Origin of the sequence: Streptomyces sp. NPDC029674 (genome assembly GCF_044903205.1) — a bacterium.
GTDB lineage: Bacteria > Actinomycetota > Actinomycetes > Streptomycetales > Streptomycetaceae > Streptomyces.
Genome location: NZ_JBJDPY010000017.1, coordinates 1 through 110,210 on the forward strand (window position 1 = coordinate 1; position 110,210 = coordinate 110,210).

Annotated in this window: 112 protein-coding genes and 11 pseudogenes (1 of these 123 running past the window's edge); 51 read left to right on the plus strand and 72 right to left on the minus strand. The window is 67.8% G+C overall.

The genetic code is table 11. The features are described from left to right. Positions 1 to 567 precede the first annotated feature (567 nt). A complete protein-coding gene (locus ACI2L3_RS31840; protein WP_404755870.1) occupies positions 568 to 2,979 on the plus strand; it encodes a Helicase associated domain protein in 2,412 nt (803 codons plus the stop codon). A gap of 114 nt (positions 2,980 to 3,093) precedes the next feature. Here the strand turns inward: ACI2L3_RS31840 and ACI2L3_RS31845 are convergent, their stop codons facing one another. From ACI2L3_RS31845 to ACI2L3_RS31855, 3 genes are all read right to left on the minus strand, one after another. Beyond that, a complete protein-coding gene (locus ACI2L3_RS31845) occupies positions 3,094 to 3,963 on the minus strand; it encodes a hypothetical protein (RefSeq protein WP_404755871.1) in 870 nt (289 codons plus the stop codon). A 406-nt stretch (positions 3,964 to 4,369) separates the two neighbouring features. Further along, entirely contained in the window at positions 4,370 to 4,912 is a 543-nt protein-coding gene (locus ACI2L3_RS31850; RefSeq protein ID WP_404755872.1) for a flavoprotein, read from the minus strand. Further along, positions 4,909 to 6,147, minus strand: a complete 1,239-nt coding sequence (locus tag ACI2L3_RS31855) for a helix-turn-helix domain-containing protein (RefSeq protein WP_404755873.1) — start codon at positions 6,145 to 6,147, stop codon at positions 4,909 to 4,911. The genes ACI2L3_RS31850 and ACI2L3_RS31855 overlap by 4 nt, the downstream gene beginning before the upstream one ends. An 80-nt stretch (positions 6,148 to 6,227) precedes the next feature. Between ACI2L3_RS31855 and ACI2L3_RS31860 the strand changes: the two genes are divergently transcribed. The 3 genes from ACI2L3_RS31860 (at position 6,228) to ACI2L3_RS31870 (ending at position 7,637) form a co-directional block, all read left to right on the plus strand. Then, complete coding sequence (locus ACI2L3_RS31860) at positions 6,228 to 6,701, plus strand: hypothetical protein (RefSeq protein ID WP_404755874.1); 474 nt, start codon at positions 6,228 to 6,230, stop codon at positions 6,699 to 6,701. Next, positions 6,698 to 7,102: a restriction endonuclease gene (locus tag ACI2L3_RS31865; RefSeq protein WP_404755875.1), complete on the plus strand. Its 405-nt coding sequence runs from the start codon at positions 6,698 to 6,700 to the stop codon at positions 7,100 to 7,102. Before ACI2L3_RS31860 ends, ACI2L3_RS31865 begins: the two co-directional genes overlap by 4 nt. A 73-nt stretch (positions 7,103 to 7,175) precedes the next feature. Continuing rightward, entirely contained in the window at positions 7,176 to 7,637 is a 462-nt protein-coding gene (locus tag ACI2L3_RS31870) for a hypothetical protein (protein WP_404755876.1), read from the plus strand. Between the two features lie 12 nt (positions 7,638 to 7,649). Here the strand turns inward: ACI2L3_RS31870 and ACI2L3_RS31875 are convergent, their stop codons facing one another. After that, a complete protein-coding gene (locus ACI2L3_RS31875) occupies positions 7,650 to 8,102 on the minus strand; it encodes a hypothetical protein (RefSeq protein ID WP_404755877.1) in 453 nt (150 codons plus the stop codon). Between the two features lie 77 nt (positions 8,103 to 8,179). Continuing rightward, a complete protein-coding gene (locus tag ACI2L3_RS31880) occupies positions 8,180 to 8,743 on the minus strand; it encodes a hypothetical protein (protein WP_404755878.1) in 564 nt (187 codons plus the stop codon). Between the two features lie 105 nt (positions 8,744 to 8,848). Here ACI2L3_RS31880 and ACI2L3_RS31885 point away from each other — a divergent pair, with 105 nt between their 5' ends. The 4 genes from ACI2L3_RS31885 (at position 8,849) to ACI2L3_RS31900 (ending at position 12,589) form a co-directional block, all read left to right on the plus strand. Further along, positions 8,849 to 9,604 (plus strand): hypothetical protein, encoded by a 756-nt coding sequence (locus tag ACI2L3_RS31885; RefSeq protein ID WP_404755879.1) that lies wholly within the window; start codon positions 8,849 to 8,851, stop codon positions 9,602 to 9,604. Beyond that, a complete protein-coding gene (locus ACI2L3_RS31890; RefSeq protein ID WP_404755880.1) occupies positions 9,523 to 10,797 on the plus strand; it encodes a Mu transposase C-terminal domain-containing protein in 1,275 nt (424 codons plus the stop codon). Before ACI2L3_RS31885 ends, ACI2L3_RS31890 begins: the two co-directional genes overlap by 82 nt. Before the next feature lie 86 nt (positions 10,798 to 10,883). Continuing rightward, positions 10,884 to 11,852: a TniB family NTP-binding protein gene (locus ACI2L3_RS31895; protein ID WP_404756018.1), complete on the plus strand. Its 969-nt coding sequence runs from the start codon at positions 10,884 to 10,886 to the stop codon at positions 11,850 to 11,852. A 314-nt stretch (positions 11,853 to 12,166) separates the two neighbouring features. Continuing rightward, positions 12,167 to 12,589: a helicase associated domain-containing protein gene (locus ACI2L3_RS31900; RefSeq protein WP_404755881.1), complete on the plus strand. Its 423-nt coding sequence runs from the start codon at positions 12,167 to 12,169 to the stop codon at positions 12,587 to 12,589. A 388-nt stretch (positions 12,590 to 12,977) separates the two neighbouring features. On the opposite strand, the gene ACI2L3_RS31905 is transcribed toward ACI2L3_RS31900, so the two are convergent. Further along, the gene (locus ACI2L3_RS31905; RefSeq protein ID WP_404755882.1) at positions 12,978 to 13,499 is read right to left on the minus strand and encodes a hypothetical protein; all 522 of its coding nucleotides are present in this window, start codon (positions 13,497 to 13,499) and stop codon (positions 12,978 to 12,980) included. A 1,352-nt stretch (positions 13,500 to 14,851) separates the two neighbouring features. Here ACI2L3_RS31905 and ACI2L3_RS31910 point away from each other — a divergent pair. Continuing rightward, positions 14,852 to 15,100 (plus strand): annotated as a pseudogene (locus ACI2L3_RS31910) (helicase associated domain-containing protein); the annotation flags it as partial. Between the two features lie 230 nt (positions 15,101 to 15,330). On the opposite strand, the gene ACI2L3_RS31915 reads toward ACI2L3_RS31910, so the two are convergent. From ACI2L3_RS31915 to ACI2L3_RS31935, 5 genes are all read right to left on the minus strand, one after another. Continuing rightward, a complete protein-coding gene (locus ACI2L3_RS31915) occupies positions 15,331 to 15,846 on the minus strand; it encodes a hypothetical protein (RefSeq protein WP_404755883.1) in 516 nt (171 codons plus the stop codon). A gap of 295 nt (positions 15,847 to 16,141) precedes the next feature. Beyond that, the gene (locus ACI2L3_RS31920) at positions 16,142 to 16,543 is read right to left on the minus strand and encodes a hypothetical protein (RefSeq protein WP_404755884.1); all 402 of its coding nucleotides are present in this window, start codon (positions 16,541 to 16,543) and stop codon (positions 16,142 to 16,144) included. A 127-nt stretch (positions 16,544 to 16,670) separates the two neighbouring features. Continuing rightward, a complete protein-coding gene (locus ACI2L3_RS31925) occupies positions 16,671 to 21,104 on the minus strand; it encodes a hypothetical protein (protein ID WP_404755885.1) in 4,434 nt (1,477 codons plus the stop codon). A gap of 250 nt (positions 21,105 to 21,354) precedes the next feature. Further along, a complete protein-coding gene (locus tag ACI2L3_RS31930) occupies positions 21,355 to 22,239 on the minus strand; it encodes a hypothetical protein (RefSeq protein ID WP_404755886.1) in 885 nt (294 codons plus the stop codon). A 29-nt stretch (positions 22,240 to 22,268) separates the two neighbouring features. Next, complete coding sequence (locus ACI2L3_RS31935) at positions 22,269 to 22,763, minus strand: hypothetical protein (RefSeq protein WP_404755887.1); 495 nt, start codon at positions 22,761 to 22,763, stop codon at positions 22,269 to 22,271. A gap of 977 nt (positions 22,764 to 23,740) precedes the next feature. Here ACI2L3_RS31935 and ACI2L3_RS31940 point away from each other — a divergent pair. From ACI2L3_RS31940 to ACI2L3_RS31955, 4 genes and pseudogenes are all read left to right on the plus strand, one after another. Continuing rightward, on the plus strand, positions 23,741 to 24,031 hold the full coding sequence (locus ACI2L3_RS31940; protein WP_404755888.1) for a DUF6192 family protein: 291 nt from the start codon (positions 23,741 to 23,743) through the stop codon (positions 24,029 to 24,031). Positions 24,032 to 24,034: 3 nt separating this feature from the next. Next, complete coding sequence (locus ACI2L3_RS31945) at positions 24,035 to 24,460, plus strand: hypothetical protein (RefSeq protein ID WP_404755889.1); 426 nt, start codon at positions 24,035 to 24,037, stop codon at positions 24,458 to 24,460. Between the two features lie 13 nt (positions 24,461 to 24,473). Next, the gene (locus tag ACI2L3_RS31950; RefSeq protein WP_404755890.1) at positions 24,474 to 24,806 is read left to right on the plus strand and encodes a transposase; all 333 of its coding nucleotides are present in this window, start codon (positions 24,474 to 24,476) and stop codon (positions 24,804 to 24,806) included. Beyond that, positions 24,718 to 25,203 (plus strand): annotated as a pseudogene (locus ACI2L3_RS31955) (transposase); the annotation flags it as partial. The gene ACI2L3_RS31950 and the pseudogene ACI2L3_RS31955, both read left to right, overlap by 89 nt. Positions 25,204 to 25,305: 102 nt before the next feature. Here the strand turns inward: ACI2L3_RS31955 and ACI2L3_RS31960 are convergent. The 6 genes from ACI2L3_RS31960 to ACI2L3_RS31985 form a co-directional block, all read right to left on the minus strand. Further along, the gene (locus tag ACI2L3_RS31960) at positions 25,306 to 25,656 is read right to left on the minus strand and encodes a hypothetical protein (RefSeq protein WP_404756024.1); all 351 of its coding nucleotides are present in this window, start codon (positions 25,654 to 25,656) and stop codon (positions 25,306 to 25,308) included. A 108-nt stretch (positions 25,657 to 25,764) separates the two neighbouring features. Beyond that, complete coding sequence (locus tag ACI2L3_RS31965) at positions 25,765 to 26,574, minus strand: hypothetical protein (protein WP_404755891.1); 810 nt, start codon at positions 26,572 to 26,574, stop codon at positions 25,765 to 25,767. Between the two features lie 61 nt (positions 26,575 to 26,635). Then, complete coding sequence (locus ACI2L3_RS31970) at positions 26,636 to 26,929, minus strand: GNAT family N-acetyltransferase (protein ID WP_404755892.1); 294 nt, start codon at positions 26,927 to 26,929, stop codon at positions 26,636 to 26,638. Further along, positions 26,872 to 27,201 (minus strand): hypothetical protein, encoded by a 330-nt coding sequence (locus ACI2L3_RS31975; RefSeq protein WP_404755893.1) that lies wholly within the window; start codon positions 27,199 to 27,201, stop codon positions 26,872 to 26,874. The genes ACI2L3_RS31970 and ACI2L3_RS31975 overlap by 58 nt, the downstream gene beginning before the upstream one ends. Positions 27,202 to 27,312: 111 nt before the next feature. Next, entirely contained in the window at positions 27,313 to 27,888 is a 576-nt protein-coding gene (locus ACI2L3_RS31980) for a GNAT family N-acetyltransferase (RefSeq protein WP_404755894.1), read from the minus strand. Continuing rightward, positions 27,885 to 29,201 (minus strand): hypothetical protein, encoded by a 1,317-nt coding sequence (locus tag ACI2L3_RS31985; RefSeq protein ID WP_404755895.1) that lies wholly within the window; start codon positions 29,199 to 29,201, stop codon positions 27,885 to 27,887. Before ACI2L3_RS31985 ends, ACI2L3_RS31980 begins: the two co-directional genes overlap by 4 nt. A 191-nt stretch (positions 29,202 to 29,392) precedes the next feature. Between ACI2L3_RS31985 and ACI2L3_RS31990 the strand changes: the two genes are divergently transcribed. The 3 genes from ACI2L3_RS31990 (at position 29,393) to ACI2L3_RS32000 (ending at position 31,104) form a co-directional block, all read left to right on the plus strand. Continuing rightward, positions 29,393 to 29,911 (plus strand): hypothetical protein, encoded by a 519-nt coding sequence (locus tag ACI2L3_RS31990; RefSeq protein ID WP_404755896.1) that lies wholly within the window; start codon positions 29,393 to 29,395, stop codon positions 29,909 to 29,911. Further along, positions 29,908 to 30,315 (plus strand): restriction endonuclease, encoded by a 408-nt coding sequence (locus tag ACI2L3_RS31995; RefSeq protein ID WP_404755897.1) that lies wholly within the window; start codon positions 29,908 to 29,910, stop codon positions 30,313 to 30,315. Before ACI2L3_RS31990 ends, ACI2L3_RS31995 begins: the two co-directional genes overlap by 4 nt. Positions 30,316 to 30,534: 219 nt before the next feature. Next, positions 30,535 to 31,104, plus strand: coding sequence for a hypothetical protein (locus tag ACI2L3_RS32000; protein ID WP_404755898.1), 570 nt, complete (start codon positions 30,535 to 30,537; stop codon positions 31,102 to 31,104). Positions 31,105 to 31,204: 100 nt separating this feature from the next. Here ACI2L3_RS32000 and ACI2L3_RS32005 read toward each other — a convergent pair whose 3' ends face one another. Beyond that, complete coding sequence (locus ACI2L3_RS32005) at positions 31,205 to 31,603, minus strand: hypothetical protein (RefSeq protein WP_404755899.1); 399 nt, start codon at positions 31,601 to 31,603, stop codon at positions 31,205 to 31,207. Between the two features lie 520 nt (positions 31,604 to 32,123). Beyond that, positions 32,124 to 32,651 carry a hypothetical protein gene (locus ACI2L3_RS32010; RefSeq protein ID WP_404755900.1) on the minus strand — a complete coding sequence of 176 codons (528 nt, stop codon included), beginning with the start codon at positions 32,649 to 32,651 and terminating at the stop codon, positions 32,124 to 32,126. 392 nt (positions 32,652 to 33,043) lie between these two features. Between ACI2L3_RS32010 and ACI2L3_RS32015 the strand changes: the two genes are divergently transcribed. Then, positions 33,044 to 35,101, plus strand: a complete 2,058-nt coding sequence (locus ACI2L3_RS32015) for a transglycosylase domain-containing protein (RefSeq protein ID WP_404755901.1) — start codon at positions 33,044 to 33,046, stop codon at positions 35,099 to 35,101. Positions 35,102 to 35,195: 94 nt separating this feature from the next. Here the strand turns inward: ACI2L3_RS32015 and ACI2L3_RS32020 are convergent, their stop codons facing one another. Continuing rightward, positions 35,196 to 36,107, minus strand: coding sequence for a transposase family protein (locus ACI2L3_RS32020; RefSeq protein ID WP_404755902.1), 912 nt, complete (start codon positions 36,105 to 36,107; stop codon positions 35,196 to 35,198). A gap of 302 nt (positions 36,108 to 36,409) precedes the next feature. Here ACI2L3_RS32020 and ACI2L3_RS32025 point away from each other — a divergent pair, with 302 nt between their 5' ends. After that, positions 36,410 to 36,697, plus strand: a complete 288-nt coding sequence (locus tag ACI2L3_RS32025; protein ID WP_404756019.1) for a winged helix-turn-helix domain-containing protein — start codon at positions 36,410 to 36,412, stop codon at positions 36,695 to 36,697. Positions 36,698 to 37,453: 756 nt separating this feature from the next. Here ACI2L3_RS32025 and ACI2L3_RS32030 read toward each other — a convergent pair. Together ACI2L3_RS32030 and ACI2L3_RS32035 are read right to left on the minus strand one after the other, a co-directional pair. Continuing rightward, positions 37,454 to 37,867 (minus strand): hypothetical protein, encoded by a 414-nt coding sequence (locus ACI2L3_RS32030; protein WP_404755903.1) that lies wholly within the window; start codon positions 37,865 to 37,867, stop codon positions 37,454 to 37,456. 21 nt (positions 37,868 to 37,888) lie between these two features. Further along, entirely contained in the window at positions 37,889 to 38,329 is a 441-nt protein-coding gene (locus tag ACI2L3_RS32035; RefSeq protein ID WP_404755904.1) for a hypothetical protein, read from the minus strand. A gap of 354 nt (positions 38,330 to 38,683) precedes the next feature. Between ACI2L3_RS32035 and ACI2L3_RS32040 the strand changes: the two are divergent. The 8 genes and pseudogenes from ACI2L3_RS32040 to ACI2L3_RS32075 form a co-directional block, all read left to right on the plus strand. Then, positions 38,684 to 38,965, plus strand: a pseudogene (locus ACI2L3_RS32040) (winged helix-turn-helix domain-containing protein); the annotation flags it as partial. Positions 38,966 to 39,362: 397 nt separating this feature from the next. Beyond that, the gene (locus ACI2L3_RS32045) at positions 39,363 to 39,851 is read left to right on the plus strand and encodes a transposase (RefSeq protein ID WP_404756020.1); all 489 of its coding nucleotides are present in this window, start codon (positions 39,363 to 39,365) and stop codon (positions 39,849 to 39,851) included. After that, a complete protein-coding gene (locus ACI2L3_RS32050; RefSeq protein ID WP_404755905.1) occupies positions 39,803 to 40,099 on the plus strand; it encodes a hypothetical protein in 297 nt (98 codons plus the stop codon). The genes ACI2L3_RS32045 and ACI2L3_RS32050 overlap by 49 nt, the downstream gene beginning before the upstream one ends. After that, positions 40,044 to 40,187, plus strand: a pseudogene (locus ACI2L3_RS32055) (transposase); the annotation flags it as partial. The gene ACI2L3_RS32050 and the pseudogene ACI2L3_RS32055, both read left to right, overlap by 56 nt. Before the next feature lie 42 nt (positions 40,188 to 40,229). Further along, positions 40,230 to 41,177, plus strand: a pseudogene (locus tag ACI2L3_RS32060) (IS481 family transposase); the annotation flags it as partial. A gap of 3 nt (positions 41,178 to 41,180) precedes the next feature. Continuing rightward, positions 41,181 to 41,372, plus strand: a pseudogene (locus tag ACI2L3_RS32065) (DDE endonuclease); the annotation flags it as partial. A gap of 1,251 nt (positions 41,373 to 42,623) precedes the next feature. Continuing rightward, positions 42,624 to 46,898, plus strand: a complete 4,275-nt coding sequence (locus ACI2L3_RS32070; RefSeq protein WP_404755906.1) for a hypothetical protein — start codon at positions 42,624 to 42,626, stop codon at positions 46,896 to 46,898. 94 nt (positions 46,899 to 46,992) lie between these two features. After that, on the plus strand, positions 46,993 to 47,262 hold the full coding sequence (locus ACI2L3_RS32075; RefSeq protein ID WP_404755907.1) for a hypothetical protein: 270 nt from the start codon (positions 46,993 to 46,995) through the stop codon (positions 47,260 to 47,262). 141 nt (positions 47,263 to 47,403) lie between these two features. Here ACI2L3_RS32075 and ACI2L3_RS32080 read toward each other — a convergent pair whose 3' ends face one another. Both ACI2L3_RS32080 and ACI2L3_RS32085 read right to left on the minus strand, forming a co-directional pair. Then, positions 47,404 to 47,673 carry an IS3 family transposase gene (locus ACI2L3_RS32080; RefSeq protein WP_404755908.1) on the minus strand — a complete coding sequence of 90 codons (270 nt, stop codon included), beginning with the start codon at positions 47,671 to 47,673 and terminating at the stop codon, positions 47,404 to 47,406. Next, a complete protein-coding gene (locus ACI2L3_RS32085) occupies positions 47,555 to 48,169 on the minus strand; it encodes a hypothetical protein (RefSeq protein ID WP_404756025.1) in 615 nt (204 codons plus the stop codon). The genes ACI2L3_RS32080 and ACI2L3_RS32085 overlap by 119 nt, the downstream gene beginning before the upstream one ends. A gap of 366 nt (positions 48,170 to 48,535) precedes the next feature. Between ACI2L3_RS32085 and ACI2L3_RS32090 the strand changes: the two genes are divergently transcribed. Further along, positions 48,536 to 49,480, plus strand: a complete 945-nt coding sequence (locus ACI2L3_RS32090) for an MBL fold metallo-hydrolase (protein WP_404755909.1) — start codon at positions 48,536 to 48,538, stop codon at positions 49,478 to 49,480. A gap of 349 nt (positions 49,481 to 49,829) precedes the next feature. Here the strand turns inward: ACI2L3_RS32090 and ACI2L3_RS32095 are convergent, their stop codons facing one another. Then, on the minus strand, positions 49,830 to 50,735 hold the full coding sequence (locus tag ACI2L3_RS32095; protein ID WP_404755910.1) for a helix-turn-helix domain-containing protein: 906 nt from the start codon (positions 50,733 to 50,735) through the stop codon (positions 49,830 to 49,832). A 208-nt stretch (positions 50,736 to 50,943) separates the two neighbouring features. Between ACI2L3_RS32095 and ACI2L3_RS32100 the strand changes: the two genes are divergently transcribed. The 6 genes and pseudogenes from ACI2L3_RS32100 to ACI2L3_RS32125 all read left to right on the plus strand — a co-directional run bounded on the left by ACI2L3_RS32100 (position 50,944) and on the right by ACI2L3_RS32125 (position 55,973). Continuing rightward, entirely contained in the window at positions 50,944 to 51,708 is a 765-nt protein-coding gene (locus ACI2L3_RS32100; RefSeq protein WP_404756021.1) for a helix-turn-helix domain-containing protein, read from the plus strand. Between the two features lie 53 nt (positions 51,709 to 51,761). Continuing rightward, positions 51,762 to 52,466: a 3-oxoacyl-ACP reductase FabG gene (gene fabG / locus ACI2L3_RS32105; protein WP_404755911.1), complete on the plus strand. Its 705-nt coding sequence runs from the start codon at positions 51,762 to 51,764 to the stop codon at positions 52,464 to 52,466. A gap of 262 nt (positions 52,467 to 52,728) precedes the next feature. Then, positions 52,729 to 53,943 (plus strand): hypothetical protein, encoded by a 1,215-nt coding sequence (locus ACI2L3_RS32110; RefSeq protein WP_404755912.1) that lies wholly within the window; start codon positions 52,729 to 52,731, stop codon positions 53,941 to 53,943. A gap of 246 nt (positions 53,944 to 54,189) precedes the next feature. Then, a complete protein-coding gene (locus tag ACI2L3_RS32115) occupies positions 54,190 to 54,708 on the plus strand; it encodes a hypothetical protein (RefSeq protein WP_404755913.1) in 519 nt (172 codons plus the stop codon). Between the two features lie 537 nt (positions 54,709 to 55,245). Further along, positions 55,246 to 55,632: pseudogene (locus tag ACI2L3_RS32120) on the plus strand (DUF6233 domain-containing protein); the annotation flags it as partial. A gap of 62 nt (positions 55,633 to 55,694) precedes the next feature. Continuing rightward, positions 55,695 to 55,973, plus strand: coding sequence for a hypothetical protein (locus tag ACI2L3_RS32125; protein ID WP_404755914.1), 279 nt, complete (start codon positions 55,695 to 55,697; stop codon positions 55,971 to 55,973). A 35-nt stretch (positions 55,974 to 56,008) separates the two neighbouring features. Here ACI2L3_RS32125 and ACI2L3_RS32130 read toward each other — a convergent pair whose 3' ends face one another. After that, the gene (locus ACI2L3_RS32130) at positions 56,009 to 56,326 is read right to left on the minus strand and encodes a hypothetical protein (RefSeq protein ID WP_404755915.1); all 318 of its coding nucleotides are present in this window, start codon (positions 56,324 to 56,326) and stop codon (positions 56,009 to 56,011) included. 355 nt (positions 56,327 to 56,681) lie between these two features. Here ACI2L3_RS32130 and ACI2L3_RS32135 point away from each other — a divergent pair, with 355 nt between their 5' ends. Further along, positions 56,682 to 57,662: an ATP-dependent DNA ligase gene (locus ACI2L3_RS32135; RefSeq protein WP_404755916.1), complete on the plus strand. Its 981-nt coding sequence runs from the start codon at positions 56,682 to 56,684 to the stop codon at positions 57,660 to 57,662. A gap of 144 nt (positions 57,663 to 57,806) precedes the next feature. Here ACI2L3_RS32135 and ACI2L3_RS32140 read toward each other — a convergent pair whose 3' ends face one another. From ACI2L3_RS32140 to mobF, 5 genes are all read right to left on the minus strand, one after another. Next, entirely contained in the window at positions 57,807 to 58,790 is a 984-nt protein-coding gene (locus ACI2L3_RS32140) for a pentapeptide repeat-containing protein (RefSeq protein ID WP_404755917.1), read from the minus strand. 214 nt (positions 58,791 to 59,004) lie between these two features. Next, positions 59,005 to 60,063: a replication-relaxation family protein gene (locus ACI2L3_RS32145; protein WP_404755918.1), complete on the minus strand. Its 1,059-nt coding sequence runs from the start codon at positions 60,061 to 60,063 to the stop codon at positions 59,005 to 59,007. 431 nt (positions 60,064 to 60,494) lie between these two features. After that, the gene (locus ACI2L3_RS32150; RefSeq protein ID WP_404755919.1) at positions 60,495 to 61,241 is read right to left on the minus strand and encodes a hypothetical protein; all 747 of its coding nucleotides are present in this window, start codon (positions 61,239 to 61,241) and stop codon (positions 60,495 to 60,497) included. 1,341 nt (positions 61,242 to 62,582) lie between these two features. Beyond that, the gene (locus ACI2L3_RS32155) at positions 62,583 to 62,777 is read right to left on the minus strand and encodes a hypothetical protein (protein ID WP_404755920.1); all 195 of its coding nucleotides are present in this window, start codon (positions 62,775 to 62,777) and stop codon (positions 62,583 to 62,585) included. Further along, the gene (mobF, locus tag ACI2L3_RS32160; RefSeq protein WP_404755921.1) at positions 62,774 to 64,474 is read right to left on the minus strand and encodes a MobF family relaxase; all 1,701 of its coding nucleotides are present in this window, start codon (positions 64,472 to 64,474) and stop codon (positions 62,774 to 62,776) included. Before mobF ends, ACI2L3_RS32155 begins: the two co-directional genes overlap by 4 nt. Before the next feature lie 771 nt (positions 64,475 to 65,245). Here mobF and ACI2L3_RS32165 point away from each other — a divergent pair. The 3 genes from ACI2L3_RS32165 to ACI2L3_RS32175 all read left to right on the plus strand — a co-directional run bounded on the left by ACI2L3_RS32165 (position 65,246) and on the right by ACI2L3_RS32175 (position 68,490). Beyond that, positions 65,246 to 66,589, plus strand: a complete 1,344-nt coding sequence (locus ACI2L3_RS32165) for a hypothetical protein (RefSeq protein ID WP_404755922.1) — start codon at positions 65,246 to 65,248, stop codon at positions 66,587 to 66,589. A 65-nt stretch (positions 66,590 to 66,654) separates the two neighbouring features. Further along, entirely contained in the window at positions 66,655 to 67,944 is a 1,290-nt protein-coding gene (locus tag ACI2L3_RS32170; protein WP_404755923.1) for a NucA/NucB deoxyribonuclease domain-containing protein, read from the plus strand. 12 nt (positions 67,945 to 67,956) lie between these two features. Then, on the plus strand, positions 67,957 to 68,490 hold the full coding sequence (locus ACI2L3_RS32175; RefSeq protein ID WP_404755924.1) for a hypothetical protein: 534 nt from the start codon (positions 67,957 to 67,959) through the stop codon (positions 68,488 to 68,490). 180 nt (positions 68,491 to 68,670) lie between these two features. On the opposite strand, the gene ACI2L3_RS32180 is transcribed toward ACI2L3_RS32175, so the two are convergent. From ACI2L3_RS32180 to ACI2L3_RS32190, 3 genes are all read right to left on the minus strand, one after another. Next, positions 68,671 to 69,180, minus strand: coding sequence for a hypothetical protein (locus tag ACI2L3_RS32180; protein WP_404755925.1), 510 nt, complete (start codon positions 69,178 to 69,180; stop codon positions 68,671 to 68,673). Positions 69,181 to 69,204: 24 nt separating this feature from the next. Then, entirely contained in the window at positions 69,205 to 69,762 is a 558-nt protein-coding gene (locus ACI2L3_RS32185; RefSeq protein ID WP_404755926.1) for a hypothetical protein, read from the minus strand. A gap of 722 nt (positions 69,763 to 70,484) precedes the next feature. Next, entirely contained in the window at positions 70,485 to 70,631 is a 147-nt protein-coding gene (locus tag ACI2L3_RS32190) for a hypothetical protein (protein ID WP_404755927.1), read from the minus strand. 514 nt (positions 70,632 to 71,145) lie between these two features. On the opposite strand from ACI2L3_RS32190, the gene ACI2L3_RS32195 reads away from it, so the two are divergent. Next, positions 71,146 to 71,442 (plus strand): hypothetical protein, encoded by a 297-nt coding sequence (locus tag ACI2L3_RS32195; RefSeq protein WP_404755928.1) that lies wholly within the window; start codon positions 71,146 to 71,148, stop codon positions 71,440 to 71,442. 57 nt (positions 71,443 to 71,499) lie between these two features. On the opposite strand, the pseudogene ACI2L3_RS32200 reads toward ACI2L3_RS32195, so the two are convergent. Then, positions 71,500 to 71,757 (minus strand): annotated as a pseudogene (locus ACI2L3_RS32200) (ATP-binding protein); the annotation flags it as partial. Between the two features lie 289 nt (positions 71,758 to 72,046). Between ACI2L3_RS32200 and ACI2L3_RS32205 the strand changes: the two are divergent. The 5 genes from ACI2L3_RS32205 to ACI2L3_RS32225 all read left to right on the plus strand — a co-directional run bounded on the left by ACI2L3_RS32205 (position 72,047) and on the right by ACI2L3_RS32225 (position 74,789). Then, positions 72,047 to 72,493 (plus strand): hypothetical protein, encoded by a 447-nt coding sequence (locus ACI2L3_RS32205; RefSeq protein ID WP_404755929.1) that lies wholly within the window; start codon positions 72,047 to 72,049, stop codon positions 72,491 to 72,493. Positions 72,494 to 72,576: 83 nt separating this feature from the next. Next, positions 72,577 to 73,203: a DUF6461 domain-containing protein gene (locus ACI2L3_RS32210; protein WP_404755930.1), complete on the plus strand. Its 627-nt coding sequence runs from the start codon at positions 72,577 to 72,579 to the stop codon at positions 73,201 to 73,203. 68 nt (positions 73,204 to 73,271) lie between these two features. After that, complete coding sequence (locus ACI2L3_RS32215) at positions 73,272 to 73,490, plus strand: hypothetical protein (RefSeq protein WP_404755931.1); 219 nt, start codon at positions 73,272 to 73,274, stop codon at positions 73,488 to 73,490. Positions 73,491 to 73,607: 117 nt separating this feature from the next. Then, a complete protein-coding gene (locus ACI2L3_RS32220) occupies positions 73,608 to 74,000 on the plus strand; it encodes a hypothetical protein (RefSeq protein WP_404755932.1) in 393 nt (130 codons plus the stop codon). Between the two features lie 279 nt (positions 74,001 to 74,279). After that, entirely contained in the window at positions 74,280 to 74,789 is a 510-nt protein-coding gene (locus tag ACI2L3_RS32225) for a hypothetical protein (RefSeq protein ID WP_404755933.1), read from the plus strand. Positions 74,790 to 75,023: 234 nt separating this feature from the next. Here the strand turns inward: ACI2L3_RS32225 and ACI2L3_RS32230 are convergent. Both ACI2L3_RS32230 and ACI2L3_RS32235 read right to left on the minus strand, forming a co-directional pair. Then, a pseudogene (locus ACI2L3_RS32230) lies at positions 75,024 to 75,299 on the minus strand (Scr1 family TA system antitoxin-like transcriptional regulator); the annotation flags it as partial. 105 nt (positions 75,300 to 75,404) lie between these two features. Continuing rightward, positions 75,405 to 76,199 (minus strand): hypothetical protein, encoded by a 795-nt coding sequence (locus ACI2L3_RS32235; protein WP_404755934.1) that lies wholly within the window; start codon positions 76,197 to 76,199, stop codon positions 75,405 to 75,407. Between the two features lie 455 nt (positions 76,200 to 76,654). Between ACI2L3_RS32235 and ACI2L3_RS32240 the strand changes: the two genes are divergently transcribed. Then, positions 76,655 to 77,092 (plus strand): hypothetical protein, encoded by a 438-nt coding sequence (locus tag ACI2L3_RS32240; protein ID WP_404755935.1) that lies wholly within the window; start codon positions 76,655 to 76,657, stop codon positions 77,090 to 77,092. A gap of 11 nt (positions 77,093 to 77,103) precedes the next feature. Next, complete coding sequence (locus ACI2L3_RS32245; RefSeq protein ID WP_404755936.1) at positions 77,104 to 77,631, plus strand: hypothetical protein; 528 nt, start codon at positions 77,104 to 77,106, stop codon at positions 77,629 to 77,631. A gap of 51 nt (positions 77,632 to 77,682) precedes the next feature. Here ACI2L3_RS32245 and ACI2L3_RS32250 read toward each other — a convergent pair whose 3' ends face one another. From ACI2L3_RS32250 to ACI2L3_RS32260, 3 genes are all read right to left on the minus strand, one after another. Further along, positions 77,683 to 78,525 (minus strand): IS5 family transposase, encoded by an 843-nt coding sequence (locus tag ACI2L3_RS32250; RefSeq protein ID WP_404755937.1) that lies wholly within the window; start codon positions 78,523 to 78,525, stop codon positions 77,683 to 77,685. A gap of 489 nt (positions 78,526 to 79,014) precedes the next feature. Next, the gene (locus tag ACI2L3_RS32255; RefSeq protein ID WP_404755938.1) at positions 79,015 to 79,242 is read right to left on the minus strand and encodes a helix-turn-helix domain-containing protein; all 228 of its coding nucleotides are present in this window, start codon (positions 79,240 to 79,242) and stop codon (positions 79,015 to 79,017) included. Continuing rightward, positions 79,242 to 79,886: a DUF2975 domain-containing protein gene (locus tag ACI2L3_RS32260; RefSeq protein WP_404755939.1), complete on the minus strand. Its 645-nt coding sequence runs from the start codon at positions 79,884 to 79,886 to the stop codon at positions 79,242 to 79,244. Before ACI2L3_RS32260 ends, ACI2L3_RS32255 begins: the two co-directional genes overlap by 1 nt. 555 nt (positions 79,887 to 80,441) lie before the next feature. On the opposite strand from ACI2L3_RS32260, the gene ACI2L3_RS32265 reads away from it, so the two are divergent. Continuing rightward, positions 80,442 to 80,756, plus strand: coding sequence for a hypothetical protein (locus ACI2L3_RS32265; RefSeq protein WP_404755940.1), 315 nt, complete (start codon positions 80,442 to 80,444; stop codon positions 80,754 to 80,756). A 406-nt stretch (positions 80,757 to 81,162) separates the two neighbouring features. Here ACI2L3_RS32265 and ACI2L3_RS32270 read toward each other — a convergent pair whose 3' ends face one another. From ACI2L3_RS32270 to ACI2L3_RS32290, 5 genes and pseudogenes are all read right to left on the minus strand, one after another. Then, entirely contained in the window at positions 81,163 to 82,131 is a 969-nt protein-coding gene (locus ACI2L3_RS32270; protein WP_404755941.1) for a hypothetical protein, read from the minus strand. Beyond that, positions 82,128 to 82,673 (minus strand): hypothetical protein, encoded by a 546-nt coding sequence (locus ACI2L3_RS32275; RefSeq protein WP_404755942.1) that lies wholly within the window; start codon positions 82,671 to 82,673, stop codon positions 82,128 to 82,130. The genes ACI2L3_RS32270 and ACI2L3_RS32275 overlap by 4 nt, the downstream gene beginning before the upstream one ends. A 608-nt stretch (positions 82,674 to 83,281) precedes the next feature. Next, a complete protein-coding gene (locus tag ACI2L3_RS32280) occupies positions 83,282 to 83,512 on the minus strand; it encodes a hypothetical protein (RefSeq protein WP_404755943.1) in 231 nt (76 codons plus the stop codon). A gap of 38 nt (positions 83,513 to 83,550) precedes the next feature. Further along, positions 83,551 to 83,907 (minus strand): hypothetical protein, encoded by a 357-nt coding sequence (locus tag ACI2L3_RS32285; RefSeq protein ID WP_404755944.1) that lies wholly within the window; start codon positions 83,905 to 83,907, stop codon positions 83,551 to 83,553. An 82-nt stretch (positions 83,908 to 83,989) separates the two neighbouring features. Then, positions 83,990 to 84,175, minus strand: a pseudogene (locus ACI2L3_RS32290) (ParA family protein); the annotation flags it as partial. A gap of 193 nt (positions 84,176 to 84,368) precedes the next feature. On the opposite strand from ACI2L3_RS32290, the gene ACI2L3_RS32295 reads away from it, so the two are divergent. Beyond that, positions 84,369 to 84,899, plus strand: coding sequence for a VOC family protein (locus ACI2L3_RS32295; RefSeq protein WP_404755945.1), 531 nt, complete (start codon positions 84,369 to 84,371; stop codon positions 84,897 to 84,899). An 876-nt stretch (positions 84,900 to 85,775) separates the two neighbouring features. Here the strand turns inward: ACI2L3_RS32295 and ACI2L3_RS32300 are convergent. The 3 genes from ACI2L3_RS32300 to ACI2L3_RS32310 all read right to left on the minus strand — a co-directional run bounded on the left by ACI2L3_RS32300 (position 85,776) and on the right by ACI2L3_RS32310 (position 89,650). Further along, positions 85,776 to 86,846 (minus strand): ParB/RepB/Spo0J family partition protein, encoded by a 1,071-nt coding sequence (locus ACI2L3_RS32300; protein ID WP_404755946.1) that lies wholly within the window; start codon positions 86,844 to 86,846, stop codon positions 85,776 to 85,778. After that, positions 86,843 to 88,105, minus strand: coding sequence for a ParA family protein (locus tag ACI2L3_RS32305; protein ID WP_404755947.1), 1,263 nt, complete (start codon positions 88,103 to 88,105; stop codon positions 86,843 to 86,845). The genes ACI2L3_RS32300 and ACI2L3_RS32305 overlap by 4 nt, the downstream gene beginning before the upstream one ends. 561 nt (positions 88,106 to 88,666) lie before the next feature. Beyond that, positions 88,667 to 89,650 carry a hypothetical protein gene (locus ACI2L3_RS32310; RefSeq protein WP_404755948.1) on the minus strand — a complete coding sequence of 328 codons (984 nt, stop codon included), beginning with the start codon at positions 89,648 to 89,650 and terminating at the stop codon, positions 88,667 to 88,669. Positions 89,651 to 89,808: 158 nt separating this feature from the next. Here ACI2L3_RS32310 and ACI2L3_RS32315 point away from each other — a divergent pair, with 158 nt between their 5' ends. Further along, positions 89,809 to 89,961 carry a hypothetical protein gene (locus ACI2L3_RS32315; protein WP_404755949.1) on the plus strand — a complete coding sequence of 51 codons (153 nt, stop codon included), beginning with the start codon at positions 89,809 to 89,811 and terminating at the stop codon, positions 89,959 to 89,961. A 456-nt stretch (positions 89,962 to 90,417) separates the two neighbouring features. On the opposite strand, the gene ACI2L3_RS32320 is transcribed toward ACI2L3_RS32315, so the two are convergent. From ACI2L3_RS32320 to ACI2L3_RS32330, 3 genes are all read right to left on the minus strand, one after another. Beyond that, the gene (locus ACI2L3_RS32320) at positions 90,418 to 91,668 is read right to left on the minus strand and encodes a DNA methyltransferase (RefSeq protein WP_404755950.1); all 1,251 of its coding nucleotides are present in this window, start codon (positions 91,666 to 91,668) and stop codon (positions 90,418 to 90,420) included. 72 nt (positions 91,669 to 91,740) lie between these two features. Next, the gene (locus tag ACI2L3_RS32325; RefSeq protein WP_404755951.1) at positions 91,741 to 93,210 is read right to left on the minus strand and encodes an NF041680 family putative transposase; all 1,470 of its coding nucleotides are present in this window, start codon (positions 93,208 to 93,210) and stop codon (positions 91,741 to 91,743) included. A 276-nt stretch (positions 93,211 to 93,486) separates the two neighbouring features. Next, on the minus strand, positions 93,487 to 94,110 hold the full coding sequence (locus ACI2L3_RS32330) for an SMI1/KNR4 family protein (RefSeq protein WP_404755952.1): 624 nt from the start codon (positions 94,108 to 94,110) through the stop codon (positions 93,487 to 93,489). 174 nt (positions 94,111 to 94,284) lie between these two features. Between ACI2L3_RS32330 and ACI2L3_RS32335 the strand changes: the two are divergent. Next, a pseudogene (locus ACI2L3_RS32335) lies at positions 94,285 to 94,635 on the plus strand (transposase); the annotation flags it as partial. Between the two features lie 59 nt (positions 94,636 to 94,694). Here ACI2L3_RS32335 and ACI2L3_RS32340 read toward each other — a convergent pair. Further along, on the minus strand, positions 94,695 to 95,189 hold the full coding sequence (locus tag ACI2L3_RS32340) for a MarR family winged helix-turn-helix transcriptional regulator (RefSeq protein WP_404755953.1): 495 nt from the start codon (positions 95,187 to 95,189) through the stop codon (positions 94,695 to 94,697). Between the two features lie 214 nt (positions 95,190 to 95,403). Between ACI2L3_RS32340 and ACI2L3_RS32345 the strand changes: the two genes are divergently transcribed. Beyond that, positions 95,404 to 96,228, plus strand: a complete 825-nt coding sequence (locus ACI2L3_RS32345; RefSeq protein ID WP_404755954.1) for an SDR family NAD(P)-dependent oxidoreductase — start codon at positions 95,404 to 95,406, stop codon at positions 96,226 to 96,228. Between the two features lie 207 nt (positions 96,229 to 96,435). Here the strand turns inward: ACI2L3_RS32345 and ACI2L3_RS32350 are convergent, their stop codons facing one another. The 12 genes from ACI2L3_RS32350 to ACI2L3_RS32405 form a co-directional block, all read right to left on the minus strand. Then, on the minus strand, positions 96,436 to 96,609 hold the full coding sequence (locus ACI2L3_RS32350) for a hypothetical protein (RefSeq protein ID WP_404755955.1): 174 nt from the start codon (positions 96,607 to 96,609) through the stop codon (positions 96,436 to 96,438). A gap of 31 nt (positions 96,610 to 96,640) precedes the next feature. Further along, positions 96,641 to 97,390 (minus strand): hypothetical protein, encoded by a 750-nt coding sequence (locus ACI2L3_RS32355; protein WP_404755956.1) that lies wholly within the window; start codon positions 97,388 to 97,390, stop codon positions 96,641 to 96,643. After that, positions 97,390 to 98,244: a histone-like nucleoid-structuring protein Lsr2 gene (locus tag ACI2L3_RS32360; protein WP_404755957.1), complete on the minus strand. Its 855-nt coding sequence runs from the start codon at positions 98,242 to 98,244 to the stop codon at positions 97,390 to 97,392. The genes ACI2L3_RS32355 and ACI2L3_RS32360 overlap by 1 nt, the downstream gene beginning before the upstream one ends. Further along, positions 98,229 to 98,435, minus strand: coding sequence for a hypothetical protein (locus ACI2L3_RS32365; RefSeq protein WP_404755958.1), 207 nt, complete (start codon positions 98,433 to 98,435; stop codon positions 98,229 to 98,231). The genes ACI2L3_RS32360 and ACI2L3_RS32365 overlap by 16 nt, the downstream gene beginning before the upstream one ends. A gap of 21 nt (positions 98,436 to 98,456) precedes the next feature. After that, positions 98,457 to 98,735, minus strand: coding sequence for a hypothetical protein (locus ACI2L3_RS32370; protein ID WP_404755959.1), 279 nt, complete (start codon positions 98,733 to 98,735; stop codon positions 98,457 to 98,459). Further along, on the minus strand, positions 98,732 to 99,175 hold the full coding sequence (locus tag ACI2L3_RS32375) for a hypothetical protein (protein WP_404755960.1): 444 nt from the start codon (positions 99,173 to 99,175) through the stop codon (positions 98,732 to 98,734). The genes ACI2L3_RS32370 and ACI2L3_RS32375 overlap by 4 nt, the downstream gene beginning before the upstream one ends. After that, positions 99,172 to 99,849 carry a GGDEF domain-containing protein gene (locus ACI2L3_RS32380; RefSeq protein ID WP_404755961.1) on the minus strand — a complete coding sequence of 226 codons (678 nt, stop codon included), beginning with the start codon at positions 99,847 to 99,849 and terminating at the stop codon, positions 99,172 to 99,174. Before ACI2L3_RS32380 ends, ACI2L3_RS32375 begins: the two co-directional genes overlap by 4 nt. A 90-nt stretch (positions 99,850 to 99,939) precedes the next feature. After that, entirely contained in the window at positions 99,940 to 100,248 is a 309-nt protein-coding gene (locus ACI2L3_RS32385) for a hypothetical protein (protein ID WP_404755962.1), read from the minus strand. A gap of 105 nt (positions 100,249 to 100,353) precedes the next feature. Beyond that, positions 100,354 to 100,659 carry a hypothetical protein gene (locus ACI2L3_RS32390; RefSeq protein ID WP_404755963.1) on the minus strand — a complete coding sequence of 102 codons (306 nt, stop codon included), beginning with the start codon at positions 100,657 to 100,659 and terminating at the stop codon, positions 100,354 to 100,356. 14 nt (positions 100,660 to 100,673) lie between these two features. Continuing rightward, on the minus strand, positions 100,674 to 100,868 hold the full coding sequence (locus tag ACI2L3_RS32395; protein WP_404755964.1) for a hypothetical protein: 195 nt from the start codon (positions 100,866 to 100,868) through the stop codon (positions 100,674 to 100,676). Next, on the minus strand, positions 100,865 to 101,356 hold the full coding sequence (locus ACI2L3_RS32400; protein WP_404755965.1) for an AAA family ATPase: 492 nt from the start codon (positions 101,354 to 101,356) through the stop codon (positions 100,865 to 100,867). The genes ACI2L3_RS32395 and ACI2L3_RS32400 overlap by 4 nt, the downstream gene beginning before the upstream one ends. Positions 101,357 to 101,385: 29 nt before the next feature. Then, complete coding sequence (locus ACI2L3_RS32405) at positions 101,386 to 101,847, minus strand: Pycsar system effector family protein (RefSeq protein ID WP_404755966.1); 462 nt, start codon at positions 101,845 to 101,847, stop codon at positions 101,386 to 101,388. Between the two features lie 244 nt (positions 101,848 to 102,091). On the opposite strand from ACI2L3_RS32405, the gene ACI2L3_RS32410 reads away from it, so the two are divergent. Then, positions 102,092 to 102,562, plus strand: coding sequence for a hypothetical protein (locus tag ACI2L3_RS32410; protein WP_404755967.1), 471 nt, complete (start codon positions 102,092 to 102,094; stop codon positions 102,560 to 102,562). A gap of 436 nt (positions 102,563 to 102,998) precedes the next feature. On the opposite strand, the gene ACI2L3_RS32415 is transcribed toward ACI2L3_RS32410, so the two are convergent. From ACI2L3_RS32415 to ACI2L3_RS32450, 8 genes are all read right to left on the minus strand, one after another. Then, positions 102,999 to 103,232, minus strand: coding sequence for a hypothetical protein (locus tag ACI2L3_RS32415; RefSeq protein WP_404755968.1), 234 nt, complete (start codon positions 103,230 to 103,232; stop codon positions 102,999 to 103,001). 114 nt (positions 103,233 to 103,346) lie between these two features. Next, positions 103,347 to 104,105 (minus strand): hypothetical protein, encoded by a 759-nt coding sequence (locus ACI2L3_RS32420; RefSeq protein ID WP_404755969.1) that lies wholly within the window; start codon positions 104,103 to 104,105, stop codon positions 103,347 to 103,349. A gap of 219 nt (positions 104,106 to 104,324) precedes the next feature. Continuing rightward, positions 104,325 to 104,834 (minus strand): hypothetical protein, encoded by a 510-nt coding sequence (locus tag ACI2L3_RS32425; RefSeq protein ID WP_404755970.1) that lies wholly within the window; start codon positions 104,832 to 104,834, stop codon positions 104,325 to 104,327. A gap of 71 nt (positions 104,835 to 104,905) precedes the next feature. Continuing rightward, positions 104,906 to 105,097: a hypothetical protein gene (locus ACI2L3_RS32430; RefSeq protein ID WP_404755971.1), complete on the minus strand. Its 192-nt coding sequence runs from the start codon at positions 105,095 to 105,097 to the stop codon at positions 104,906 to 104,908. A 130-nt stretch (positions 105,098 to 105,227) separates the two neighbouring features. Beyond that, positions 105,228 to 106,655: a DNA/RNA helicase domain-containing protein gene (locus tag ACI2L3_RS32435; protein WP_404755972.1), complete on the minus strand. Its 1,428-nt coding sequence runs from the start codon at positions 106,653 to 106,655 to the stop codon at positions 105,228 to 105,230. Next, positions 106,652 to 107,512 (minus strand): hypothetical protein, encoded by an 861-nt coding sequence (locus ACI2L3_RS32440; RefSeq protein ID WP_404755973.1) that lies wholly within the window; start codon positions 107,510 to 107,512, stop codon positions 106,652 to 106,654. The genes ACI2L3_RS32435 and ACI2L3_RS32440 overlap by 4 nt, the downstream gene beginning before the upstream one ends. 79 nt (positions 107,513 to 107,591) lie before the next feature. Further along, on the minus strand, positions 107,592 to 108,167 hold the full coding sequence (locus ACI2L3_RS32445) for a hypothetical protein (RefSeq protein WP_404755974.1): 576 nt from the start codon (positions 108,165 to 108,167) through the stop codon (positions 107,592 to 107,594). A 2-nt stretch (positions 108,168 to 108,169) separates the two neighbouring features. After that, a protein-coding gene (locus ACI2L3_RS32450) for a hypothetical protein (RefSeq protein ID WP_404755975.1) crosses the window boundary here: on the minus strand, positions 108,170 to 110,210 show its 3' portion. Its footprint extends 38 nt past the window's final position; only the last 2,041 of its 2,079 coding nucleotides appear in the window; the start codon falls outside the window, past its right edge — the gene reads right to left on this strand; it ends in the stop codon at positions 108,170 to 108,172.

Genomic DNA, 110,210 nt, shown 5'->3' on the forward strand with positions numbered 1-110,210 from the left:
CCCCGCGGAGCGGGATGTGACGCGCTGGCGCGCGTCACAGTGACGCGAATTGCGCAAGCGCAATTCGGATTCCCGCGCAAGCGCGGGAATGAATTCCGCAAGCGGAATTCTAAAAACGTGCAATTCGCGCAAGCGCGAATTGAGGGAATTCCGCAAGCGGAATTCCTGAAGCTGGCTAGGAGGGAGGGTGCGTCACGCTCGGGGCTGTGTAGCGTCTGGGAAACCAGGCCGCCACCCCCGCAACGGAAGTGACGGGCCGTTGGCCTGACGCGGTGCCGGCTCCACCGCAGTGACGGGCTCCGCTGCGCTCCACTCAAACCCCTCCCCCACCCTCGAAACAGGCCGCCCACCTTCACCAATACCCCGCCAGCATACCCCATTGCCCGCGCACCGGAGCGGGTTTCAGTCAAGTACCAGCCTACAGGGCGAGCCGTTGCATGGATGATGCATCACTGATGCTGGCTGTGTAGAGTCTGGGGCCAGACGCCATCACTCCGGCCCGTCACTCACCGCGCCGGACTCTCATTCTGATTACGCGCCGCATTCCGCGAGAAGGAGCACATGGGAATGGCCGTGAAACTGCGTGAACACCAGATTGAGGCCGTAGCCGCCATCGTGCGCGGCCTCGATATCCCGCCGGGCGGCATTCCTTGGAATGGTCTGCGCGGGCAGGTGCACGCCGCGTGCGGGACGGGGAAGACCATCATCGCGGCGGCCTCCGCAAAGCGGATTGTGCCCCGGGGCCGCGTTCTCGTGGTGGTGCCGACCCTGGATCTCTTGACGCAGACCGTGAAGGCGTGGAGTGAGGTCGGGTACAAGGGGCCGGCGGTCATGGTGTGCTCGCCGCTGGACGATCCGGAGCTGTGGCACCTGGGGGTGCGGTCCACCACCAATCCCGTGCAGTTGGCGTTGTGGCACGGGGCGGGGCCGGTGACCATCTACGCCACCTACGCGTCCCTGGGGGTTCTGGTGGAGGCGTTCGAGGGCGCCTACGGCCAGCAGTTGGCCCCGGTGGACCTGGCGGTGGTCGATGAGGCGCACCGGACCAGTGGGTCGATGGGGAAGGCGTGGGCGGGCATCCACGACCAGACGAAGATCCCGGCGCATCGTCGGCTGTATTTGACGGCGACGCCGCGGATTTGGGAGGAGCGGCTGAACCGTGAGGTCGCGGAGGGGGTGCGTGATCCGCTGCCGCGTGAGATGGCGGCTTCCATGGATGACGAGGAGGTCTTCGGTCCGGTCCTCTACAAGCTCTCGCTCGCGTCGGCGGTGTCGCGGAAGTTGCTGGCGCGGTACCAGATCATCGTCCTGGAGCTCCAGGACCCGGAGGTTACGCCCGAGCGGTTGATGGGCGAGGAGCGGCACACCGAGGAGGTGCGCGGGCAGCGCCTCGGAGCTCTCCAGGCCGCGCTCCTGCACACGATGGCGCAGCACGGTCTGCAGACATGCATCACCTTCCATCACCGCACGATGGAGGCGCAGGCATACGCGGAGGGCCTGGAGAGGGTGGCGGCGAAGCTGCACGCTGACCAGCCGGAGATGTACCCGAGGCGGATCTGGGCGGATTGGCTGTGTGGCGAGCACGTCCCGGAGCGCCGGCGGGAGGTCCTGGGTGGGTTCGGGTCCACGGCGCAGCGGGCCGTGCTGTCGAACTGCCGGGTCCTGGGGGAGGGCGTGGACATTAGGGCCGTGGACTCCGTGGCCCTGCTGGACCCGAAGGGAGCTCCGCACGACATCGTGCAGGCGATCGGCCGCGCGCTGCGTCAGAAGCCGGGAGAGGGAAAGCTCGCCTCTTTGATCGTGCCGGTTTTCCTCCAGCCCGATGAATCGCCGGAGGATATGTTCACCTCGGGTTCGTATCGGCCTTTGGTGAAGGTATTGGAGGGTCTGCGGGCTCATGATGAGGAGGCTGTGGAATTGCTTGCGATCCCGCAGGAGCCTCAGAAGGACATGGTGCAGCCGTCCGAGTCCATCGGTGTCGCGCCCGAGGAAGGCGAGGACGAATCCCGGTTGCTGCTGCGTTTTGCGGCTCCGCGTGATCCGGCGATGGTCGCTAACTGGGTGTCCTTCAACGTGATCGACACCGAGCGGCAGGACTGGGCGCGCGGCTGGGCGAAGTTGAAGGCGTACGTCGAGCGTGAGGGGCACGCCCGGGTTCCGTACGAGCACAAGGAAGGCGCGTTCCCTCTGGGGCAGTGGGTTGCGGAGCAGCGCCGGGCGTACGGGGCCGGGCAGATGAACGGTCGGCGCGCGGCGCGGCTGGAGAAGCTGGGCATGGCCTGGTCGGCGGCCGATGCGCGGTTCCAGGAGAACCTGGCCGCGGCCCGCGTGTACTACCAGGAGCACTGGACGCTGTGCGCGCCCCGGTCTGCGGCCGCGCTCGACAAGCCCGTGGGGCAGTGGCTGTCCAACCTGCGCCGCCCCGGTGCGCTGGACGGGCACCCGGAGTGGGAGGCCGCGTTGGAGGCGATCGACGAGGACTGGAACCCGGTGTGGCCGGCGGAGTGGCAGAGGCATTACGCCGCACTACGCGAACTCGTACGCGACGAGGAAGGCCCGGCGGAGGTCCTGCCCGGCTTCACCGTGCACGGCATGGACGTGGGCAAATGGCTGACCCGACAACGGAAACCGGAGGTCTGGCAGGCCCTGCACGATGGGCAGCGCGAGCGCCTAGAGCAGCTCGGCATCACCCCGCTCGCCGCTCCGGCCCCGGTGGAGCCGGAGGTGTCCGCGGAACCGTCCACGACGCCCGTGAGCGCCTTCGACAGGGGCATTGCGGCCCTGGCGCAGTACAAGGCCCGCACGGGCTCTGTGAGGGTCCCCAGGGGGCACGTAGAGGTGTTGCCGGACGGGACAGAGGTCAAGCTCGGGGTGTTCCTCAGCAACAGCAAGAGCCGCCGGGCCAAGCTGACCGTCGACAAGCTCGCCGCCTTGGCCGGCCTCGGGCTGGAGTGGGCGGCCACGGAAGGAGCGGCGTGATGACTACGCCCGAGGAAGAGCGGCGCGTGCAGGACACCGTACGGCGGCACGCCCACAACAGGGCCTTCGCGGAGTCGGTCTGAAGTCGGCGGCGTCGCGACGTCACATCTTCGGCTACTTCTTGCGGACTGCGCCCGTCGCTATCCAGTGGACGAGGAGAGCGGCAGTGTGTACGGCGGTCTCGGCAGCTTCCTGTGTCATTGGTCGGGTGGTGGGACCGCCAGCGTGGCGGTCGCGCTGTCCGTGCCAAAGGAGGTTGAGGAGTTCGACGGCTGCGTTGATGTTCGCAGGATCCCCTGTTCGGTCCTGCACCACCATCTCGTACTTGTTCCTGCCCTGATCGAGAGTCGACCGCACAGCCCCCAGAGTGGGCTCAGGCGACTTGGGGAGGAACAGCGGGTTGGCTACGGCTTCTACCGCCTTCACGGACTCGGAGTAGGCAACGCTGGGGTTGGGGCTGATGCCATAGGCCGCAGCAAAGGCTTCGCGGAGGTGTTTGCCTGCATCCTGTCCCTGCTTGTCCGCGGCCTGCACCGCAGCCTCCAGGGAGCGCCGCAAAGTCACATCGACCCTGCGGCACAACCCGTTCTTGTCAGGGTTGACCGTGTAGGCCGATCCTCCTTCGGTAAGGATGTAGTCCAACTCCTGCCGAAGGTCCTGGGTGGAGGCTCCGTACCTTCCCGATGTGAACGGGTTGACTTCTGCGAGGCATGCCAACAGCGCATCGACAATCTCTATGAAGATCATCGGGTTCGTCTGATCATGGTAATTGGCGAGCGAATCTTCTGGTGAGCGGCTGTTAAGGACCTTGGAGGGCAGACGCAGGCGCAAACAGACAAGGTCGACAAGCGGATAGTTCGATACGACTCGACCGACCCACTGCCTCACGGGAACGGACAAGTGATCAGGAAGCTCTTCATACAGGACTTCTGGATCTTGATTGCCGTTGAGGCGGTCCGTCAGCCGTCGCCATGTTCTAGTCACACGGAAGAGTCTATTTCCACACCGCCCTGCCCATCCTGCGCTTTTCTCACGTAGTTCTTGGCGCTCCGGTTGAAGTGCTTCTCGATTGCACGTCGCTGGCTGTCGGAGCTACGGGCCAAGGCTGTGGCACCGCACCTGGACTGACGTCCAGCTACAGGGTGAGGTCGGTGGACAGGGCTCCGGGGCCAGGGCCAGCGGCACCGCTCCCAGGCCCTACACGCACTAGGGTGCGATGCCCGGGGGTTCTGAGCTGCGGCATCGCACTGGTGTGCGTGTAGGGCCTGGGGTCCCGGGCCGCTCCCTAGCCAGCGAGGCAGTGTGAGAGGAGACCAAGGTCGGCCGGTGGGCTGGCGCGGAGCGCTCCCAGGAGGGATCCGGGGCCGGTGCTACCTCTGGCGAGCGGGGGTTAGGCGGGGAGTGCGTCGATTGCGGCCTGCCACGGGTAGGCGTCGAGGTCGCCGTGCTTGGGCTTGTGGGGCACGAAACCACCCTCCCCGAGCAGCACGGTGACGCCCGCTTCGCGCAGGAAGGCGATGTGGCCGGCCACGGCGGGGTGCGCGGCCTGGGCGTCGTTGAAGTGCGGTAGGGCGGTGATCGGCAGGCCGAGGCCGATGCCTTCGGTGATCAGGCCGAGGGCGAGGGTGTCACTGATCGCGGTGGCCCACTTTGCGAGGGTGTTGTTGGTGAGCGGGGCCACGAGGATCGCGTCCGGGGCGGGCAGGACGTCCGGCTGGGAGGGCAGCTTGTACTGCCAGCGGACCGGGTGCCCGGTCCGCTCCTCCAGGGCCTCGATCTCGCCTTCGGCGTCCTCGCTGAGCCAGCGGTACGCGGACGGTGTGAGGATCACGCACACGTCCCAGCCCGCCGCCTGGGCGGCGCGGACGGGGACGTGGAGGCGGCGGGCGGGCGGGGCGGCGCAGGCGATGAGGTACAGGGTGCGTGTGGTCACCGGGGCAGTCCACAACGATCAGCAAGTGCGCGCAAGCGCCCCTCCGCGGAGCCGGTGCCCAACAGGCGCAGGTCCTCCACGAGTTGCTTGGTGCGGGGGCGGCACAGGACTTCCTCGGGTGCCTCTTCCTCGGCTTTGAGGAGCGTGGTGACCGCTTCGGTGCGCAGGCCGGCTTGCTTCTCGCCGATGGCGCGGTCGGTGAGCAGGTGGGCGCGGCGCTCGCGCGGGAGGTCGGCGAGGGCGGCGTGGGGGATGTCGGCTGCGACGGCCACGGCGTCCGCGCCTTCGCTGAGCTGGACGTGGGCGGCGACGCGGTAGAGCTTGCAGTTGGTCGGGCCGAAGCTGGTCCACAGTTCGTCACCGTCGAAGCCGAGCCGGTCGGCGTGTTCGTCGGCCTGGTCCAGGAAGCCGGGCACCGCGCGGGCGAGTGCGGTGGGGTGGTGGTCGTCGGCTTCGGCAGCGGTGGCCTGCGCCATCGCGGCCTTGAGGAACAGCATGCCCAGCACGGAGAGCCCTTCGGGGCCGCGCCGGAGCAGGTCGGCCTCGAGGCGGCGGGCGGCGGCCGTGACGAACGCGACGGCGGCCGCGGCCTGGCCGTGGTTGGTCATGGCGTCCGCGAGGTGGCGGGCCGCGGACGCCATGATGACCACATCTTGGGAGCGTTCGGCAGCGGTGACCGCGCGGTGGCCGGCCACGACGGCGAGTTCGGTGTCGCCCCATTTGATGGCGGCGGCCTCGGTCAGCTCCAGTGCCAGCGACAGGTGCCGGTACGCCTGAAGCTGGTCGTCGCCCTGGTGGTGTTCGGCGGCCCGGGTCGCGTCCACGAGCAGCTGGGGGATCTGCACCCCGAGCTGGGCGAAGTGCCCGGCCTGGAAGCCGGTGCGGGCCAGCCACAGATCGCGCTGCAAGGCGGCGACGGGCACCGGTTCGGCACCGGAGTCGTCGCACCGGCCGGTGATGACGTCGTGTCGCTGCAGAGCGCGGCGTACGGCGTCGATCTCGAAGTCGGCGGGACACAGCACCGCCGGGTCGTGCAGCAGCCGCTCCAGTGTGATGCCGAGGCGTGCCGCGATCTCGGTGGCCACCGACAGGTTCGGGTCCGCCTGGCGGCGTCCGGCCTCGAGTTCCTGAACCCAGCGCACGGAGCGCTGCATCAGCGCGGCGAACTCCAGCTGGGTGTGGCGCCGGCGGTCTCGCCAGTAGGCGACACGGCGGCCGAACTGGATACGGTCCATGGCGGGCTCCGGAGCGCGGAGTTGAGGACCCACACACATCGTGTGGGCTCATCCCGGTATACCGCTCCTACCGTCCGCTTATGGCCAACTCCCCAAAGCGGTCCACCCCAACGTGGCACGATCTCGCGCAGCCCAGCATCGGCAAACAGGCGCGGTGGGGGCGAGGGCTGGAGCGGACCCGGTGGGCCTCCTGCGGCAAGGAATGGGACGCGGTGGCCATCACCCCCATGAAGCGGGGCCTTAACGTGCTCACCGCACTGCGCATCGGCCCGCGGCGCGGGGCCCTGGTCCTGGCCGACCACCTGCGCGACACGCTGTACGTGATGGTGGAACCCGGCACCGGCGACGTCCTGGCCGGCCTGCCCGGAGTACGGGTGCTCTCCGGCGGCAGCGAACTGCTCATGCCCACCACCTACGGCGACACCACGGCGGCCGCGGACCTCATCAGCCACCCCCGCATCGGCGAGCCGCCCGCCCTGATCCCCACCGACCGGCTCGCGCAGGCTCTGCGCGATCTCCCCGCCGACGCACCCGAAGAGGCACCCGTGTCATGAACGGCTACACCGTGCTGTACGACCCCGAAGGACACATCGACGCACAACTGCCGCTCGATCGCACCACACACGAGCGCCTCGCCCGCGCCGTGCTGGCCTGGTCCGACACGGACGTGCTGCGGCCCGACGACTACGCACAGGTCGGGCTGCTGCTCGCCGGGGCCACTCGTGCGGTCGCCGACGACGTCCGCGCGCTCGCGGCCAGGCTGCCCGAAAACGACGGCCGTCGGCTGTTCGCCGAATTCGTCGTGGGCCAGGCCGACGACTGCCTGGCGCGGCCCTCGCGGACCCTGCTCCGCGTCAGGGACCGGGCCCGCACGCTGCGGGCCTTGTACGAACGGCTGGACCGCCTCCAAGGCGCCACTCCTGCTGTGGAGACGACCACCACGGCCTCCTCTTGATCGTCGCCCGGCGCCGCCTCCCCCGTCGCTTCTTGATCTGGCGCGAGACCCCTGTTGTCCCTACGGTGGACGAATGGGGTGGGGAACGCTTATCGGTACGGGGCTTGGCGCCATCGTCGGCGTCGGCTCCACCTTGCTCGTCGACCGGGTTCGCTGGCGCCGGGAACAGGACACTCGCCAGGAGGAGATCCAGCGGCAGTTGTACGGGGACTACCTGGCTGCCCTGGAGCGCACACGTACCCACCTCAAGGACCTTCGTCGCCTACCGGACCAAGCCCCCGACGAGCGGGCGCGTCAGGTCCGCGACGCTTTCCGCGAAGGTGGCACCTACGAGCTGGCTTATCGGATCGCTATCACTGCGCCGGATTCTGTGGTCCGTGTCTCCGAAGACGCTCAACACAAGTTGCGGGACCTGCGGGACGCGCTCATCAGCGGCGCCGAATGCGGCACCCGCTCCCCGGTCCAGGCGGCGCTGCGCCAATCCATCGAGTCTCTCCGGGACGCTATGCGAGCGGCTCTCGGCACGGCTGCATAGCTCACACGCTGGTCACATGAGGGTGCCCTCAAACTTCGGGTACACGACGGGCTCGTCGGCGTTTATCCCCCACGGCACGAACACGCGGACCGGGCCGCCACCGCGGTGCAGCACTCCCCAATGACGTACGCGCTGCGAGGGTGGCCAACTGCCGATCGGGGGCGCCGCGACAAGCTCGTCCGAGCGGACGCACTCGAAGTGCCGGAGCTGGCCGCGACGTAACGGCGGGGCCGCACGGCCGTTGGACAGCGTGACTCCATAGCGTCGGGCCCCGGGGGATGTTGGTCCCCCGGGGCCCGTGGTGTGTCCGACTCGGGGCCAGCTCTTCCCGGCCGCCGTGGCGGTGAGCCAGTCGGCGGCTTCGGCGTCGGTCATCAGCAGGAGCTGCGTCGGGTGGGCGGTGTCGTCCTGGACGACGTGGGCGCGGTCCGGGTGTCCGCTGCTCTTGGGGGCGGAGTCGGCCACTGCGTGAGCCGCAGGACGGGAGGGTGGGACGCCGACATCGGCGTCCCACCCTTCCGTCACTTCCCGGCGCGCTCGTATCAGGACTGGGTGTCGTCCGGGTCGGTGAGCCAGGTGACGACGTCGGCGTCGGTCATCCAGATCGCCTGCGTCTCGTGAACTTCGCCGTACTGGATGACGTGGCCGCGGCCCCGGTGCTTGCTCGGCTTCGGCGCGGGGCCGGCGAGCGGGGCGAGGCGCTGCCAGGTGGTGGTGGAGACCCGGGCCAGGATCACCGTGCCGAACAGCTCGTGCGGCGCGGCCCCGAGGATGCTGGCGGCGGGCGTGCCGTCGAGGATGACGTGCACACGGGCCGCGCGTCCGGTCCACAGCGCGGCCTCGAGGGCGGTGACGGCCGGGGACGTGTGCGGGTCGTCCTTGTCGCGGAACGTCTCCCAGTAGCGGGTGAGCTGGCGCAGCGCGTGATAGGCGCTGTCCATCGAGACGATGAGCCGGGGCGCGGCGTCGAGCTCGGCCTCGGTGAGGGTGAGGCGGCGCGACAGTTCTTCCCCGAGGTCGACCAGCACGTCGCCGGCTACACCGGCCCCCACATCCTGGCGCGCGGCCAGGCCGTCCAGGACGAAGCCCGCTTCACCGTGGCCCAAATGCAGGAACTGCTGGACGAATGGATCACCGCGTGCTGGCAGCACCGCCCCCACGACGGGCTGCGCCACCCCCTCCTGCCCAAGAAGGCGCTGTCCCCGGGCTAGATGTGGGCCGCGCTGCTGGGCGCGAGCGGCTACGTGCCGCTGCCCCTGAGCGGAGCCGACTACACGGCACTGCTGCCGGTGCGCTTCCACCCGGTCACCGGCCGCGGCATCCGCATCAACTACCGCACCTACGACCACGCCATCCTCAACGAACACCGAGGACGGCCCTGCTCCACCGGCCCCGGCGGCAAGTGGGAGGTCCACCTCAATCCGCACGACGTCCGCCAGATCTACCTCCGCCTGCCCGACGGACACCTGCACGAGATCCCGTGGATCCACCGCGACCACGTCCACGCGCCCATGAGCGAGACCACCTGGCGCCACATCCGCACCACCCTCGAGCAGCGTGCCGAACGCGAGGCACACGAAGCCGCCCTCGCCGAGACCGCCGACCAGATCCTGCGCCACACCCGGCCCACCACACCGGCGCCGCCAGCCGTGCCCGCCACGGCGCCGGGCACGCGCGCCGGGAAGGCGGCCTCCCAGGCAGCAGGCGGAGAACCGGCAGCACCGCACCGTACTGCGGCCCAGGCCGCAACGGGCGGGCCGACGAACGGGTCGTCGCCGCCGTCCGCGAGGCGCTGCGCCGCCGCCGCGGCCGCTCGAAGGGCACCATCAACGGCCTGTTCCCCCTCATCCACCAGATCCTCAAGGACCGGCACGGCCCCGGCACGGTGCCGGCGCCGTCGCACGACACCACCCGCCTGGACGTCCTGGCCCTCTTCGACGACGGGCGCCTGGCCCGGCCCGAACTGACCATCGCCGTCGACGTCGCCACCCGCGCGATCCTCGCCGCCGTCCTGTGCCCCAGCGCGACCAAGGCCGTCGACGCGGCCCTGCTGCTGGCGGAGATGGCCGTCCCCCATCCCGCCCGGCCCACCTGGCCGCACATCCTGCGCATGGACCGCGCCCCCGCACTGCCCCACCAGCGGCTGGCCGCGCTGGACGAGCGCCTGGCCGGTGCGGCGGCCCGGCCCGTCGTCCTGCCCGAGACGATCGTCGTCGACCGCGGCAAAGTTTTCGTCTCCGCCGCGTTCACCGCCGCCTGCGAACACCTGGGCATCAGCGTCCAGCCCGCCCCGCCCCATGCCCCCACCGCCAAAGGCATCGTCGAGCGGACCTTCGGCAGCATCAACCACCTGTTCTGCCAGCACCTGCCCGGCTACACCGGATCCGACGTCACCCGCCGCGGCCCCGACATCGCGCAAGACGCCTGCTACAGCGTCGCCCAGCTGCAGGACCTGCTCGATGAGTGGCTGGTGCACTATCACCACCGGCCCCACGAAGGCCTGCGTCACCCGATGATGCCGAGAAAGGCCCTCACGCCGAACCAGATGTGGGCCGCGCTCGTCGCCGTCGCCGGACACGTCCCCGTCCCGCTCACCGGCCGCGACTACCTCGAACTGCTGCCCGTGCGCTGGCAGGCCATCACTCCTGCCGGCATCACCATCCACCACCGCACCTACGACCACGATCTCCTCGCCCCATACCGCGGCCAGCCCTCCCCCGTCGCGGGCCGGGGCGGGAAATGGGAAATCCACTACACCCCCCACGACGTGCGCCAGATCTGGATCCGCCTGCCCGACGGCGAGCTCACCGAAATCCCCTGGATCCACCGCGACCACGTGCACCAGCCGTTCAACGACCACACCTGGCAGCACATCCGCACCCACGCCCACCACCACAACCACGACGACAGCCAGCAGCATGAGGCCGACCTGGCCGACGCCCTCGACCAGCTCATGCGCCGCGTCCACAGCGGTCACGCCACCACCACCGAACAAGCCCTCCTAGCCCGCGCCACCACAACCCCGACCCCCGCCACCGACGAGCCGGCGCAGCACGACGAAGACGACAGCATCGACGGCCTCCCCGACGACGGCCCCCGCCCCGCCGCCGCCATCGGGTTCGGGCTCTACGACGCACACGAGGAAGCCGCCAAGTGGTGAACACCCGCCCTCGCTCCGCAGCGCAGGCCCCGGACAGCGCACTCGCCAGCGCGCACAGCGACGGTTCGGCCGAGCCGTCCTGGCCCCTGACCACCTGGCAGGGCTGGCAGCGTTTCGCCACCACCGACCCGCCCGCCCCGCCCCGGCCCGGCGACCCGCCCCGCAGCACGGAAGAACGCCTCGCCTACCACTCCGCGTTCGTCACCATCCGCACCCCCGCCATCAGCCAGCTCGCCACCCAGGTCCGCACCCTGATGATCCTCGGCCGCCACCAGCAGACCACCGCACGGCCCTCACTGATCGTCACCGGACCCGCCGCCGCCGGGAAAACCACCGCCCTGCTCAACGTCGGCCGTGCCTGCCACCTCGCCCACACCCGCCAAAACCCCACACCACCCGGATCAGCCCACACCGCCGCACCCGTCGCGTACGTCCTCGTCCCGCCCGGCGCCACCGCGAAAACCCTCATCACCGAGTTCGCCCGCTACCTCGGCATCCCCGTGGCCGCCCGCATGACCCAGACCCAGATCACCGACGCCGTCTGCCACACCTACACCCAAGCCGGCGTCCAACTCGTCCTCATCGACGAGATCCACCGCCTCAACCCCCGCACCACCACCGGCGCCCAGACCGCTGACCTACTCAAAGACCTCACCGAACGCCTGGCCGCCACGTTCGTCTACGCCGGCATCAACGTCACCGACACACCCCTGTTCAGCGGCACCCGCGGCGCCCAACTCGCCGGCCGCGCCACCCTCATCACCTGCGGCCCCCTCCCCGCCCGCCACGGCACCCGCGAACCCTTCCGCGACGTCATCACCGACATCGAGAACGCCCTCGACCTCACCCACCACAAACCCGGCACCCTCCCCCGCCACACCGCCTACCTCCACCAGCGCACCGCCGGCCGCATCGGATCCCTCACCCGCCTCATCCGCCAAGCAGCCATCACCGCCATCCACGACGGCACCGAACGCATCACCAAGGCATCACTCGACACCATCCGCCTCGACCACCTCGCCGAAACCCACCACCACCCCACACGAAGCCGCTAACCGGCCAGTCCCGGATACAGACAGAACAGCCCTGACCAGCAAAAACACCAACCGAGCCTTTACACGCCAGCGAAACCCACAACGAACCCGGCCCCACTCAGCACACACGACACAACCCCAGCCCACACACCCAACTGCCCCCCGGAACCGCGCACCCAGCCACTCTCAACGAACCCACAACACACCAGGCCAGCAAGCCCGCGATACACCAACAAACCCCCCTCCGAGCGTCACGCGAGCAGCTGGAGGAGATCGACGTCTCCTGGTGCCCGAGCTGGCCGGTCACCTGGCAGCGCTGCTTCCACCTGGTGCGGATGCACCTGGACGCCGGTGAGGCGCTGCCCACCGAGGCGGGCGAGGTCCTGCGCCAGGGCGAGGATCTCGGGCGGTGGGTCCAGTCGGTACGGCTCGGCTGGGATCAGCTCACCACCGTGCAGCAGTGGATGTGCGAACACGCCCTCGGCATCGAGCCCGCCACCGAAGACGAGAAGCCGAAACCGCGCCACACCCAAGCCGACAAGTGGGCACTCAACTACCAGGCCGCCAAGCAGTACTACCAGCGCGAAGGCCACCTCCAGGTCCCGCGCAAGCACATCGAACGGATCGCCGGCGGCGAGGACCATGAGGAGCGGGAACACAAGCTGGGGGCCTGGATCAGCAACCAGCGCAGCCGGGCCGCCACGCTGACACCGGAGCGGATCGAGCAGCTGTCCGCGATCGGGATGCGGTGGTCGTGATGGCCATCGTCGTCACCGCGGCCGCCGCACTCGCGGCCGGCTACCTGCTCGGGCGACTGCGCCCGGGCAGCGGCTCGGCGACTGGGCCGCCGATCAGGTCCGCTTCACCGGAGAGTGGGTCCGGAGCGGTGCTGGCCGCCAAGCCGCGAGGTCGAAGTGCAGACGGTTCTACTGTCCGGCCAGTGCCGCGTCCCTGGTGCGGCCACGTCTGGGAGTTCTTGAACGTCGCGCTGAGCGCGGTGCACATGTAGGAACGCCAGGGGTACTACAACGAACCCGGCCACACCGCCTGCTCCCGGTACAGCAAGAACTGCCCTCCGAGCGTAACCACCCGCGAACAGCCCCAGGTCCTGAGTGCAGATACGCAGGACCCGGGGCTGTACTGATGTCAGCCGTGAATCAAAGGCGAACCGTCAAGTTTCTGAGTGATGGCGCCCTTACCATCGCCTTCGATGTCGTAAACAATCGTCGAGTCTGTCGACCACCAGAGCTCGCCGTCGTAAACCGTGGGCGGCGCGACGCAGGTGTTCGCAGGATCCACCGGGAACCACGAGTGGTTTTCGTTAACGATCTTGGTCCAGTCGCACGTCTTCGATGTGACGACGTGATCCTCGGTAGTTTTGGTCAAGCGCTCTTCGATTCGAGTGGTGATCTTGAAGCTGGTGAACCGCTTAGAGTTGTCGACGACTCGGTCATCTACGATTTGCCAGTTCATGATCGATTTTCCGGTCATGCTGCCAGACAGGGTGGCGATGTTCTGGACGGAGTATGTTGTTTGCGGCTTGTCCCCAGGAAATACCACGTCGAACTGCGAGTTGGCGGTGTCCGCTGAGGCCGGTACGGCCGCCAGGGCGACGAGTGTGAACGCGGTGGCTCCACCAGCGACGGCGGTGGACAGAAGCTTCATCATGATGGTGTCCGTTCCGGTTGGGTGGGACCAGAGAGAAACAGGCCCCTAAGAAACGGCAGGGCCATAGGACCATGCCGATGAGGAGCAGTTAAACCGAGTCGGCGTGCGTCGGGCGCCGCCAATATTCGAGAGAGGGAAAGGCCTAGATCAACAGGCTGCAGTTCTCGGAGATCGGGTAATCCGGCCTTCACTTAGCCTGGATTCACATGGAATCCGACCATGCCGTGGCGTCCTGCATGGGCTGATGATTTGAGTGCGTCCAAGTGGCCGCCGGCAGGTGCCCGTCATCGAGCATGCAGGAGGGAGCCACTCACTTTTGCCGAAGTGTGAAGCAGGACTACGTCCTCTCGAAGCCTACGGTGAAGCACTTTGAACGCCGTCACTGTAGACGAGGCCTGAACCTGTCCTACGCCCCAATGCGGGTATGAGTCATCTTGCTGACCTGAAAATGCCTAGGCCCGGAACATGGCTGGAGAGGGCCCAAGCCGTGGAGCTCACGCGTCCGGCATATGCGCAGTGCGCGAAGCGGAAGAGGGCCAAGCCCCTCCGCTGCAATCGATAATGGCTTAAATCCCACAGACGGGAGTGAGTGTTCGCGTCATCAGTCCGAGATGGCCAGATGCAGGGCGAGGGTGCCTGAGACGAGGCAGGTCTTGAGTGGTCGAGTGCCGGCGCTTGCGAAGGAGACGGGTTGCGCTGCCAGCACCTCGGTAGCCTTCCTGGCCCGGTACGTGATGTCGGCTTCGGCGAGGGGCGACGCCAATTCTTTCGGCCGACTGTTGTGGGCGTCACCGGTGGCCGCGAGCTGGACTTACGGGTGGCCGTTGCGGAGATGGCGAGAGTGAGGAGGGCCTGCCCGCACGTTCCCATGCATGGCTCGCGGGTACCGGACTCCCTGCGGGCCCGCGGGTGCAGCCCTCCTCGCGCGCAGCAGGTCTCCGATCGTGTCCGCGCTCGTCTGGTGCCCCTGGCTGGGTGAGCCGGCCGCAAGCCTCCATCACTTCACGGTTCAGCACAGTGGCGACGTCGGCGGCCCCACTCATCACGTTCACGGGTGCCAGCAACGCGGGCCGAAAACCCGATCAAGGGAATTTGGACTCTGCCCGGTCTGCCTATCTGTCCCAGAGACTCCTCGCCGGTCTCCAGCTCGTCCAGGCCCTTACGGCCCGTCATCTTGTTGACCTGGTGCAACCGCTCGACCACTCCCATACCACCGTGGCCCAGGTTCTGGGCTTCGGTCTCCGCCAACAGCCGCTGCTGCTGGTCGGGAAACAACACTCAACTCGCAGGGAGTTGACCAGGCACTCGCCAGCTAAGATCACAAACCGCGCACCTCGCAGGCCGACAAATGGGCCCTCAACTACACCGCCGCCAAGCAGTACTACCAGCGCGAAGGACACCTTCGCGTACCCCGCAAACACATCGAACGGATCATCGTCCCCAGCGGGGACGGGGAGGCGGGCGGCCGCGAGGACGGCGAGGACCAGGAGGAGCGGGAGCTGAAGCTGGGGGCATGGATCAGCAACCAACGCTCACGCGCGACGACCCTCTCCCCCGAACGCGTGGAACAGCTCTCCGCCATCGGCATGCGCTGGGCCTGACCGTGAGCAGGACCGGCTGCCCCCGCCGCTAGGCCGGACCTGCTGCACCGCGTGTGCCGACCGTATCGTGGAGCGTTCATTTTGCGTACCAAGTGCGTACGGATGGCGGTGGGGGCAGTGGGCGGTTATTTTCCCCTTCCGCCCGCCTACTGGCTCATGGCTCCCGGGGTTACCGCAGCCGGGCGGGGAACCTGCCCTGCCCGGCTACCAGGGCCCTGTGTGCAGGTGGCCTACGGGGCTGGCGGATGCGAGGCAGTGAGATACGGGGCGAGTTGGGCTTCAAGGTCTGCGGTGCGTCTGTCGAGGAAGCGGTTGTTCTGTCGGGCACCGGCCAGCCTCTCTTGCACGTGCTGCTTGTCTTGGGTGAGCTGTCGTACTTGCTGCTTCAGGGTGGTGTTCTCGGTGACGATCCGCTGAAGTGACCCTTCAGGGAGATCGTGCTCGAGGTCTCGGATCTTGCCGAGGAGTTCTGCGATGTGGGTGCGCTGGGTGCGGATCTCGCGCTGGGCCTGGGCGAGTGCCTCTTCGGCGTTCAGGGCTCGTTCTCTCCAGGCTGGCTGAGTGCGGCTGTGGCCGTTGGCGGACGCGCCGGGATGGGATGTGCTTGGGCGGGTGGCCTGTTCGATAAGGACTCTGGCCTGCTGGTTTTGATAGAGGAAGGTGCGTGAGACGCGGGCGCCCCAGGGACGGCAGGCCGTGGCGGGCGCGGTGGCGCTGGTCGGCGACGAACCGCTCGGCGTGCTCACGGCGCAGCACGGTGGGGTCGTGGCCGGCGTCGGGGGCATTGGCTTGGAGGAAGACGCCCAGTTCGACGGCGGCGCGGCGCATCTGGTCGAAGGGGGCCTTGGGTGCGGGGGCACTGCGGGGACCGGATGACGTGGGCCCAGGAGTGGGCGGGCATGATGCGCCCGCTACGAAAACTGGCCGTGTCGTGCTAATTGCGGGAGATGCACAACGCCCTGCCCGCAGTGGCCTTCCACGGCCCGGACGAAGTGACCACAGCTGGCGAGGACCTGTACGAGGCGGCAATGCAGATGGCCGTCACACCTCGTAGCCCGCCCGGTGGCGGCGGCACAGAAAGGACACGAAGCGTCCTGCGGCGGTGATCGCTCCGGGGCCAAAGAGAAAGAGGGTCAGGGCGATCATCTCGGTGTCTCCTACGGTGGCCCAGAGGAAGAGCCCCACCATGGCGAGCAGCAGGCAGAGGAGCCAGCCCGCGTACGCCCGCGGCGCCGTTTCCCGATCAAATGGGGGCATCAGCCCCAAGATCGCGCCAATGACCGAGGCGGCCAGGAAAAGCGCGGCGGTACTGATGAACGGGACGAGCAAGAAAGCGAGAAGGGTGATGCCCGCGACGGCTCCGCCCAGCCGGGGCCAACCGCCCTGGCCCACCAGAGCGAGGATGAGCCCCGCCGTGCCCAGCAGCGCGATGATGGCCAGCATGGTGGTCCTCCAGTATGTCCACGGCCCTCGTGTGTGCGTCCTGCCGCGGCAGGCGGCGACGAGACGCGCGCTCGCCTCACGCGCGCGGCTGCTGCCACGCGCGTGAGGCGAGCATGATTTTTCCAGGCTAGCTGCTGTGTTCGGGGGCCCCTTCCAGGTCCTTGTCAGCGCAGAAGTACGCCCGTTTCGGGTTCATACCGGGGTCGGACGGAGGGACCGACGTGATTCCCCATGGGTTTCCGCTGTGGCCGCTGTTGGATGTGCACGAGCCGAACGGGTTGGCCCACAGCGGAGCACCGCTGCCGGGGTCGGGGGCCCGGCTGAACCGCACGAAGTCTCCCGTGATCACGGGTTCCTTGGAGTCGCGGGGACGGCCGTCCAGGTCCATGGCCTGGTTGTTGTGGTACAGGTACTGGTTGGGCATGTGACTGGAGCGCAGCACGGGGCTGTCACCGCGCTTCTTGATCGAGCCGTCCGCGCACGCCTTGAAGTTCAACTCCTGCCAGATGGGCGGTGCCTGGCCGAAGATGGACCCCGTGACGGGCCCGGTCGCGCCACCTGTGTTGAACAGGGCCTGGAATGATTCCGTAGCGATTTTCACGACCCAGGGGGAGAGTCGCTTGTCGTCGTAGACCCGCTGCTGCCAGCGGTCCATGGCCTTCGACGCGGACTTGGCACCGATCATGGGCCGGTATCCGATGGAGCCGCCCGAGGTGTAGAGCGCGGCGACACAGGTGTTGTTGTCGGTGAGTTCCGGTGCCCGGCCCGCGAAGGCGTAGGCGCGGCCCGGCATTACCCCGGTCTTGGTCGGATCCGCCGTGGAGTTGCGGCCGTCGTGCTCGTTGAGGTCCTTGGTCGTGTATGTCAGGTCTGGCGGCTCGATGCCGTAGTCCTGGTGGAGCGCGGTGAAGAACTCCATCAGGTACGGCGGCAGGTGCGTGTCACCTGTGCGGTTGTCGTATTGGACGGCTTGGCTGCCGTCGACGATCTTTCCGTCCTCGCCGACGACGAAGGACACCTTGGCCTTGGAACGGATCTTGTAGCGGCCGTCGTCGGTGTCGAAGTGTGAGGGCTTGGTTGCGCTCGTGGGCCGGTCCTTGTAGCTGTTGGCGAACCCGATCCATCGTGCGAGGCTGCTGCCATCGGGGTGGTTGACCGGATCGGTGCCCGCGCGTTCGATCTCGGTCTTCCACCGCTCCATGACGGCTTTAGTCTTCGGGGCGAGGCAGCTCGCATACAAGTCTGTGCCTTCGCAGTCCTTGATGGAGGCGGTGTCCGAGGCGAGCTTGTGCCCCCAGTCGTAGAGCTTCTGTCGTGTCTCGAACGGTGAGCTGACGATCCAGGAGCTTTTTTCATCGCCGTCGATGTTCTGGTTCTCGTCGAATAGGCCCACCGCGTCCACCGTGTGCTCGGTGTACTTGCCCTTGATGGGGGCCACGGCGATCGCGTCGAAGGCGATGTCCTCGTCTCCGGTGCCGTTGCGTGTGGTGGTGCTCAGCCTTACCTTGGGGGCACCGTCGAACATGTAGGCGCCGAGGTTCACCCAGCGGTTCTTGCCGCCGCCGCCCATGTTCTTCTGATCGATGATCCGGGTCCGGGTGCCCTTGGCTGTTTCGATCTCGTACTTCGCGTACGCGGTGTGGGCTCCGTGATCTGGCAGGTGCACCATGACCTTCGCGGGGCCCTTGATGTCCTTGGTGAACTTCCAGGTGCCGGTGAACTTGAGGCGGTTGCCCTTCTGGTCGTTCTGGCGGGTGTGGCCGAAGTAGAAGTGGGCGCCGAAGCCCGCGCCGAGTTGGTGGAGGTCGACCTTGGCGGGCCACACGGGGACGAGGGTCGTACCGTCGTGGCCGAGGCCGGCCTCCTCCGTCACGAAGTCGAGGCTGAAGCTTCCGTTGTTGGCCAGAGGGGGCATAGAGCACCCTGATCTGACTGGTGTCGTGCCTGCGGGCAGGTCATCGACGATCAGGGCGTTGGCGGGCAGGCCGGTGGTGGTGCAGTTGGGGGGGTAGGCGGTGCCGTCGGGCTCTTCGGCCCAGTCGACGGGGAAGCGGGTGAAGTCGTTGCCGCAGGAGTAGTCGCACTTGTCCTTCCACTTGACCGACTTGTTCCACCAGCACTTGAAGTCGCCGCGCTTGCAGGGCCCCGCGCCGTCCTCGTTTTTCGCCCCGTCACCGATCTTGCCGGGGTCACAGTCGTTGGCGGAGGTGCAGAACGTGTCCTCTGGCGGCTTGACGCGCGCGCGGTTGTACTTGGCTGAGCCCTCGACCTGGGCGCTGCCCTCGGTGCCGTTCCACCATGCGGCGCGGAACGCGGGCACCATCGTGCCGGGAGCTTCCATGAACGCCGGCGGGTGCGCGGCGAAACCGAGGACCTTCTCCTGGTAGGGCCAGTCCTGCGGGTGTGCGGCGTCCGATGCGTCCTCGTCGCCGTTGCTCTTTTCCATGAAGGAGTCGCGTCCGGCGTCCCACTCCGGGTTGGCGGGGTTATTAGCCCAGCCCACGCCCCAGGGCTTGCCGTCGTTCTTGTTCGGGTGGAATCCGGCGTTGTACGCCCACAGGGCGAAGGACCAGTTCTCCAGCTTCGCCGAGTCGCCGTCGTTGACCTTGAGCCCGGCCTTCCTGGTGTCGTTCCACTTGGAGGCCAGGATCTGCAGGCCTGCGGCCACGTTGGCGCTGTAGTCCAGGGCGACAGCACGCTGCTTCTCGTACGGCCAGGCAGTCCCGCCCTTGCCGTGCTCCCGGCCCGCCATCCGCATGTGGTCGGTGACCTGGGTGATGCCGTAGCCGCAGTCGGCTCCGTTCCAGTTCACGTCCCAGTCGTTGTCCGGGTTCCCGTCGTAGTAATCGATGCCGTAATAGTTGCCGATCAGCGGGTTGCCGGTGACGCCGGGCACCGTGGAGCGGGCGGCCTGCCACATGTTGGACTCCTGCGTGGTGACGCCGAGCATCACCTGCGCGGGCACGTTGCCGCCGCCTTCCAGGGTCGGCTTGGGGAAGAGCGTCTGAGGCCTGTAGGCAGGCATGCCCAGGTTCTTCCAGTTCGCCGGGCGGCTGGCGTGCTTGTCGAGGTTGCCGCGAACTGCCTGGTTGACGGCCCATTCGACTTGGCGCGGCTTGGGCTGCGTCGCCTGATTGCGCGGATCGTTGCGGGGTACCGAGCAGACGCGCTCCGACTCCACGATCTCGTTCCGGCCGGAGACGCCGGCCCGAAGGCCCGCGCTGTTCGCGGCCTTGCCGCCGCGGCGTGCCTTGCCGTGCGGAAGCGCGGGGGTGCGCTCGTTGCCCTGGGCGCTGAACAAGGCGCGCCGCTTGCCGGGCTCCACGGTGAACGCGACCTTCTTGCCGCTGTCCAGCGCGGTCAGCTTCACGTTCACGGGGCGGGGGCCGGCTGCCGCGTCGGCGCGGATCAGGGTTCCCTGCCCGTCGGTCCACGCGGTCTCGGTAAGGACCGCCTGACCCCGGGTGGAGACCAGGGCGTCCTTGGGCGTCCCGGCCAGCCTGCGAACCGTCCCGGGCAGCTTCGCGCTCGGCCGGGTCTTGCCCGTGACATAGACGGTACCGCCGCCACGGGTGAGACCGGTTTCGGTCAGCGGGCCTGTGGCCAGCACCTTCGCCCTGTTCTTCGCCAGACGGGGCGTACCGGCCTGACCGGCGGTGATGCGCTTTACCCGAGTCATGGCCGTCGTGCGGCTACCAGGGGCCTCGGAACGGCCCTTGTCCGCCGCGGTGTTCTTGCCGTGCGCCCGCTGCCGGTCCAGGAAGACCAGGCCGCCGTCGGCGTCCGGGGTCAGTCGGTACGGTACGGCGTCCGTGCGCACCAAGGGGGTCTGCTTGCCGTCGCCGTCGACCCGGACCACCTGTGCGCCCGCGGCGGCCATGATCGCGCCGCCCTTCGCGGCTACGGCGGACGTCACCTGCCCCTTGGTCTCGACGGGCTTGGACAGCTTTCCTGTCACCGCGTCCAGCCTGGTGAGCCGGGTGGCGCCCTTCTCCTCCCCGCCGGACTGGGTCAGGACGGCGCTCTCCCCGACGCCGCAGCCCGGGTTGTAGTACGACAGCGATACCTGAAGCGGAAGCTTCGTCACCGCTCCCGTCTCCAACTGCACGACGGCAGCGAACGCACCGCGCGCCATCAACTCGGGCTTGTTGGTGAACGTGCGCGGCGCGTACACCACCACGGCACGCTTCCCCGAGCCGGTGACGCAGGCGTTGCCGATCCAGGCGTCCGTGTCGAACCCCGGCTCGGACAGCGACGCCGTCGTCTTCCAGGCGTAGCCGTCCTTCTCCCGTGCCGTCAGAAGGTGGAAGCCGTGGGCGTCGCTCGTCGTCGCCCAGGCCCGGTCCCCGGACTTCTTGTAGTCGCCGCCCAGCAGGGACTTCCGGTCTCCCGGCGGCACCGTGTCGGGCTGTTCCTTCGCCGGTTTGGGCATCGTGGCTTTTCTGCCGACCGGCGCTTCGGGCGGATCGTCGGCCCAGGCCGCGCCCTGCAGCATTCCCCCCAGCACGGCCCCGGCGGCGATCGCCGCCAGCGGAGCCCGTGCTCTCCTGCCGATTCTCACTTCGTCTCCTCGTCGTGGTGGGTCGCGCGGGCAGCACGACCGCGGCCCCCGCATGCGTGTGGCGCTGCCGGGGCCGGACAGAAAAAGAGAGATACCGGCCGTGGCGGCCGTGTGGTCAAACGGCGACCGGGGCCGGCATCTGTGGCGGGGCCTCCACCGTCATCGCTCGGTGAGGCGGCGAGGGTTCTCCTTCACCCCTCGGTGAAGCAGGCGGAGGATTCGCCTCGGTCCGCCGGAAGAGCGAGGCGCGTCAGACCGCCCTCGCCTTGGCGACCGCGTCCTTCGTCGCCTTGGCGGCGTCGTTGAACTCCTCCAGGTGTTCCGCGATGGCGGCACGCTGGATCTTCGACTCCGCGTCGAACCACGTCCGCTCGACGTCGTGCTCATCGCGGCAGGCAACGTCCGCCTTCGCCGTGGCGATCTCCTCGGGCGTCACCTTCTCCGGGTCGCCGAAGGCGGGGTCGTCACTGGCGTCCAACGGCTGCTTATAGTCGTAGCCCTTGCCCTTCATGCAGGACGACCACTTCGCGAACACCTCGGCGACCTCGGGGACCTCCTTGGACTTCACGAAGGACTCACCGTTGATCTGCTCGACGATGGCGGGTGACTGCGCGTCGGGAACCTTGCCGTCGACCTTCTGCACACAGCCCTTCAGCGTGGCCTCGTCGGCACCCGACTCGTCGACGGCCCCGGTTTCCATCGCCTTGTCGTACGTCTCTTGCTCGCCCTTGTCGGGGTGGTAGCCGCGCTCGGCGGCGAGTTCGCCGTCGTGGAGGCCGTAGCGCCAGTCGGTCAGGGTCTTCCCGCCGAGCTCGGGCAGGTCGGGAGCGGGCTTCCAGGCGTCGAACCCAGCAGCGCTCATGCACTGGTCGATCAGCTCGTCCCGGGACGAGGTGACCACCTTGACCTGCGTCTTCGTCGGCATGTACGACTCAACGGGGAGGCGCCAGGTCGCCGGGTCCTCCGGGTCCCCCACGTAGGCCCGTGCGACCTGCGCCTGGGCGCCGGCGCTCCGCACGCTCGACTCGCGGTCCCCGTCCGATGCGGCCTGACCGGTCGTGAGGTACACGCCACCCACCCCCGCGGCGACCGCGAGGATCCCGACCGGGACAATCGTCTTCCCTATCAGCTTCATGCTCTTTTCCCCCCTCTGCTCCGAGCGCACTACCTGGTCCACTTGAACGACGCGTTGTTCTTGTAGACGTTCCGGAACCAGGCGATGCTCTGACCCGGGTTCATCACGTCCTGCGCGCCCCTGTAGCCGGTGTGGTAGTACACCCGCGCCTTGTACTTGTAGTGCTCGTTCTCACCCGACGCGGCCCGGTTCTTGAGCTTCTTGTTGGAGCCCGGCCACGGATTGCTCGCCCCCTGAGGGCAGAAGCGCAGCGCGGACGTGACCCCCACGACCCCATCCGGCACGTCATTGAAGTTGTAGACGCTGTGGCCGATGTTCCGATAAACCCCGTTCTGGCCGCGCTCGTACCACAGATGGAGCTTGAACTTCGAGGAGGAGGGGTGCTTGCACGCCTGCGGACTGTAGAGATTGTCCGTGTCGAGGGCGACGGCGGTGGGGCCCCCGGCACCGAGGACGACGGCCGCGAGGCCCGACGCCAGCGCGACGCCTATCCCCAGCCTCCGCGTTCTCGTTTCCCTGCACATGCAGTGTCCTTTCAGCACCCATCGCCTGCGGTGAGTGCTCGTTCAGCGGTCGGAATCGCTGACGGCCGTGAGGAACCTGGCCCCCGGCAGGCGGTGAAGTCCCGTGGTCACCCCGACCTCAGCGATCTGCACGCTCCAAAAAGTTTTGCTATGGGAACGTACGAACGATCACCCTAGGCGTGGCGGGACACCGACAACAGTCCGGGCATCTCCCTTGGCTCATTTGCGCACTGGGGCCTCAGGAGTCCGCGCGAGGCACCCCCACCCGGCACTCCAAGCAACCCTTGCGAACCCCGCACATCGACAGGTTCGGTGAAGATCACGTGCCCAAGACGCTGAACGGCTTTAGGTTGGCCTGAACCAATCAGAGGCGTGCCCCTCGGGCGGGGAGCAACCCTAACCAGGTAGGTCAAGATGAAGCCGCGAGGGGAGCGGCACTGCCCTGCCCCCACCGGGAAGTACTCACGGCCACTCCACCGCGAACTCGCGACCATTTCGACTTCACGCCTGCTTCACAAGTTCGCACCATGCGCGGGGGCCTTGGCTCCGAAGTATGCGGAACACCTGCGCGGCGAGACCTCTCATGCCGGTCACGGAAGGAAGACGGCGACTACCCTCACGCTGATGACCCGCTTACGCGACCGTTAGTTGATGGCACAAGCAAATCTGTTACCTAGCAGAGAACGCCTCTTACCTGGACTGGGTCGTTCACCGCTCCCGGGGAGGGGCACGAGTAGACGGTAGGTCCACGACTCCCTGACTGGCGTTCGGCCCCCTGACCCAGTGGACGTGGGGCATCGTGTCGGTGCGCACCGTCGGGTGGTCTCAGTGGCCGGCTTCCCGGCCTCGGTGCGATCCGGGTTGCTGAGGGCGGAGCGCCTGCTGATCTTCCTCGTGCACTGAGTGCGGTGTCTTGGCCTCGTCACGATGCGCGCAGTGGACCATCGCCGTGCGGGCCCTGTCGACCGCCGCGGTGAATGCCTCCCCGAGACGATGCAGGCGCTGGGTGGGGCAGCGAGCGAGAGCTGGACGTCGTCCTGGTGGAGCTGGAGCTGGTGGCCGAGGTCGGCGTCGATGGCGCGCGTGATAAGGCTGGACGGTGGAGGCACGCCGCCAGGTTCCACCGCCCCCGCCCCGACCTCACTCCCGAACGTATCCCACGCAGGATGGCCCGGGTCCGCGCCGCGGCCGACTGGCTGGAGGGGGCGCTCGAGCACGGCGAGTTCACCCTGGACGAGCAGCTGACCCAGCTCCTGAAGGGCGAGTAGGCCATGGGGCGGCGCCCGGCGGCGCAGCCGCTGTCCGAGCACTACGGCGACCTGGTCCGCGTCGCGCTGATGGAGGCCAGGCCCGCGGGCCTGCACACCTACCAGCTCATGTCCGCCACCCGTATCACCCGCTCCCAGGTCGCCCGGGGAGTGCGCCATCTGCGTGACGTCGGGGCGGCCGAGCACCTCACCCCGATCATCTGGCGGCGCAAGGACGGCTACATGTTCTCCGACGACCCCGCGGACTGGATCGAGTACGAGAAGAAGCAGCTGGCCCAGATCCTGGGTCGGCTGACCCGGATGATCACGGGGACGCTCGATCCCCATCTGGCCCGCTACCCCGATGACGAGTGGGCCCAGCTGGTCACCGACCAGCTGACCGGCGTCCGCTCCACCCTCGCCCAGCTCTCCAAGCCGTCCCGCTCCTGACACGAGTCCTGCCATGCCGAACGGTGTCCGTCACCGGACCCGCCGCTATCCCTCCGACACCACCATCGCCGAATGGGCCCTGCTCGAACCCCTGTTGCCCATCGAGGCAAGCCAGACCAAGACCGGCGGACGCCCCGAGAAGTGGCCCCGCCGGCAGATCGTGGACGCGATCCGCTACCTGCTCGACAACGGGGCGAATGGAGGGCCCTACCTGCGGACTTCCCGCCCTGTCAGACCGTCTACGGGTTTTTTGCGCGATGGAACCGGGCCGCGGTCGTCACCTTCATCTGGGACCAGTTGCGCCGTCATATCCGCACGGGCAAGGGCCGCTGCCCGTTCCCGGTGACACTGATCGTCGCTCCCAGTCGGTGAAGGCGGCCTCCACCGTCGGCCGGGACAGCCGTGGATACGATGCGGGCAAAAGGATCAATGGGCGCAAAAGACACCTCGTGGTCGACACCCTGGGCCTGCCCGTGATGATCACGGTGACGGCCGGAGATGTCCGCGACGAGATCATCGCCCGCGACCTCCTCTGGCGCCTGCGGCTCACCCACCCGCAGATCACCCAGGTCTGGGCGGACTCCGCCTACGCCCGCGACCTGCTGCCCGCCTCGACTGCGGACCAGTTGTGGATGTCCCTGCGGCCCGTGCTGCGACCCAAGGGCATCCGCGGGTTCCTCGTCCTGCCTCGGCGTTGGAAGGTCGAGCGCTCCTTTGCCTGGATCATGAACGCGCGCCGCAATGCGCGGGACTATGAGCGCTTGCCCCAGCATGCCGAAGCGCACCTGAACTGGGCATTCATCACCCTCATGACCCGGCGCCTGGCCCGAAAAGGCTCGGCATGGTCAGCGACCACCCATGAGGAACAGGGCCGACGCCGGGTTGGCGAGGCTCTTGGCCAGCTGCTTGCTGCCAGCCGCGACGGTCCGGAGCTCCGCAGCGGTCGTGGCCACCTCCTCTTTCGGGTCGCCCTGCTCCACCGTGACCTTGTTGTTCTTGGCCAGCAGCTCCAGGACGTCGGCAGTCTGCTCGAACGCCTGCGGGAGCCGCTCGACCAACGACTTCAGCGCCTGCGTAGCCTCCGACAGCGCGGGCGCCGACAGGTCGTTCCTGTCATCTAGCACCGCGCGGTTGAACTCTTCGATCAGGTCCCGGGCCTGACGAACCAACGTCGCCGGATCCTGCTTCACCGCCATGCGCTCGCTCCTCGACGCTGGAATGGTGGCCCTCAGTCTCCCAGAGCGAGAACGGCGACTATGACGGTTCTCCCCCGCTCGCCGGGCCCCAGCCCTCCAGGAAGGTGGTCAGGCCGCGGCGTTGCTCTTCTTCGCGGGCGATCTGCCGGGCGAGGACGTCGCGGTCGACGTACGGGGCGACGGCAGCGAGGACCAGGTGCTGGAGTTCGTCCGGATCCAGCGCCTCCACCTCCCACTGCACTGGGCGGCGGGGTTGAACCCGTATCGGCGGGCGAAGGCTGGCCAGCGCGGGTTGCCGTGCTTACCTTCGGTCGCGGGCAGTTCGTAGGCGCGGACCTGCTCGTAAGTGAGCAGGACCCGTTCCGTCCGGCTCCAGCAGTCGGTGCGCGCCACCCAGTCCCGCTCGATGTCCTCGCCCGAGCAGTCGAAGTCGCCGACGACCAGGAGCACGGCGTCGCGCGGGTCGGCGGTGACGCGGTCGTGGACGATGTCGGCGTATGACTGCGAGCCGAAGCCGCGGACCACCAGCACCGGGATGCCCGCAGGAGCGAGCCAGCCGGTCAGCTGCTGGCGCAGGGTGTCCTTCTCCGCCGCGACGTACAGCGCGTGCCCCTGACCCTCGGTGCGGTCCAGCCGGAACCAGTCGGGTATCTCCGCGACGAACGCATCCGCGCCCGCCCAGGAGGGCGGGACGTGGATCTCCCGGACCGTGTCGATCAGGTCGGGGAACCGGCCCTCCCGGCGGGCTCTGGCCAGCTGCGCGGACAAGCGGCGGTACATCGGCGGCGTGTGCGGCAACACGCCTTCGGCGGCCAAGCGGTACATGACCTGGCGCAACGTCACGGCACTCTCGTAGCTGTGCACGATCTGACGGGCCCGGTCCACCACGGCCGGCCACCGGATCCGCTCCCGGGCCATACCGGTACTTGTACCCTTCTACGCCTCCCGGATGGGAGTGTGTGCCGCCACGTGCGTGCGGTCATCGCGGGCCGTCCTGGCCGGGCAGCGGGAGCAGCATGGCGTGGAACAGCGGTGCGTCGGGGATGTGGGGGCGGAGGTCTCCGAGGGTCTGCCATCCCCAGCTCTCGTACAATGCGTGGACCTTGGGGTGACTCTGGTTGACCAGGAGCATAGCCCGTTCCTCGGTGCGCGTGTTGAGCAGTGCGTCGTGCAGGCGGCGGGCGGTGCCGGTCTTGCGCCAGGGTTCGCGGACCATCAGCTCGGAGAGGGCGTAGGTACGGGTGCCGGTCTCGGCGACGACGTCGGCGGGCACCTCGGTGAGCAGTCCGCGCCACCACCGGGCGTCCCTGGGCAGGGTGCGCCATAGGCGTAGCCGACCGCCTGGCCGTCGTCGGTGTAGCCGATGACGCAGCTCCAGCCGGGCCGCTGCGACCATCCGTCCAGGCCCTCGGCGAACCGGTCGACGGAGGCGAACGGATCGTCCTCGGCGGCCTTCGCGTAGACCTCGGCGTACACCTGCAAGAGCAGCGGGCGCAGCTCGGCGGCGTCGCGGTGGTCGTAATGCCGTATGTCGATCTCGGTCACGGGTCTCCTGGGCGGTGGCGAGGGTGTGGTGGACGGCGGCGAGCCGGTCGCTGCTGTGCCATACCGGTACTTGTGCGGGTGGTGGTCACGCCAGGCCACCGCCCATCGCGGTCACTGTGCGGCGGCCGCGCGGTCGACCTGGAGGAGGAGTAGGTCGTAGACGGGGCCGCCGGGTTCGTTGCGGTAGGGGCCCGCGTACGTATAACCGAGGCGGTCGTACAGGGTGCGACCAGCGGTGTTGTCCGGCCGGACCAAGAGTGAGGCGTAGTCGGGGTTGATGGCCTTGAGCAGGGCGGCGTGGAGACGGGAGCCGATGCCCTGGGACTGGCGGGCGGGGGTGACGGCGAGCTCGCACAGGCCCATGAGGCGGCCCGCGCGCACCTGCTCCGGAATGTCGGGCAAGAGTTCGCGGCCGTACCAGTACTCGGGAGTGCACGGGAAGGCGTAGCCGAAGCCGACCATGGTCCCGCTCGCGTACGCGGTGACCAGCGTGAAGCCCTCGTGGCGCAGGTGGCCCATGACCTGGCGGCGCAGTGCGGGAGCGGACAGGCCGTCGGTGGAACCGCCTGGCGTGTCGACGAGTTCGGGGTGCGCATCGGCCCAGAGGCCCGCGATCGTGTCGAGCAGCGGCGGAACTTGCCCGGGGCCGTAGGTGCGGATCACGACGTCGGTGCGAGTGCTGGTCACGCCCGTCCTCCTCCGGTGGCAGCGGTAGTGCGGTACTCCTCGATCCAGTCGGCGACCGCGGGGACACGGCCGTGGCGCTGGAGTGCGCCAGCGACGTTGTGCAAGGACTGCAGCAGGCGGTCGGAGCGCACTTCGGGGAGGAACACAAGGACGCGGCCTGCGGCTTCGGCGGCTGCTTCGGGCTCGGGCCGGTCCCTCACCGCATGTTGGATGGCGACGTCGGCCGTATACAGGGCGTGATTGCGGGCGAAGTGGTCGCCGTGCAGGAGTACGGCCTGCTCGGCCCCAGCGGCAGCGCGTTCGTGCTGGCCGAGGTCGGCACGGGCGAGCGATTCAAGACCCGCGAGCTCGCCGGGGGCGTAGAAGGAGAGCCACGGAGGATCGGCCTCGCAGGGGTCTTTGGCGTAGAAGGTGTGTGCCTTGACGATCGCCTGGTCGGTGGCGGCGGCGTCGCCCATCAGTGCCCAGCCGCCGGCCTCGCGCATCTGGAACAGGGAGAGCAGCCGCGCAGAGCCGAGGCTCTTGGCAACGGCCATGGCGCCCTGCGCGGCGGAGATCGCCTCACGCGGCCGCCCCTGCGCCTTCGCCAACAAGGAGGGGCAGCCGAAGGCGTGCGCCTCGAGCTCGGGGTCGCCTGCGATCCTCGCCGCGGCAAGGGCCTCGCCGTACAGCGAGTGGGCGTCCCCGGCCCGGCCGGAGTCGTAGGAGAGCCACCCGGCGGCAACCGCCAGGCCACCCGTCGCGGAGCGCAGCTTCGCCTCGGTGCGGCTGGTGTACGTACCGGACTGGAGCCACTGGTAGGCAGTGTGCAGCGCCTCGGAGGCGGCCTGGCGCAGCGGCGCGGAGCCGTGGTCGTGGTCCTTGACATACAAGGTGGAGACGGCCGCCTTAACGGCGCGTACCTCGCTCGCGCCGATCCGCCCCGGCGTCTGCCCCGTGCTGAGCGGGACCGCCAGGACGATGCCCGCTCCGTCGCTCAGGAAGGAGCGTCGCTCCACACCGTCCTCCTCCGCCCCGTACGGTCCGGCGGCGGGCAGTACGGACACCGTGGTGGTCGACAGGCGGAAGCCGAGGTCCGCCATGCTCCGTCCGCCGGTCATCTTGGTCAGGATGCGCTGGTACACCGCGCGGGGACAGCCGACCTTCCCGTCCTCCCAGTCCGCCACCAGCCGCGTGCCGCAGGCGACGTTCTCGCCCATCTCGCGGGCGAGGGTGTTGACCCGCTTGGCGAACTCGCTCCGGCTCTTCTGGAGTTCGAGAACGCGGACAGCACGCAGCCGGTCGTTGGGCAGGGGCTTTGGAGAGTCGGCCATGACGGCTCCGCGTCCGCGTTGGACGGGTGCGGCGACCGTACCGCTCCCTGCTGTTCTGCTGCCCGGTCTTGGCCACAGTTCACCCGGCTCCGACGGACTTACATCGCTCTTTCATCGGTCCCCCGTCGCACCCACGGGGCCGGTGCTGCTTGCGTGGAGGGTGACGTGACGACTGATCAGGGGAGAGCGCCGTGGCGAACACACCCGCCGCCGGCCAGACGGCGAAGAAGAAGAGGGCCAAGCCTCCGGCGCCGACCTGGCACGAGCTGGCCAAGGCCAGTGCCGACAAGGAGCTCCGGTGGCAGCGTGCCAGGATGCGCACTCAGTGGCTGGCGTGCGGCGCGGGCTCGGGCTCAGGCTGGGATGTGGTCTCCGTCGAGCCGATGGCGGCCGGACTGGACGCACTCACCGCTATGGGTGCGGGCACCCGCCGCGGCTACTGGGTCATCGCCGACCACCTGCGCGACCGCCTGTACGTCGCGGTGCCGGCCGGACCGGGTGACCTCTTCCAGGACATCGACGGCGTGCGGCTGCTGTCCCAGGGCCACCAGCTGCTCATCCCCAGCACGTGCGCGGACACCACGATCTCGGCGGACTGGATCAGCCACCCGCGCGGCAGCCAGCCGCCCATCCTGGTCGACGCCGCACGGTTCGCCGCCCACCTGCGGGACGCCGATACGCCCACCCCCCAGGAAACACCGAGGCCATGAGCAACCGTCACAGTGTGCTGTACGACCCCGACGGGCGCATCGAAGCAGAGGTGCCGCTCGATCGCACCACACACGAGCGCCTCGTCCGTGCAGTGCTGGCCTGGTCCGACACGGACGTGCCGCGGCCCGACGACTACGAACAAGTCGGGCTGCTACTCGCCGGAGCCACCCGCGCGGTCGCCGACGACGTCCGCACGCTCGCCGCCAGGCTGCCCGAGGACGACGGCCGCCGGCTGTTCGCCGAATTCGTCGTGGGCCAAGCCGACGACTACCTGGCGCGGCCCTCGCGGACCCTGCTCCGCGTCAGGGACCGGGCCCGCACGCTGCGGGCCTTGTACGAGCGGCTGGACCGCCTCCACGACACCGCTCCTGCTGCGGAGGCGACCACCACGGCCTCCTCTTGATCGTCGCCCGGCGCCGCCTCCCCCGTCGGCTCCGGGCGACCCTCACGAAGCCCTCGGCGCCCGCTGTACGCCAGCAAGTCGCCGAGGGCTTCCCTTGTCTTCCCCCTCCCCTGGCGAGGCCGCACCGATCGACCCCGGCTGGGACGGAGTCTGAGCTGTCCGGGTGACCGGGGGCCACGACTCCGGTGTCGGAAGGTGCGGCCCCCTTACCGTGCGGCCATGGACTACCCCCCGATGCCCGAGCCGCTGCGCCGGGCGATTCACGACCTGGTCTCCGAAGGCGTGCAATGCGGCCAGGAGGTACTGCGGTACACCGAGCCCGATCAGGCGCACACGTGGAAGCGGATGACGCTGTACCGGGCCACGGACGCGGCGGACACCATGAACATGGTGGCCATGCTGATCGCCGCGTACTGCGAGCGCACAGGCATGGCCGCCGACACGCTGCAGGGCTACCTTCAGGTTGGGCAGCAGGAGCTCCGGTCCGCCGGCCCCCAGGACGACGACCGCGCGCACGTGGCTGGCCTGGTGGGTGAGGCGCTCTCGTCCGAGGCGATGCAGGCGCCGGGGAACCGGATGCGGCACCACCGAGGCCAGCGTCAGGCCGAGCAGGCACAGCACCCCGAGGACGATCCGCAGAAGCTGTTCACCGAGGCGTGCCTGCACGGGCTGAAGGCGAAGCTGTGTGACGACGTCGACTCGCTGGACAGCTACCTGCCGCCGCAGGTAGCCGCGATGGCCCGGCGGGTGGCCGACGCACTCGAAGTGCCGGAGCTGGCCGCGACGTAACGGCGCAGTCGCGCCGTCGTTGGACAGCGCGACTCCAAGAGTCGGGCCCCGGGGATGTCATGGCTGATTCCCCGGGGCCCGTGGTGTGTCCGGCGCTCGGTCAGCTCTGGGTGTCGTCCGGGTCGGTGAGCCAGGTGACGACGTCGGCGTCGGTCATCCAGATCGCCTGCGTCTCGTGCACCTCGCCGTGCTGGATGACGTGGCCGCGGCCCCCGTGCTTGCTCGGCTTCGGCGCGGGGCCGGCGATCGGGGCGAGGCGCTGCCAGGTGGTGGCGGAGACCCAGGCCAGGATCACCGTGCCGAACATCTCGTGCGACGCGGCCCCGAGGATGCTGGGGGCGGGCGTGCCGTTGAGGATGACGTGGACGCGGGCGGCGCGTCCGGTCCACAGCGCGGCCTCGAGGGCGGTGACGGCCGGGGACATGTGCGGGTCGTCCTTGTCGCGGAACGTCTCCCAGTAGCGGGCGAGCTGGCGCAGCGCGTGATAGGCGCTGTCCACCGACACGATTAGCCGAGGCGCGGCCTCGAGCTCGGTGTCGGTGAGGGTGAGGCGGCGCGCCAGTTCTTCCCCGAGGCCGACCAGAGCGTCGTGGATGCCAGCGACGCTCCCGCGGTGGGTGACGGTCGGGCAGGCCCCTCGCCCACAGGTGGGAGATCCGCTTGGGGTCGAGGACCAGGGCGTGGGCGCCCTGGTGGAGGAACTGGGCGGTCAGGGAGCGCAGCACGGTGGTGCTGCCGCCGCCGGTGCCGGTGCAGACCAGGATGTGCGGCGCGTGGTCGACGTTGACGGCGATCGCCGTTCCGTCGGTGCCGATGCCGATGAGTGCCGTCGACGCGGGCAGCGCCTCCAATTGCTCGCGCAGGCCGGGGTCGGTGAAGTGCAGCACCTGCGGGAGCGCGGTCGTGTTCGTCATGGTGCGGTGTTCCTTATCTGTGCCGTGCCCGGTGAACCGGGCGCTTACCAGGTGGGGGGATCGTGTCGGCAGACCCGGACAGGGCCCGATAAGGCCGATTCGGCATCACCTCTCTTCGGTCTGCGGGGCGGCCCACGCCGCGGCTTCGGTCTCGCTCAGGAGCAGGACCTGCGTGGGGTGGGCGGTAGAGCCCTGCACGATGTGGAAGCGGCCCGGGTGGGTGCTGGTCTTCGGGACGGTGGCGACCTGCGGGGCGGCCTGGCTCCAGGTGCGGGTGGTGACCCGTCCCAGGAGCACGGTGGAGAACTGCTCGCGTCCCAGCGCGGCGCTGTAGCTCTGAGCGCCGGCGAGATCAACAGGGGTTGAAAGATGGGCTCTCAGTTGGTCGTCACCCTCGTGGCGTTCGGCGGCCCGGGTCGCGTCCATGAGCAGCTTGGGGATCTGTACCCCGAGCTGGGCGAAGTGCCCTGCCTGGAAGCCTGTGCGGGCCAGCCACAGGTCGCGCTGCACGCCGGCGACGGGTACCGGTTCGGCACTGGAGTCGTCGCACCGGCCGGTGATGACGTCGTGGCGCTGCAGGGCGCGGCGTACGGCGTCGATCTCGAAGTCGGCGGGACAGCACCGCCGGCTCACGCAGCAGCCGCTCCAAGGTGATGCCCAGCCGCGCCGCGGGCGCCGACGATTCCGGTGGCGAACAGGCACTGGAGAGTCTCGCCGGAGGAGATGCGGGCTTCGGCCTCGATGACTCCCTTCGCCTGTCCCAGCACGTCGCTGATGCCTTCGAGTTCGGCGTAGTGGTGGCTCTGTTCACGATTTGCGGTTCTGGGCCACTTCGTGTGGTGCCGTCCTCGCCCGCTGACACGTGCCTCAGGCGAAGGCGCCTCACCTGCGTAGCACTGAGTGGGCTGCCGCATGGGCGCCGCAGTTTCGGCTGAGTCCACACAAAGTGGACCAGAGCCCCAACTAACCGACGTAATCAAGGGAGTTCAGCCTGACGGGCCGAGATCAGTAGTTAGGGTGCACCCATGAGAAAGAAGAGTCCAGACGGAGGCTCGTCTCCTGCTCAGCAGGCCGCAAAGTTCATCGGTGTCAGTGTGCTCTCCGGCGTCGTGCTGGCCGGGATCGCGTTGCCTGTGGTGGGCTTAGCCGGCCTGGCCGCCAAGGGGTCGGCTGAGGAGTTCGAGGAGATACCGGCAAACCTCCAGCGCCCGCCGCTGAGTCAGCGCACCACCATCCTGGACTCCCAAGGGGCTGAGATTGCGAAGGTCTACTCGCGTGACCGCATGCTGGTCGACATCAAGGATATCTCGCCGTACATGCAGAAGGCGATCGTCGCGATCGAGGACTCACGCTTCTACGAACACGGCGCGGTCGACCTCAAGGGCATCCTGCGCGCCCTCAATGAGAACGCGCGGTCGGGCAACGTCTCGCAGGGCGCGTCCACGCTGACCCAGCAGTACGTGAAGAACGTCTTCGTCGAGGAAGCGGGCAACGACACGACGAAGGCCGCCGAGGCTACCCAGCAGACGCTCGGCCGCAAGATACGCGAGCTGAAGTATGCGATCCAGGTCGAAAAGGAACTAGGCAAGAAGAAGATCCTTGAGAACTACCTGAACATCACGTTCTTCGGACAGCAGGCCTACGGCGTCGAGTCGGCGTCCAGGCGCTACTTCTCCAAGTCCGCCAAGGACCTGAGGCTGGAAGAGGCGGCGCTGCTCGCCGGCATCGTGCAGTCACCCAGCCGGTACGACCCTGTTAATGCCCCGCAGGCGGCCACCAAGCGGCGCAACACTGTGCTGCAGCGGATGGCCGATGAGCGCGACATCTCGCAGGAGGAGGCTAGCAAGGCCAAGGCGAAACCCATCGCCCTCAACGTCAGCAAGCCCAGGAACGGCTGCATCACGGCCGTAAAGGGCGCCGCGTTCTTCTGCGACTACGTCAAGAACGTCTTCCTCGACGACCCGGTGTTGGGCGACACCCGCGAGGAGCGGGCGAAGATCTGGACCCGCGGCGGCCTGAAGATCCGGACGACGCTCGACCCGCAGGCCCAGGAGGCAGTGCAGGCCTCGCTGAAGAAGCACGTGTACAAGGGCGATCTGGTGGCCGGTGCCGCCACAATCGTCGAGCCGGGCAGCGGCAAGGTCCTGGCGATGGGGCAATCAAAGCCGTACGGCTACGGCAAGGACGAGACCGAGATCAACTACTCGGTCGACGAGCAGTACGGTCGGGCGATCGGCTTCCCCACGGGGTCGACGTTCAAGCCGTTCGTGGCGGCTGCGGCCCTGGAGGAAGGTCTCACACCGAAAAAGTCATACCCGGCGCCCTTCAAGATGCCGTACCCGACCCCGATCCACGGGTGCAACTCGACGTACAAGAACCCTGACGGAGCCACCGTCGAGAACGAAGACGAGTCCGAGGTCGGCCCGTACAGGCTGAAGGACGCGATGGCCAAATCGGTCAACACCTACTTCGTGCAGATGATCGCGGACATCGGAATGTGCCCGGTCCTGGATATGACCAAGAAGCTCCATGTGACGCAAGGCAACGGCAAACCGATCACCGAACAGCCCTCCCCGCTGACCCTCGGCTCCGACTCCATCTCGCCGCTGACCATGGCGTCCGCCTACGCGACCTTCGCTAATCGGGGCACCTACTGCTCGCCCGTAGTCATCGCGGCGATCCAGGACTCGAAGGGAAAGAGCCTTGAGGTGCCCAAGTCGACCTGCTCGAAGGCGATGACGACGAAGACCGCGGACACCATCAACACCCTGCTGCGCGGCGTGGTCGATTCCGGGACGGGCCAGCAGGCCGGCCTCACCGACCGGGAAAACGCGGGCAAGACGGGTACCACCGACTCCCGTAGGAACGCCTGGTTCGTCGGCTATACGCCGAACATGTCTGGCGCCGTCTGGGTGGGCAGCGCCTCCCAGAAGATCAAGATGGAGAACATTCCGATCGGCGACCGGTTCCACCCAAAGGTCTACGGCGGCCGGGTCCCGGGCCCGATCTGGAAGGATGCCATGACTGGCGCCCTGGTCGGCAAGCCCGCACCAGGCTTTACTGACTTCGGCTCGTCAGGGTGAACTTCCCTGAAGTCCCTGGTGGGCCCGGAGCAGTGGCTAACGACCTCGTGCATGGTTGTCGGCGGGACGCTGATCATGGTGCAGGCGGTGGAGTTCATCCCGTTGTAGCTGCCAGACGATGGGTTGCCCGCTGGTGTGAGACAAGTCCGGCGATCGCTGGCACGGTGTCTTCGAGGAGTGGGCGACGGCCGTGGTGGCGAGCCAGCGCCCGCCAGTTCTTGAGGTGGGCGATGCCGTGCTCGACGCGGATGCGGCGTGAGGAGTGTGCCTTGCGGCGCTGGGTGAACATCTCCTCCCACCACGGTGGAGGGTTCTTCTTGTACTTGCGGTGCGGCGGCGTGATGACCTGGCCGCCAGTTTGAGCACCCAGGCCCTGGTAGCCGGCGTCAGCAAGAATCTGAAGGTCAAGTTGTGCGGCGAGCAGTTGGACCAAGCCAGCGTCGCGGGCTTGGGTGATGTCCGGGCAACTGCCCGGTCTCAGCGCACCCGCGAACAGGAGGCACCCCTCCGCGTCAGTCACGACGAGGGCCTTCATCGCGTTCTGCTTACTCTTGCCCGAGATGTACCGGTCGCGTCCGGCGGTCCCTGGCATGGGCCGACGGAACCGGATCTCAGTGGCATCAATGATCGCTGTCCGTCCACTTGCGCCGAGGAACTGGATGACATCGGCCATTGTCCGCAGCCGGATGCCCGACGCCACGGTGCAGCCTCGCTCTGCCAACAGCGGTCTCACTTCACCGATCGCACGGGTGATGGTGGACCGGTCGACGCCAAACCAGCAGGCCAGCACGTCGTGCGTGACACCATGACGGAGGTGGACCAGGGTGGCCAGCAGCCGGTCGACGAAGACCAGCCTGTACCGAGCACCCGCCCCCAGGGCGCGCTGCCGCGGCCGCGCCTGAAGTCGCCTCTTCCTCTGCTCAGTCCATAACGGCCCAAGCTCGGCGATGAGTTGGGCAATCACATCCGCTGACAGCCCGGTGATCTGCGGGCTGCCCACGATCACCGCACGCGAAGCATTCCTCACCGGTCCAGAATCCCGCGATCAGCGTCCCGCCGACAACCATGCACGAGGTCGTTATGTATCCGTGGTGTGTGACATATGCAGATGCGGGCGGGCTGACCGCTGCGGGACGGCGGCGCCGGGAGACGATACGGATGTAGGCGGCTGAGCTGTTCGAGCAGAAGATCAAGCCGTCGGAGGTGACGCAACGCCTGCGGTGAGCCCGAAGTCGGCCTATCGATGGCATCAGTTGTGGCGGGACGGCGGTGTACAGGTGCTGGCTTCCGTGACCCGAATTGATCGCGATGCCGTCCATCCCCGCGCCACTTGGAAAACTGGCCCCGTACCTGGAGCAGGGCCGGGCCGCGCACGGCTGGGTGGAGGGTCATGTCTGGACCGCCGCCAGAGCGGCCACACTGATCGGCAGAAAGTTCCACATTGCCTACAGCGTCTTGGGAGCCACGAATCTGATTCACCGGCTCGGCTTCAGCTCGCAGGTGCCCGCGCGGCTGGCGGCCGAACGCGACGAGACGGACGTGACCTCGTGGAAGGAGGCGGCCTGGGCCGAGGTAAATGAGCCCGGGCGGCCCTGAGGAGGCTATGTCTGCTTCGAGGACGAGGTGGGCTTCACCCTGGGGCCCAAAGGACACACCTGGGGCTGACGCAGCCGCACCCCGGTCATGACAGTTAGCGGGCTGCGCTCGGGCCGACTGTCGGTGGCCGGACTGATCACGATGCGGCCCCGTTGCTGGACCCAGCTGTGCCACCGTCTGGGCACCCACCCCGCGGGCAAAAGCAAGCGCCGCAGCATGGATAGGCGGGCCTTCATCGCGCTGGTCGACGGCGGATCAGTGAGGACCTGGACGTTCATGCTGTGGCGTTTTTGCTTTCCGGAGCGGCAGGGGGTGCCGGCAGGGATGCGGTCGATAGGCAGCACAGTGGCCGCCGAGGATGACAACGCCTTCGTGTGGATCGCCTTTCGCCTGGGTAGGAGGGACGGCGCGGAGGTCGGCCGGAGCCTCGACGGCTTGATGTATGTAGCGGTAGCCGGTCGTGATGCCGATGTCGAATCCTGCAGTGAGCTGGGCATAGGTGTCACCGCACCGCAGATGGCCGGGGCGAGCAGGTGGCTGATGTGCGCCAGCTGTCAGGTGCCCGGTCAGGGACCGGGAAGTGCGGCTGGATAGATCAAACGAGGACGGGTAAACAAGCCCCCGAAGCCCCTGGCATGAGGATGATCTTGGCTGATATCCGTCCACCAGGAGCTTCGTCATTGCACAGCGCTGTTCAACTCGCGGTCAGCGCCGACGGCCGGGAAAAGGTGACTCAGACTGCAGTCAGCGCTCCGACTATTCAGTGATCATCGACGTTGTGCATGTTGATTCGATGGGCCTGCTCCGTTCACTTAGACAGACTTCGATCCATTCGCTCTGGCCGTTTGCGAGGTTTGGGGGCTTGAATTCGATGCCGCCGCCTCCTTGGCCATGATTGAATGCGTCGAAGTAAGTATTACCATTGGGATGGTCGACTCTCAGGAAGACGCCGTGCCCGTCTTCACGTGTGTCGGTAACAGTGAAACTGTCTGCATCCTCGCTGATGTGAGGGTGGTAATAGTCATTCCAGTAAACTTTTCCACCGCCGCCCAATGGCTGGAACCATGCGCCGTGGGGGGTGTCCCCGGCCGCGAATGCGGAACCCTGAAAGCTTAGAACCAGGGATATTCCTGCGACCGCCATGAAGACAGTCTTGATGCGGTTTCTCATGCTCATCTTTCCTTCCTGGAGTTATTCGGTAATATCCCACGACTGACACAGAGAAGGAACTGGCCTACCATTATTCGTCAGGCAGATTTTGAGTTTTCCTGTTGTGTCGTTTTTGAGATTAGGGATACCCAAGTGGACCCCATTGCCGCCCGCCCCGTTAGTGTTTGTTTCCGAATAGGTTTGACCATTCGGGTGACGGAACGACGCATAAACGCCGTGGCCGTCGCTGAGGGTATCGTAGAGAAAGAATTCATCCAGATCGTCAAGCGTGTCCGGATCGAAATCCCACCAGTCGACCTGAGCTTGTGCCTGCAGAGGGGGGTCTATGTAGTAATAGGAGGTCGGATTGGAATCTAGCGGACCGGAATCAGCTTGCGACGCAGTTGCGCCTGCAACCGACGAGAAAAGAATTGCGGCGAGGGAAGTCGCAACGCCCAGATATGACAGCGCAATATTGCGCATAGGAAGTCCCCGTCCTGAATGAGTTAACGAAGCCGACACCACCCCCAGCGGTCTATGCGATGCCGACGGAGGAAACGGAGCGTATCTTCGGCTGGAAAGCCAAGGAAGCGAAATAGCTAGTTGATTAGCGGATTTTTCCGGCGACCGGTCGAAGCACTCTGGACTGTAGGCGCAGCGAAGAAACCCGTGAAGCCGTTTGGCGCTTCTGGCGCATTTGCGCCAGAAGGGCGCGCGGCTGCGAACTGCGTAGCACAACTGCTTCATCTGCATCGCATTGCGGATCCGAGGCCCAGCTCGGACAGGCGATTCGTCGCCGTCGCCCCAGGAAATGAGTCTGCGGCTGGACCGGGCCAATCAACACTGCCGGTTCTGAGCGATGAGCTGTTCACAGTGCTGGAACGCGAGTTGGACACAGGTCCGGTGGCGCACAGCTGGCCGGACCCGACCTGGATCTTGTCGCGGATCAGGACCTTGATCGGACGCCGCTTCCGCAAGAACTACACCGTCCAGGGCGTGACCTCTCTGCTCAAGCGGCATGGCTGGTCCTGCCAAGTCCCCGCCCGGCGCCGGGCCGTCGAGCGACACGAGTCGGCGGTCGCGGGATGGGTGAAGGAGACCTGGCCACACGTGGAATGACAATGGCGGCGCTCAGCGCCTGGCTCGTGTTCGAGGACGAGGTCGGGTTCGCGATGACGCCGCCCACCAGCAGCTCGGCGGTCCGATCGTGCTCATCTGGGGCGACTGTGAGACTCATGTGGTGCTGCCCGGGGCCAGGGTCTGACCCGCGGGACAACTGGACCAGGTTGCCTTGTTGAGGATCTGTCGGCCATGGCTTCCGGGCGGTGTCTGGTGCCGCCGGACCGGCGGGCGTGTCTCGATAGGGGCCTTGCCGCACAAGGCACCGTCACAGTTCTGACCGCCCACCGGTTCGACGTCGGCCACAGCCCCGTGCCGATCGAGGAGCCGCGTGACCATCATCAGCATGCCCCAGCCGACTCTGCCCGCACAGCCGGAAGAACCGCCGGCAGAGGACATGATCCTGGGGGTGGACACCCACAAGGACGTACACGTTGCCGCCGTGATCACCGTGCTCGGGGTGCTCCTGGCCCACCAGAAGTTCCCGGCCACCGCTGTCGGATACCGCCAACTCCTGTCCTGGGCACGCTCTTTCGGTGCCCTGCGCCGAGCCGGTGTGGAATGTACCGGCTCCTACGGGGCGGCCCTGGCACGCTTCCTGAGCCGGGAGAACGTCCAGGTCGTCGAGGTCAATCAGCCCGACCGCGCCATGCGCCGCGAGCGAGGCAAGACCGATGCCGTCGATGCGGAGGCCGCGCCGCCCGCGCGGTCCTGTCCGGACGCGTTGACGTCACGCCCAAGACCGGCGAGGGCCCGGCGGCCGACATGCGCGTACTGCGGCTGGCAAAGGAATCGGCCGTCAAGGCCCGCACGCAGGCGAAGAACCAGCTCAAGGCTGTGCTGCTCGGCATCGATCCCGCGCTGCGCGAGACGCTGTCCAAGCTGAGCAACACGGCCCTGATCGCCGCGTGCGCCGACCTCCCCGACGCCGGCGACTCGGCCGTCTTCACGCTCCGGCTACTGGCCCGGCGCATCCAGCAGTTGACCGCCGAGGTGAAGGAACTCACCCGCCGGGTCACCAAGGCCGTCCGTCACGACCATCCGCAGCTCCTGGACATCACCGGTGTCGGGCCCGACAGTGCCGCTGCCCTGCTGGTCGCTGGCCGGCGACAACCCGGAACGGCTGGCCAGTGAAGCATCGTTCGCTGCCTTGTGCGGCGTCAGCCCTGTCGAGCAGTCTTCCGGAAAGACCCAGCGCCGGAGACTCAACCGCGGGGGCAACCGACAGGCCAACGCCGCCCTCTACCGCATCGTCGTCACACGCATCCGCCGTGATGCCCGGCTGACCGTTCATGGCAGGCGGCTGCTCGTCGAACGTGTCTGCGCAGGCCATCCCGTCGCGCACGTGGCCGCTGAGATGGGCATCTCGCGAGCCACGGCCCACAAATGGGTCCGGCGCTGGCGATCCGAGGGCGAGGCGGGCCTTGCCGACCGCTCCAGCCGGCCCTTGACGACACCGCACCGTGCCGCGGCGGCCGTGGAGGCCCGCGTCTGCCGGCTGCGGCAGGACCGCAAACTCGGACCGGCCCGCATCGGCCCGATCTTGGGCCTTCCCGCCTCGACGGTGCACCGCATCCTGGTCCGCCATGGCCTGAACCGGCTCGCGTTCCTGGACCGGCCCACCGGCCAGGTCATCCGCCGCTACGAGCGCGAGCGGCCCGGCGAACTGGTCCATGTCGACGTCAAGAAGCTCGGCCGGATCCCCGAGGGCGGCGGTCACAAGGCCCTGGGCCGCCAGGCCGGCCGGGCCACCCGCAGCGGCGCGGGCTTTGACTACGTCCACTCCGCCGTCGACGACCACAGCCGCCTGGCCTACAGCGAAATCCACGGCGACGAGAAGGCCGACACCTGCGCCGGCTTCCTGCGCCGGGCCGCGGCGTTCTTCGCGGCGTCGGGCACCGACCGCATCGAACGGGTGCTGACCGACAACGCCTGGCCCTACCGCAAGAGCTTCGCCTGGCGACAGGCGCTGGCCGAGCTCGGCGCGACCGGCAAGCTCACCCGCCCCTACCGCCCGCAGACCAACGGCAAAGTCGAACGCTTCAACCGCACCCTGCTCGACGAGTGGGCCTATCTGCGGCGCTACACCAGCAACACCGAACGCACCGACGCCCTGGCAGACTTCCTGCACGCCTACAACCACCACCGCTGCCACACCGCACTCGGCGGCCACCCACCAATCATCTGCGTGAACAACGCTGCGGCTCAATACACCTACGCACCCGACCTCAACCCGGTCGAGGGCATCTGGTCCGTCCTGCGACGCACCACCACGGCCAACCGCGCGTTCGCCGACCCCGACGACCTGATCACTGCCGACCGGCGCGGCTTACGTCAGCTTCAGTACCGCCACGACGTCCTCGATGGCTGCCTCACCGGCACTGGCCTTCGACGCCAACCATCATGACGACATCACGCTTTGCAGGTCAGTAAGTGGTTGCTTCGGCCGGTTTACCTGCCCCCACGTCTCAAGGACTCACGTGCGGCTGGCTTCTAGGGCCCCCGGATGGTACGCCGAGCCAATTTCACTGAGTGAAATTGCCGAAGAAACCAACGACGCAACCTTTTCGAGAGCATGGCACCCCTTGTGGCCGTATGGCGCATTTACGCCACCCTGGATGCCCCGTTTCGAGAGCTTGGCGAAAGTTCTGCATCTGTTGCAGAGAATCCATCTCACATATCATTGCGGAGCTTATCGGATCAGCAGTGTCCACTGGGGGTGGAGTAGTGAGCACGGTTCCGGTCATTGACGCTACTGGTATGCAGATTCTCGCCCTGCTTCGAAGGGGCCTGGATGACGCTGCGGTGGCGAGACAGTTAGGCATGGGCCATCGAACTGTTCAACGCAAGGTTCAGGAGCTGATGTCGATCCTTGAAGCCAGGGGGAGAGTCGCCCTGGGTGCACAGGCGCAGCGGCTCGGTCTCTTCTCGGACTCAACTGAGCATTATGCCCAGCTAAGTTCTGCCCTGAGCGATCACGCTGAGGTTGCCCATCGACAACCGCTGGATGACCTTCAAGCTGAGCTCGTGCATTAGCTGTGTCACCACGAGGCAACGTTATCTAAGTCCCTGCCTGTGGAGCTACCCCAAGAATTTATGTGCTTCGTAGGCACTCCAGGAACCTGTAGGGCGCGACTGATCCGTGTGGTCAGCCCGCCCGATTTAGCCGGCTGCGCTTCGGTCAACTGGCCCTGGACTCCCCGGGGCCGCTGCCGAAGCCTAGCTCATCTGGATATCTGCGTCCATGGCTGAAGAGGCATCCTAAATGCACCACCTGGAGGATCTCCTGCGCCTGTCGATACCCTCCACCTTTCCTACAGCGGAAAGCACCAGTGTGTGCTGTGTTCGGCGTGGGCGAGGGCAACGGTTATGAATTGGAGCCCCTTCCGATCGAATTCGTAACTGTTGCCGCAACCCGACTTTACTGAATCGCCCTGCGCGTTTCTGTCGGCGTCGATGGCGGCGGAAAGAGGGTCGACACCCGCTGTTCCCGAAGTCATCAACACCTTCTCGTATTGATGGCTCTCCCATATTGGTCCGGGCTGTACCTTTTCCCGCTCGGTGGGGCGTCCTGCCATGCCAGCCCAGGCATGGCTCCTTCTACCTGTAAGGGGACACGTTGCTCTTACGTCGAAGATCCACAGCCACTGTTGCCGCTTTGGCGGCCGGGGCGGTATTGGCTGGTCTACTGCAAACCGCAGCCACGGCTGAAGAAAAGGAGCTATCCACTCCTACGCCACGCGTAGAACACAAGGTTGACCTCAACGTTATTCCGCCCAGCAAACGCACCGAGGTCCTGGGGAAAGACTGGAACAAGTCTGGCGATGTGGCGTGGACCACCACCGGGGATGGCCGTGGGTTCCACCTGCTAACCGCGCGTAAGAGGGACGGTTACGCGTGGAAGACGTCATCCACCATGTTTGAACCAGGCTTTGAAGCAGATGCCTGGATCGGCAACGCATGCGTCACCGGGTCAGGCAAACATGCCGTCGTGGTGTACGCGCCGCGCACGTTCACCAATAAGTCTCGTCTCATGGCCCGCGGCGGTTTTGCCGCAGTCGTGAACCTCGAAAGCGGTCAGGTGAACAAGCTTGATCTGACAGTCTCCCTGTCGTACTACAATCCGGGCTGCGGTTCAGGAGAGACGGCGGTGCTGACGCAGTCTCCCGGAGAGGACAAGACGGCCACGCGTCTGGTCACGATCGATGCCGCTTCCGGCAAGGTCCGTCGGGCAGTCGTCACTCAAGGTCAGGTCACTTCCGCCATTCCGACTACAGGTGGCATCGCCGCGGCAAGTGGCGCCCGAGTCGTGAGCATCGACGGGGAGGGAAACAAAGAAGTCCTGGCGAGAACTGACAGAGTGCCGTACCGGTTGACCCCGGATGCCGATGGTGGAATTGTCTTCCTGGACAGGAAATCCGCCGGCAAGGGCCACGAGGCTACAAACCGCATCAAGCGGGTCACCAGCAACAAGAAGGTATCCGTCCTCGGGACGGGTCCGGTCACTCAGACTGGGCTGACCCGTACGGGTGGCGACGTCTACCTTACCGGCCGGCCTCAAGTATCCGCTGCCATGCCCTCGCATGTGCACCTGTTGGCCAGTACCGAGAAGGACGTCACGATCTCAACTCGTGCCGGCCTTCTGGTAGAGAGGCCTCAGTGGGCAGATGCAAAGTCGTCACCGCGTTCCCTTCACCCAAATAAGGGATCAGACCCACGGTGGGTGAAGGTCGCAGCGGCTGTGGTCGGGACAGGAAGCCGGCTCCGGTTCACAGTGCGGCCCCTAGCAGACAAGGCGGCGAAATGGCACCGGAGCCAGTCCCCTTCCCCCGCCCTTTCCGGCGGCTCGCGCGGTGAAGGCACGCAGAAGCGCATAGCACCATCGGCAGGGACTGCGAGCAGCCGTACGGAGATCGTGGAGTCCAACCGGGTGTGCTCGGTCCCGCGCAACGACCCACGCAATCAGGCGCTGCAGCCCAAGCCCCGCCAGGTTGAGTGGGCTGTGGACCAGGCCGTCAACGGCAAGCTGAACAAGCACATCTCGCGTCCCGCCAACTGGAAGAGCCTTGGGATGCCGGCCTACCAGCCTCAGTCCCTCTTCCCCAACCCCACCTTGACCGGGGGCGGACGTGTTCCCGCTCAGATACTCCTCGGCGTGGCGACTCAAGAGTCCAACATGTGGCAGGCAGCCCGCAGCTCCGTGCCCGGGGTCACAGGGAGCCCGCTTATCGGCAACTACTACGGCATCGACCTGTATGACGGGGAGAGCGCCAATGACTGGGATGTCAACTTCCGCGACGCTGACTGTGGATACGGCATCACACAGGTCACCGACCACATGCGTTTAGCCGGACGAGGTGACGACAAGGACCACGGCGGAGCTGCCTGGGAGTATCAGAAGCAGCGGGCGGTCGCCCTCGACTACACCGCCAATATCGCAGCGGGCCTGCAGATCCTGGTGGACAAGTGGAACAAGATCAAGCAAGCCGGCATTGAGGTGCACGACGGCGACCCCAAGCAGCTGGAGAACTGGTTCTTCGCCCTGTGGGCCTACAACTCAGGCTTCCACGCCAACACCAACGGTAACGAGCCCTGGGGGTTGGGTTGGACCAATAACCCCGCAAATCCAGAATGGGACGCTGGCCGGTCTCCCTTCATGGAGGACCGCCTGGGCAACGAGGAAGCCTCCGACGCCGCACACCCGCAGGACTGGCCCTACCCGGAGAAGGTTCTCGGATTCGCCGCGCACCCGCCCTCGTTCCTGGAGTCTCCGGGCAAGCTCGTCCCCGCCTTCCGGGGAGCCTGGTGGAACGGTACAGAGGGCGATGCAACCGTCAAGGGCAGCGCCAAGTACTACCGGGCCAAATCCAAACCGCCCGAGGACCTCTTCTGCGGCCCCTACAACAACTGCGATCCCTCGAAGATAGGTGACGGGTCCGAGAACGAGACCGGCAGCGGCCCCTGCCTTTTGACGACCGGTGAGAACAAGTTCAAGTGCTGGTGGCACCAGTCGGTCCGGTGGAAGGAGGAATGCAAGACCTACTGCGGCAACGAGTTCATGCGGTTCGATGACACTTACCCTGAGGAAGCTGACGGCACCGCCTACCCTCCGAACTGCACAACAGCCGGCCTCCCCTCCAACGCGATGATCATCGACGATCTTCCCGCCGGTACCCCGTCGGTGAGACCCAACTGCGTCAACGGCGGCTGGACCAATCAGGGCAGCTTCACCATGGACTTCGGCGAAGCCGAAGCCGGAGTCGAGCCAGGCGGCACCATCGGTGAAGTCTGGCCGGCCAAGGTCGACCTCCATCAACTTGGCGCGGGCTTTGGCGGGCACTTCTACTTTGGACACACTCGACAGAACGACACCAAGGGACAGCGGCTCGAGGCCACTGCGCTGTGGAAGCTAGGCAAAGCGGTTAACGGTCCAGCCAAAATCATGGTTCACCTCCCGGACCATGGAGCGCACACCAAGAAGGCCAAGTACAAGATCAAGACCGCAAAGGGTATACGAAATCGGGTGCTTTCTCAGCCCGGAGACGGGAACCGTTGGGCGACACTTGGCTCCTTCATGTTCGACGCCGCCCCCGAGGTCACGCTGAGCACCACAACGCCGGACGGCACAGGAGACCAGGATATTGCCTTCGACGCTGTCGCGGTCGTGCCCATTAAAGGCACATACGTAGAGCGCACTGTGCAGGCGGTGGGCTTCTTCGACGAGGATCAGAACCTCGATGCCGACAAAGAGAGCATGTTGCCTCTCGACACACCCTTCAAGGACCGGCAGCATATATACGACTGGGCCATGAAGACATCCGGTGCAGTGACGGCCCTGCCGGGCTGTCTCGACCTACCGGCTCCGGGCTGCGTCATGCCCAAGACAGGCGCCGCGATGGTTAAGTGGAAAAAGTCCATTGAGGAGGCTGGAACGGATCCAGTCAATCATCCCGATGGCAAGAGCATGGCGGGGTGGCTGCACTATTCAAACCCGGTAGCTGATCGGCCGACTAGTGACAGCAAGCCTGCCCAATTCGATCGCGACGACAGTTCCTACAAAATCCGCAACAAGGCGACTGTCTCTTTCGTCAAAGCAGATGATGGAAAGGTGGTGGAAGGCAGCGAGTTTGTCGAGTACGACGATCGCACAGCCGATACCCACCTGCCGAAGTTCGTAACGGACACTTTCGCGGCCATCAAGGATGACTACAAGATTGCACCGCCGGACCTGAACTACACCGCTCGGGATCTCAACGAGCACAATGGCAGGGACACCACCACGGACACCAACAGCACGGGAGTGCTGCCGGGTCGTGCCTATGCAGCCATGGGGCTCAAGCCCAGTGTGGTTGAGAACGGCACCTGCGTGAGGGCCCTTAACACGTCCGGGGGGTCGATCGGGTACCGGCCCATGCTTGGCGTCCAGAAGGTGACTGATTCTGCGACCCGGTGGAAGAATGAAGTCGCAAACTCGCCCGTGGTCGACGACAAGGTTGCCGACTTGGTCGGTGAGATCTACAACGCCTTCTTCAAGCCGGGCAAGCTTGGTTCGCTGATGAACAACGCCCCGCCGATTTGGCAGGAACTGAGCTTCAAGCTCTGCGCGGATGGGAAGGTTCGCGCTTACGACGGCGATCCGATCCTGCGGTCGAGCCACATGCCGAACCAGTACCTGTACCTGGACGACAAAGCAATCGATCAAGCCGGAAACTACACCTCAAGCGCAAACCCTCTCTATCGAGGGGACTTTGTGCCGTTTAGCGCCATCTTCGACTTCACCGGCCATGGGCTCCCTTATGGCAGTTGTGACGCGGGATCTGGGCACAGCGGAAACCCGTGGAACATCGGCGTCGAAGACAGTACCGGCACCAATCCCAGCGGCCACTTCTGCTCCTGGCCCAGCACCGCGCCGGATCCTGAGTACAGTAGCTAGTCACCACAGCTACTAGTCCTCATGTGAGGGCGTTGGCGGGGTGGGGTCACCTCAGTGGCCCCACCCCGCCAGCGAGGGAGGCGAAGGGAGCCCGATGGCGCTGATACTTATCCCGTTCCTCTACCTGGGTGCGCTTTTCCTGTGGATCACTATTCCAATCATCAGTACCCGTGAAGGCCGGATCGGGGTACTGCTTCCGTATGGTCACGCCGGGATCAGCGCGGCGACGATAGCCTACGGGTATGCAAGCAATTCTGGCCTGTTCGCTGTAGCCTTATTCACCCTTGGGCCCGGCGGCGTCGTTTCCTGCTTTCGCATCCTGCTACAGCGAGCATTCCGCACAAAAACCAGCCCCAAGAAGTAGTCGCTGAACCACTATTTTCAGAATTCGTCTTCTTTTGATCGCAAGCGTGGTGACTGTCAATGAGGGGTCGAGTAGGTGCCCACGACGAACGCGACGTAGACGAAGTCGCGTTGCAGCAGGTCATCGGCCCGCTCGTTCCCCTCATCCCGGACGGTGGTGGGGATCGTTCTGCCGCGGCCGGACGCCCTGTAAGCGGAGTTCACACATCAGCCGGGCGACCGTGCGGCGGGCCGCCGGTATGTCTTCGCGGTGCAGCTGCCGCCAGACCTTCCGCATCCCGTAGACGCTGAAGTTATCGGCGTGGACGCGGCTGATCTGCGCGCTTGATCTCCGCGGCCTCCTCGGACGTGACAGCGAGCCGCCGGCCGGTGTCGACCTTGCGGACCCACGTCCGCACCGTCTCGGCGGCATCAGTGCCCAGCTTCGCGGCGACCGGCTTCATCGCGGCCCGCTCAGTTGGGGAGTTCGGACGGATCTCCGCGACCGCGCCCGCGAGCGGGGCTGCACCAGCATCGCCAATCTCGTCCGTTACACCAGCCAGGGCCGCGTCGAGGCCGACCACGCCGCTCTGTTGCCCTGCAAGGTCGCCGGTCTGCTCACCCGCCACCCTGACTGCTTCGACGACAGGCAGCGCGCGCTGCGCGACCAGCTTGCCTACGCCTGTCCCGAGATAACCGTGCCGACCGATCAGGATCCGTACCTTCGCCGGTCTGCTCGTGCGTCCTTGGGCAACCGAGCTGCTGACCATCTGGATCACCCGGCCCCGCGCTGCCGACCTGCCCTTCCTGCGCTCCTTCGCCACCGGGCTCGAGCGTGATCGCGCTGCTGTGGACGCCGCCCCACCCTGCCCCACCACAACGGCCGCGCCGAGGGCGTCAACTGCAAGATAAAGCTCCTCAAGCGTCATCGATACGATCGTGCCGGCCACCCGCTCCCGCGCCGGCTCATCCTGCTCAACTGACTACAGCGCTGATCAACGCCTACGAAAATCTTGGGAAAACCGCTCGTTTGGCAAACCCAAGGTAGACGCCGTGAGCAGCGGCAACCCTTCGGAAGAGTTGGTCACAGCTGATGCGGAGGGGCCCAACAGCCCGCGGCGGCCACAGGGCGCACGAGCATGCTCGGCAGCTGGCGGTTGGTTCGACCTGGACCACATACGCCGCCGGACCGCTGTGAGGCCTCGCAGCAGAGGGCTGCACACCCCTGCTGTTGGAGTTCTGCATGTGCTCGACGCCACACACAGCGAAGTGCTCTGGTCGGTCACAATGCGCCCATGGCTCTCCCTACACAGCTCACTGCGGTGCCCGGCACCGACAAACTTTACTTGTGGGATCCCAAAGGCACCGGCCTTTGGGGTTATGCGAACTGTTTATGGGTCATCTCCGGCCCTGATGCGGCGGTGATTGACACCCCTTACGACGGGCCGATGACGGAGGCGATGATTGCTGCGGCCCGGCCCCGGCTCGGTAGCCGCACCGTGGGAACGGTGGTCAATACGCATGCGAACGGTGATCACACCTTCGGCAACTATCTGTTCCCGGATGCAGAGATCATCGCTACGCGTGCGGGACACGACCACCTTCACCATGAGCCGACACCGCAGGAAATGCATGCATTGGTGCATCAGTCGTCGGCCGATGTTCCCCTGGGACGCTACCTGCGTGACCATTTCGGTGTCTTTGACTTCTCCTCCGCGCGACTTACCGCGCCCACCCTGACCTTCTCCGGCCAGCACATGTTCCGCGTAGGAGATACGGAAGTGGAGCTGCACGAGGTGGGCCCCGCACACCATGTCGGTGATCTGGTGGCGCGCATCGGAGATGTGGTGTGCACCGGGGACGTCTTCTTCCACGGCGACCATCCCACCCACTGGGCGGGGCCCCTGCAAAACGTCATCAACGCGTGCGAACTCGTCCTGAGCCTCAACCCGCGGGTCGTCATACCCGGGCACGGACGGCCGACAGATCAGGCCGGACTCGAAGAGCACCTGGTCTACCTCCGCACGGTGCAGCGCGAGGTGCGTCTGCGTTATGAGGCCGGACTGACCGCTGACAAGGCGATGGACGACCTGTTCCGCCGGGATTTCTATCCTCATCTGGGGTTGCCTGAGCGACTTATGATCGTGATCGCGGTGGAGTACAGCCATCTCAGTGGCGGCTCGGCGGCGCCGACCGTCCTTGAACTCGCCGGCCAGGCGGCCCTCTGGTCGTATCGGTAGACCGCGGCCGCTCACACGGTGCGCGCCGCTGGTGGCTTCGCACCAGGGCCGACGGACGCAGGGCTGCACGGAAAAATGATGGGTTGCCTGGTGCCGCCCGTACGGGAGTGCGGACGGCACCAGACGGAACAACGGCCGGGGGCGACCGCGTTCGGTTCCCGAGCGCGCACACCCCCTATGAGGTTCGGCGCCGCAGGTGTGTAGATCAAATGGCACCTGGAGCCAGCGGCGCAACACTTTTGTGTGGGACGCCGCTCCTGGTTCCGCCTCGTGGAATTATTCGCGTCGTTGTTCGACTTGGCGGAACACTTCGCGGGTCCGGAAGGGCGCAGGTCTCCTATCGTGGGTACTATCTCGGCGCGGTGCTGGTGACGGTCGGCTGACGCGGAGGCCCCGGCTTGAAGACCAGCACGAAGAACCGGGCGCCGGGCGAACCCAGCGGCATGGCGGCGCACATGGTGACGTCGCCTTCCTGGGAGCATGCGTGGTTGTCGCAACAGCGGGTCACGTGAGCGGGCTCGTGGGCGGGACCGGCCCAGGGGTAGCGCATGCGGCGGGTGTCGCCGTTGGGGTGTACGTAGGCCACGTGATTGGTCCGGTAGATGGGGCCGGACACAGGGTCTGCGCTGACCTCTTCGTCGAGTCGTTGAAGGTCGCTGTTCTCCGGATGCTGGGCTACGGCGTTGCGTAGTTGGGCGGTGAGCGGTACGGCCCAGTCGGTTTCCCAGTTCACCAGGTGGTGCTCGCGCGCTGCTTCATTGAGCAGCATGTAGCGCATGAGGTTGCGGTCGGGGATGGCGGGCTCGGCGTGTGCGGCGCGGGGAAACATGCGGACGAATTCGTCGTTGTAGGCCACAACGTTCCAGGCGATGTCGTTGACGTAGCTCGCGTTGCCTACGACGCTGCGCACGGCCTCTGTCCAGGCGGCGGGCACCGTCGCGCCGGCCAGTGGGTCCTGTGGGTGGGGTGGCTCGTGGCCCAGGGCGTAGACGTAGAGGGCTATGCGCTCGCGTTCCTCTAAGCGCAGGACGTCGGCGACGCGGTCGAGGAACTCATCTGCCGGGGAGGGCATTTCGCCGCGCTCGAGCTGGGCGTAGGTGCGTTCTGAGACGTAGAGGAGCTGGGCGACCTGAGCTTGTGACAGTCCAGGAGCTCGACGGCCCCGGCCGGTTCGTGGAGGCCAGCCCAGGTCGGCGGGGTCCAGTTGTTTCCGCTTCCACTGCAGCAGTTCGCGTAGGGCTGCCTTATTGTCCACGTTTCGCCCCTTCCGCGAATATTTCGGGCAGCACGTATCCATTTACAGGAACGGGGTTTTCCTGAAAATCCGCGGACGGAAAAAAGCGTTCCTGGTGACTGCCACACGGGGGTGGTGACAATGGCCGCTCGGATCTGCACGCGCGACGGGAGACGCGTCGGTCCTCAACCGCGAGGGGGAGTTCGCGATGCTGCATCGTGCTGCCGTCATGCCGCCGGAGCGGGCAGGCGGCGCCGTGGGGCGCACGCTCGCCATCTTGCGGGCGCTGCGTCATTTGGGTCCCGGGACACATCCACTGGCGGCCATTGCTCTGCGAGCCGGCTTGCCTCCGGCGACAGCCCACCGGTACCTGCAAGCGCTGCTTGGTGAAGGCGCGGTGGAACGGCAGGGCCCGCGTGGCCACTACGCCTTTGTAGAGACACGGCATTTACTCTCCGACTTCCCCCCCGATGTAGCCGACGACCCGCCAACTGGGCTGAGCTCGCCTACAGTTCGTACTGAGTTGATCACACTACAGTCACGGACCGGTCAAATCGCACTGGCGTACGCGGCGATTCTCTTTGGCAGGCCGCTGCGCGTGCATGTGGAAAAGGCACTCGGGGCACAGGCGGGGCAGCTAAGTGCCGTCCCCCGTGCGTCACTGCAGGCCTTGTGGCGTGCGCCGTTGGAGGCCGATGCGTCGGGGTGGGTTATTCAGGCCTGCCTGGGGGACTCCGCTGCGGCTCGACCGTCTCTCCACCGCATCCGCGAGGACGGCTTTGCCGTGGGATCCTCTCCTGTCACCGGCCGGGACATCGTCGCGGCGCCGGTCTGGCGGGGATCGACCGTGGTGGGCTCCGTCAGCCTCCTTGTTTCACACCGGCATCTGCGCAGCACCGTGGTGCGGGACCGCTTCGCCTCGGCAGTGATGGACACTGCCAGTGCGATCAGCCGGCATCTGACCCGCAGCGGGGCACCAGTACTCCCACGCTGACCGTTCTCTCAGTTCCTCCTCGCCTCCACAGGGGCTAAGAAAGGATTCTCTTCGTGTCCCGTTCCGTTCTCATCACTGGTGGCAGCCGCGGTATCGGCCTCGCCGCTGCCCGGGCCCTGCAGGCAGCAGGCGACCGAGTGGCCGTGACGCATCGCACCGCTGAGCCGCCAGCAGGCCTTCTCGCGATCCGCTGCGACGTCACGGACTCCGCCCAGGTCGACGCCGCCTTCAAGAGGGCGGAAGAAGAGCACGGCCCCGTCGAGGTCCTGGTGTGTTGCGCGGGCATCAACAAGGACCAGCTGCTTATGCGGATGAGCGAGGACGACTTCACCGCGGTCCTGAACACCAACCTCACTGGAGCTTTCCGCGCGGTCAAGCGCGCCAGCAAGGCCATGCTGCGCGCCAAGTCCGGGCGAGTGGTGCTGGTTTCCTCTGCCGTAGCCTTGCGTGGCGAGGCAGGACAGGCCAATTACGCTGCTTCGAAGGCTGCGCTCATCGGGTTCACCCGTTCCATGGCCCGCGAACTCGGCCCTCGCAACATCACCTTCAATGTGGTCGCCCCCGGGCTCACCCGGACCCAGATGGCCGACGACCTATCTGAGGAGCAGCTCGAGCGCCTCGTCACCCAGATACCCCTGGGGCGGCTGGCGCAGCCCGACGAGATCGCGGCCACCATCGCTTTCCTCACGTCCCCGCAGGCGGGCTACATCACCGGGGCCGTCATCCCCGTCGACGGGGGCGCCGGTATGGGGCACTAAGTGTCGCGTCCAGATCCGCAGGAAGGGAAGCAATGATCTGATCCATCGCTGAGGCCGCCCTCAGCAGGGGTGCTGGCGCGCAAGCTCCGACACTTGCGCGCCGCACCGCACTTCACCGTTCCTCGAGTGTCGAGCTCGACGAACGAAGTCCCGTCCTGAATCGGGAAGAGCACCGCCTCGTCACAGGCGGCAACGTGTTCTCCAGCGAACGCAACTCCGCATGGTGCGGGGTCGCCGCACGCCCAGGAGGCGTGCTTCCTCCATGATGCAGCATGTCCGCGCTCTGGTCCACGGCCGACCGGTATCGGCCAAACCAGCGCCAACTCCTTCCGTGTCCCGTCCGAGCGCGACGGACCGACCTACCGTCAGACGCGCCGAGCAGGAACTCGCCACCACAGGCTCCCGGCGGCTGCGCCGGCACGACTTCCTGCGCGCCGTCGACTGGGCCATCAACTGCGGTGGCTGGCCCAGCGCCAACCACACCACGCGCCGTATCGCCCTCGACCTCGCGCGGCGTATGAACGCTGATGGCCACGTCGCCTATGGGCGGCTCGCCCTGGCGGGGCGTCTGCATATCAGCCGCCGGACCGTCGACCGCCACATCGCCGTGCTGCGAGACATCGGCCTGCTGGTCTGGGTGGTCCACGGCTCGCGCAAGAACACCCGCCCCCCGCACCTGCCGGGCTGGTCGGGCACGGCCACCATCTACGCAGCCACCGCGCCCCCTGAATGGGACACCGCGATGGGGCACCGCATTCACGGCACCGGCTACCACGCACGACTTATCGGCTTCACCCCGGTCGGCCGGCACCTGGCCATCGCCAAAGCCCTCAGTCGAGCACGGTCGCGCCAAAGGCCGCGTGACACCCCTTCCTTAGGGAGAAACCCCCTATGTCCTCAAGCCAAGGTAGAGAGAGGGAAAAGAAGTACACCCCGGCGGCGGACAACGAGCAGCGCAGCGGCAACTGCCGTGGCGGTTGCCGCGTGGATTCGTCCCCGTGTGCCCTGGACGCAGACGGAGAGTCTCCGCAGGCTGGCCTTCGCTCTGCGCCCCTGGCTGGCAGCTGGCCTCTCGCGCGAGGAGATTGCAGCCGAACTCACTTCCTGGTGGCTCTCCTGGCGCCCACGGCAGCCAGCCGCCTACGTGCTCTCGCGGTGGCAGGCGCGACAACGGCAGTCGGAGCCCGAGCACCCTGCCCCTGGGTCCCACCAGCCCACCGGTTGTACGCCCAACCACACATTTCTCGCTGCCGTCGAGCAGCTGCGCACCAGGCTCCGAGGAAACACCAACACGATCACGAGCGAGGCTGATCCGCCTGTGTTAGAGATCCGCGCCCGAATCCGGGCATCGCTCCGCGAGGCCTCCGTAGCTCATTTGCAACGCTCGCCCCGGGCCTGCTCCTCCCTGGCCGAATGGGAGGCGCTCACAGACGAGCGCGCCAAAGCCTTCTGGACGCACCCCGCCCCACAGTCCTGAGCATCGGCGCGCTGGTCGAGTACCTCTCCCCCTGCCTCGCCAGAGAACAAGCGGCTGGCTGAACCGGACCTGCCGCCGCCTTGGTGACTGATACACGTTGGGTCAGCGGGGGAGCAGCGGAGGCTTAGCTTCCGGTGCTGGCTAGGCTGACTACAAGCCGTGATCGCTTGTCGACCAACAGGCGAACGCGACGGTGAAAGACACAAGAGCAGTCAGGCGCGCATGATTTGAAGGGGGAGAACGCCGATGCACACGGTCTGGCGGACAATCGTCGAAGGCGTCACGGGATCGATGGCCTACATCACCGACAAGCGCTGGAACATCGTCGCGTACAACGCCGAATTCAAAACCCTTTTTCGGGACGGCCAGACACCGTCCAACATCATGCGATGGATACTGCTCGACCATGAGGCGCGTCAGCGCACGCTACTGAACTGGGCAGAAGACTGGGCACAAGGAGCCTGCCCGGCACTCAGACATGCCGTCACGAACAGCCCAGCCGACCCTGAACTGGTCAACCTGGCGAGCGACGTCCGACACGACCCGGTCGCGGGCCCCATCTACCTGGCCACAGCAACATTGCACCCCCTGCACCCCGACGGAGCCGTCTACCAGGTCAACCACGCCGTACAGGGCCCAGGCTGGGTGATTGTGTCTGCAGCCACGCCTCTTCCCGAAATCGAAGCGCGGTTCGTGATGATGCAGTACCGGCCGGGCCCCACCCGGCCCCACCGGGCCGCGCCCCTAAGCAGTCGTGCCAACTGAAGATGCTCAAGCTCTGCACCAGCCCAGGTGTCTCTTCGCCGGACATGCCAGGCAACGCCGGGAACGCTGAAGGGCCGGATCCTCACGGCACTCGAGTTTGGTCTCCAGCCCGAGACGGCTCTCTCGGCCCCTCAATGAGGACGTGCATCGGCTGATCATGCAGCGGGACGAGGACACGACCCGGTGCCACTCCCGCTCGGGACGCACCACTACGTCCGCATGGATGGATCTCGCCGTCGCCGGGCAGGCCGGGCTGCCGCCCGGAACGGTGCTCGACGGCGAGGCCGTCGTGTGGGTCGAGGGGCGGACGTCGTTCTCGGCGGCGCAGGCCCGCGGCCACTCATCCGCACGGCGAGCATCCGGGCTCGCGGCGAAGTACGAACTACATCGCGTGCGACTGCCTCATGCACAACGGCGTGGACCTGCGGGCGCCCGTACACCGAGCGCCGGAACGCGCTCCTGGACGTGCTCGCCGACGTGCCGCCCCCGATCCAGCCGACACCCGCGACGGACGACCCAGAGGTCGCGGACCTCTAGGACGGCGGGGTGGAGGCCGCGGAGTACCGGGTATGGGTCCGGGCACCTGAGCATGTGCGGCCGGTCGATGGCGTCGACTACGACCAGGTCCCCACCGAGCCTCTTCCGCCGACGCCGCCGAAGTCGGTGGTCCGCGAGGTCCTCGGCGAGCGCCGGCCTTCGGGCTGGGTGCTGGCGAAGGTGCGCGAGGGCCGGAGCCCGTGGGGTGTGCTGCAAGCGTCGGACTCCGCGGAAGCGCCGCAGGGCGCGCCGCTGCTCGGTGTGGAGCAGGCGCTGGACGTCGCGGAGCATCCCGGGACGCAGTTGTGCACGCTGTGCGGGTGCGCGCAGGAGCTGACGCCGATGCTGAGCGGCTTCGGCCACATCGCCGACTCTCCCGATTCCTGACCCGCACCCTAACGGGTGATTGTGCTGGTCAACAGGGGTGTGGGGGCCGGACTATGAGGGCTATGAGCACAGACGAGCCTGATGTTCGGTCGACCGACTTCCAGCCGGGTGACTCCCTCACCGGCTCCGCCTGGCCCGACGTCCTCCCCCAGGCCCTGTCCACCGCCGCGGTGGTCACGGTGGCCGGGCAGGTGGCAAAGGCGCACATCGAGCAGCGCGGTGCTGAGCGGACGGTCATCGAGCAGAGTGGCGAGACACAGCGCGCGGTCATCGCTGCCGAGGTCGAACGTAAGCGGATCCGCCGGCCTCAGCCTCCGGTCGGCGACGGCGACGCCGCCTGAACGCTCCGGAGTAGCCGGTCCCTGCGGCTGCCCCGCTACTCGGTGGTGTGCTCGGGGTCCGGCAGCTGGGGCGGGAAGTGGCGCTCCAGGATCTCCACCCACCGGTGCAGGACCACGAAACCGGTGGTGTCGGCCTGCGCCTGGACCAGCTCGGTCAGCGCGTCGACGAACGGCTGCGCAGCAGTGTCCGGCGGCAATACGACGGCGGCCTGCTGCAGGCGCTCATACGCGGCCGGGAAGACGTCCTTGGCCCACGCGTCCCGCTCCTTGACGCGCCGAGAGCCTGCCTCCCAGTCGATCTGCATGATGGTCCACTGCGGGCAGTCGGGCGTGTGCCACATCTGGATCGGCAAGCCCACCCCGACTCAGGCGTTCTCACGGCTCGGGCCTGCCTGGCAGTCCGGGCACAGCTCGCCTTCCGTCTTTGCCTAGCCCTCCATCCGGATCCTCCCCTCGCCTGGAAAGCCACGAGCCTGCCATGGAAGATCTCTCGCTGACCAGGGCCTTGCTGCGGCGGCGCCCAGCTTGGTGCCCGCACGCTATGGCCATCAGCCGGGGTGGTCGTCCAGGCCGGTACGACGGCGCGGAGCCTGGGTGGCAGGCCGGGAGTGGACGCTGCTGTGGATCGAGAACACTGCCGGCCAGCTGACCGAGGGCAGTCCGTAGCGGGCAGGACAGTGTCGGCGTCCATGGTGGAAGGGATCCGGCATGACGTGGACGCTGCCGGAGCCGATGCTGAGCATTGCTGTCCCCACACCTGACCTGCGGGCGGGCTGGGCGGCTGAGCCCAAGTGGGACGGGTTCCGGGCGTTGGTCTCCGTCGACGCGGGCCGGACGATGCTGCGTTCCAGGAACGGCACGGACATGGGGCCCGCATTTCCTGAGGTGACATCCGGTGCCGCGCAACTGCCGGAGGCGACCGCGCTGGACGGCGAGTTGGTCGTATGGGACGCCGCGGGCCGGCTCGCGTTCGAGCGGTTGCAGAACCGGCTTGCCCGGCGTGGTGCCGGTGCGGCTCGGGCCGCTACCGAGTGGCCGGCTCACTTCATGGCGTTCGATCTGTTGCGGCTCTCCGGGACGGACACGACCAGTTGGCCGTATCGACGGCGCAGGGCCGCACTGGAGTCCATGTTCGCCGCCCATGGGCTCACCGCGCCGTGGACGCTGTGCCCCTCAACCACCGAGGCCGGCGCCGTACGCGAGTGGCTGACGTGGTCATCGGTCGGGATGGAAGGGGTCATCTTCAAAAAGCTCACCGACGCCTACCTGCCCTCGGTCAGAGCGTGGCAGAAGTACAAGGTCCGCGAGACGGGCGAGGCCATCGTCGGCGCGATAACCGGTTCCCCGACGGCTCCCCGCACGCTGCTGCTCGGTAGGTACGACGCGGAAGGCCGCCTGCAGTACATCGGCCGCACCGCCACCCTCGCTCGGACGGCAGGCGCGGCCGTCGCCGGACTGCTCGCTCCGGGAGGCAGCGGGCACCCATGGACAGGCTGGACGTTCTCCGCCGGGTGGGGCAGCCGGGAGACGCTGACCGTCACGCTGGTGGAGCCCGAACTGGTGGTGGAAGTCGGTGTTGACGTCGCCCGGGACGCCTCCGGCCGCTGGCGCCACCCCGCACGCTGGCACCGCGCCCGCCCCGACCTCTCCCCCGCCGACCTACCCCGTCTCCCGTCACGATCCCCATGAACGGGTTCTTAGCCGCTCAGAGCCTGTCTTTGAACCCCCGCCTGCGCCCCGACGCACGATCGCCGCACGGCGTCCCCGGTCACACGTCCCGACCGCCGCTGCTCCCGCGCTCCGCGCGAACGACCAGGGTTCAAAGCCAGGCCCTCAGGACGCTGGTGGAAGCCACCCGGGGGGTAACTCCAGCCCCGGTGGCAGCGGCTCTCCGGGAGAAGGCGCCAGACCATGCGGTGCGGCACCGGTCGCGAAGATGAAGCGGACCGCGCCGCCGGAGAACCTTGCGCCGTTAAAGTCGACCCCGCCGCCGCCGAACTGCGCACCGCCGAAGCGGACCGCGCCGCCGGAGAAATCCGCGCCGCCGAAGTCGACCCTGCCGCTGACGAACCCCGCGCCACTGAAGTCGACCATGCCGCCGGAGAATCGCGCGGAACGGAAGGAGACCGTGCTCCCGGGGCCGAAGACCGCTCCGGAGAAGTCGCCGCCGTCGAAGACGACCCCGGTGAAGTCGAAGTCATAGCCCTGCCAGGAGACGTGTGTCTCCTCGGGGCCGACCGCGGTGCGGTCGCGGATGAGGCGGATGATGGTGTGCCGCACCTCGCGCAGCGCCAGGTAGGCGTGGTAGGCGGTCATGTCGTCCGGCGGCAGGTCGGTCTCGGCGGTGTAGGGCAGCCGCAGATAGGCGCACAGCACGTCGATGCAGGTCTGTCGCAGCAGGTCGGTGGGCGCGTCGTCGGCGAGCCCGGCCAGCGCGTGCACCCCGCCCAGCCGCACCGCGGCGGACTCACTGCCCAGTTGGGAGACGGCGGTGGTGAAGCGCTCGGTGTGCAGCCGGGTGGCCTCCCGCAGCGCCCCGGTCTCATCGACGCGCTGGCGGCGGTAGGCCACCACCAGGGCGACCAGTGCCCCGGCCCCGGCCACCACTCCGAAGGAGAGCTTCACCAGGTCGAAGAGGGTCTTGGAGGTGAGCCGGCGCTCCGGTTTCAGCTCCCGGGCGCCGAGCAGATCCCACCCGGCGAAGAACACTCCGCCCGCAACCATGACCGCGAGGGCGAAGGTTGAGGCCAGCACCAGGCCGACCGGCCACAGGCGCAGGCCCCGACGCTCTTGGCGACGTATCAGAAGAGGGGTCACACCCCGCAGCATCACCCACGACATCCGCCGGCCGCAGGTCTCCGCCACATCCCGTCTGCGCCAAGGACGGCGAAGCCTCCGGGCCTGGCATACGTTGCGCCGGTGCCCCAGCACCAGACGTCCGCCATTGAGGTCGAGATGGGGACGACGATGTTGCGGGCATCGCCGCCGACATCGAGCGTCGGAGCGCAGGCGGGGGTTCAAAGACAGGCTCTCAGCGTCCGGCAGGTTCGGGGTAGCGGGCGCGGCGCCGGTCCGGGTCGTCGACGCCGATCTCGTACCAGGCCTCGCCCCGCTGGAGTCGCGGCAGGGTGTTCACCCAGACCGCGATGGTGATGCCCTGCACGTCGTCAGCGAGCGCCTGGAGGCGGTTGTCGAGCAGGTGCTCCGCCTTGCCCGCCAGGACGACGTGGAGGCGCGGGAAGGTCGTTGAGCGGGTGTAGCGGTGGCGTTGCCAGAACGGGTGCGTGGTGCCGATGGTGCCGCGGGCGCCTTCCCAGACGCGGTGTCCGGCGTAGCGCTCGTAGTCCCAGACCTCTTTGGCGAGGCGGGCCTGGCTCATGGTGCCGTTGTCGAGTTCGAAGAGGCGCACCTCGCTGGTCTTGGTCGGCCATGCGAGGACGGCGTCGGTGTTGAAGCTGAGGCCGGTCTCCTTGACGGTGTGGTTGACCTCCACCTGCCAGTCGGTCAGATGGTTACGGCCACCGTAGGCGAGGATCATGTCCGTCACCGCGACGCCGTGCGGACCGAACCCGGCCCCAACGGCCTTGGCGCCGGTGCCGGCCTTCGGGCGGGGCGGCAGCTCGTTGCCCTCAGCCAGAGCCTTCTGCCCCGCCGGGGTCAGGTTCCAGATCGGGTGCCGTCCGGCCTTGCCGTTCGTCTCCGCCAGCCCGAGTTCCGCCAGTTCCTTCATCGCCCTGCGCACGTACGACCGGCCGTCGGCATCCTCCGCCGTGATCACCTGGGCTATCTGCCGGACCGTGGCTATGCGCACGCACCCCAGCATCCGCAGTGCATCGGCCCGCACCTTCCCGGCCGTGGGGGTGGACTTCTTCCCCTTCGCCGACGTCTCGGGGGAAGGAAGAGAGGTGTCAGCGTGCCGGGTGGCCCCTTGGCGGGCGGTGTGAGCTGCGGTGATCGGGACGACGTTGGAAGCCTTCACGGCACCGTTCACGGCACTGGATTCCGGGCCGCCCGGAAGGTGTTCGGCACCCCTTGTCCAGGTCGGGCGCGGCTCCGGGTCGGGCTGCCGGGCGCTGCTGGTGTACGTCATGACAAGGCTCCTCACGCAGGTGGCGCGGGGGTCTGGATGCAATCCCCCCGTCACCTGGTAGAGGTGTGGCGAAAGTCGACGGTGTGACACTCTCCTGGGTGCCGTTACCGACCCGTGATCATCAGGAGGGTACGGCTGACCTGTCTCAGCGAAGCTGAAGCGGTTCTCACCGAAGATGAAGGGATGGAAGTTCGTCTCACTGAAGGTTGATCGCGCAGATCAGGGACTGCCTTGGCGGACTCGTCGCGAGCCGGTTGTCCCGTAACCGTCGGCTCAGGGCCCCGGCGTCGTCCCTCGCCCAGGTCGTTTCCGTCTGCTTCGGAGACTCCGGCGCCCTACTGACCAGATCCAGGTTCATCTGTCGGTGAGAGGGACCCGGATGCCCTCGCCTCTGGTGAGACCCTCGTAGCCTGCGCCAAGACGAGTCACGTTCAGTCGTGACTCCTCTGCTGCGCTTTCTCCTTCTCGCGCAGTTTGGCGCGCCGCTTCTGACGGCCCTTCAGGGTGAAGCCCTTACAGCGCAGGCCGAACCGCAGGCTCTTCCAGATAATCCTGCGACGCCGCCCCCATCGCCGCCATCGTTTGCGCCTGACGATACGCCGACGCTCCGCCGCGGCTCCGGGCAGCGGGACCCCTCCCCAGGGAACGGGCAAGTCGTAGTTCTCACGCTGCCACCGCGTACCCGCCGCGTCGGTGTAAGCGAACGTCACTGACGGATTCCCCCGCCTCTGGGAGGAATCGGGTGTCAGCTCCTCAGGAGAGTGCCAGCCAGTGAAGGTGAAACGGGCGCCGTCACCGGCGGACAGCAGCAACAGGAGGCCCGGCTCGACGGTCGCGCGAGTTCGCCCGACCGTCGTCCAGCCCTCGTCTTCCCCGAGGTCCTCATCCACGTACGCCTCCACCGTTACGAGGCGCACGTTCGTGACCGGTGTCTGGCTGTGATTCCGGACTGTCACGCCCTGCTCGTCGAGGCTCTCCAAGGCCACGTGAGCAGCCTTCTCTCTCTGCCTGCCCGCCAGCACTCGCTCTTCGGCGGCTCGCTGGCGAAGAGCGATCCACACCGCCGTGGTCGTCGCCGCGATGGTCCCCACGAACGCGAGCCATTGCGGGAACGTCCCCCACCATGACGTGGTTGTCGCCGGGTCCGCCTCGACACAGAGCAACCAAGGAGCAATCACCACGACAACGTAGCGCGGAATCAGGACTACTGGCTGGCGCCAAGGCAGTCCCTGATCTGCGCGATCAACCTTCAGTGAGACGAACTTTCATCCCTTCATCTTCGGTGAGAACCGCTTCAGCTTCGCTGAGACAGGTCAACGGCGCAGACCTCAGAGACGATCGCGAACGAAGTCGTCACCATCCCCGCCACCATGGCCGGCGGCATCACCGCGTGGGTGGTCTCGCCATGCGCCGCACCGCGCCGGACGCGCGGCGGCGGACCTCTATCACAGCTCCCCTTGACCGCGACCTGATCGGCGGTCGGGACCGGCTCTGGCAAGGGGAAATGCTCCGGTAGCCAACGTAGTCAAGGAGAAACGTGCGCCCGCCCAGGCCTGCGCAAGGGGTAGCCTGCCACCCGCTCGGAGTCGGACAAGGGGTGCCGGTTCGCCCGGCCCGAGCCAGAGAAGAGGGTGGGCCTGGCGGTGCGCGCGATCCGAGCGGTGCGCATCGGGTGCGGTGCGGGACAGCGGGTGCGGCGCACCGGGCGCGCGGGAGTGCGCGGCATCGTCGGGTGGTGCGGCACACCGGTGCGGTGGCACGCCATCGTGATGCGCCGCACGGTGGCGCCCATCGTGATCCGGCGCACCAGAGTGGAGTCCACTCGGTGGAGCCCATCGAGTGGACTCAACTCCATCCGATGTCGTGCATCGCCACTCGATGCAGAACCCCTTGTCGGCCTCGGGTGAGCGGTTGTGCATCGGGGCCCGGTGCGTGCTGCCTTTTGAAGAGGTAGCGGAGGCCGTCAAGGGGAAACGTCGAGGATCACGCGGAAACTCGTAGCTGGACAAGGGTTGCTTTCCATCCGATGGGCTGGGTGGAATCCGGCGGCACACCTCGTCAAGGGGGGGATGCACCGAGTGCACCGCGTCCGATGCGCCGTCGCCCTCTGTACACACATCGGGTGGAGCTAGCGGGAGTGGCGGCCACTCCGACGCGTGCCGGTGGAGCGTGCAGTGCGGTGGTGCGGTGGGTGGGAGTGCACGGCATCGTCGGCGGGCGCACCGGTGCGCCCGAGGCACCGCACCGAGCGCACCGGGTGCCGGGATGGTCCGCACTCCCCCACCGGGTGGAGCGCACCGAGTGGACCACCTGATGCGCTCCACCGTGGTCTCCACTCCCCCAGCCAGCGGTCCACTCACAGGGCGCGCGGTGAAGTCCACCGTGGCCACTCATCCCCGACGGCGGCCCCGTGCGGTGCGCCACGGGCCCGGCCGGCCGCCGGGGTACTGCCGTGAGCGGGAGCGCCGCGCGGCGGGTGAAGGCGCAGATCGGCCACCTGCTGGCCAGTTGGCGTCCCTTCACCGGTCGGGGCCAGCTCCCCTGTTCTGGTCGGGCTGCGTCGTGTGGTGTTGCTGCTGCGCGTCGGAGGCCGGAGCCTGCTTCGCCTGGTGCGCGTGCTTGGTCTGGTCCGCCTGCTCTTCGACTGTGCGGCCGCGGGCCTCGCCTGCGCGGGTGAGGGCGGCGAGGTGGGCGAGGTTCTGCGGCGAGGTCATCCACGTCGCGGGGTCCGTTGTGCGGCCCTCCAGGTACTCCTGCGGCATCGCGGCCTGCTGATGGGCGTGGATGGCGGCGGCCCGCTGCGCCGGGGTCTGAGCGGCCACCCGGCCGGGTTGGTCGACGCCGTGCGGCGCGGCCTGGTCGTGGTCGCCGGTGGGCGGGAGTGCGCCCGACGCGGTCGCGGCCGGGGCTTCGTCCCGTGCGGGCGGTGCGGTGAGGGCGGCGCGGATCGCGTTCTGCAGGGCGAGGCTGGCGACCCGGGCCCGCTCGTACCGGGTCGACTCCCGGGGCGGCTTCCCATCAGAGCCCGCGACCCACCAGCGGCTGGGCCAGGCGAAGTCGGCGGTGTAGCAAGCTGATTCGCAGCCGGGGCCCGTCGTCCCTTCTGGGGCACGGTGAGCTGACGGCCGTAGCGCTCCAGGGCCCGGTCGGCGATGTGGCTGTCGATGCCGGGCACGTAGGCGCGGCCGCGCAGGGTCTCCAGCAGGTGCCGGCGCGCTTCGGCCAGGACGTGGCGGCGGTAGAAGACTCCGCGCACGGTGAAGACGATCGCGGCGACGTCGACCGTGGCGAGCGCGGTGTCCACCCAGGGCCCCACCCGGGCCCGGATCACCGCCCCGGCCGACCGGCACCGCTCAAGGAGCCCGTCGACCATCGCCTGCCCGAACTTCAGGAGCGCGGAGACACGCCACCACGCGAGCAGCTGGTCCAGCGGGCGCGGGGTCTTCTTGTCCGGGCGGGTCTCCTGCGCCGCCCACCACGCCAGACCGTGGCGGGCTCGCTCGCCGGGCAGCCGGCCGTGCTTCTTCACGTAGTCGTCGGTGATGCCCTCGAGGACGTCCTCGATCCGGCGGCGGCGGGTGGCCGACCAGTCGATGAGCTCCTGGTCGACGCCGGCTATCTCCATCACCGGGCGCAGGCCCGGCGTCACCTCCCTCGGCACGGTCGCCAGTCCGAGCTCCTCGCACACCTCGGTGGTCATCTCCAAGGTGTACAGCGTGTCGGCGGCCACGACGTTCTTGTAGAGCCGGACCGTGTCCAGCGCGTACCAGGAGCCGTCCGGGCGCTGCACCCGGTTCAGGATCAGGCAGTGCTCGTGCAGGAGGGGAAATCCGTTCCTGTTGTCGTAGTGCCGGAACGCCGCGACGACCAGGGCCGGGGCCTTCGCGCGCTGACGGCCGGACGCCCACCGGGTCTGTGCGACCTCATCCTCCAGCCAGCGAAGGGTCGCAGCGACCGCCCGCTCGTGCGCCCACTCGATGACCCGGCGCGTCCTGGCATCCCCCAGAGCCCACAGCACGACCAGTGACGCCTGCGGCCGGAACACGAAGTCCAGGGCGATCAACGGGGTCTGCTTGCGCTGCTCGATCTCCTCGATCGGCTGACCGAGGACGGTGGCCCGCCGCGCCGTCTCCGGGTCGACGCCGTCGTCCAGGAGCTCGCGCTCCACGCGGTCGGCATCCGGGTGCCGGATTTCCCCGAACACCAAATCCATCTGCCGCTCGGTCACCGTCTGCCCGGCGGTGAGCCCGAGCGCGGCCAGGCCGCGCCCCCTCCACACCCCGGGCGGGAGCCCGGCCATTTCCTGAGCGTCCTTCAACACCTGACCGCCGGGGCGGCGGCCGTCCCCGAACGCGACTCCGCGCATGTAGTACCGCCGGCCCTTCCGTCGCACCTTCCCAACACTGATCATCCCGGCAGCGAACACCGGCTCTGACCTGCGAAAAAGAGCGATCCCGTGGGGCGGGAGGGTTCACCGGAACTTCACGGCCGATCCCGCCGGGCGGGCGTTCGCGGCGGCACCGTGCCCGCCCGGCGGACACCACCGAGGCCATGCAAATCCTGCGCTGCTCCTGGTCACACACGCCTCATCCGTCCCGAAAACCGCCACCAGACATCGCTATTGCCATAACGCGTACACCTACGTACCGCTCCCCCACTCATCGGCCAAAGACGCACCAGCCCGCACCACGTCACCGGCTCCCTTCAACCCGAGTAAGACCCGCCGCCCCCGGCATCGCCGGGGGCTTAGCGCTTACGTGTGGACCCCTTTCAGTTCAGGTTCTCCTCCCCGGCGGCTGCCCCGTGCGGTGCGCCACGGGTTCGGTCGGCCACTGAGGTACTGCCGTGGCGTCCGCCGGGCAGGAAGTGACCTCGAGCCGAATGTGCATGTCATCGCTCTCTGGCAGAGCCAGCCCTTCGGGGCGAGCGGAGGGGACCTGCGCCTGCCTTCTGCTGGCGTCGCGGGAGAGGCGGGGTAGGCCACGCGCTGGCTGCGCTCGTGCGCCTGAGGTCCATTCAGAATCGGCGTGGAGCAGCTTCGTTGTCTTCACTGGTCGGGCAGAAGACGTGATGGAGATCATGTGCGCATAACGAGCCATTGTGTCCGAATATCGGACGACTGTTGCGGATGTGACCGGTAGCTTCTGCTGCGCCCACTCCTGATCTTCCACAAGGAGGAGACGTGTTATCCCCACGCATACGCTTAACCGCGCTCGCTTGTGCGGCCGCCTCCGTCGGAGCGCTGCTGATATCGGCCACACCGGCCAGCGCAGAGGCACCCAAAGAAGCATGTACGGGGCTCTATAACGCGCGCATCGTCTTTTGGGCGATGACCTGCAGCGAGCCCGGCGAGCCGATGATCGGCGGCTTCGCGACCTGGCGGAACGTGCCCATCAAGTTCGACAAGACGGACACCGGCAACGCCACGGTGCAGACGTCCAACTACCTGCGCGTGACACCCAATACCGAGCGCAGCGTGGCTGCGGAGAACATAGAGATCGGCCTGTACGCGGAGAAGACCGGCAAGACCACAAACACCTATGGTCCGCGGTGGACGGAGCTGACGACCAGCGGCGGACGGACCAAGGCCATCACCGCCGGAGTGAACCCGACCAAGGCGGACAAGCGCAACCACACATACATGACGGTCCGGCAGGACCGGGGCAATCAGTGGGATGTGCTCTACGACTTCAACAAGGTCGGCTCCACGACTCATCAGCTGAAGGTGCCTCGCGGCAGATCGAACCGCGTCGATGTCGGTCTTGAGGTCATGGGGCCGAAATACACCGACGTGCCTGCCATCGCCAGCCGCATGCAGTTCCTGGACGAGAACAGAACCTGGAAGCGGGTGGAGAGCCGCAATACCGCGAGGTCGGTGACGCTGCCCGCATGTGGCGCCTCGCACAAGCCTCCCAACTGCTTCACCACCAAGCTCACCAACGCCACCTCCTTCACCCAGTGGAGCGCGAGCAAGCCGCGCCGCCAGGCGGCCGCTCTCGCGGGCCCCGCTGCTGCGGTCCGGTCGGCCCCCGCTGCAAAGCCGGCTTCCAGAGGCACTGCGCCGGAGCCGGATGTCTTCAACGGCGTGGATCAAAAGGCGCTGCAGGCGTGCATGGAGCAAGATCCCGATGCCTGCCTGGAGACCGTTCCCGGGCTTGCCGATTGCGTGGTCAGCGCCCGACTGTGCAACGCCGCGGCGCTGCCTGACACGCCCCAGCCCGCTCCGCAGGAAGAAGGAGAGGGTGAGCAGGTGACGGCGACGCAGATCCGCGAACGGGCGGCATCCGCGTTCGACGTGAATGCCGGTGACGTCATCGTCACCGCCAGTCCTGCGCAGCGCACCGGCCTGGCTTCCGCCTCCCGCGGTGACGGGTACGGCAGCGATGAGGTGTGGACGGTCTCCTCCCGCCAGTCCACGCCGGGGCTGCAGCACAGCGACCAGCGCTTCGACGGCTTCACCGCGCGCTACTCCGCGGCCACCGGTGCCCTGCTGGATGCCTGCTGGGGGCAGACATGCGATCAGTGATCCGCCGCCCGGCCTTCGGCGGCCGCCTCCTCATCACTCGCCCCAATCCGGCAAGGAGCCTTCCAGTGCCGTCTCGCCAGAAACTGGCACGACGCCTCCAGGGCGCGGCCGCCACCGCCGCGCTGACCATGCTGGCGGCTGCCACCCCCGCCGCCGCCCACCCCGGCCCGCGAAGCGCCGCCGTAAGCGGCGAGCGGGTTTTCGTCGAAGCCTCCACTGTTCCCGCCGCAGAACTTGCCGGCTTCAACTCGCCGCGGCTTCTGGCCGATTACATGCGCGACCGCAGCACCGGGCCAGCCGCCGCGGCGCCCCCAGCCGCCGCAGCACCGGCCGCCGACGAGCCGGAGGAGCTGCGCAAGCAGTGCGCCGAGCACGCCGATAAGGCCAAAGGCGCCAAGGGCTGGCTCAAGTCGCGCTTCGAGAGCTGCCAAAAGCGCCCCTACGACCTGGTGCTGCGCAATAAGCGGGGCACCGAAACCATCGGCCGGCTCTGGTTCGACCAGTGGATCCTCGGCTTCGCTCACGACGGCAGCCGCCGCGTCGACTACACCTCCAGTATCGAGAACATCCGTGTGCAGCCCATCCCGTCTGAGGACGCCACAAAGTGGCGCATCGGCCAGCACTTCTCGCACACCATCAACGCCGGCACCAGCAGCCCTGACGCGAAGGTGAATGCACCACAGACCACCAGCCGGGACGAACTGCTGGGTGTGTGGGACCGTGATCCGCGATGGACGCTCACCTACACCTCCCCCGACAAAGGCGCCTTCGACCCCAAGAATGATCAGCGCGTGGACACCCTGGTCACGATGGATCTGACCGTGGACTCCCCCAACGCCACGCCCTACCCCGACGGAGTCGGCGCCTACCACTCCAACGTGCGCTTCGACTACGCCGGGCAGATAGCGGGCAAGCACAAAGGCACCGTCTTCACCGAGGCCCGCGTCCAGCTGACGATGAGCAGGAAGGATCCCGAAGTCAAGGAGAGCTCCCTGCACATCTATGACGCCCAAAAGCGCCCCGAACGGACCTTCCCTTCCTTCGTCGGCAAGAGCGTGCCTGGCGAGAAGGAGCCCCTGCACCGGCTCGTCGACAAAGACAAGCAGGAGGAGAACCGAACCAAATCCATCAGCGAGTGCAAGAAGGTCTGGGGCAACTACACCGGCAGCGGCCTGCAGTGCGACGAGTATCCCTTCGCCTCCACCCGGGAAGGGTCCACGAAGGGCGACAACCGCTTCTCCGTCCGCCTCATTGATGGCAAGGACAACCTGGCAGGCGGCAAACGGATCAACAAGACGTATACGCTCAATCGCGTCCTTGACGGCGACCCCTTCTACGTGAAGATCACCGACTAGCCGGGAAATGACATGCCGCTCCTCACCGAGTACACCTGCACGGCCACCCCAGGCCGCCGCGTCTTGGAGGTGTACGACGCCGACACTTACCCCGACGACACAGCAATCCTGCAGACCGCCGAAGAACAGGTAGTAGCCGGACAGCGCCACCACCTCTATCTGGTCAGCCTCCAGCCCGCCCTCAAGGCCCAGGTCAGCATCCGCGTCTGGGACACCGTCCCGCAGGTGCCTGCCGACGCCGAAGGCCACGTACCGCTCGCCATCGAGTCGCAGACCGGCACCCTCGTCGTCAACGAGCTCGAGTTCGGCCCCGCCGGCGAGACAAATCTGCCCCGCCCCGGCGTATATGAGGGCCACGCCTGGTGGCGTGGCCGACAAGCCGCAGGTGACTACTACGACAGCTACCTCGAACAGGACACCGAGGACTGGACCCTGGAACAGACCCGTAGCTACCTCGCCCAGTGCCCCGCGGGCGAGCACTACGTCCTCGACCTCGCCTTCCTCCGCGAGCCGGACCCACTCGATGAAAACGAAGCAGATCGCTGAAGCCCCGCAACCATGCGGCAGCGGCCAGCCTGCGCCTGAACGGAGCCAGACGCCGGGCACGCGGACGGCTGGCGAGGTGCTCAGTCACCTGCTGCGGCGCGCGTCGCCCTGCTCTGATCCCACAAGGGGCGCCCGGTGCACCGGGCGCCCCTTGCTCGGGTCGCGCATAGTTCTGCCGCGTCAGCCCTTATCCGTATCCGGTGAATCCGGATCGCTGATGCGAGGAAGGGGCTTGAACGGTCCCAGCTGGGGCCGTTGCCGCTTGCGCAGATGCCGGTGCCACTGCTTGACGCACCAGATGGCGAAGGCGATAGGCACGAACGACAGCACCGTGGGAACCATGGGCGGCAGCGAAGTCCACAGGGACATCGGCCGCACCACGCCAAGCACGATCGGCACCACGACGCTCAGCCCCATCAGGAGAGCGCCCCACAGATCGTCGACCCGGGACCACCACGTCCGGCTCTGCAAAAAGGGCTCGACGAGCATCATCACTGCCAGCGCGAGCCCCACGACCGGCGCGAACAGCCAGGGCGCCATGGGCAAGCCGTGATTGCCGAAGAGCTCGCCGATGAACGTGGCAGGGATGTACGCGATGAGCAGGAACGTCAGGGTGTAGACGATGCCGCTGGCGGCGGCACCGAGTTCGTCGTCAGAGTCCTGCTCGGGAGGTCCTGGGTTCCGCTTCATCGCAGACCTCCTCCCTCAAAGTTCCTACAGACAGGCGTGAGCCAGTGCGGGCAGGCCGGTGGAGTTGATGATGAGGTTCGCGATGTCATCGTCGATGCCGCCAGGGTACTTACCGTGCTTGATGTAGGCCCAGATGGCCTTGACGACCTTCTTGCCGTTCTTGACCAGCTTCCACGCCTTAGCGATACCGATCCCGTTCTCGGCGGCGAACTTGGCGACTCCGGTCGCGCACCCGAACCAGCCGAACTGGACACCGGGCTTGGCCTGGACGCTGGGGTCCAGGAGCTCGACGACCTCACGCAGCGCGTCCTGGTCGCCCGCCTCGACTCGCTTGATCAGCGATTCGGGTATGGAGCTGATGACGTCGACCGCGCGCTGGATCGCGGCCTCCCCCTCGGCGTCGCTCACACCGGACAGATCGATGTCAGCACGGATAGGGGCGGATATCGCGGTCTGCGTGCTGTTCACACGTGTGCGGTCGGCGGCCATCGCCGAGCCGGACAGTCCTGTACCAACGATCGCTGCGGCCACTAGAGCGGCGACGGCCGCACCACATCTGCGCCGGTACGTCTTGTTCTGCATGCCCCGTGCTCCCTTTGAGCGTGTATGTCGGGCATGGTTCGCAACCCAGTCTTTTCACATGGAAAGGGGCCAACCATGCCTTGCGGTCAAGATCAACTTGATCACGGCCTGCAGAGCCAAGCTGTGACGGAGGCCACAATTCCGCCTCGGCGATGCCCGGAATCGCAAGAGTTGGCGCGATTTGGACGGCAAGAAGACAGGCTGCGAGTCCAACTCGCCTTCGATAGCGTGGAGTCGTTGTTTGGCGTGGTCGGTCGGGTGAGGGCACCTTGGCCAAATCCGCCCACCCTCACCCCGAAGGCCACTTCTCGGTGCAAGGGTGCCGAAAGTGGAGCGCGACACCGGGCGCTCCGACTCGGTCCCGCTATCACTCTGCGCACGCCGCCACAGCAGGTGGCGGGAGCACAGCGGTCGGCGAGGTGCTCGCCATGCCTGCCGTGCGTGGACCGACACGTGATTGCAGCGGCCGTGCCAACGCAGCCCGCACGACACCGTGAGCAGGACCGGGCCAACCCTTCGTCATCCTCGGGATCAGCGGAGTGCAGTCGGCGCGGACTGCATCGCTAGTGCCGTTGAAGCTGCCGTCGCCCGCAGAGCGAGCCGTCGGGGCACACCATGTAGCGCCAGGTGAACGACAGCCCCCTTCGGGTGGATCGTCGACGCGAACCGTCACGATCCGCACGTCCGCCGCTCAACGTCACCAGGTCGATAAGGGAAGCTACTCACGTGCCGCTGTCGCCGAACAGCGGCACCGCAACTGGCATGAGGTCGTCCCGGATCCGGGCGAATCGCAGCGGGTGTCGCCACGATCCACGCTCCTGCGCCGTGTCCACCATGATCTCGGCGACCAGCGCCGGTTCGACGAGCATGACGTCGAGCGGCGTCCGCGACCCCCAGGAGGCCGCGAACCGTACGCCCCCCCCCACGGGTGACCGGGCCCTACGGGCGTCAGCCGCTCTGCCAAGTCGCGCGCCGCTTCCGGCCGTAGCGGCGTACTGCGGCCGATCGGCCTGAGCCCACCCTTCTCGTCGAGGCGGGCCCAACACGAGCGTCTGCGGCCGCCGTACGGTGCCGGTAATCGCGCCCACCACCGCCTCAGTGGTATCCCGACGGCGCAGCTTGTACAGCGCGCGGGCTCCCGGCAGATACCGCTGCCCGCTCCCCCGGATCAACAGTCCTTCGACGCCCGGCACCCGCGTCCAGGACGTCAGTCACTCCTTGGTGGCTTCGTTCACTTCAAGCGGCAGCGTTTGTTCAGCAGTCTGGGAGGCAGTTGGTGATCCACTGGCTCGCTGATGTTCACGAGAAATGAAGGCAGTCTGATGTTCGAGCGTCCGGGATGATCGGGGAGGAGTTCGGATCCGCGAGGGAAGGAACAGCGCGATGGCGATCAGGGGGCTGAGCCCGGAGAGGACGGCCCGGCTTGAAGCGCTCGTCGACGAGTGCCGGCCGCTGTTGGCAGGGAACGACGGAATGGCTGCCGTGCAGCGGCTGCTGAGCGAGCGCCGGGTCGAGGTGCTTGATGCCGTGGTGATCACGCGTGAACTGCTGGGGGCGGGTCCGACGTCGCTCGCGGAGGCGAAGACCATCGTTCTGACGAGCCCGGGCAGAGGGCGTGAGCTGAGGGTGCACGAGCAGTTCATGGGCGGCTTGGAGCAGAACGGTGCCTTCGACCAGTGACAACCGGCTGGTCAGCGCCCCGCCACCCGCGAAGGGTGGCGGGTTGAAAGAAAGCCGTCAGACGGCCTTGGCTGGTTGTTCGACCCGGGCCCGGGTGGAGGCGAGCCGGTAGGAGTCGGTGCCGGTCTCGATGATCGTGCCGTTGAAGGTCAGACGGTCCACGATGGCCGCGCAGAGCCGGGGGTCGGTGAACGTCTTCGTCCACCCGCCGAAGGACTCGTTGGAGGCGATGGCGACGCTGTTCTTTTCCTCGCGCTCGGTCAACACTTGGAAGAGCAGTTCGGCGCCGTGCCGGTCGAGTTCCATGTATCCGAGGCAGCGCCTACTCTCCGGTGGCGAACCCGGCAGCATCCCGGTGGGAGGCCGAGGGCGCCGAGATCCGCTGCGACAAGATTTCCTCCGCCACTCCGGGCTGTACGTTCCGCAAGTACATTCCGACGTGGGTGATGAACTTCGACAAGGCACCGCCGGCCGTTGCACACGCCTGGCTGATCCAGGCCAAGCTCCCCACCACCCTGGCAGCAAGGCCTCCAAGAAGCCCCTGTTCTACCTGCCTGCCGCGGACAAGAATGCGCACAACCGCAAGCCGGACGACAACCGTAAGGTGATCTGCCCGGACGGGTGGGCGGCCACCTACGGCAACCCGGACGCCACCAAGGTCACCGCGATCAGCTCCACCGACAAGGTGTCCTGCGATGAGTTCGCCTACGCCTCCACCTACAACTCCGGTGGCATGCCCACCGGCATGGGCGGCATGAACGAGGTCGACACGGGCAACGACTGCGTGCAGACCTATGCCACCCGGGTCAAGCAGGGTGAATGGCACCTGTACGACGATGTCCGCACGGCTGCCCCTACGTGGAAGGAGAAGTGCGGCCGCTCGGCCATGTCCGGCTGGATCAACTCCACCTCGATGGGCGGAGCATTCAGCGGAGGCTTCTCGGGCAAGTACCGGCTGCTAGACCAGGACCCCTACTGGGTCGACTTCCCCAAGTTCGCGCACTGCGACGCAACCAAGCCGACCGTGACCTGCACGGTCCCCAAGCCGTAAGTTGCTGAACGCCGGCGGGGGCACAACCGTCCTTGCAGTTGTGCCCCCGTCGGCCACGCATCCCCGAAAGAGAGAATGCCGCAATGCCTGACAGTCTTGAGTGGATCGCCGATGCGTGGAACTCCAAGGGCCTGTACATCACCTGCGCCCGCGGCCTCAGTCCCCAGCAGCTGGCCGAGCGCATGGCTGATCACGAGCCCGTGGAGATCAAACCCGCCACCACCCTCCAGGAAGCCTCCAGCATGGTTGACATGTCCCAGGCCTACTGCGCGGGGCTCATCGGCCAAGCCGGCGACTGGGCGTTCATCGTGGAAAGCGGCGGCAGCGAAGGCTGGGCCCTGGATCCGGCCGTATCCCGCGGCGCCGAAGTGCTGATCTTCGATCCACGGCCCGACGACCCGCCCTCCTTCTTCAGCTACCACGCCGACGGTGAGGTACAGCTGCACTTCGAACTGGGCGCCGGCTACGACCCCGCAGGCGCCCAGCCCAACCTGCTACGCCCGGCCCTCGAGGAGGCCGGGGCCATCGCTCCCCAAGACTCCATCGACGACATGCTGGGCATGGACGAAGAACTATCGACACACGAACAACAACGCCGGGCACTGACGGTCATCGGCGCACACTTCGGACTGTCCCTGCCGCAGGAGGCCATCGAAAGCGGGCACCTCCCTGCCGTCATCACCCGCACCTCTCCCCCCTCCACCTGGTAGCACAGGCCCTTCAGGTTCCTGACACTGGTGGCGACGCCACTCCACCGCAGACCAGCCCGACGGTCAGGGTGATCGACCACACCCGACGGCTCGGCGACTCCAGGAACCGAATAGCGCAGGCCAACTTCGCAGCGCGCAGGCAGCTCGGCGCGGCGCAGGCCGGTGTCGGAGGCGTGGTCCAGTTCCAGGATCCACCACTCCCCCAGCCGGGCCTCGTGGCCGGTGACCACGTGAGGGACGGCGACGGTGTGGAGGAGGCCGAGGCGGCGCAGCAGGCCGCTGGGTAGCCAGGCCACCTCGCGCCAGGTGGACTCGTAGGTCAGGGGCTGACGCTCGTCCTCCCAGCGCCGCTCGTCGGCGGTCCAGGTGTCGCCGGCACGCCAGCTGGCCTCACCTCCGAAGTCGTGGATTCGCTCGGCAAGGACAGCCTCGGCCTTCTGGAACGCGCGTCGGAACACTCCGGTGAACCGGATGCTTGTCGGCTGTCCGAGCCGGCGGAGCTCGATGCCGCAGTCGGTGCGTGCGGTGATCCGGACCCCGTTGAGACCCTGGATCTCATCTTGGCCGGTGCCCGCCTGCACCCGGCCGGGCAACAGGGCGGCCAGCACGCCGTCGACGCTCGCCGCGCTCTCCAGGTCGAGCCGGATTCCCTCCGCGGTGGGCTGTACGTACCGGATCCCGAAGGGGAATTCGAAGAAGTTCCGCTGGTAACTGAGAATCCGGTAGAACGCCTCGGACTCGAGCAGGAGTTGCGCCTGGCGGGCGGGGGCTGGGATGAGAGGTGCGCGGCGGGGTAGGCCAGCGACGACGTCGCACGCGAGCTGGCGGGGAGCACCGGTGTAGAGGGCGTAGGCCCGGGTGCGGCTGCTGATCCGGGTGTCCGGCATGGGGGTACCTTTCGCTCCGCTCCATCGGCCCGCGGAACATGAGGAACAGGCATACAGCCGCCCCGCCCACCACAAGAAGGGCACCAAACCCCGGCGCACCGAGGAGCGGCAAACTTGACGGCCTGGGGCCATGTGCAGCGGGCACGAGGCCGAAGAATTTCACGGGGTACGTCGGTGGATCTCAGCTCAGTGATCATCGCTGTCGCAGGCGTCGCAGGAACCCTGGGAGGGGCGCTACTCACCCAGCGCGGCTCCGAACGAGCGAAGCGCCTGGAGATAGAGCTCGTTCGAGACCATGAGGAGGTTCGCGAGGCCCGTTCGCTGCGACGCACCTGCTATGTGGAACTCAACCGGGATGCGCGGCAGTTCACTACCGCTCTCAACCGCCACCTGCACGTCATGAGGGGACGCGGCGTGGAGGAGGCCGACAGCGACGCACTCGAGGAAGCGAAGAACGCGCACCGCGATCGATACTCCGAAGCACAGATGATCGCCCCCGAAGAAGTACTCAGGCGAGCGAGTGTCGTCAACCAGGCCCTGAACAAGGTCTACGGCCAGGTCAAGCGCCTCGAACGCGGTGCCCCCGAACCAGGCGAAACGATGGAGACCGCGGCCCAGGCCCAGTACGAGGTCTGGGAGATGCTCCGAACTATGAGAACCGCTATGCGCCACGACCTCGGTGTGTCGCATGAAGATTGAGAGCTGGCACTCAGCTCCGTGCGAGCTCTCTTGTCTGCTTCGACCAGCCAAAAAGGCTGATCGAGACAGGGGTTGAAACGCAAGCTGAACGCCGGCAGAGGCACAACCGTCCTTTGCAGTTGTGCCCCCGGGCGCAGGTGATGTACAGGCCCTTGGAGTTCCACGCATCGGTGCGTCGCTCCACTACGGCGCGCAGCCGCCTCTAACAAGTGGTCACCAGTCCGCCGGGCCGCCTCACCGTGAAGTGAGCGCTCGCCGCGCGGCGTTGATGATGCTGTGCGCGTCGGTGCCGTAGACGGCGGACTCGCGCAGGGTGTTCCAGGTGCGCAGGTAGGTGGCGATGCTGTCGGCGTCGTCGATCCATAGCTCCGCGTGCCAGTCCTCGATGACCACGAGGCGTTCGTCGTAGATCCAGAAACTATTGCCCGGCCGGATCTTCAGCGAAGCGCTGAACGGGACGATGCCGAGTTCGACGGTGTCCAGTCCGACGACCCCGACGAGCCTGTCGAGCGGGCGGCGCGCTCATGACGATGCACCACGAACAGACCAACGCCCCCACCACGGACCCACCCTAGGTAGCGCCGGTGTCGTAGTGGGCCTGCCTGCTGCGGCTGCTCATGTGCCGGTCTCCGTCGTGGGGGCAGTGGCCGGGACCGGCTTTCCGCTGAGGAGGTCGTGGGCGAGGGAGCGGTGGCGTCCGGCGGTGCGCTTGTGCTCGCGCCCCAGGGGGGCTTCGGCGGCGGCGAGTTGGTCGTAGGTGCCGGCGCGGGCGAGCAGGGCGGTAGCCCATGCGGTGCGGTTGTGGTCGGCGCCGGCGGTGCCGGTGGCCGCCATGCTCGCCTGGCAGGCCTGGTCGGCGGCCTGCTGCAGGGCTTGTTGCCGGTCGCGGAGTTGGGCGGCCTGCTCGCGCTTTTCCTGCGCGGCGGTGCGGGCGGATGAGTCGGCGTAGGAGGGCAGGGTGGCGGTGATCGCGTCGGTGCGGCCCTGGTGGTCGAGTTCAGCGAACCAGGCGTCCAGGTTCGCCGCGAGTTCGGCGGAGGGAGTGCCCGATCCGATGCCGGTGCGCTGGCGGCCCGTCAGGGCCCAGCCTTCTATGACGGGTGACCAGCGTTCATGGGCGGATTGACGGGATACGCCGGTCATCTGGCCGATGGCGGCCCAGCTGGCGCCACGCTCGCACTCGACGACGACCGCCTCCCGGACCAGCCGGTCGGCCAGGGACTGGACGTACAGGGCGTCGGCGAGGACGCTGGCGTCCTCGCGTCCGGAGCGCGGCAGGTCATCGACGACAGCGTTGACGATCTCGTAGCGGGTGTGGGCGGCGACGAGGACGGCCTCGTCGAGCGGCGCGAGCGGAAAAGTGCGTTCTGGGTCGTCGGCGCCTTTGGGTGCTGCGGGAGTCTCAGACATGCTGTCAGGCTAACCCTGACAGCTGCAAAGGTCAGGGCGAGCCTGACACTCGCCCCAATCGACGGCGTCACCTACGACGAAGACCAGGACAACGGCCACCACTGACCGGCGATGTCCCGATGGCCAGCGGGGTCTGCACCTCATCCGGGTGAGGAAGCGCTTGCCTCACCGCATCGGCCATGACTGCCGGGCACGCTACGAAGGCTCCTCTCAGCCCGCCTCTTCGCGAACGGAGACCCGTGCGTCCTCATCCCTGCCTCGTTGCCACGCGCCGCACCCCACCGGGCCGCGCGGGGAACCTCGTTCACAACCTGCGGAAGCTGCTGAAGCCGAGCAGTGCGCTGGTGATGGCGACGCTGCTTACCCTGTCCTTGGTCACTGTGCCTGCCTCAGCGGCCCTGGCGGCCCCGGCAACGTGCATGAACGGTCAGAAGGACTCACGGGGACGTTCCTCCGTGGATAGCGGCGAGATCTCGTGGGAGGACGAGTCGGTGTTTGACGACGCACGCCGTCACGCCCATCGGATGTGGTCGCAACGGGGCCTCGATCGGGTGAAGTTCCCTGCGGATGACGCCAGCCGGATCGCTGACCTGGAATGGTCGGACGTGACCACGACCCGTCCGCCGTGGAAGGGCGTTTTGGGCCGCTGGAAGGGGATGCGCGGCACCGACCTCCTGAAGCTCAACAAGGCGTACCTCGGGCCGGGGAAGCGGTACGGGGACCGCAAGTCCCGTCGCATGATCGCCGCGCACGAGCTTGGACACGCTCTGGGGTTCTGTCACAAGAATCCAACGCGCTACCGCTCTCTGATGGCTCCGAATACGTTCGACATGCCCTCCAACGGCGCCCCCACTGCGCGGGACCGTAGGAACTACCGCGCGTTGTGGGGCTGAAAGGCAGATCCATGAACTCCCTTCAGTGTCGCCTCGCGCTCGCCGCGGCCGGAGCGGCCGTCGTGGCCGGCGCCTCCTGGGGCGTCTACCGCACGACGGATGTGGCGGAGACGATGAGTGCGGGCGAGGCGGTGACGCTGTACGACGTGCGCGACGCCAGGCAGGTCGCCGGAACCGCCGACGACGTGTTCGCCGGTACGGTCGTGAACCATGCCGGGCAGCGCGACATCGTCGGCATCCTCTCCGTCCTCTACGAGGTTCGGGTCGAGCGGAGGTTCAAGGGCGATCTGCACGGCACGGTCATCGTCAGTAGCGAGCAGGGGGCCCCGTCGCTTTCGCGGGGCACCTCCTATGTCTTCGCGACGGGCCGTGTGCCGGACCAACGCACACACGCCGTGCTGCTGGAGACCAGTCCGACGTCCTTCACCAGCCTCAGCGCTCCGATCCGGTCCGGCGCCCCAGACGGGAAGGCCGCGGGCCGGACGGTGGCCGAGTACTGGTCCTGGGCTGTCGAGCATGAGGTCAACGTGTCCGGCTGAGAGGGCGTTTTCTCCCAATGTTCCGTCCCGAACTGCAGTATTGGTGAGGTTTCAGAGTCCTTGCCAGGTTGGGGTGGATTCTCTGGTGAGGCGTCGTGCCATGAGGGCAATCATGGCGATGTAGATCATGGCGGTGGAGCGGGCCGGGAGGGCTTCGTAGTCGCGGGTCAGGCGGCGGTTCAGCATCAACCACCCCAGTGTTCGCTCCACGCACCATCTGCGCGGTTGCACGGTGAAGCCGCGAGCGCTGCCAGGGGTGCGGCGGGCGATTTCGAGATCGATGCCGAGGCGGGCGGCGTGGTCGACGAGGTACTCGCGATAGCCGCGGTCGGCCCGACCTTTGCGGATGGTGGGGTAGGCGGTGGCGATCCGGTTGAGCAGGGTTTCGCCGGCGGTGGAGTCCTGGATGCTCGCGGCGGTGACCAGGACGGCCAGCAGCAGCCCGGTCGTGTCGATCACGACGCTCCGCTTCCGGCCCACGATCTTCTTGCCGGCGTCGGCCCCTTGGCCGGCGGTGGGGACGTTGGCGGAGGTCTTGATGCTCTGGGCGTCGATCATCATCGCGGTCGGCTCCGGCGTGCGGCCCTCGTCCTCGCGGACGCGGCGCCGCAGCAGGGCATTGAGCTGCTCGAAGATGCCGTCCCTCTCCGAGCGGGCGACGTACTGGTAGACCGTGTTCCAGTGCGGATAGTCGTGCGGAAGGTAGCGCCACGGGATGCCGGTGCGGGCCACGAAGAGCACCGCGTCCAGGAGGTCGCGCAGGTCATGGCGGGGCGGATGGCCGATGTTGAGGCCGCAGCGAACGATCTCCTCCCGCCAGCTGGTCAGCAGCGGTTCGACCAGAGCCCAGCGGGCATCTGACAGATCACTGGGATAGCAACGACGCTCGCTCATGCCTCCGGGGTAGCCGAGGACCGGGCCACCGGTCAGGGCGTAGGCCGGCCGGGCAGGGGCATTCGAACCCAACCGGCGCACTTTGCGACGAAACAGGAGCAGGCGGCGCGCAACAACCGGATCTCGGCCTCATCTGCCACGCGAACGACACGCGCCACACTCAACTCACCTATCACTAACCAGAATTCATCGCAGGCACCCGCAAAAGGTGGCAAAACGCCCTCTGAGTAGGTGTTTCTCTTCCTCGACAGCACAGGCCAGGGCCCATGTGATGCTCGTGGGGCAGCAGTAGCCGTTCTGCGACCGCGTTGCTGCAACGGAGACACCGAACGGCGATACCTCCGTAGATATGCATCTATGCCGGGAAGGCCGATGATCACGGGCGTCCCCCGTCTTGGCCCAGGCGCCACCGGTCTCCGGTACAGCGGTCCGGCGTAGGCGCCGACAAGAGGCCCGGGATCACCACCGTGGAGGCCCCAGAACACCTAGTCAGCGCGGGCGGTGGCTGAGAAGGTCACCCGGCTGGCACTCCAGTACCTCGCACAGACGGGTCAGGGTGGTGAACCGCATGGCCCTGGCCCGGCCGTTCTTGAGGATCGACAGATTCACGTGGGTGACGCCGACCCGTTCGGCGAGTTCCGCCAAGGTCATCCCGCGCTCCTGGAGCAGCCGGTCGAGGTGGACCTCGATCGAGTGCTCCTGCTTCTCCTCGGACATCAGACGGTTCCGTCGAGGTCTTCGCGCATGGTGATGCCGACACGCATGACCCGGGCGAAGGACAGGACACCGAGGCCGGTGAAGATAGCCATGTAGGGAATGTCCCACGTCAACAGCCCCGAGAGGGCGCTGACGTCACTGTCGCGGCTCAAGGAAGCGATGAGTGCCCTCTCGGCCGTGGACACGGCGATCGCGGCGAGCGTACTGCCGGCCAGCAGCCACCAGCCCAGCTTGCGCAGCCGCCCTGCGGTCCGCGCGGTGTAGAGCCCCTCGCGCTCTGCGCTTCGGATCAGCTGGAGGACGAGCAGGAGCGCTCCGGTGCTGAAGACGAAGGGAACAAGCTGCGTGGTTGTGTTGAGCAGGCTCTGGGTCGTACTGGGGGCCGTGGTGCAGTAGTTCGGATGGGCGCTCAGGTCTACCTTGGCCCCCGGTGCGGGTTCGACTCCCAGGTCCGGCCCCTCGCCGACACCGACCGACATGGTCGAGTCCTCGGCGCAAACCGACGTGTCGCCGATGCCGAGGACGTGCACTCCGTCGGAGAACAGCAGGCCGAGCAGCCCGGCTCCCATCAGGACCGCGACCAGTGTTACGACGGCCCTGACGGCCGTGGACATCGGTTCCAGCGGATTGCGCACCTTAGCCATGACAGCCCCCGTATCGTTTATCGATGTTATTGAATAACGATACGTTGGTCGATGGAGTGGTAGCAACCGTGAGACGGACCGTGGCCACTCCCGGGGCGCGGCCGCATGTGCCGGTGGAGCCCGGTACGCCGCTGGAGGACTGTGCGCACATCGCTGCCGGGTGACGTTTTCGACCGGTCTTTCACCTCGGTCATGGCGACCACCGCCTCACCGGGGCCCGACCACCAGGATGCGACCGGCCCCAAGGGGCGCCCTCCCCCGGTCACCACCCACCCTCGCGCGCTCCCGCCCGGCGCAGACAGAGCGTCGGAGGGATAACAGTGACCGCACCCATTGATCACCTTCTCGCCAGAGCCCGCCGCATCGACGCCACCTTCCCCGCTCCCCCGCCCCATCTGCAGCCCGTGCCTCGTCCCCTTGGACCCACTCCCCCATCCGCCGGCACGGGCGCGACAAACGGGCACGGGACGCCGCCTGCGATCTGCGCACCCTGCGCGAGACCGTCCTCACCCGGGCCGCCTCGAAGCCCTCACTCGAGACTTCCTCACCCATTCCGTGCCGCCTGAACCCGACGCCGTCCGCGTGCTGGGCTGCATCCTCCAGCTCGGCAACGTCCCCGACGCCGCCCGCTTCTGGTGGCAGTTCGCCGCAGGCGCCGACGACCACATCGCCGCCTACTGCCTGGCCCTGCAGCACCAGTCCCTGGGCGAAGACACCGCCGCCGCCTGGTGGATGGACCAGACCCCTGGCGCCACCGACCCCGACGAACACCTGCCTTTCGAGCCCGACCGGATCCCGACATTCACCGGCTGGCGAGTTTTCCCACCACCTTGCGAATTCTCAGCAGACTGCGGCCCAGCCTCCGCCTGAGGACCCGGCAGCCCATGCTCGCCGCGGTCATGGACTACGTCGTCTCCGCCATCAAGTACGCCGACGACGGACGTGGAGCTCGCCGTGCCTGCACCGGAGTTCGTCGCCCGCATCCGCGCCCTGACCGCCCCCGGCACCCTGCACTCCAATGCATCCCCTCCTGCAGAGCAAGACTCCGACCCCCTGCCCTCCCGGCCCCGTGGTAGAGCCGCCCGATCCGTCCACGGCCGCTTCGTCCTGGTGGAATACATCTGTGTGCCGACCTCACCCGCACCCCAGCTACCTCCGGCAGCCAGACAGCCGTAGCCCCGGAGCAGCCAGCAGACCGCATAGCTGGTCCGGGCCCCGGGGACGAGGTGGTGCCTGCTCCCCGGGGCTGCGGCCTCGGTGTGGCAATGGGTGCGGGCTACCGATGGTGCAGGGCCTCGGTCAGCTCCCGGTGCCAGTCGGCGCGCACTGGAGAGTCGTCGCCGAAAGGGTTCGGGCCCAGTGCCACCACGTCGTCGGTGATCTGGAAGGTGAGCCGGTAGGCCATGACCTGAACGGCGAGCTCCATCCACTCCTGCGTCTCGTGGGTGGGCGGCACCGGGCCGAGCACGGTCACAAACCACATCGGCATCAGGGCACGATCACGCACCGCCTTCGCCAGGCGACTGCGCAGGGCCATCGCGAGTTCCTGTTCGGCCCGTGCGCCGGCGGCGATGGTGTCCGCGGCCGCATCCTGCTGGGCTGCGTCCGCATCCAGGGCGGCCCGGGCCGTACTGGCCTGGGAGGCCAGCGTGCTCAGCCGCTGAGCGCTGCGTTCGGCGGCAGCGACGGCCGTGCTGAAGTCTAAGGCGGCTTGGTCATGCGCGCGGGTGGTGCGGGCAGTGGAGGCGAGGATCCCGGCGGCCTTGATCGCGATGCTGCGCTGCTGATCCCGTTCGGAGACGGCCTGGCTGTAGTGCGTGATATGAGTGCGATAGTGGAGGCGCCGGCGCTCGGTGAGCAAGGCGGTGCGGGCCTGGCGGCCTTGCAGGGCGGTGCGGGCCAGTGCGCGCTGTTCAGCGGTGGCGGTATCGAGGTCGGCCTGCGGTGCGCCGTCGGCGATGCGCATGTGGGCCTCTAACAGCTGGAGGCGCCCGGCCAGTTGTCGGAGGGTTTTCTCGGTGTCCTTGATGTGGCTGCGCACCTCGGTGTCGAGGTCTCCTAGGTCGCTCTCCACGGTGCTGATGTCGTCGCGGACGCGGGTCAGTTCGTAGTCGAGGTCATCGGTGTATCCGAACTTCGATTTCAAGGACCTGAGGTCGCTTTCCAGGTCGCTGACGGTACTTTCGAGGTCGCCGACCTGGTCGTCGAGGTTGCGGATCTTGGGGCCGTAGTGGTCGTAGCTCACGTCTGTCGGCCCTTTCCGCTTGATGAGGGACCCTCGCTCAGTGCCACCGCGGTGACGATCCACACGAGGACGAGAAGCACGAGGAACCAGGTAGAGATCACGCTCAGGCTGATGAGGGCGACCAGCACACCTGCCAGGTGCACACCGATGCACACCTTGCGGCGGCGCAGATGGTCCACGACCGCAACCGTCTGAAAGGATCCGGCCAGGACAGCCATGAGGTGCGGAAGCAGCAGAAGCAACCACCACCCACTGTGATCCAGCACGAAGACGAGCACGATCAGAGTCAGGGCGAGCACGCCTTGACCGCGCCAGGACCAGTGCACAATGCGCTCGGAGAGCTGCCGGTCCGGTTCGGCGAGGCGGGCGGGCAGCGTCCGCTCGAACTCCAGAAGCTTGTTGCCGCTGGTCACCAGCTCCTGGTACTGCGCGGCGAAACCGTCGTCACCGGCGGAGAGGTCCTCCAGCCGGGCGTAATGATTCTGCAGCCGCTTCTGCAGCTCACCGTACTGGTGCTCTAACTCCCGTTTGGTATTGCCCACTTGATCTCCCATCTCGATGTGATGACGTGACAGGCGAACCCTGCCCGCGCAGTCGGCCCTGCAACTCACCGACGGTAGCGGCCGCCACTGACAGGCCGCCCACTGTTTTTCCGGTACAGGGGGCATGCAGCCACGCCTGGTGCGGCGGAACTGGCGGCGGCTGGCCCCGAGCTCGACGAGGAATCGTCGCCCGTCAGGAGACGGGTGCTTGCCATGGCCGGTGCGGTGGAGGGCCACCTTCGATGGCTCGGGCTCGTATTCCGCGACCTGGAGCCTGCCGCATCTGGTCTCGGGCGGCTCTGCCTACTTCGCGGGTCGCACGACTGTCCTTCGCAGCCTCGACCAGAGCATCGATCACGCACTGTCGCTGCCGTCCGGTGCCGGCCCGGTGGACGTGAGCTGGCCTCGACGGCGGGGTCGAGCGGGGCCGTGCGGGTCGCGCCCAACGGCAGGCTTCGAGCGCTCCCTCACCTGAAGCCGGGCACTCCGCTCAGGCCAGCCCCGCCCAGGTATAGATGGCTGGAAAACTGGGGCGCTCCGCTCTGACTACGAGCGACGGCCCGTTCCCCTCATCATCGGTGGAGGGAACAGGCCATCTGGTCCATGTTCTAGACGTCGGTGCTTACGGCGTTCCGCTGCTGCTGGTGTTTGTTCAGCAGGGTTAGCATCGTGTCCAACTCGTCGTCGGACATCTTGCGGATCAAGTGCTGGGCGATGGAGTACCCGTTGTCGTATGGGAGCCGGGGCGGTACGCCGGCTTCCTCGTCGGCTGACTCTGCGGCCTCAACGGTGCTGCCCGGGCCGGGGGCGGGCACACCCTCGCCAGCCGTGGGTCCCACCGCAGGGTCAGCTGGTCCCCCGTCGTCTGACTCCCCTATTACGTCGTAATAAAGGTTGGTAGCAGCGGGCTGGTTGGCAGCTTCACCGGGCGGGCTCGGCTTCCGCCAACTCTCTTCCTCCGTGCCGCCTTCTCCGCCTGCTGAAGGGCCTGCTGCTGCTTTAGCTCGACTAGGGCGGCTGCCTGCTGGTCAGCCGGCTTGTTGCCCACAGCGCGCAGCAGGTCGAAAGGTTCCTGGCTGATGCGTTCCTTCAGCTGAGGCGTCAGGTTCAGCAGCGCCAGGCGCTGGGACACCCACCCCTGCGATTTGTGCAGGCGCTTGGCCAGGGCGGTCTGTGTGCCGTGGATCGCGAGCAGTCGTTGCAGTGTGTGGACCTCGTCGAGCGGCGTCGGCACGCCGGTTGCGGCGCCGATGGCTGCTCGTCGGCTGCTGATGCCGATGGTGCCGAAGCCTCCCGCCCGAGCTGGTCTGCCTGGCTCATGCGATCTCCCGGGCCATTGCACGCATGCCGATGGCCTGCTGCGATCTGGGTGCGTATGTCAGCAGGGGCCACTTCATCCGAACGGCCTCTTTCTGTTCCTTCAGGTCTCCGATGAGTCCGACGAGCCGCAGGTACTTGATGTCGCCCCATCCCTGGAGGGAGGGGGTCGCGATGTATCCGCGCCACCCGGCGCAAACCGACCGCCCGATGCCAGCCCCCGTTGGCTGGCCGACGGGCTACCCGCTCACCGGTGCGCGCACAACGGCTGGAATTGATTTAGCGTTCAACTGGATTGAGCGGCAAGCTGACCACTAGGCCGGCGACCACCCAGGTCACCAGCCCAACACCCCAAGCCATCACGGGAGATGACTTGACATGAGCGAGAACTTGCCGCTCCGCCTCCACCACCACGCCTGGATCACTGACGACCAGGAAGCCAACCGGCGCTTTTACGAGGATGTGATCGGCCTACCCCTGGTCGCCACGTGGACCGAGCGCGAGGTGCTGTTCGGAACCGAGCGCGTCTACAGCCACACCCTCTACGGCCTGGCCGACGACAGTGCGCTCGCCTTCTTCCAGTTCGCGAACCCCAAGGACCAGGAGGAGTTCAAGACCGACATCAATTCCACCCCCGTGCGCCACATCGCTTTCAAGGTCGAGGCGAAGGCCCAGGAAGCCATGCGCGAGCGCGTCACCGCAGCCGGCGATGCCCAGACGAACGCCCATGTGGTCGACCACGGGTACTGCGTCTCGCTGTACATCACGGATCCCAACGGGCTGATACTGGAGTTCGCTGTCGACCACCCCGAGGTGGAAAAGATCGACGCCGAGCGGCGAGCCACAGCACACGAGGACCTCTCCCGCTGGCTCAACGGCGACCACACCAGCAACAACCGCTGGCGCTGACCAGTCGCCCGGCTTTGAACCGGGGCCACCCGCCCCGGGTCTGCCGCGGACGCCGCCATCGCCACCGGCAGCGAATCACCACACTCCCGGCAATACCGCCGAGCCGCCCCGCCAGCCCCCGCCACTTCGATGTGTCCAAGGTGCCTGCATGACTGCCTCTCACCGATAGGTCGTGTGCGCCATCGCACCAACGATCCACCCGGTCTCCGAGACACGACAGCTCCAAAGAACCGGACTACCGACGCCGGTTGACACTCACCCAGGCTCAGGCTCGTCTCGTCATCGACCGCCCAGCGGCAGTAACACGACGTGCACGAGAGGTGTGTTCGGGATACAGGGGCAGAGGCCGCCGAGGGTCGCTCCCCCCAAGGTGCGTAGCGCGTGGACCTTAAAGTGGCGCTGGTCGACCAGGAGCGCGGTCCGTTCCTCGGTCCGCGCGTAGGGCAGGCGTAGGGCAGGCGGCGGGAGGTGCCGGTCTTGTGCCAGGGTTCGCGGACCGTCAGCTCGCGTGCGCACAGATGTTTCGTTAGGAGTTCGAAGCGCCGCTCTCGCCAGGGGCAGCACCATGGCGCAGCCCCACTCATCCCGGCACCTGACCCCTCGGATACCGGCCGTCTACGGGTGGGAAGGCCCCCGGCCGTATTACGTCGTAATAGTCAGGCGTCCGGAACGACTCCGCCTTGTCCAGGTATTACGTCGTAATGCGCGCCATACCCAGGGAAGCAGGTGTAGGCGGCCCTCGGGCCCGCAGGTCGTTGCGGCAGGGCTCACTACCTGGCTCGGGTGCACGACAAGTTGAGATCTCCGCTTGGACCACGAGAGACGGCCCGTTCCCCTCATCATCGGTGGAGGGAACGGGCCGTCTGGTCCGTGTTGCTAGGCGTTGGTGCTTGCGGCGTTCCGCTGCTGCTGGTGTTTGTTCAACAGGGCCAGCATCTTGTCCAACTCGTCGTCGGGCATCTTGCGGATCAGGTGTTGGGCGATGAAGTACCCGTTGTCGTAGGGGAGCCGCGGCGGCGGACCGGCTTCCTCGTCGGCTGACTCTGTGGTCTCAACGGTGCTGCCCGTGCGGGGTTCGGGTACAGCCTCGGCAGCCTTCGGCCCCACCGCCTGGCCAGCTTTCCCCCCGTCGTCTGACTCCCCTATTACGTCGTAATGAGGGCTGCTGGCAGCAGGCTGGTTGTCGGCTTCACCGGGCGGGCTCGGCTTCTGCCTGGTCTTCTTCCTCCGTGCCGCCTTCTCTGCCTGCTGACGGGCCTGCTGCTGTTTCAGCTCATCCAGGGCGGCTGCCTGCTGGTCGGCCGGCTTGTTGCCCACAGCGCGCAAGAGGTCGACAGGTTCCTGGCCGATGCGTTGCTGCAGCTCGGGCGTCAGGTTGAGCAGGGCCAGGCGCTGGGACACCCACCCCTGGGATTTGTGCAGGCGCTTGGCCAGGGCGGTCTGTGTGCCGTGGATCGCGAGCAGCCGTTGCAGTGCGTGGGCCTCATCCAGTGGCTCGAGGGCTTGGCGGTGAACGTTCGCGACGAGGGCCGACTCGAGGATCTCGTCTGCGTCGGCGCCCTGGTCGTCGTCGACCATGACCTTCAGATGGGTGAGCCCTGCTTCCCTGGCGGCCGCCAGCCGGCTGCTGCCGTCGACGACGACGTGTGTCGTGTCGGGCTCCAGCTCCTCCTCGCGCTCGGGGTTGGCTTTCACGTAGGCGTCGCGGTTCATGACCGTGATGGCCTGCTTCTGGCCGTGCTCTTTCAGACTGCCGCCGAGCTCGGACAGATCTCCGAGGCTGGTCCTCGGGTTGTCGGGGTTCAGGCTGATGCGGCCCACGGGGAGCTTCGTGGGCGGTGCGACACCTTCGGTCGGCACGCCGGTTGCGGCGCCGATGGCTGCCCGACGGCTGCTGATGCCGGTGCTGCCGAAGCGGCCCGCTCCGAGCTGGTCTGCCTTACTCATGCGATCTCCCGGGCCAGTGCGCGCATGCCGATGGCCTGCTGCGATCTGGGTGCGTATGTCAGCAGGGGCCGCTTCATCCGCACGGCCTCCTTCTGTTCCTTCAGGTCTCCGATGAGTCCAACGACCCGCGGGTCCTTAATGTCGACCCATCCCTGGAGGGAGGAGGTGGCGATGTATCCGCGTCGCCCGTCGTAGAGGTTGACCGCGATGCCGAGGTAGTCGATGTCCAGGGCAAGGTCGTTGGCCAGGTCGTCGATCTGTGCGGTGAGCAGGCCGTAGGCGTCGGCAGAGCTGTCCTCGGCCTGGACGACGATGAGCACTCCCGAGCGGCCGGGGCGTTCGCCGTCGCGGCGGCGGCCGTAGTAGGCGGCGGCGTCCATGCTCAGCCCGAGGCTGGGCGGGCAGTCGATCAGGATGACGTCGTAGTCGCTTTCCAGCGGGGCCAGGGCCCGTTCCAGGGCGGCCTCGCGGGCTCGTACGGCGGACAGCCTCACGTCGAGGAGGAAGGCGTCGGTGCAGGCGGGCAGCAGGTGCAGGCGTCCGTCGAAGGACTCTTCCTCGATGGACACGATGAGGTCGCGCAGGTCGCCCTTGGGGTCTCCGGCCATGTGGTTAGTGAGGCTGTCACCGTTCATGGGCAGGGGAGTGGCGCCGAGCTGGTTGGTGAGGTGGCACTGGGGGTCGAAGTCGACCAGGAGGACGCGGAGTCCGGGTCCGGGCAGGTTCTCGATGTCCAGTGGGTCCTCGTCGGAGCTGTCTGCGGTCTCACCGCTGCTGGCGCGGAGGGCCTTGGTGAGCTGCTTGGCGACGCGGACGGGATAGAGAGTGTTGGAGTCTTCGGCGAGGGCCTCCCCGGTGCCGGCGGTGATGGCTGTCTTCCCTACACCGCCCTTCTGGTTGCAGACGACGATGCGCTGGGTGACCTCTGGGCGTTCGATGTGGGGGGCGGGGTTGGTGTCGAGCCACAGCTGAACGGACTGGGCGAGGCCCTGGATGAGTGAGACACCGCGCTCGGCGGCGGTGTCCCGGAAGGCGTCCCACTGTCCTTCCGGCAGGAAGGTGGAGAAGGAGTCGGCACCGGAGGTGTCGATGGGGGCGGGGTTGGAGGCGAGGCGGGTCCAGGCCTGGATGCCCTGTTCCACGGCGACCTGGATCTCAACGCGGTGCTGGGCCGCTCTGACTTTGAGGTTCTGCCGGAGCCATCCCGGCAGTTTGGAGACGACCTTCTCGCGGTCGCTGGAGGTGGCTGGAGAACTCATGGAAGACACCTTACTAACGCGCGAGATCATTTCCGACATCGACGCGCTAGCTAGACCAAGCTGATGGTGTCGGTTCCTCCGCAACTGCGCGGCTATTACGCCGTAATAGCCGCGCAGTTGGCACCCCGCCCCTCCCGTCCAGCGTCTATTACGCCGTAATAGCGCAAGGCGCCGCTCCCAATTCGCCACCGCCCACGTGCCCTACCTGTCCGACCTCACTACGCTTGCTGCGCGGAGCCCATGCGGCTCACCCACCGGGCCGACTGGGGGGAGGGACAGTATGCGAACCCTGCGCTGTTCAGGGGTGCCGCGTTGCACCTCGAACCCGTGCCACCTTTTGGGCTAACGCAGACGCCGAGCTCGCGCAGGCGTTAGGGATTCGCAATCGACCCTTCGCATCCAGTTCCTGGCCGGGCTCGCCGCCCAGCGCGAGGAGATCGTCCGGCTCCGCGCGGCCGCTGCCAGAGCCGGCCGGGTGAGCCACCTATCTGCACCGCGAACCGCAGTGCTCGGAAGCCGCAGTTGAGACGGGACCCCCGACGTGCCCGCGATCATGGCCAGTCACGCAGCAAGGCTCCACACAGAAAGAACGGCCCCACCAAGGGCGATAGCCGAGTGCAAGGCAAGCCACAGGACGTACATCTTGATTCGGGCCAGTCGCGGGAAGCGGCTGCGCTGGCGATCCTTCACGCTGCTCAGCCCATCTTCAATCTGAAGTGTCGAGTGAAGTGAGCCGATCTTCTGACGCAACCATCTGGCTTGCCGCATGTGAAACGCGGAGCGCTCGTGTGACTTGAGGGATGCCATGACGCCATAGGCCCCCAGGGACGCCATCGGGACGGTCACCACAAGCATGGGCGGGTGGAGACCCTTCTGCGCGAGAAATCCCAGTCCCGCCGAGACGATGACGACGATGATGTTCGTCAACGTCGCCCGCTGATTTTCCATCTGGCGGTCAGCTTCACGCTGTTCCTGCCAGAACGCCAGAAGCACGTCGGTCTGGTCAGCCATGACTACCCCCTCGATGCTCGGACTCACATGCTCCCCACCCCGACTCAGATCATCCAGCCCTCGGGCGCAACGCCACCACGTTGCCGACGCGCCGGGCCGGTCGTAGTTCTGCTGGGCGTGGCGAATCTGGGTGTAGGGGCCGAGGCACAGCAGGGTGTAGCCGTCGAGGCCGTCGTCGCGTTTGCGGGCTTCGATGTAGAGGGCGTAGTGCGCGGGCTTCATGCCGAGGTCATCGGGCAGGGGCAGGTTCGCGGCTGCGTGGGTGAGCATGGCGTAGCCGGGCTGCCAGATGCCGAGGATCGTGGTCGTTTCGCAGCGCAGCCAGCCGCGGTCGGTGTAGCCGAGCTGGCGGCCGTGGAGGTAGGCCGCGGTGTGCGGGGTGTCGGGGTGGGCCAGGGCGACGGCAATCATGTCGGGGCCGTGGTCGTCACCGGGCCGGGTATGGGCGCGCTCCACTAAGGGCCCGATGCGCACGGCGATGTCCTGGGAGCAGCCGGGCGTCCAGGGCTGCGGAGTGCGCAGGGCGGTGAGCATCGCGCGGAACTGGTCGACGATGGCCTGGCCTTCGGGGGTGAGGCTGCCGGGGGCGTGGCCGCAGCGACGGAAGCGACGGATCGTCGGAGGGTCTCCTGCTCAAGGGTGGGGTGGGTGGCTGGGCGCAGGTAGCGGGCGGCGGTGTTCACGAAGTCGTCGTGGGCGCTTTTCGCGGCCTCGCGGGCTGCGGTCAGGTCCTCGGTGGTGGCGTGTGCGTTGCGGATCGTGTACGTCAGCGTGATCATGCGGTCGACGGCGGCACGCACGGCCTGGTCCTCGATGAGGACGCGCAGGGCGACCAGCGGGCGTGACGGCGCTGCGGGTCATGTGGCTCTCGCTGCGCAGGGCTTGGACCCGGTCGGTGCCAGCGTTCTTGAGGACGGCGTCGCCGCGCGCCCACAGCGCCCGGCGGTGGTCGCTGGCGGCGCAGGCCAGCGCGGTGATGGCCTCCAGGCGGTCGCGGTGGGCCGCCTCGCCGTGGCTGGCGAGCACGGAGCGTTCGGCGGCGCGCTCCTGGAAGCGGCCGGAGACGATCGCGCCCAGCAGTGTGGCGACGATGGCCAGGGCTGCGGTGATGAGGGTGGATAACCCGCGGTGCCTCTCTCGGCGTTCGGGTGGAGGTGAGAAGAACGGTGAGCACCGGCCCATAAAGGGCCTCTGTCGTCCAGTCGTCAGGGCGCCGCCTGCCAGCGTGTCCGGGACCCGCCGGGCGCCCGGTCGTGATGGACCTGGCCACCGACCGGTCCCGGGACGCGATCAGCCGGTACTCAGCTCGATGACGGGCGGGACGGTGCGCCGCACAGGAGATGGTCGAACTTCACGAACTTCTCCTCGCGGGTGCCTGTGACGGTCGCGCACATCACGTGGGCCACCTGGTCGGGGGAGGGGCCGACTGCCCGTGAGACCCGGGCCGCGCACAGGGGCTGCGCAACGGAGGGGAACAGGCGGGTGGGGAGGGGCGGCTGCATGCCTTCCGGGGTCAGGTCGATGACCAGCCCCTGGTCGGCGCTCCAGCGCAGGAAGGCGCGCATGCCCTCGAAGGCGGGGGAGACGAGCCAGGCGGCGGGGGAGAGGAAGGCAACAGCGGTGGCGTGCAACCGGGTCTCGAAGGCCCGCCACAGTGCCCAGCGCCAGAAGTAGATGTGGAGGTTGGACAGGACGTATTCGCGGCGGCCCTGCCCGGGGGTGCGGAACTCGTCGAGGCTGGGCCGCCACAGTTCGTCCGCGGTCCGGGCGTGGCCGGGGCGGGGGCGGCGGGCCTCGATCCAGGGGGCGGCTCCGCGGGCCTTGTCCTTGTATGGAGGGTTGCCGACGATCGCCAGCGGGCGTAGCGAGTTGAGGCGTTGGGCCAGTGCTGGGGGGAGGTCTCCGTTGAGGGCGTTGCCGATGACGATGTTGTGGTCGAGGTAGTCGATCGGCATGTGGCCGCCGGTGGCCAGCCAGCAGGCGGACTTGGCGAGGTCGACGGCGACCGGGTCGGTGTCGATGCCGTAGACGCACGCCTTCATGACGTCGGCCATGACGGCCTGGACGGTGAGCGGTGCGGGGTTGTTGGTGCCGAACAGGAGGGCGGTGTAGGCGCGGGCCAGGATGCGGGCGGCGGCGGTCAGAAAGACCCCGGCGCCGCAGGCCGGGTCCAGAACGGATATGGCGAGGACGTCGGCGGGCTCGTCGTCCAGGTGCAGGTCGGTGATGGTGCTCAGGGCGGCCCGAGTCAGCGGGTGGGCGATCTCGGGTGGGGTGCACCAAGTACCGCATGCGCTGCGGGTATTGGCGGCGAGCAGCTGTCCGCGCAGGCTGCCGAGGTCCTCGGCGTCCCAACCGGTGATGCCGGGGAGGTCCTGGAGGAGTTTGCGGATCCGGTGGGCGGTGTCGGCGGGCAGCTCGAGGGGCCAGGGTGCGGTGAGTTGGCGGGCGGTGGCGACGGTGTTCACGGCGAGCCTGATGATCTGGCGGTGGCCGTCGGCGCCGGGAGCTTCGGTGGTGAGCGCCTCGAGGGCGGCTGGGGGAATGTTCACGTGGGATCCGGTGCGGACTGAGGCCAGAAGCCGGTCCGGGTAGGTGGCAGAGGCCCTCAGCTTGTTCTTTATCTACCAGGACCTGCCAGGCTTGCCGATGGCCTTGAGAGTCTCGGGGCGTTTGACGGTTTTGCCGACGTCGTATCGGGGTGCCCGGTGTTTGTTCCTGGCTCCAGGTGGTCGTCCTGGGCCAGCGCCTCGAGGTTTGGGAACACGGGTCGGGCAGGCGAGGTGAGCGCGGATGTTCCTGAACCCTCGGCGGACCCGGGCCGGGGTGAGCCGGTAGGAAGTGGTGGGCTTCTCCCAGGGCCGACAGAGGTCCTCGGCGAGAGGACGGGCGAGCCGGAGCTGGGTGTGAGCGACGATCAGGATCCAAGTCCAGCGGTCCGCCGCCTCGGGAGTACGGAGCTTCGGAGTGGTCCAACCGAGGGTCTGCTTGGCGAAGCGGAAGGTGTGTTCCAGGTCGAAGCGTCGGAGAAATGCCTGCCATAAGCGGTCCACGTCCTCCGGAGCGACTCCGGTCCTGGAGGACCATAACCACACCGGCGGGGCATCACGCTCCTTCGATAAATGCTCGACCTTTAGCCGGATCAACGTGCCTTCAACCAGAGGGAGTTCACCGTCATGGTCGAGCCATGAGGAGCGGTGGGTGAGCCTTGGGTGGACCCTGTCCCATGCCTGTGTCTTGGCCTTGCCGAAGTTGGTGGTTGCGGTGACCGTGGTGATCGTGGGCTCGGGCCAGGTTTCCGGCTTGGCGAAGCGGAATTCCGGGCCGTGTTTAGGCGGCCGGCCGCCCTTCGGCTCGTAGACACGAGGCGGCTTCGGCAGTCGCATGACGCGGTCCGAGCGGACCCGGCCGACCAGCTCGACCGGCAGATCGCGTAGGACCCAGGCCAGGCGGGTGACGTCGTAGCCGGCATCGCTGACGATCACGATGTCCGGATCCCCGGCCTGCCACTGACCCGCGGCGATGAGCCGTTCAACGACTCCCCGCAGCTGGGCCGCGGTGACCGCGGTGGCGTCATCCACCGGTCCCAGCCGGACCGCGTCCAGGATCGCGGTCCAAGAGGTGGCGCCCGGCTCCAGGACGGCGACGAAGGAGTAGGGCCAGCCCGGGATGAACTGCGACGCCGTCTTGGCCCGGCCATAGACATGGCAGAACAGCCGCTCGGGCGAGCACGGCGCGTCCGAACAAAGCCATGGCGACACATCGACGGCCAGGACCAGGCGCCCACCGTCGAAACGCGGCAGCGACAACCCGGCCAGCACCGTCCGCACCTGGCCGACATCGATCCGGCCGCGGTTCAGGCCTCCGTACATTGCTCCGTGCCCACGCCGATGCTCGGGCAACAGCGTCAGGTCCACTGGGGACTTCACCGCCCCGTCCGCACACAGCACCGCATCCGTCAGCTCGAACAACGCGTCGCGCCGAGCGGTCAGACACTCGTAGAACTCACCCCGGAAGCGTGACGCTTCCGCGAACGCATCCCTCCGCACAACATCAGGCAGCAGACTCACCCTCACGGCCTTCGCCTTGGTCATGTGCACCTTGGTCGGAGCACAGGATCAGACGAAGGCCGCCCCCACGTCCGGCAAACCCTCAGGTGAGCGACTCAGTACGAGGCGCCGTTCGATGCCGGAAGAAAAGGAACAAGCTCAGGGCCTGGGCAAGGGCAGACTCATGGCAACGGCCTTCGTGCAGATCAGAGGCCTTACTGGATACGGCACACGGACGCGTGATGGCCGGTGAAATGCCAGAACCCACCCGAAGTTCGAGATGCGTTCGAGATGCTGCCCGTGATCACGGCTCGCGAGGGGTCAGAGCCCTCCGTAGCGGTTCTTCAGGGCTGCCATGTCCCAGACCACTGACACGCCGTCCTGTTCCGCGTCCGCGTCCTCCCAGTACGGAAGCCCCTGTTCGTCCGTGGTGAGCACGTAGTCCAGGACATCCGTGGCAGAGCCGTCGGACAGGGCCTGCGCGGCCCAGCTGAGCAAGGCTTGCAGCGAGGTGTACTGGAGCCAGTCGTCGAACCGTCCACCGTCACCGTGGGCATGCGCACCGATGCGACCGTGCTGGTCACCCGGTGCCATCTCGACGAAGAGGGAACCCCCGGCGCCATCTCTGGCCAGAGGCAACCAGGAGGAACGCCAATAGCGCAGTTCATCGGGAACGTCCCGCTGCTGTGATCCGATCCACCACACATAGTCTTTCGCGATCTCGTCTGCGCCGGACAGGCGGTAGTTGCCGGGCAGCAGGCACTCCCCTGAGCCGTCGTGGCGGCGCAGGGACGCCATGAGGTCCTCAGGAAACACGAGCCCGCACTGGCGTTCTGCCGCGCGTACCGCATCAGAGCCCGTGGCAGGGGGCAATGAGGCGTACGCGGCCGGCGCGTACTCACACAACCAGTTCTCGATCCGCAACCACGAGCTGTCAATCGTCATGGCATGCATCGTCGTCCGAGGGACCACCTAGACACCAGACCGGCGTCATTGCTCGGCACCACGACCACTCGGTAGTTAAAAATCAAGCTCAGAGCCTGTCCTTGAACCCCCGCCTGCGCCCCGACGCCCGGCACGCCCGCTCGACGCGCGAACGACGGGGGTTCAAAGACAGGCTCTGAGATCGGAGACGACCACACGCGCTTCGCTGACGCCAGCGGCCTCAAGGCATATGCCGGCTCCTCGCCTGTCACCAGGGCCTCTGGCGAAAAGTCCTCCATCACCAGGCGGTGGGTGAAGAGCGACCGGCTCAACCACGCGGGCTACCTCTGGGCCTTCGCCTCCCTGCGGGCATCGGCCGGGGCCAACGCCCACGACCGGCGACGACGCGAGATCGGAGACCGGCACGCAGCCGCTCAGCGGAACCTCTTCAACCGCATGATCGGCCAGCTCTATCACTGCCTCCAGCACCACAAGCCGTTCGACGAGCACACCGCCTTTTCCACCGAACTCGCGGCCGCCGCTTGACGCGTTGGCATCGTGAGGTGTCTGTCTTTGAACCCCCCGCGTGGGCTGTTTCAGGTGCTTCATGTGCTGTAGGTGCTGAGGTTGGTTTCGACCTGGCCCAGCAAGGCCAGCAGCTGCTCCCGCTGGGTCTCGTCGAGGCCGGCGAGGCTTTCCTGTTCCAGGGTGCTCCAGGCCCGGTCCACCTCGGCCAACATGCAGGCGCCGGAGTCCGAGGGCTCCACCAGCACAGCCCGCCCGTCAGCCGGGTCCGGCAGGCGTCGTACATGTCCGGCCTGCTCCATCCGCTGGAGCGTCTTGGTGAGTGTGGAGGGCTCGATGCCGAGCATGCGGACCAGGTCCGATTGGCGAAGGACCGGTCCGCTCTCCCACAGGTGCATCATCACCAGCTCCTGGCCCGGGTACAGCCCGAGATCGCGCAGCAGGGCCGCGGCCACCGTGCGGTGCAGCCGGGCCACCCGGCACAGCGCAAGGCTGACCGGCCCGCCACCGGCGGCGGGCCGCGCGGCAGGCCCGGCCGCATCCGTCGTCGCCTGCTCCTTGGTGGGCTTCGTCACTGCTTCCGCGCCTCTCCGACCGTCCTCCGGGCACCAGAGGGTGCCCAGCCACCCACTTTACTTGGTCGGCTAAAGATTGCTGTACGGTGAACCCGCCGAACTAGTTAGCCGACTAACCATTTACTTGGTCGGCTACGTATTCCTGCCGCGGCGCGTAGGACAGCAGGCGATCACCGCGCAGGCAGGGACCGATTCACTTTCTGGGAGCACCTCCATGAGCAAGACCTGGTTGATCACCGGCTCGTCCCGCGGCTTCGGCCGCCAGTTCGTCGAAGCGGCCCTCTCCCGTGGGGACAAGGTCGCGGCCACCGCCCGCGACACCGCCGCGCTCGCGGACCTCGTCACCGCCTACGAAGACGCCGTCCTGCCGATAGCGCTGGACGTGACGGACCGGGGCGCGGTCTTCGCCGCTGTCGAGCGCGCCCACGCGCATTTCGGCCGCCTCGACGTCGTCGTCAACAACGCCGGATACGCCCTGTTCGGCATGGTCGAGGAGCTGAGCGAGGAGCAGATCCGCGACCAGTTCGAAACCAACTTCTTCGGCACTCTGTGGGTCACCCAGGCCGCCCTGCCGTTCCTGCGCGCCCAGGGCAGCGGCCACATCGTCCAGATCTCCTCCTTCGGCGGCGTCGCACCCTGGCCCAACATGGGCGGCTACCACGCCTCGAAGTGGGCCCTGGAAGGCCTCACCGACACCCTGGCCCAGGAAGTCGCCGGGTCCGGCATCAAGGTCACTCTCGTCGAGCCCAACAACTTCGCCACCGACGCGGCAGGCCCCTCCGGCGCGCACGCCCAGCCCCTGCCCGCCTACGACGGAGTGCGCGCCGCGGTGGTCGCCGCCTTCAGCGGTGCCCCGGCCGGTGACCCCGCCGCGGCCGGACCGGCACTGCTGAAAGTCGTCGACGCCGAAAACCCGCCGCTGCGGGTCTTCTTCGGCAGCGCCTCTCTCCCGGTCGTCAGCCAGGTCTACGCCGAGCGGCTCAAAACCTGGAACGACTGGGCCGAGGTATCCGCCCTGGCCCAGGGCGCACAGACCTGACGCCACCCCAGAGCCCGGATGCAGCCTCTGCGGCGCCAGCACAAGATCAGCGGAGGATTACAGACGGGTTCTCAGCGCTTGAACGGGTTCGCCGTGGAGGCCAGGCGGTGGGGCGAAGGTGCGGGTGGAAGTCAAGGAGCGGCCTTCCAGGACAGACGGGAGCGCCGCGCCCGCACAGCGGCAGGCGCGGCGCTCAAAGGAGTGGTGCTAGGTGGCGGTGTTGGCGACCACAAGGAACTGGTCGCTGCTGAGGTCCATCACGACTTGGGCATCGTGGCCCTGGGCGCGCTGAGCGGCGGCGTACTCCTCCGCCGACCAGGACCCGCGGGGGCCTCCCGCCGGGAACTGCTCCAGGACGGTGCGCTGGGGCTGGGCAGGCATCAGGACTGCTTTCCTTCGGGGTGAGGGGCGGTCATGGGTCGGTGTCCTCGGGGGAGGGGACGTCGCCGAACATGTCGTCCATCGCCTGGGTGACGGCGGGCCGGTGTTCGGGCCGGGTGGCGTTGAGGACGGTGTTGGTGAGGTCGATCAGGTCGATGTCCTCGAACAGGCCGGTCAGGTCCGCGATGGTCTGCGGGTCCAGAACCACGCTGTCGGGGCGTTCGCTGTCCATGAAGCAGCTCATGGCGTCGACGTAGTCGGCGAGCCGGTGGGCCATGGCCGGGGTGACGTCGAAACTGTGGCAGTGCTCCAGGCCTGAACCGAGGGCACCTGTGGGGCTGATGTGGATGCGGATGCTCTGCCCGGGGCCGGGCGGGGCCTGTCCGAAGCCGGTGAGGGCTTCAGCGAGAGCCGCGATCGCCCTGTTGCGGTCGGCGTCCGCGTCCGTGGCGGTCGCGGTGTCCGCGTCTTCCCCGTCCGCGTCCAGCACCGGCGCTTCCCACAGCACTTCCAGGCTTTCGGCGTGCAGCCAGAGGATCCCGTCGGCGGTGTCCGGGAGCGCGAGGTGGCCGATGACGCGCAGCAGGTCACCGGGCTGCCGCTCGGTGAGCAACGCGTGCGCGATCTCCGGCTTCATGGTCGTGCAGGGGATGACCGCTTCTTCGACCAGGCGGTCGGTCCCGGCGGAGCAGGTCAGCCGCCAGGAGACGGTGCCCTCACGGTCGCCGGGTTCGGCTTCGGCGGCCAGGTATCCGTCCATCGTGAACGGCATGGCGTCCATCAGCTCGCCTCCGCCAGGCCGTCGGTGCGGTGGGCGGCGTCGTAGGCGTCCAGGACCTTCTTCGCCGGGGTGCCCCGGTCGGCGACCCGGTGGCCGTTGGCGCGCGCCCAGGTCCGGATCGCGGCCAGTTCCTCACTGCTGCGCCTGCCGGCCGGGGCCTGGGCCGGGCCCATGGTGGCGGAGGGCTGGTCCTCGGTGGCGGCGCGGCCGCCGGCCTTCACCTTGCGCAGCTGCGCCTGCGCGGCCTCGAGTTCGGCCTTGGCGCTGGCAAGGCGCTCTTCCGCCTGCCGTTGCGCCGCATCGGCGGCACGCCGCTCGGTCAGCTCGGTGAGGTGGCTGCGGACGCGGGCAGCCCGGGTGCGGATGCTGGTGGTGCCATGGTTCTCCGCCCAGGCGAGCAGGGCCTCGATCTGGCCGGCATCCGTCGTGCCCACGAGCGCCGGCACGGTCACCTCGGGGGCGCTGGTGCCCTCCTTCGTGCCCGCTTCGGCGGCAGCGGTCGGTTCGGTGTGCTGGAGAGCTTCGGCGAGTTCGGCCTTTGACAGTCCGAGCGTTTCGCGGACGTGCTCGGGGCTGTCGCCGTTGGCCAGCATGGAGGCGGCGGTGGCGGTGAAGGCGTTGACGGGCATCGGATCTCCGATCGGGGTGTCGTCGGCGGTGGTGAGATGGGGGAGCAGGCGGACGAGGTCGTCTTCGCCGCAGGGCAGGCCGAGCGCGCCCAGCAGGTCGGTGAGGTCGTCCTTGTCTCGGGCCCGGCGGGCGACCACCAGGGCGGCAGCGGCACTCTGGCCGCTGCCGAGCGGGGTGAGTTCGAGGGCCTCGGCTTCCAGGGCCTCTGTCATGTCGGTGAACACGGCGGCTCCACTACGCGGGGGTGGTGGTGCGGGGGTTTGCGCTGGGCGAGCACCAGGAGCTCGCGGTTGCGCTGCTTTTCGGCGTCGGTGAGCGGCCCGGCCTTCGCGCCGCGGCGGTGCCAGAGCGGGGAAGCGGGTGGCTCGGGATAGGCCAAGAGGTGACCTGTGTCGGGCTGCGGGGTGTCATTCACGGGGCCTCCAGGTGGAGGGATTCAGACGTGGTCGTCGTCCCGGCGGCGCTTGCGCTGAAGGTCGGAGGCGAACCGGCCCAGGCGGGCTTCGACCGGGTGCGCGGCGATCCAGTTCTCGGCGCAGGCCTTGTGCACGGGCTCCCCGTGGTGGGAGCGCATAGGCGCGGGCGTGTCGCAGAGCACGCAGGGGTCGTCTTGCCAGCGGTCGAAGTGCTGGCTGTCGCGCCAGTCGAGGAGGCCGCCGGGAGCCGGGATCAGACCCGGCTCGAACAGCGGCTGCTTGCTGCTCTTGCGGCTCATGGCCGAAGGTCGGGCAGTTGCTGCAGGACCTGATCGATGAGCGGCCCGGCGGGTTTCCAGGGGCCGAGCTGTCCGCGTGCGGGGATCGGCAGGGCGAGCTCCTGGACGTCGGCGAGCTCGAGGTGCCATTGGCCGGGCTGCGCCCACGGGGTGCAGGGCGGGGCCCCGTCCGGGTCCTGGTGGCAGCCGGTCAGCCGGGCGACGGCGATCACCGCGCCGGTCGGCAGGTCGCGGTTGCGGACGGCGCGGGCAACATGCGGCCAGCGCAGCGCAGGCCATTCGATCTGCTGGCTCGCGTGCACGAGCAGCCAGCCGCGCCAAAGCCAGTGCTGCGCACGGTTCTCGATCGTCTTGGCCCCGACCACAATGCTTGTGGCCCACGGTTGCTTGATGCTGATGCCGCGGATCCAGTCGCCCTCGGGCAGGGTGGTGATACTCATGCGGCCCGCCCCCACACGCTCGTGCCCGGGCGCCCGGCCCGCCGGCCGTTGACCGACGGCACGGTGAGCTGCTGCGTCGTCGCGAGGTGAGCGCGGCCGGAGTGCTTGCCCTCGTACAGGGCCGCGTCGGCCGCGCGCTGCAACACGGTCAGGTCGCAGGAGCCAACCCCGGCAGGGGTCGCGGCGCCGATGGAGGCGGCGACGTCGACCATGCGGCCGTCGTCCAGGACGACCGGCACGTGCAGTATGCGGACCAGCTGCGCCAGGCGCTGCTTAACGCGTGCGGCGGGCAGTGCCAGGACGAGCGCGAACTCATCGCCCCCGAGGCGGCCGACGGCCGCACGCGGGCCCGCCCACGCGGTGAGCCGGGCCCCGAACGCGGCCAGGACGGCGTCGCCCGCCGCGTGGCCCATCGTGTCGTTCACGGCCTTGAAGTGGTCGGCGTCAACCATGACCAGGGCCGTGTGGTCGCCGTGGCGGGCCAGGAGCCGGCGGGCACGGGCGGTGTAGGCGTCGCGGCGCAACAGGCCGGTCAGCGGATCGCGGCGGGCCGCGGCGAGCTGCTTGTGCAGCGCGGCCGCGTGGAAGGCCCAGCCGGTCATCGGCACGGCGGCGGTCGCCAGTAAGAGAGTGCGCTGGCCGAACCGGCCCCGAACACGCAGGAGCAACGACATACTTGGGTTCTCCGTCTCGTCTCGTACGGGATGGATGGGCCCGGGGCAGCCGTCGAAGCCGCCAAGCAGAGCGGCTGTCCCGGGGCGGAGCTACAACTCGAAGTCGCCGTCGACGGCGCGGGCCCAGCTGTAGGGGTCGTTCCAGCGGCCGGCCGTTGCGGCGGGCCAGTCGAGCTCCCAGCCCGGCCGGTAGCCGCAGGCCCCCCAGCCGTCCGGCCGCCCGTGGGGGACCTCGAGTCCAGCCGTCGCCGCGGCAGCGGCCTGGTCGTAGACCTCGTGTGCGATCCGTACGGCCTCACTGCGGCTGTCGGCGCGGCCGGTGAAAACGTGCACACCGCTCAGGCCGGGCTGACCGGTGCGGTGTATCGGGACGTCGACCTCGAAGTAGGGCAAGGGCATGACATCCATCTCCTCTCGCTGTCCGTGGTTGAGGGGCCACTGCGACCGCCCCGGACCGGCGGGTGCGGGTCCGGGGCGGCACAGAGTGCGCTCAACTCGCGGGGTTCAGCTGGCCGTCGCGATGCCGCCACGCAGGTGAATGCGCGCCCGGGCCAGAAGCGGAGCCTGATCGCCGTCCGGGCTGGTCAGTGCGTCGGTGAGGTAGCCGACGGCGCGGTCCAGGTCCTCGCTGGCGTCCTGCCAGTTGCCGAGGCTGGAGGCGCCGAGGACGTCGCGGACTTCTTCGACCAGGTCGATGAAGGCGTTGGGGGTGACACCGCGCGGCGCCTGGTGGCCGATGAGGGCGGCGAGGTCGGTGGCGAAGCAGTCGCGGAGTGCGGCGAAGGTGTCGGGCCTGGTCTGGACGGCCATGGTGGGCCTCCTTGTCAGAAGTCGGGCCGGATCGTGATCGGAATGCGTGGGTCACCGGCGTTGGTGTGCACAGTGCGGCGGTGTGCGGCGAGCCCGGCGGCACCGCCCTGGACGGGTAAGTGGCAGTCCGGGCAGCCGTGCCACCACTCGTCACCGGACGGGAGATCGGCCGGGGTGAGCGGGTGCGGGCCGGGTGCCGCCCGGCTCACCGTCCGGCTCCCACCGTGGCGAGCTCGGAGGCCAGGTGGACCGTGCCGAAGCCTTCGGCGAGCAGCTGCTCGCGGGTGGGCGTCAGCTCATGGAGTTCGCGCACGACGTGTAGCGGAACCACTCGGTCGCGGGAGGCGTTCTGTGCCTCCACCACGGGGAGCGGCACGTCGAACAGGACCACTGTGAGGGGGCGTTGCCAGTAGCGGGCGCGGGCCAGCAGCCCGGCTCTCACATGCGCCATGACGTTGGTGGAATCGAGGATCACGCGGAGGTTCCGGGACAGCCGGGCGTCCAGGAGCAGATTCTGGATCTCGGCTGCAACCGGAGTTGCGGTCTGGTCCGCCTCCGAGTCGGTCGCGGCCAGGCGGTAGAGATCGAGGCAGAGGCGCCAGCTGGCGGGATAGTGGGCAGCGAAGGCCGACTTGCCGCAGCCGGGCGGACCGACCAGGGCGCACACCGTGCCGACGGGCAGGATCAGCGGTTGCATCGCTTCCTTTCAGGGGACCGCGGCCGCCATCACAGCGCGGTGCCGGCGGCGGCCAGCGCGAGCAGGACGAGAGCCGTGAGGATGAGGTCGACAGCGCTACGCAGGTAGAGGAATTTGCGGACCGCGAGCGCGGACAGGACCCGGATGCGGGCGGCTCGGGTGTCGCCCTGCATGCAGTCGCGGATCTCGTCCTCGTCGAGCTGTGCCCAGTACGGGAAGGAGGCCCGGTCGTCCCCACGGAGACGGGGCCGGACGACCAGGAGCAGCAGCACGGCGGCTGCGCCCAGGGCGAGGACGGCCGCCGTGCCGAACACCTTGGTCGCCACGGGCAGGTCCTTGTCGGCGACGGACGCCAGGCCCGCGAGGACGGCGCCGGTGAAGGCGAGCAGTAAGGACGACTTGCTGTCCGTACGCGCGATCTCGCCTGCGACCGAGGCGCAGGCGGCGTCCAGGTTCTTGTCGATGCCGAGGGCGGGGACCGTGGAGGTCATGAGCGGTGCTTCTCCTTGTCGTTGCCGGGCGGGCCGTGCGTGGCCCGCCCGGAGGGGTCAGAACGGCGGTTCTTGCGGCCAGGCCGGAACGGGCAAGAGTCGGATGCGCAGCTCGCGTCTGTCGGACCACAGCCGCACGCCTCCATCTCCGGGAACAGGGAGCCGGAGTGGGAGGGAGTACCGCGCGGGTTCGCTTCGCTGTCTGGGACAAGATGGGGCCCTCTGATCTGGAGGGGGCGTTGGGATGGGTTACGACCTGCGCGCAGTGATCGCTGAAGGGGAGGCGCTGCGTGGTGCGGCGCAGGGTCTGCCTGCCGCTCAGCTGGCGTTGATCGGACAGGGCCTGTTGCTGATGCCGATGACAGACGCCCTGTTCAGTTCCGTCGCAGACGGGAGCGGCGTAGGCGCGTTGGGGTTCTGGCGGTTGCCAGTAGGGTTCGAGAAGACCCTGGCTGCCTGGTCATCCAGCGGCCCGGTGGCTTACGTGGAAGCTGAGTACTTCGGTGGCGTGGGCGAGCAGCGGGCTGCCGTCTGGGATGGCGGCACCATCGTGCTGGGCCCGCTCCACGTGGAGGAGGGCCAGCCCTTCCCGCCAGCCGGCAGCCCAATCTCTCAAGCGCTGCGGCGGTTGGGCGTAGTGGCAAGCGCTGGCCAGGACGAGTTCTCAGCTGTGGGGTTGGACCGGCATCGACACGGCGAGGCGTGGATTGACTGACGCGCGGCTTCCAGATTCCTGTACTCACGCGCAAGTTCCCGGCTCAGCTCGCGGAATCTGCCCGTGAGTGCGAGAACCTCGTGCGCTCGCTGATTCGCCCCGGTTCAGGGTGCTCACCTGCGTACTTACACGGCATGCGGCCGCGGTACGTCCCGAGGAACCCGCGTGAACTGCGTCGCGGAGCTGCGCGGCACCTTCTTGACCTGGCGGCGCCCCTCGCTCCGAGGACGGGTCATCACCGGCGCCAGGCGCCGGGCAGCCGGGCGGGGCGCTGCGGGTAGCGGGGACCGGGGCGCTGCGGGCGGGGCCGGCCGATCCGGCGGCGTGGTCGGGGGAGGGGCACGGGCTGTTCCTCCAGCGGGTCGGTGGCCAAGACGGCGCCCCACCGGCGATGAGCTGTCCGGGAGGGGCGCGTGCTGCTGTGCGGTGACGGTCGCTACGGCGTCTCGGTGCCGGCCGTGGTCGGCGTGGTGGTGACCGCCGGGGTCTGGGAGGGGTTGGTGTCCTGGCCGTCCGCGTCGGCGTGGGAACCGAGCACGACCGCAAGGACGGCCGCGGCAGCCAACGCCAGGCGTGTCAGCAGCGACATCTTCGACTTGGCCGGGGTGGTGGGCTGCGCCGGTATGAACCAGCCCTGCACCGGCTCCGGAATCTGGGTCTTCTGCGACACGGCGAGTCTCCTTGTGGCGGTAGGGACAGGGGTGTGCGGGAGGCCGGATGGCCTGTCCGGCCCTCGCACACGCGCCGAAGCGGGTGTGCGAGGACCAGGCGGAGCATCCGGAGGTCAGTCGCGGAAAGGGCAGTTGGTGTGCCGGTCAGCGGCCGCGGTCGGGGGATGCGCCGGGACGTGGATCTCGGGCCGGACGGTGACTTCGACCGGGCGGCTGTGGGGGCGGCGCAGGGTCAGGCCGCGCATCGCGAACGCGGAGAGGAACGTCCAGGCGAGGACGGCGAGCCCGGCCGCGACGGGACGGCTGGCCGCTGGGGTGGTCGTCCAGACCATGAACACGGTCGCCGCGCCGTGTGCCGCCCACAGGGCGCGTACACCGACGTTCCGGGAGAGGAAGCCGAGGACCAGGCCGGTGATGCCCGTGAGGAGCCACAGCGTGTAGACGGTGGAGCCGTCGACGGGCAGGCCGGCGGAGTGCTGCGCGATGTAGGTGCGTACCGGCTGGTCGACGACGGCGGCCACGCCGTTGGAGGTGTCGACGCCGACCTGCACCTTGGGCACGGCGGTGAGCAGCTCGTGCAGCGCCTGGCCGACGACTTCGCCGGCGGCCTGGGCCATCAGCACGGCGAAGGAGACTCCGACCACCATCAGAACAGCGCGGATCCAGGGGGCCATGTGCCGAAGGCCCGCCTGGGGAGCGTCGAGCACGTCCTCCCACATGCTGTGCAAGGCGCCGCCCTCTTCCCACGCGGTGCCCCACCAGGCGCGCAGCGCGGCGAACCGCGGCTTCTTCGACGGCGCCTTCGGGACAGGCACGGGGAGGTGGGTGAGCTCCTGGTGGTCCTGGCTGGGAGTGTGGTCGTGGGACTGCACGGGGCAACTCCAGGGTGGTGGCGGGGCACGGAGCGTGCGAGCGGGCCGCGCGGTGAGCGGGCGGGGCTGGAGGCGACGGCTGCGGTCGGCGGACAGCCCCCGGAGGCCGGGTGACGATGGCCATGGCCGAGACTCGATCGGCTGCGGCCGGATGGCCTGTCCCGCACCCGAAACCCGGCTCGAGGTGGGGTGTCGGATGCGAGGCAGGGCATCCGGAGTTCAGCGGACGTCGTTGCGGGTGCGGGAGAACATCCCGCGCTGGTGACTGGTGTTGGTGATCTGCGTGTTCTGCACGACCGGGCCCTCGTACACGGTCTTCGTGACCGCTCTGCGGGCCTTGCTGATCGCGCCGCCGACCGCGGTGACGGCCATGGCGACACCCGCGAAGGGGAGGGTGACCATGAGGACGCCGTAGAGCGTGACGGAGGCCAGGCCCTGGAGGACCAGCCAGGCGCCGCAGCCGACCCCGGTGATACCGGCGCCGACGCCGATGGAGGCGACCGCGATCCCGGCCGCCCAGCCGGGCACGATCCGCTTGTCGTCCTGAGGGACAGGCGGGGTGTCGCCGTACGCGGGCAGCGGGCTGTCGTCACGGAACGACGTCGGGATATGCCGCACCAGGGGTACCTGGGGGCGGAAGTTCTCTTCGATGATCCGCTGGGCTTCGGCCTTGGCTTCGGCATCGGTCATCGGGCAGGTGGCGCGGTCGAAGTCCACGGTGTTCTCCATCGGGCAGATGCGGGAGCGCCCTCCCGGCCGCGGTGGTGGGGAGGGCGCAGGGGGCGGGGGAGTGGGGTGCTTCAGCCGATGCTGCTGAGCATTCCCGTGATGCTGCTGATGGCGTTGTTGATGGCGGGGGCGATACCGGTGGAGGCGAGGGTGAAGCCGAACAGGGCAGCGGCGAAGGCGGGCCCGATCCGCAGGTAGCCGGTGCGGAGCAGGATCAGCACGGCGATTCCGGCGAGGACGACCAGAGAGACGGTCAGCGCCACAGTGGGGACTCCTTCGGGAAGGTCGGCGTAGATGGCGGCGACCCCGTGCGCTCTCCCGGCCGGGTGATGGGGAGGGCGCACGGGGACGGGCAGCGAGGGGCACCCCGGTTCGATTTAGGGGGCCGGTGGTTCAAATGAGCAGGCTGATCAGGCCGGACGCGTCCTTCGGGGCGATCTTGTCCTCGCCTCGCAGGGTGCTGATAGTGGTGCGTACGGACCCGCGTTTGGCTTCCTTGCCGCCGTCGTCATCGAGGGCGGCGAGAAGGTCCGGCTCGGACAGGGGGCCGGACTCCAGGGCCGTGAGAATCCGCTCCTTGAGAGTGCGCGGCATCGGCGGAGCAGGAGCGAGTTCGTCGCCGTCGTCCGCGCGGTCCTCGCCGCCCTGGGCTGCCTGCTGCCCGCCCGGGCCTTCCTCCGGCGCCGGGAAAATCAGCGTCAAGGGCTGGCCGGGTGGGGGAGCGCTGCCGTAGAGCTGCCGGATCACCGGGTCGTATCCGTCGTGCGGTGAGAGCGAGCCGACCAGGAAGAAGCGCGCCATGCTGGAGGGCCGTGCCGAGGTCAGGTGGTAGCACATGCCCTGGCTGTTCGGCTTCTCCTTGCTCCGGTCAACGGAGGTGCCCCAGCGCTGGATCCGGCGGGCGCGCCCGAGGATCTTCGGGATGGGCTGGAGGTTCTCGCCGGTGGGCAGCAGGCCGTCGCCCACGAGGGAGGCCATCATCTGTGAGGACCAGCGCAGCAGGATGACCTCGCCTTCCTTCAGCATCGCGCGCAGGGTGTCGCTGCCGCCGAGTTCGTCCAGGTGGCCGGCCTGGGCCGCGAGGACGATGCCGATACCGACACTGCGGCCGGTGCGCCCGATCTCTTTGATCAGGCGTGCGGCTTCGGCCCGGAACGGGCTGCCCTTTTCCAGCAGGCGGTTGGCCTCATCGATGACGACGTACTCGAGCGGGTCCGGATTGTTGATCAGGAAGCCCGAACGGCCCCAGTCGCCATAACGGTTGAACCGCTCTTCGGCCTTGGCGACGGCGGCCCGCAGCAGGCCCATCGCCTCTTTCAGCGTCCGCACGTGGGTGGCGACGTTGCCCTTGGCCTCGGGCACGGACTGCCCGCCCTTGAGGTCGGCCAGGTGCACGACGATGCCGTTGCGCTTACACGCGGCGAGGAACGCCTGAAGGGCGCGGGACTTTCCCGCGCCGGTGGTGCCGAAGATGATGATGCGCTGGGCGTTGCCGGTCTCGGGGTCGTGCACCCGCATCCGCAGCGGCTCGCCGTCGTAGTACGAGCCGATGCGGATGCAGCCGTTCTCGTCCATCGTCAGGTCTTCGAGGGTGATCGCGCGCATCTTCGCGAGCGGGTTCACGGGGAAGACACGGACGACGGCCTGGCGGCCGCGTCCCTGCTCGAAGATGACGCGGGAGGGGTCGTCGACCTCCAAGAGGTCGCACAGCGCGTCGTGGTCGGCGCCCTTCACTCCGCCGGGCCGGGTGCGCAGCATGTACTCGCGCATCACCTCCTGCTTTTCTTCGACGTGCTTCTTGGCGAGGGCAGCCGGCGTCACGGGGTGAACTCCTTGGACATGTCGTACTCGTTGATCTCGACGAGGGTCACGCCGGGCAGCGCGGACCGGCCGATCTCCGCCCAGACGTCTTCGTCGGCCGCGACCGGGTCCTCGGGCTTCGGGCCGATCAGGAGCATCGCGACGTTGGCGCCGTACCCGGGAATGTCCTGCACCTCGAGGAGGTGCGCCGGCACCTTCATCAGGGCCGACAGCCGCCGGATCTTGATCTCGGGCACGGGCTCGTCGGAGTCCAGTGAGCCGATCGCGATCGCCACACGGCGTCGGCCCTCGATCGCCCGCACACTGAGGACCTGGGTGTACTCGGCAACTCCACCCTTCTTGGCCGCGTTCAGGGCCCACCACCGGCCCGCCGGATCATCCGGCACGGGCACGACGATCTCGTTCGAGGGCTTCTCGTCCGCGTCGCCGTCCCGGGTTTCATCGACCTCGGCTTCGGGCTCGGGCCACTTCGCGACGCGCTTGGCGAGCTGCCCGGGGCGCAGCCACCACACTCCGGCTGTCCACAGCACGGCGACGCCGCTCTGGACCAGGCGGCCCTCGGCCGCGTCCCACAGCAGCTCGGTGACGAGGTTGGCCACGAGCACGGTGTGCGGCGCCAGGTAGATCGTGAACACGATCGGCTTCTTCAGCGGGTGCGCGAGCTGCAGGCGGGGGGAGAGGAACGCCCCGCCCAGCCCGGCCGCGATCGAGGTGAGGATCGCGGGCACGGTGCCGGCGTCAGTGAACAGTCCCGCTGCCATGGCGCTGCCGCCCGCGAGGGTCGCGAGCCGGCCGACGCCGCTGACGGTGGCGGAACCGGCGCGGCGGATGGTCGGGATGTACGTGCGCAGCGGCATCGCCGACGCGCTCCTTTCAGGTATGCGGAAGGCGCCGCCCCCCTGGGGTAAGGGGGCGGCGCCTTCGGGGTGGATGGGGTCAGCGGTTGCTGTACCACTCGCGGTCGGCGACGTCGTACGGGCCTGCCTGCATCGCCTCGTTCACGTCGCCGTAGTCGCTCTCGTGATCGCGGGCCGCGTTGTCGAACTCGGTCGACATTTCCGCCGCTTCAGCGGCGAGGGCGTCGGCGAGCTCGAGGGAGCCGCGCATCGTGGCGGCCGCATCGTGGTGTGAGGAGGTGACCGAGTCATCGACGGCCAGGGTCGCGGCGACGTCGGCGAGTCCGTCGACGGTGGTCGCGCAGTCCTCGACGTAGGAGTACGCGCCCTTCACTGCCTGCGAGAGCAGCCGCATCGCTACCGCCGCGATCCCCAGACGCGTGATGACCAGCATGAACGTCAAAGCGTCCGCGATGACGTCGACGATGCGACCGCTGGTCAGCGGAGCGAGCTCGCCGCCCTCGGCCGGTGCGTCCGTGTCCTCCCCAGGGGTCGGCAGGTCGGGCGCGCCGGATGCCTCGACCTCGGCACCCGTCTGCACGGAGGCCGGTTCGACGTACTTGGCGTCTTCGGCGGCGACGGGCACCGGGGGTGACGTGTCGATGCTGTCGTCCATAGTCAGCTCCCGCTCCGGTCGTGGTACTCGCGTTCGGCCGGCGCGGTATGGCCGGCTTCCTTCACCCGGTCGGCGCGCAGCTTGTCCGCCTCAACCGCGGTGTCACGCGCGGACAGGATCGCCTCGGACGCGCGCGGCAGAGAGTCGCGCAGCGCCTCGGCTTTGTCCTGCACGCTGCCCGCGCGCTCCATCAGGCGGATGCACCACTGAGTGAGGACGCCGGGCACCTTCTTCTCGATGCACATCGCGTACAGCGACTCGAGGCCGGACTTGAGGCCCTCGCACTTGGAGGCGACCAGGTTCATGTGGTCGACGCCCTGCAGGATCTGCTCGCTCATCTCTTCGTCGGACTCGATCAGGTCGTAGACGGTCAGTTCGGCGTCGACGAACTGGGTGTCGCCGGCCTCGCCGACTGCAACGGCTGTACCCATGACGATCGGGCTCTCTTTCGGTACGGATCGGGTCGCCGCGGCCTGACCGGATGATCCGGGGGGCAGTTGCTGCCGGCCCCGGCCGATGGCTTCGGGCCGGCGGGGAGCCGGACGCTGCGGCATACGCTCGATGGTCGTGGCGTAGGCGACGTCCCAGCCGGGTGGCGGCCGCAGCCGGTCACCCTCACCACCGGGCATGGACGACCCCGGGCCGGAGGTGGTGCTGTCCTTCCTGCGCCGACGGCCGTGGGGCGGTTTGGGGCCCGTGGTGTGCCCTTTCCGCCTGTGCCACCAGCGGCCCTCCGAGGTCTTCTTCTGCCGGGGCGCCTTCGGCTTTTTCTCCGCCTTGCCCTGCGAGGCGCCGGGCTTGGGCTTCTTGGACAGATCGACCTTCTCGTCGGGCTTCTGCGCCTGGTCCTTGCGCCCGGGCTTGGGTTTCTTGGACAGGTCGACTTTCTCGTCGTCCTTCTTCGCCCCAGTGCCGTCGCCGGACTTCGGCTTCTTCGTGAGGTCAATCTTCTCGTCAGGCTTGCCCTTGGCCTTGGCGGGCTTTGGGTCCTTCGCCTTCGAGGCGTCGTCCTTCTTCGTGTCACCCTTGCCAGGCCCGGTCTTCCTGGGCTTCTTCGAGCCGGGGCCAGAGGCCTTCTCACGTTCGAGCTTCGCCTTCTGCTTCGCGGCCTTCTGCTTGCGCCGCTCGGCCGCTGCGGCTGCCGCTTCTTTCCGGGCCGCCGCACGGTCGGCGAGGTCAGCTTTGCGCTGGTCGGCTTCCGCCTGCCGCTGCGCCTTGGCATCAGCGTTCTTCCGCTGCTGCCGACCAGTCGCCAGCTGCCCCAGCGTGCCCGGCGACTTCCTCGCCCCGCCCGCAGCCCCCCGCCCCGAGCCCGCGCTGCCTCCGCCCGCGCCCTGGGAGGTCTGGCCGGTGCCTGCTGCGCCCTTGCGGCCGCCCGGAGTTGCGCTGCCGCCCGCTGCCCCGCTCTTCGGCCCCGTACCGCGGCCGCCGGCCCCGGACGGGGAACTGCCCGTGGCTGCCCCCTTGGCCGAACCCTTGGGCCCCGCGCCACGGCCGCCGGCCCCGGCCGGGCCGCTGCTGGAACCGGCGCCCTTGGGCGTCGGCTTCTGCTGCCCGAAGGCGCCGCGGCCCGCACCGCCACCGGCAGCCGGGCCGCCCGGCCGGGCGCCGCCCTTACCGGTCGCGCCGCGTCCGAACTCGGGCCCGGACGGCACCTTCTTCGCGGCCTTCTCGGCGTTGGCGACCTTCTGCTTGTCGGCCGCCTCACGCGCCTGGTCGGCCACGGCGTCGTGATGCTCGCGGCGCGCCTTCAGATAGCTCGCCACCGACCACGTTCCGCGCAGCGCCGCGACCGCGATCGCCGCCATCGTGACCATGGCCATGGAGGCCGTCGCGCGGGCCGGTGTCTCGGTTCCGCTTGAGGCGTTGGCGACCATCTGCGGGGCGATGTCGTCCGGGTCGACGGCGCTGGAATCGTCATCGTCGTCGGGGGCCGGGAACGGCAGGAGGAAGTCGGGCGGCGGAGCCAGGTCAGCGGCTTCCGGCGGGGGCGGGACCTCGTCGTCGGGATCGCCGCCCGGGGGCGACAGATTGAGCATGGGG

What these genes read in the sequence shown, in the direction of transcription:
- ACI2L3_RS31840 (WP_404755870.1), top strand. Translation starts at nt 568, where the DNA reads ATGGCCGTGAAACTGCGTGAACACCAGATTGAGGCCGTAGCCGCCATC.
- ACI2L3_RS31855 (WP_404755873.1), bottom strand. Translation starts at nt 6,147, where the DNA reads ATGGACCGTATCCAGTTCGGCCGCCGTGTCGCCTACTGGCGAGACCGC.
- ACI2L3_RS31860 (WP_404755874.1), top strand. Translation starts at nt 6,228, where the DNA reads ATGGCCAACTCCCCAAAGCGGTCCACCCCAACGTGGCACGATCTCGCG.
- ACI2L3_RS31865 (WP_404755875.1), top strand. Translation starts at nt 6,698, where the DNA reads ATGAACGGCTACACCGTGCTGTACGACCCCGAAGGACACATCGACGCA.
- ACI2L3_RS31870 (WP_404755876.1), top strand. Translation starts at nt 7,176, where the DNA reads ATGGGGTGGGGAACGCTTATCGGTACGGGGCTTGGCGCCATCGTCGGC.
- ACI2L3_RS31885 (WP_404755879.1), top strand. Translation starts at nt 8,849, where the DNA reads ATGTGGGCCGCGCTGCTGGGCGCGAGCGGCTACGTGCCGCTGCCCCTG.
- ACI2L3_RS31900 (WP_404755881.1), top strand. Translation starts at nt 12,167, where the DNA reads ATGCACCTGGACGCCGGTGAGGCGCTGCCCACCGAGGCGGGCGAGGTC.
- ACI2L3_RS31905 (WP_404755882.1), bottom strand. Translation starts at nt 13,499, where the DNA reads ATGATGAAGCTTCTGTCCACCGCCGTCGCTGGTGGAGCCACCGCGTTC.
- ACI2L3_RS31920 (WP_404755884.1), bottom strand. Translation starts at nt 16,543, where the DNA reads ATGCTGGCCATCATCGCGCTGCTGGGCACGGCGGGGCTCATCCTCGCT.
- ACI2L3_RS31930 (WP_404755886.1), bottom strand. Translation starts at nt 22,239, where the DNA reads ATGAAGCTGATAGGGAAGACGATTGTCCCGGTCGGGATCCTCGCGGTC.
- ACI2L3_RS31935 (WP_404755887.1), bottom strand. Translation starts at nt 22,763, where the DNA reads ATGTGCAGGGAAACGAGAACGCGGAGGCTGGGGATAGGCGTCGCGCTG.
- ACI2L3_RS31940 (WP_404755888.1), top strand. Translation starts at nt 23,741, where the DNA reads ATGCCTCCCCGAGACGATGCAGGCGCTGGGTGGGGCAGCGAGCGAGAG.
- ACI2L3_RS31945 (WP_404755889.1), top strand. Translation starts at nt 24,035, where the DNA reads ATGGGGCGGCGCCCGGCGGCGCAGCCGCTGTCCGAGCACTACGGCGAC.
- ACI2L3_RS31950 (WP_404755890.1), top strand. Translation starts at nt 24,474, where the DNA reads ATGCCGAACGGTGTCCGTCACCGGACCCGCCGCTATCCCTCCGACACC.
- ACI2L3_RS31960 (WP_404756024.1), bottom strand. Translation starts at nt 25,656, where the DNA reads ATGGCGGTGAAGCAGGATCCGGCGACGTTGGTTCGTCAGGCCCGGGAC.
- ACI2L3_RS31965 (WP_404755891.1), bottom strand. Translation starts at nt 26,574, where the DNA reads ATGGCCCGGGAGCGGATCCGGTGGCCGGCCGTGGTGGACCGGGCCCGT.
- ACI2L3_RS31985 (WP_404755895.1), bottom strand. Translation starts at nt 29,201, where the DNA reads ATGGCCGACTCTCCAAAGCCCCTGCCCAACGACCGGCTGCGTGCTGTC.
- ACI2L3_RS31995 (WP_404755897.1), top strand. Translation starts at nt 29,908, where the DNA reads ATGAGCAACCGTCACAGTGTGCTGTACGACCCCGACGGGCGCATCGAA.
- ACI2L3_RS32000 (WP_404755898.1), top strand. Translation starts at nt 30,535, where the DNA reads ATGGACTACCCCCCGATGCCCGAGCCGCTGCGCCGGGCGATTCACGAC.
- ACI2L3_RS32015 (WP_404755901.1), top strand. Translation starts at nt 33,044, where the DNA reads ATGAGAAAGAAGAGTCCAGACGGAGGCTCGTCTCCTGCTCAGCAGGCC.
- ACI2L3_RS32025 (WP_404756019.1), top strand. Translation starts at nt 36,410, where the DNA reads ATGCCGTCCATCCCCGCGCCACTTGGAAAACTGGCCCCGTACCTGGAG.
- ACI2L3_RS32030 (WP_404755903.1), bottom strand. Translation starts at nt 37,867, where the DNA reads ATGAGAAACCGCATCAAGACTGTCTTCATGGCGGTCGCAGGAATATCC.
- ACI2L3_RS32035 (WP_404755904.1), bottom strand. Translation starts at nt 38,329, where the DNA reads ATGCGCAATATTGCGCTGTCATATCTGGGCGTTGCGACTTCCCTCGCC.
- ACI2L3_RS32045 (WP_404756020.1), top strand. Translation starts at nt 39,363, where the DNA reads ATGATCCTGGGGGTGGACACCCACAAGGACGTACACGTTGCCGCCGTG.
- ACI2L3_RS32075 (WP_404755907.1), top strand. Translation starts at nt 46,993, where the DNA reads ATGGCGCTGATACTTATCCCGTTCCTCTACCTGGGTGCGCTTTTCCTG.
- ACI2L3_RS32080 (WP_404755908.1), bottom strand. Translation starts at nt 47,673, where the DNA reads ATGCCGCCGAGACGGTGCGGACGTGGGTCCGCAAGGTCGACACCGGCC.
- ACI2L3_RS32085 (WP_404756025.1), bottom strand. Translation starts at nt 48,169, where the DNA reads ATGACGCTTGAGGAGCTTTATCTTGCAGTTGACGCCCTCGGCGCGGCC.
- ACI2L3_RS32090 (WP_404755909.1), top strand. Translation starts at nt 48,536, where the DNA reads ATGGCTCTCCCTACACAGCTCACTGCGGTGCCCGGCACCGACAAACTT.
- ACI2L3_RS32100 (WP_404756021.1), top strand. Translation starts at nt 50,944, where the DNA reads ATGCCGCCGGAGCGGGCAGGCGGCGCCGTGGGGCGCACGCTCGCCATC.
- ACI2L3_RS32110 (WP_404755912.1), top strand. Translation starts at nt 52,729, where the DNA reads ATGATGCAGCATGTCCGCGCTCTGGTCCACGGCCGACCGGTATCGGCC.
- ACI2L3_RS32115 (WP_404755913.1), top strand. Translation starts at nt 54,190, where the DNA reads ATGCACACGGTCTGGCGGACAATCGTCGAAGGCGTCACGGGATCGATG.
- ACI2L3_RS32125 (WP_404755914.1), top strand. Translation starts at nt 55,695, where the DNA reads ATGAGCACAGACGAGCCTGATGTTCGGTCGACCGACTTCCAGCCGGGT.
- ACI2L3_RS32135 (WP_404755916.1), top strand. Translation starts at nt 56,682, where the DNA reads ATGACGTGGACGCTGCCGGAGCCGATGCTGAGCATTGCTGTCCCCACA.
- ACI2L3_RS32145 (WP_404755918.1), bottom strand. Translation starts at nt 60,063, where the DNA reads ATGACGTACACCAGCAGCGCCCGGCAGCCCGACCCGGAGCCGCGCCCG.
- ACI2L3_RS32155 (WP_404755920.1), bottom strand. Translation starts at nt 62,777, where the DNA reads ATGACCTCGCCGCAGAACCTCGCCCACCTCGCCGCCCTCACCCGCGCA.
- mobF (WP_404755921.1), bottom strand. Translation starts at nt 64,474, where the DNA reads ATGATCAGTGTTGGGAAGGTGCGACGGAAGGGCCGGCGGTACTACATG.
- ACI2L3_RS32175 (WP_404755924.1), top strand. Translation starts at nt 67,957, where the DNA reads ATGCCGCTCCTCACCGAGTACACCTGCACGGCCACCCCAGGCCGCCGC.
- ACI2L3_RS32180 (WP_404755925.1), bottom strand. Translation starts at nt 69,180, where the DNA reads ATGAAGCGGAACCCAGGACCTCCCGAGCAGGACTCTGACGACGAACTC.
- ACI2L3_RS32185 (WP_404755926.1), bottom strand. Translation starts at nt 69,762, where the DNA reads ATGCAGAACAAGACGTACCGGCGCAGATGTGGTGCGGCCGTCGCCGCT.
- ACI2L3_RS32190 (WP_404755927.1), bottom strand. Translation starts at nt 70,631, where the DNA reads ATGCTCGTCGAACCGGCGCTGGTCGCCGAGATCATGGTGGACACGGCG.
- ACI2L3_RS32195 (WP_404755928.1), top strand. Translation starts at nt 71,146, where the DNA reads ATGGCGATCAGGGGGCTGAGCCCGGAGAGGACGGCCCGGCTTGAAGCG.
- ACI2L3_RS32210 (WP_404755930.1), top strand. Translation starts at nt 72,577, where the DNA reads ATGCCTGACAGTCTTGAGTGGATCGCCGATGCGTGGAACTCCAAGGGC.
- ACI2L3_RS32235 (WP_404755934.1), bottom strand. Translation starts at nt 76,199, where the DNA reads ATGTCTGAGACTCCCGCAGCACCCAAAGGCGCCGACGACCCAGAACGC.
- ACI2L3_RS32245 (WP_404755936.1), top strand. Translation starts at nt 77,104, where the DNA reads ATGAACTCCCTTCAGTGTCGCCTCGCGCTCGCCGCGGCCGGAGCGGCC.
- ACI2L3_RS32250 (WP_404755937.1), bottom strand. Translation starts at nt 78,525, where the DNA reads ATGAGCGAGCGTCGTTGCTATCCCAGTGATCTGTCAGATGCCCGCTGG.
- ACI2L3_RS32255 (WP_404755938.1), bottom strand. Translation starts at nt 79,242, where the DNA reads ATGTCCGAGGAGAAGCAGGAGCACTCGATCGAGGTCCACCTCGACCGG.
- ACI2L3_RS32260 (WP_404755939.1), bottom strand. Translation starts at nt 79,886, where the DNA reads ATGGCTAAGGTGCGCAATCCGCTGGAACCGATGTCCACGGCCGTCAGG.
- ACI2L3_RS32295 (WP_404755945.1), top strand. Translation starts at nt 84,369, where the DNA reads ATGAGCGAGAACTTGCCGCTCCGCCTCCACCACCACGCCTGGATCACT.
- ACI2L3_RS32300 (WP_404755946.1), bottom strand. Translation starts at nt 86,846, where the DNA reads ATGAGTAAGGCAGACCAGCTCGGAGCGGGCCGCTTCGGCAGCACCGGC.
- ACI2L3_RS32305 (WP_404755947.1), bottom strand. Translation starts at nt 88,105, where the DNA reads ATGAGTTCTCCAGCCACCTCCAGCGACCGCGAGAAGGTCGTCTCCAAA.
- ACI2L3_RS32310 (WP_404755948.1), bottom strand. Translation starts at nt 89,650, where the DNA reads ATGCTCACCGCCCTGCGCACTCCGCAGCCCTGGACGCCCGGCTGCTCC.
- ACI2L3_RS32325 (WP_404755951.1), bottom strand. Translation starts at nt 93,210, where the DNA reads ATGACCAAGGCGAAGGCCGTGAGGGTGAGTCTGCTGCCTGATGTTGTG.
- ACI2L3_RS32330 (WP_404755952.1), bottom strand. Translation starts at nt 94,110, where the DNA reads ATGACGATTGACAGCTCGTGGTTGCGGATCGAGAACTGGTTGTGTGAG.
- ACI2L3_RS32345 (WP_404755954.1), top strand. Translation starts at nt 95,404, where the DNA reads ATGAGCAAGACCTGGTTGATCACCGGCTCGTCCCGCGGCTTCGGCCGC.
- ACI2L3_RS32350 (WP_404755955.1), bottom strand. Translation starts at nt 96,609, where the DNA reads ATGCCTGCCCAGCCCCAGCGCACCGTCCTGGAGCAGTTCCCGGCGGGA.
- ACI2L3_RS32355 (WP_404755956.1), bottom strand. Translation starts at nt 97,390, where the DNA reads ATGGACGCCATGCCGTTCACGATGGACGGATACCTGGCCGCCGAAGCC.
- ACI2L3_RS32370 (WP_404755959.1), bottom strand. Translation starts at nt 98,735, where the DNA reads ATGAGCCGCAAGAGCAGCAAGCAGCCGCTGTTCGAGCCGGGTCTGATC.
- ACI2L3_RS32375 (WP_404755960.1), bottom strand. Translation starts at nt 99,175, where the DNA reads ATGAGTATCACCACCCTGCCCGAGGGCGACTGGATCCGCGGCATCAGC.
- ACI2L3_RS32380 (WP_404755961.1), bottom strand. Translation starts at nt 99,849, where the DNA reads ATGTCGTTGCTCCTGCGTGTTCGGGGCCGGTTCGGCCAGCGCACTCTC.
- ACI2L3_RS32385 (WP_404755962.1), bottom strand. Translation starts at nt 100,248, where the DNA reads ATGCCCTTGCCCTACTTCGAGGTCGACGTCCCGATACACCGCACCGGT.
- ACI2L3_RS32390 (WP_404755963.1), bottom strand. Translation starts at nt 100,659, where the DNA reads ATGGCCGTCCAGACCAGGCCCGACACCTTCGCCGCACTCCGCGACTGC.
- ACI2L3_RS32400 (WP_404755965.1), bottom strand. Translation starts at nt 101,356, where the DNA reads ATGCAACCGCTGATCCTGCCCGTCGGCACGGTGTGCGCCCTGGTCGGT.
- ACI2L3_RS32405 (WP_404755966.1), bottom strand. Translation starts at nt 101,847, where the DNA reads ATGACCTCCACGGTCCCCGCCCTCGGCATCGACAAGAACCTGGACGCC.
- ACI2L3_RS32410 (WP_404755967.1), top strand. Translation starts at nt 102,092, where the DNA reads ATGGGTTACGACCTGCGCGCAGTGATCGCTGAAGGGGAGGCGCTGCGT.
- ACI2L3_RS32425 (WP_404755970.1), bottom strand. Translation starts at nt 104,834, where the DNA reads ATGGAGAACACCGTGGACTTCGACCGCGCCACCTGCCCGATGACCGAT.
- ACI2L3_RS32440 (WP_404755973.1), bottom strand. Translation starts at nt 107,512, where the DNA reads ATGCCGCTGCGCACGTACATCCCGACCATCCGCCGCGCCGGTTCCGCC.
- ACI2L3_RS32445 (WP_404755974.1), bottom strand. Translation starts at nt 108,167, where the DNA reads ATGGACGACAGCATCGACACGTCACCCCCGGTGCCCGTCGCCGCCGAA.